The organism is Paenibacillus sp. W2I17, assembly GCF_030815985.1.
Lineage (GTDB): Bacteria > Bacillota > Bacilli > Paenibacillales > Paenibacillaceae > Paenibacillus.
In genome coordinates, this window is record NZ_JAUSXM010000001.1 from 2,422,205 (window position 1) to 2,537,547 (window position 115,343).

General features: G+C 46.6%; 96 protein-coding genes, 1 tRNA gene and 2 pseudogenes (1 of these 99 cut by a window edge). 25 read left to right on the plus strand and 74 right to left on the minus strand.

Features of this window, described 5'->3' with window-relative positions; genetic code table 11:
- The 6 genes from QF041_RS10605 to QF041_RS10630 all read right to left on the minus strand — a co-directional run.
- Positions 1-4,518, minus strand: the 5' portion of a protein-coding gene (locus QF041_RS10605; RefSeq protein ID WP_307413977.1) for a beta strand repeat-containing protein. It extends 1,533 nt beyond the left edge of the window; 4,518 of the gene's 6,051 nt are visible here — the first part of the coding sequence; it begins with the start codon at positions 4,516-4,518; its stop codon lies beyond the left edge, outside the window.
- Between the two features lie 352 nt (positions 4,519-4,870).
- Positions 4,871-5,830, minus strand: coding sequence for an NAD-dependent epimerase/dehydratase family protein (locus QF041_RS10610; RefSeq protein WP_307413979.1), 960 nt, complete (start codon positions 5,828-5,830; stop codon positions 4,871-4,873).
- A gap of 119 nt (positions 5,831-5,949) precedes the next feature.
- On the minus strand, positions 5,950-6,471 hold the full coding sequence (locus QF041_RS10615) for a TetR/AcrR family transcriptional regulator (protein WP_076318384.1): 522 nt from the start codon (positions 6,469-6,471) through the stop codon (positions 5,950-5,952).
- 235 nt (positions 6,472-6,706) lie between these two features.
- Positions 6,707-7,519 carry a hypothetical protein gene (locus tag QF041_RS10620; RefSeq protein WP_307413981.1) on the minus strand — a complete coding sequence of 271 codons (813 nt, stop codon included), beginning with the start codon at positions 7,517-7,519 and terminating at the stop codon, positions 6,707-6,709.
- Positions 7,516-8,490: an ABC transporter substrate-binding protein gene (locus QF041_RS10625; protein ID WP_307413982.1), complete on the minus strand. Its 975-nt coding sequence runs from the start codon at positions 8,488-8,490 to the stop codon at positions 7,516-7,518. The genes QF041_RS10620 and QF041_RS10625 overlap by 4 nt, the downstream gene beginning before the upstream one ends.
- A gap of 108 nt (positions 8,491-8,598) precedes the next feature.
- Entirely contained in the window at positions 8,599-10,200 is a 1,602-nt protein-coding gene (locus QF041_RS10630; protein ID WP_307413984.1) for an AraC family transcriptional regulator, read from the minus strand.
- A gap of 430 nt (positions 10,201-10,630) precedes the next feature.
- On the opposite strand from QF041_RS10630, the gene QF041_RS10635 reads away from it, so the two are divergent.
- The 3 genes from QF041_RS10635 to QF041_RS10645 all read left to right on the plus strand — a co-directional run bounded on the left by QF041_RS10635 (position 10,631) and on the right by QF041_RS10645 (position 12,122).
- Positions 10,631-11,050 (plus strand): MarR family winged helix-turn-helix transcriptional regulator, encoded by a 420-nt coding sequence (locus QF041_RS10635; RefSeq protein WP_076209072.1) that lies wholly within the window; start codon positions 10,631-10,633, stop codon positions 11,048-11,050.
- A 27-nt stretch (positions 11,051-11,077) separates the two neighbouring features.
- Positions 11,078-11,728: a nitroreductase family protein gene (locus QF041_RS10640; protein ID WP_076209073.1), complete on the plus strand. Its 651-nt coding sequence runs from the start codon at positions 11,078-11,080 to the stop codon at positions 11,726-11,728.
- A 97-nt stretch (positions 11,729-11,825) separates the two neighbouring features.
- On the plus strand, positions 11,826-12,122 hold the full coding sequence (locus QF041_RS10645) for a putative quinol monooxygenase (RefSeq protein ID WP_076209074.1): 297 nt from the start codon (positions 11,826-11,828) through the stop codon (positions 12,120-12,122).
- Positions 12,123-12,231: 109 nt separating this feature from the next.
- Here QF041_RS10645 and QF041_RS10650 read toward each other — a convergent pair whose 3' ends face one another.
- The 6 genes from QF041_RS10650 to QF041_RS10675 form a co-directional block, all read right to left on the minus strand.
- On the minus strand, positions 12,232-13,152 hold the full coding sequence (locus tag QF041_RS10650; RefSeq protein WP_307413987.1) for an NAD(P)-dependent alcohol dehydrogenase: 921 nt from the start codon (positions 13,150-13,152) through the stop codon (positions 12,232-12,234).
- Positions 13,153-13,245: 93 nt separating this feature from the next.
- Positions 13,246-15,936: a winged helix-turn-helix domain-containing protein gene (locus QF041_RS10655; RefSeq protein WP_307413988.1), complete on the minus strand. Its 2,691-nt coding sequence runs from the start codon at positions 15,934-15,936 to the stop codon at positions 13,246-13,248.
- Between the two features lie 175 nt (positions 15,937-16,111).
- Entirely contained in the window at positions 16,112-17,461 is a 1,350-nt protein-coding gene (locus QF041_RS10660; RefSeq protein WP_307413990.1) for an FAD-binding oxidoreductase, read from the minus strand.
- 175 nt (positions 17,462-17,636) lie between these two features.
- Entirely contained in the window at positions 17,637-18,164 is a 528-nt protein-coding gene (locus QF041_RS10665) for a MarR family winged helix-turn-helix transcriptional regulator (protein ID WP_307413991.1), read from the minus strand.
- 44 nt (positions 18,165-18,208) lie between these two features.
- Positions 18,209-19,018, minus strand: a complete 810-nt coding sequence (locus QF041_RS10670; protein WP_307413992.1) for an alpha/beta hydrolase — start codon at positions 19,016-19,018, stop codon at positions 18,209-18,211.
- Between the two features lie 274 nt (positions 19,019-19,292).
- A complete protein-coding gene (locus QF041_RS10675; protein ID WP_307413994.1) occupies positions 19,293-27,596 on the minus strand; it encodes an immunoglobulin-like domain-containing protein in 8,304 nt (2,767 codons plus the stop codon).
- Positions 27,597-27,990: 394 nt separating this feature from the next.
- On the opposite strand from QF041_RS10675, the gene QF041_RS10680 reads away from it, so the two are divergent.
- Together QF041_RS10680 and QF041_RS10685 are read left to right on the plus strand one after the other, a co-directional pair.
- Entirely contained in the window at positions 27,991-31,620 is a 3,630-nt protein-coding gene (locus tag QF041_RS10680) for an S-layer homology domain-containing protein (RefSeq protein ID WP_307413996.1), read from the plus strand.
- A 33-nt stretch (positions 31,621-31,653) separates the two neighbouring features.
- Positions 31,654-31,977, plus strand: a complete 324-nt coding sequence (locus QF041_RS10685) for a helix-turn-helix domain-containing protein (protein WP_307413998.1) — start codon at positions 31,654-31,656, stop codon at positions 31,975-31,977.
- Between the two features lie 226 nt (positions 31,978-32,203).
- Here QF041_RS10685 and QF041_RS31260 read toward each other — a convergent pair whose 3' ends face one another.
- Positions 32,204-32,302 (minus strand): putative holin-like toxin, encoded by a 99-nt coding sequence (locus QF041_RS31260; protein WP_353883448.1) that lies wholly within the window; start codon positions 32,300-32,302, stop codon positions 32,204-32,206.
- Between the two features lie 289 nt (positions 32,303-32,591).
- Positions 32,592-33,158, minus strand: a complete 567-nt coding sequence (locus tag QF041_RS10690) for a hypothetical protein (RefSeq protein WP_307413999.1) — start codon at positions 33,156-33,158, stop codon at positions 32,592-32,594.
- A gap of 251 nt (positions 33,159-33,409) precedes the next feature.
- Here QF041_RS10690 and QF041_RS31265 point away from each other — a divergent pair, with 251 nt between their 5' ends.
- A complete protein-coding gene (locus tag QF041_RS31265) occupies positions 33,410-33,520 on the plus strand; it encodes a putative holin-like toxin (RefSeq protein ID WP_373461333.1) in 111 nt (36 codons plus the stop codon).
- Between the two features lie 160 nt (positions 33,521-33,680).
- On the opposite strand, the gene QF041_RS10695 is transcribed toward QF041_RS31265, so the two are convergent.
- The 6 genes from QF041_RS10695 to nrdR form a co-directional block, all read right to left on the minus strand.
- Positions 33,681-34,289: a hypothetical protein gene (locus QF041_RS10695; protein ID WP_307414001.1), complete on the minus strand. Its 609-nt coding sequence runs from the start codon at positions 34,287-34,289 to the stop codon at positions 33,681-33,683.
- Positions 34,290-34,443: 154 nt separating this feature from the next.
- On the minus strand, positions 34,444-34,944 hold the full coding sequence (locus tag QF041_RS10700) for a tyrosine-type recombinase/integrase (RefSeq protein WP_307414003.1): 501 nt from the start codon (positions 34,942-34,944) through the stop codon (positions 34,444-34,446).
- A gap of 20 nt (positions 34,945-34,964) precedes the next feature.
- Entirely contained in the window at positions 34,965-35,132 is a 168-nt protein-coding gene (locus QF041_RS10705; RefSeq protein ID WP_307414005.1) for a hypothetical protein, read from the minus strand.
- Positions 35,133-35,137: 5 nt separating this feature from the next.
- On the minus strand, positions 35,138-35,482 hold the full coding sequence (locus QF041_RS10710; protein ID WP_307414006.1) for a hypothetical protein: 345 nt from the start codon (positions 35,480-35,482) through the stop codon (positions 35,138-35,140).
- 137 nt (positions 35,483-35,619) lie between these two features.
- A tRNA-Ala gene (locus QF041_RS10715) sits at positions 35,620-35,692 on the minus strand.
- A gap of 184 nt (positions 35,693-35,876) precedes the next feature.
- Positions 35,877-36,344 (minus strand): transcriptional regulator NrdR, encoded by a 468-nt coding sequence (gene nrdR, locus QF041_RS10720; protein WP_036609807.1) that lies wholly within the window; start codon positions 36,342-36,344, stop codon positions 35,877-35,879.
- Positions 36,345-36,459: 115 nt separating this feature from the next.
- Between nrdR and QF041_RS10725 the strand changes: the two genes are divergently transcribed.
- Positions 36,460-36,681: an alpha/beta-type small acid-soluble spore protein gene (locus QF041_RS10725; RefSeq protein WP_017689472.1), complete on the plus strand. Its 222-nt coding sequence runs from the start codon at positions 36,460-36,462 to the stop codon at positions 36,679-36,681.
- 82 nt (positions 36,682-36,763) lie between these two features.
- Here the strand turns inward: QF041_RS10725 and QF041_RS10730 are convergent, their stop codons facing one another.
- The 12 genes from QF041_RS10730 to QF041_RS10785 form a co-directional block, all read right to left on the minus strand.
- Positions 36,764-37,327 carry a lytic transglycosylase domain-containing protein gene (locus tag QF041_RS10730; RefSeq protein WP_036609809.1) on the minus strand — a complete coding sequence of 188 codons (564 nt, stop codon included), beginning with the start codon at positions 37,325-37,327 and terminating at the stop codon, positions 36,764-36,766.
- Positions 37,324-37,920, minus strand: coding sequence for a dephospho-CoA kinase (gene coaE, locus QF041_RS10735; RefSeq protein WP_307414009.1), 597 nt, complete (start codon positions 37,918-37,920; stop codon positions 37,324-37,326). The genes QF041_RS10730 and coaE overlap by 4 nt, the downstream gene beginning before the upstream one ends.
- A gap of 9 nt (positions 37,921-37,929) precedes the next feature.
- Positions 37,930-38,703: a manganese efflux pump gene (locus QF041_RS10740; protein WP_373461334.1), complete on the minus strand. Its 774-nt coding sequence runs from the start codon at positions 38,701-38,703 to the stop codon at positions 37,930-37,932.
- Positions 38,704-38,845: 142 nt separating this feature from the next.
- Positions 38,846-39,673, minus strand: a complete 828-nt coding sequence (gene mutM / locus QF041_RS10745) for a DNA-formamidopyrimidine glycosylase (RefSeq protein WP_036669994.1) — start codon at positions 39,671-39,673, stop codon at positions 38,846-38,848.
- Positions 39,674-39,791: 118 nt separating this feature from the next.
- Positions 39,792-42,446, minus strand: a complete 2,655-nt coding sequence (polA, locus tag QF041_RS10750) for a DNA polymerase I (protein ID WP_307414011.1) — start codon at positions 42,444-42,446, stop codon at positions 39,792-39,794.
- Positions 42,447-42,680: 234 nt separating this feature from the next.
- Complete coding sequence (gene phoU, locus QF041_RS10755) at positions 42,681-43,340, minus strand: phosphate signaling complex protein PhoU (RefSeq protein WP_017689478.1); 660 nt, start codon at positions 43,338-43,340, stop codon at positions 42,681-42,683.
- Between the two features lie 63 nt (positions 43,341-43,403).
- Positions 43,404-44,159, minus strand: a complete 756-nt coding sequence (gene pstB, locus QF041_RS10760; RefSeq protein WP_036609821.1) for a phosphate ABC transporter ATP-binding protein PstB — start codon at positions 44,157-44,159, stop codon at positions 43,404-43,406.
- A gap of 227 nt (positions 44,160-44,386) precedes the next feature.
- Positions 44,387-45,568 carry a methyl-accepting chemotaxis protein gene (locus QF041_RS10765; RefSeq protein WP_307414014.1) on the minus strand — a complete coding sequence of 394 codons (1,182 nt, stop codon included), beginning with the start codon at positions 45,566-45,568 and terminating at the stop codon, positions 44,387-44,389.
- A 152-nt stretch (positions 45,569-45,720) separates the two neighbouring features.
- The gene (locus QF041_RS10770) at positions 45,721-46,449 is read right to left on the minus strand and encodes a response regulator transcription factor (RefSeq protein ID WP_091032528.1); all 729 of its coding nucleotides are present in this window, start codon (positions 46,447-46,449) and stop codon (positions 45,721-45,723) included.
- A gap of 116 nt (positions 46,450-46,565) precedes the next feature.
- On the minus strand, positions 46,566-48,386 hold the full coding sequence (pnpS, locus tag QF041_RS10775) for a two-component system histidine kinase PnpS (RefSeq protein ID WP_036609824.1): 1,821 nt from the start codon (positions 48,384-48,386) through the stop codon (positions 46,566-46,568).
- Positions 48,387-48,429: 43 nt separating this feature from the next.
- On the minus strand, positions 48,430-48,777 hold the full coding sequence (locus QF041_RS10780) for a cupin domain-containing protein (protein WP_307414017.1): 348 nt from the start codon (positions 48,775-48,777) through the stop codon (positions 48,430-48,432).
- A gap of 294 nt (positions 48,778-49,071) precedes the next feature.
- Entirely contained in the window at positions 49,072-49,941 is an 870-nt protein-coding gene (locus QF041_RS10785) for an SDR family oxidoreductase (protein ID WP_307414018.1), read from the minus strand.
- A gap of 389 nt (positions 49,942-50,330) precedes the next feature.
- On the opposite strand from QF041_RS10785, the gene QF041_RS10790 reads away from it, so the two are divergent.
- Positions 50,331-51,890 carry a histidine kinase N-terminal 7TM domain-containing diguanylate cyclase gene (locus tag QF041_RS10790; RefSeq protein WP_307414020.1) on the plus strand — a complete coding sequence of 520 codons (1,560 nt, stop codon included), beginning with the start codon at positions 50,331-50,333 and terminating at the stop codon, positions 51,888-51,890.
- Between the two features lie 264 nt (positions 51,891-52,154).
- On the opposite strand, the gene QF041_RS10795 is transcribed toward QF041_RS10790, so the two are convergent.
- The 4 genes from QF041_RS10795 to citZ form a co-directional block, all read right to left on the minus strand.
- A complete protein-coding gene (locus QF041_RS10795) occupies positions 52,155-52,580 on the minus strand; it encodes a hypothetical protein (protein WP_017689485.1) in 426 nt (141 codons plus the stop codon).
- A gap of 134 nt (positions 52,581-52,714) precedes the next feature.
- Entirely contained in the window at positions 52,715-53,656 is a 942-nt protein-coding gene (mdh, locus tag QF041_RS10800; RefSeq protein WP_062833553.1) for a malate dehydrogenase, read from the minus strand.
- Between the two features lie 15 nt (positions 53,657-53,671).
- Positions 53,672-54,964, minus strand: a complete 1,293-nt coding sequence (gene icd, locus QF041_RS10805; RefSeq protein WP_307414023.1) for an NADP-dependent isocitrate dehydrogenase — start codon at positions 54,962-54,964, stop codon at positions 53,672-53,674.
- A 147-nt stretch (positions 54,965-55,111) separates the two neighbouring features.
- Positions 55,112-56,224 carry a citrate synthase gene (citZ, locus tag QF041_RS10810; protein ID WP_307414025.1) on the minus strand — a complete coding sequence of 371 codons (1,113 nt, stop codon included), beginning with the start codon at positions 56,222-56,224 and terminating at the stop codon, positions 55,112-55,114.
- A 530-nt stretch (positions 56,225-56,754) separates the two neighbouring features.
- Here citZ and ytvI point away from each other — a divergent pair.
- Positions 56,755-57,873 (plus strand): sporulation integral membrane protein YtvI, encoded by a 1,119-nt coding sequence (gene ytvI, locus QF041_RS10815; protein ID WP_036609832.1) that lies wholly within the window; start codon positions 56,755-56,757, stop codon positions 57,871-57,873.
- A gap of 101 nt (positions 57,874-57,974) precedes the next feature.
- Here the strand turns inward: ytvI and QF041_RS10820 are convergent, their stop codons facing one another.
- The 8 genes and pseudogenes from QF041_RS10820 to QF041_RS31320 all read right to left on the minus strand — a co-directional run bounded on the left by QF041_RS10820 (position 57,975) and on the right by QF041_RS31320 (position 68,299).
- Positions 57,975-58,373 (minus strand): FxsA family protein, encoded by a 399-nt coding sequence (locus QF041_RS10820; protein ID WP_036609835.1) that lies wholly within the window; start codon positions 58,371-58,373, stop codon positions 57,975-57,977.
- Positions 58,374-58,381: 8 nt separating this feature from the next.
- Entirely contained in the window at positions 58,382-58,888 is a 507-nt protein-coding gene (locus QF041_RS10825) for an acyl-CoA thioesterase (protein WP_307414027.1), read from the minus strand.
- Positions 58,889-59,019: 131 nt separating this feature from the next.
- On the minus strand, positions 59,020-60,447 hold the full coding sequence (gene pyk, locus QF041_RS10830) for a pyruvate kinase (RefSeq protein ID WP_017689492.1): 1,428 nt from the start codon (positions 60,445-60,447) through the stop codon (positions 59,020-59,022).
- 105 nt (positions 60,448-60,552) lie between these two features.
- Entirely contained in the window at positions 60,553-61,584 is a 1,032-nt protein-coding gene (locus QF041_RS10835; RefSeq protein WP_307414029.1) for an acetyl-CoA carboxylase carboxyltransferase subunit alpha, read from the minus strand.
- Positions 61,585-62,478 carry an acetyl-CoA carboxylase, carboxyltransferase subunit beta gene (gene accD / locus QF041_RS10840; RefSeq protein WP_017689494.1) on the minus strand — a complete coding sequence of 298 codons (894 nt, stop codon included), beginning with the start codon at positions 62,476-62,478 and terminating at the stop codon, positions 61,585-61,587. It abuts the gene before it with no gap.
- Positions 62,479-62,883: 405 nt separating this feature from the next.
- Positions 62,884-63,072: a hypothetical protein gene (locus QF041_RS10845; RefSeq protein WP_017689496.1), complete on the minus strand. Its 189-nt coding sequence runs from the start codon at positions 63,070-63,072 to the stop codon at positions 62,884-62,886.
- Between the two features lie 284 nt (positions 63,073-63,356).
- Positions 63,357-63,848, minus strand: coding sequence for a phosphatidylglycerophosphatase A family protein (locus QF041_RS10850; protein ID WP_036609851.1), 492 nt, complete (start codon positions 63,846-63,848; stop codon positions 63,357-63,359).
- Positions 63,849-64,158: 310 nt separating this feature from the next.
- A pseudogene (locus QF041_RS31320) lies at positions 64,159-68,299 on the minus strand (DNA polymerase III subunit alpha).
- Between the two features lie 266 nt (positions 68,300-68,565).
- Here QF041_RS31320 and QF041_RS10865 point away from each other — a divergent pair.
- The 3 genes from QF041_RS10865 to QF041_RS10875 all read left to right on the plus strand — a co-directional run bounded on the left by QF041_RS10865 (position 68,566) and on the right by QF041_RS10875 (position 69,829).
- Complete coding sequence (locus QF041_RS10865; protein WP_026081169.1) at positions 68,566-68,895, plus strand: YtrH family sporulation protein; 330 nt, start codon at positions 68,566-68,568, stop codon at positions 68,893-68,895.
- 21 nt (positions 68,896-68,916) lie between these two features.
- Entirely contained in the window at positions 68,917-69,405 is a 489-nt protein-coding gene (locus QF041_RS10870) for a sporulation membrane protein YtrI (protein WP_036609856.1), read from the plus strand.
- Positions 69,406-69,487: 82 nt separating this feature from the next.
- Positions 69,488-69,829 (plus strand): YtpI family protein, encoded by a 342-nt coding sequence (locus QF041_RS10875; RefSeq protein WP_017689501.1) that lies wholly within the window; start codon positions 69,488-69,490, stop codon positions 69,827-69,829.
- A gap of 145 nt (positions 69,830-69,974) precedes the next feature.
- On the opposite strand, the gene QF041_RS10880 is transcribed toward QF041_RS10875, so the two are convergent.
- From QF041_RS10880 to QF041_RS10890, 3 genes are all read right to left on the minus strand, one after another.
- On the minus strand, positions 69,975-71,309 hold the full coding sequence (locus QF041_RS10880) for a DRTGG domain-containing protein (protein ID WP_036609860.1): 1,335 nt from the start codon (positions 71,307-71,309) through the stop codon (positions 69,975-69,977).
- A 211-nt stretch (positions 71,310-71,520) separates the two neighbouring features.
- Positions 71,521-71,805 (minus strand): hypothetical protein, encoded by a 285-nt coding sequence (locus tag QF041_RS10885; protein WP_085981456.1) that lies wholly within the window; start codon positions 71,803-71,805, stop codon positions 71,521-71,523.
- 318 nt (positions 71,806-72,123) lie between these two features.
- On the minus strand, positions 72,124-72,471 hold the full coding sequence (locus QF041_RS10890; protein WP_036609862.1) for a YlbF/YmcA family competence regulator: 348 nt from the start codon (positions 72,469-72,471) through the stop codon (positions 72,124-72,126).
- Between the two features lie 237 nt (positions 72,472-72,708).
- On the opposite strand from QF041_RS10890, the gene QF041_RS10895 reads away from it, so the two are divergent.
- Genes QF041_RS10895 through QF041_RS10915 form a run of 5 tightly spaced genes read left to right on the plus strand, consistent with a single transcriptional unit; the run spans position 72,709 to position 79,071 of the window.
- Positions 72,709-74,076 carry a YheC/YheD family endospore coat-associated protein gene (locus QF041_RS10895; RefSeq protein ID WP_074094376.1) on the plus strand — a complete coding sequence of 456 codons (1,368 nt, stop codon included), beginning with the start codon at positions 72,709-72,711 and terminating at the stop codon, positions 74,074-74,076.
- Between the two features lie 50 nt (positions 74,077-74,126).
- Positions 74,127-75,317 carry a YheC/YheD family endospore coat-associated protein gene (locus QF041_RS10900; protein ID WP_307414033.1) on the plus strand — a complete coding sequence of 397 codons (1,191 nt, stop codon included), beginning with the start codon at positions 74,127-74,129 and terminating at the stop codon, positions 75,315-75,317.
- Between the two features lie 60 nt (positions 75,318-75,377).
- The gene (locus QF041_RS10905) at positions 75,378-76,751 is read left to right on the plus strand and encodes a YheC/YheD family endospore coat-associated protein (RefSeq protein ID WP_036609869.1); all 1,374 of its coding nucleotides are present in this window, start codon (positions 75,378-75,380) and stop codon (positions 76,749-76,751) included.
- The gene (locus tag QF041_RS10910) at positions 76,751-77,857 is read left to right on the plus strand and encodes a YheC/YheD family endospore coat-associated protein (protein ID WP_307414036.1); all 1,107 of its coding nucleotides are present in this window, start codon (positions 76,751-76,753) and stop codon (positions 77,855-77,857) included. The genes QF041_RS10905 and QF041_RS10910 overlap by 1 nt, the downstream gene beginning before the upstream one ends.
- Positions 77,858-77,892: 35 nt before the next feature.
- Positions 77,893-79,071, plus strand: coding sequence for a YheC/YheD family endospore coat-associated protein (locus QF041_RS10915; protein ID WP_307414038.1), 1,179 nt, complete (start codon positions 77,893-77,895; stop codon positions 79,069-79,071).
- 66 nt (positions 79,072-79,137) lie between these two features.
- Here QF041_RS10915 and QF041_RS10920 read toward each other — a convergent pair whose 3' ends face one another.
- From QF041_RS10920 to QF041_RS10955, 8 genes are all read right to left on the minus strand, one after another.
- Complete coding sequence (locus QF041_RS10920) at positions 79,138-81,060, minus strand: alginate lyase family protein (RefSeq protein ID WP_307414039.1); 1,923 nt, start codon at positions 81,058-81,060, stop codon at positions 79,138-79,140.
- On the minus strand, positions 81,057-81,392 hold the full coding sequence (locus QF041_RS10925; RefSeq protein ID WP_036669940.1) for a cupin domain-containing protein: 336 nt from the start codon (positions 81,390-81,392) through the stop codon (positions 81,057-81,059). The genes QF041_RS10920 and QF041_RS10925 overlap by 4 nt, the downstream gene beginning before the upstream one ends.
- A 68-nt stretch (positions 81,393-81,460) precedes the next feature.
- The gene (locus QF041_RS10930) at positions 81,461-82,858 is read right to left on the minus strand and encodes an ABC transporter substrate-binding protein (protein ID WP_307414041.1); all 1,398 of its coding nucleotides are present in this window, start codon (positions 82,856-82,858) and stop codon (positions 81,461-81,463) included.
- A gap of 133 nt (positions 82,859-82,991) precedes the next feature.
- Complete coding sequence (locus tag QF041_RS10935) at positions 82,992-84,596, minus strand: helix-turn-helix domain-containing protein (RefSeq protein WP_307414042.1); 1,605 nt, start codon at positions 84,594-84,596, stop codon at positions 82,992-82,994.
- Positions 84,597-84,607: 11 nt separating this feature from the next.
- A complete protein-coding gene (locus QF041_RS10940; protein ID WP_307414044.1) occupies positions 84,608-86,359 on the minus strand; it encodes a sensor histidine kinase in 1,752 nt (583 codons plus the stop codon).
- Between the two features lie 104 nt (positions 86,360-86,463).
- Complete coding sequence (locus tag QF041_RS10945) at positions 86,464-87,333, minus strand: carbohydrate ABC transporter permease (protein ID WP_307416948.1); 870 nt, start codon at positions 87,331-87,333, stop codon at positions 86,464-86,466.
- 22 nt (positions 87,334-87,355) lie between these two features.
- Positions 87,356-88,246: a carbohydrate ABC transporter permease gene (locus QF041_RS10950; RefSeq protein WP_307414045.1), complete on the minus strand. Its 891-nt coding sequence runs from the start codon at positions 88,244-88,246 to the stop codon at positions 87,356-87,358.
- Between the two features lie 205 nt (positions 88,247-88,451).
- Entirely contained in the window at positions 88,452-89,138 is a 687-nt protein-coding gene (locus tag QF041_RS10955; RefSeq protein ID WP_307414047.1) for an HAD family hydrolase, read from the minus strand.
- 294 nt (positions 89,139-89,432) lie between these two features.
- Here QF041_RS10955 and QF041_RS10960 point away from each other — a divergent pair, with 294 nt between their 5' ends.
- Together QF041_RS10960 and QF041_RS10965 are read left to right on the plus strand one after the other, a co-directional pair.
- Complete coding sequence (locus QF041_RS10960) at positions 89,433-90,299, plus strand: CHASE3 domain-containing protein (RefSeq protein WP_307414048.1); 867 nt, start codon at positions 89,433-89,435, stop codon at positions 90,297-90,299.
- A 31-nt stretch (positions 90,300-90,330) separates the two neighbouring features.
- Positions 90,331-91,152 (plus strand): methyl-accepting chemotaxis protein, encoded by an 822-nt coding sequence (locus tag QF041_RS10965; RefSeq protein ID WP_307414050.1) that lies wholly within the window; start codon positions 90,331-90,333, stop codon positions 91,150-91,152.
- Between the two features lie 178 nt (positions 91,153-91,330).
- On the opposite strand, the gene QF041_RS10970 is transcribed toward QF041_RS10965, so the two are convergent.
- Positions 91,331-92,302 (minus strand): Gfo/Idh/MocA family protein, encoded by a 972-nt coding sequence (locus QF041_RS10970; protein WP_307414052.1) that lies wholly within the window; start codon positions 92,300-92,302, stop codon positions 91,331-91,333.
- A 411-nt stretch (positions 92,303-92,713) separates the two neighbouring features.
- On the opposite strand from QF041_RS10970, the gene QF041_RS10975 reads away from it, so the two are divergent.
- The 4 genes from QF041_RS10975 (at position 92,714) to QF041_RS10990 (ending at position 96,310) form a co-directional block, all read left to right on the plus strand.
- A complete protein-coding gene (locus QF041_RS10975) occupies positions 92,714-94,345 on the plus strand; it encodes a thiamine pyrophosphate-binding protein (RefSeq protein ID WP_307414053.1) in 1,632 nt (543 codons plus the stop codon).
- A 12-nt stretch (positions 94,346-94,357) separates the two neighbouring features.
- Entirely contained in the window at positions 94,358-94,726 is a 369-nt protein-coding gene (locus QF041_RS10980) for a carboxymuconolactone decarboxylase family protein (protein ID WP_017689521.1), read from the plus strand.
- Between the two features lie 186 nt (positions 94,727-94,912).
- Entirely contained in the window at positions 94,913-95,263 is a 351-nt protein-coding gene (locus QF041_RS10985) for a hypothetical protein (RefSeq protein WP_124113814.1), read from the plus strand.
- A gap of 54 nt (positions 95,264-95,317) precedes the next feature.
- The gene (locus QF041_RS10990) at positions 95,318-96,310 is read left to right on the plus strand and encodes a 3-oxoacyl-[acyl-carrier-protein] synthase III C-terminal domain-containing protein (protein WP_307414056.1); all 993 of its coding nucleotides are present in this window, start codon (positions 95,318-95,320) and stop codon (positions 96,308-96,310) included.
- A gap of 197 nt (positions 96,311-96,507) precedes the next feature.
- Here the strand turns inward: QF041_RS10990 and QF041_RS10995 are convergent, their stop codons facing one another.
- The 7 genes and pseudogenes from QF041_RS10995 to QF041_RS11025 form a co-directional block, all read right to left on the minus strand.
- Positions 96,508-97,077 carry a manganese catalase family protein gene (locus tag QF041_RS10995; protein ID WP_036669914.1) on the minus strand — a complete coding sequence of 190 codons (570 nt, stop codon included), beginning with the start codon at positions 97,075-97,077 and terminating at the stop codon, positions 96,508-96,510.
- 99 nt (positions 97,078-97,176) lie between these two features.
- Positions 97,177-97,452: a spore coat protein CotJB gene (locus QF041_RS11000; RefSeq protein WP_036669913.1), complete on the minus strand. Its 276-nt coding sequence runs from the start codon at positions 97,450-97,452 to the stop codon at positions 97,177-97,179.
- Positions 97,442-97,681: a spore coat associated protein CotJA gene (locus QF041_RS11005; protein WP_017689526.1), complete on the minus strand. Its 240-nt coding sequence runs from the start codon at positions 97,679-97,681 to the stop codon at positions 97,442-97,444. Before QF041_RS11005 ends, QF041_RS11000 begins: the two co-directional genes overlap by 11 nt.
- Positions 97,682-97,959: 278 nt before the next feature.
- Positions 97,960-99,312, minus strand: a complete 1,353-nt coding sequence (locus QF041_RS11010; protein ID WP_307414058.1) for a hemolysin family protein — start codon at positions 99,310-99,312, stop codon at positions 97,960-97,962.
- 46 nt (positions 99,313-99,358) lie between these two features.
- Positions 99,359-100,496, minus strand: a pseudogene (yfkAB, locus tag QF041_RS11015) (radical SAM/CxCxxxxC motif protein YfkAB).
- Positions 100,497-100,716: 220 nt separating this feature from the next.
- Positions 100,717-101,838, minus strand: a complete 1,122-nt coding sequence (locus QF041_RS11020) for an HD-GYP domain-containing protein (RefSeq protein ID WP_307414059.1) — start codon at positions 101,836-101,838, stop codon at positions 100,717-100,719.
- A gap of 73 nt (positions 101,839-101,911) precedes the next feature.
- Entirely contained in the window at positions 101,912-103,342 is a 1,431-nt protein-coding gene (locus QF041_RS11025) for a bifunctional metallophosphatase/5'-nucleotidase (protein WP_307414060.1), read from the minus strand.
- Positions 103,343-103,462: 120 nt separating this feature from the next.
- Between QF041_RS11025 and QF041_RS11030 the strand changes: the two genes are divergently transcribed.
- Positions 103,463-104,209: a molybdenum cofactor biosynthesis protein gene (locus tag QF041_RS11030; RefSeq protein WP_307414061.1), complete on the plus strand. Its 747-nt coding sequence runs from the start codon at positions 103,463-103,465 to the stop codon at positions 104,207-104,209.
- 123 nt (positions 104,210-104,332) lie between these two features.
- Positions 104,333-105,382, plus strand: coding sequence for an HD-GYP domain-containing protein (locus QF041_RS11035; RefSeq protein ID WP_307414062.1), 1,050 nt, complete (start codon positions 104,333-104,335; stop codon positions 105,380-105,382).
- A gap of 133 nt (positions 105,383-105,515) precedes the next feature.
- On the opposite strand, the gene QF041_RS11040 is transcribed toward QF041_RS11035, so the two are convergent.
- From QF041_RS11040 to QF041_RS11090, 11 genes are all read right to left on the minus strand, one after another.
- Complete coding sequence (locus QF041_RS11040; RefSeq protein WP_017689533.1) at positions 105,516-105,656, minus strand: hypothetical protein; 141 nt, start codon at positions 105,654-105,656, stop codon at positions 105,516-105,518.
- A 150-nt stretch (positions 105,657-105,806) separates the two neighbouring features.
- A complete protein-coding gene (locus QF041_RS11045) occupies positions 105,807-106,526 on the minus strand; it encodes a M23 family metallopeptidase (protein WP_307414063.1) in 720 nt (239 codons plus the stop codon).
- A gap of 209 nt (positions 106,527-106,735) precedes the next feature.
- A complete protein-coding gene (locus QF041_RS11050; RefSeq protein WP_307414064.1) occupies positions 106,736-107,752 on the minus strand; it encodes a jacalin-like lectin in 1,017 nt (338 codons plus the stop codon).
- Positions 107,749-108,084, minus strand: a complete 336-nt coding sequence (locus tag QF041_RS11055; RefSeq protein WP_307414065.1) for a hypothetical protein — start codon at positions 108,082-108,084, stop codon at positions 107,749-107,751. The genes QF041_RS11050 and QF041_RS11055 overlap by 4 nt, the downstream gene beginning before the upstream one ends.
- 299 nt (positions 108,085-108,383) lie before the next feature.
- Entirely contained in the window at positions 108,384-109,781 is a 1,398-nt protein-coding gene (sufB, locus tag QF041_RS11060; RefSeq protein ID WP_036669904.1) for a Fe-S cluster assembly protein SufB, read from the minus strand.
- Positions 109,782-109,801: 20 nt separating this feature from the next.
- Entirely contained in the window at positions 109,802-110,233 is a 432-nt protein-coding gene (sufU, locus tag QF041_RS11065) for a Fe-S cluster assembly sulfur transfer protein SufU (RefSeq protein WP_017689537.1), read from the minus strand.
- Positions 110,223-111,443, minus strand: coding sequence for a cysteine desulfurase (locus QF041_RS11070; RefSeq protein WP_076330320.1), 1,221 nt, complete (start codon positions 111,441-111,443; stop codon positions 110,223-110,225). The genes sufU and QF041_RS11070 overlap by 11 nt, the downstream gene beginning before the upstream one ends.
- A complete protein-coding gene (gene sufD / locus QF041_RS11075; protein ID WP_307414066.1) occupies positions 111,440-112,744 on the minus strand; it encodes a Fe-S cluster assembly protein SufD in 1,305 nt (434 codons plus the stop codon). The genes QF041_RS11070 and sufD overlap by 4 nt, the downstream gene beginning before the upstream one ends.
- Before the next feature lie 25 nt (positions 112,745-112,769).
- Positions 112,770-113,552 carry a Fe-S cluster assembly ATPase SufC gene (gene sufC, locus QF041_RS11080; protein WP_017689540.1) on the minus strand — a complete coding sequence of 261 codons (783 nt, stop codon included), beginning with the start codon at positions 113,550-113,552 and terminating at the stop codon, positions 112,770-112,772.
- 371 nt (positions 113,553-113,923) lie between these two features.
- Positions 113,924-114,499, minus strand: a complete 576-nt coding sequence (locus QF041_RS11085) for a DUF1802 family protein (protein WP_017689541.1) — start codon at positions 114,497-114,499, stop codon at positions 113,924-113,926.
- Positions 114,500-114,625: 126 nt separating this feature from the next.
- Positions 114,626-115,087, minus strand: coding sequence for a Dps family protein (locus tag QF041_RS11090; RefSeq protein ID WP_017689542.1), 462 nt, complete (start codon positions 115,085-115,087; stop codon positions 114,626-114,628).
- Positions 115,088-115,343: the final 256 nt, after the last annotated feature.

Below are 115,343 nucleotides of genomic sequence, written 5' to 3' on the forward strand. Positions count from 1 at the left end.
GCCGGTCGTGCCGGTTGTTCCTGTTTCACCAGTAATACCCGTTGGACCGGTTGCCCCTGTAGCACCAGTCGTACCTGTGACTCCGGTTATGCCAGTCGCACCAGTGGCTCCAGTTAATCCCGTAACACCAGTTGGACCAGTAATTCCTGTTAGACCTGTGATGCCAGTTGTTCCCGTTACACCAGTAGCTCCCGTAGTACCCGTACTTCCCGTTGCTCCAGTCGTACCTGTTGTACCCGTAACTCCAGTTAAGCCAGTCGCACCGGTTGGTCCTGTGAGCCCTGTTTCTCCAGTTGATCCCGTCACACCAGTCGTACCTGTCACCCCTGTTGGACCTGTAGCTCCAGTAGTTCCGGTTGCACCAGTAATTCCTGTGGCTCCTGTTACACCAGTAACTCCCGTGATACCCGTTGCACCAATCGTACCTGTTGGTCCTGTTTCACCGGTGACCCCGGTTATGCCACTAACTCCGGTTGCACCTGTAACACCAGTTGTTCCCGTCGCACCCGTACTTCCAGTTATACCTGTTAGTCCTGTCTCTCCTGTTGGGCCAGTCAAACCGGTAGATCCCGTTGCACCTGTAGCCCCGGTGGCACCAGTGACTCCTGTTAGCCCAGTTGCACCAGTTGTTCCGGTTGCGCTGGTTACTCCCGCGGCACCTGTACTTCCTGTTTCTCCAGTCGCACCAGTAGGACCTGTAATACCAATTGCACCAGTTGTGCCCGTCGGTCCTGTTTCACCAGTTGGGCCAGTCGAACCTGTAATTCCCGTTTCTCCAGTTGCACCGGTCGGTCCCGTCACACCAGTCGTACCTGTGACCCCTGTTGGACCTGTAGCTCCAGTAATTCCGGTTGCACCAGTAATTCCTGTGGCTCCTGTGCTCCCAGTTAGACCCGTCTCTCCAGTGACGCCTGTTGCTCCGGTAATACCAGTTGAACCAGTCGAACCGGTAGAGCCTGTTACACCTGTGACTCCAGTTAGACCCGTCTCTCCAGTTACACCAGTTGCTCCGGTTACTCCCGTAATACCAGTTGTTCCCGTTACGCCAGTTAAACCAGTCGTGCCTGTTGGTCCTGTTTCACCAGTTGGGCCAATCGAACCGGTAGGGCCCGTTACACCTGTGTTTCCTGTTAGACCGGTCTCCCCAGTAACACCTGTCGTTCCGGTTACGCCAGTCACTCCCGAGATACCTGTAATTCCGGTTGCTCCTGTCGCCCCAGTCGATCCCGTAGGTCCCGTCACGCCTGTGAATCCTGTTAGACCCGTTTCCCCAGTGACACCAGTCAGTCCGGTAGCTCCGGTCACGCCTGTGATACCCGTGGTTCCAGTAATGCCAGTTGTACCTGTAATTCCAGTTTCTCCAGTTGCACCGTTCAGTCCCGTCACACCAGTCGGACCTGTGACCCCGGTTAACCCCGTCTCTCCTGTAGGGCCAGTCGAACCGGTAGGGCCCGTTACACCTGTGGCCCCAGTTATACCCGTTTCCCCGGTGACACCAGTGACTCCTGTTAGACCCGACTCTCCAGTTACACCAGTTGTTCCGGTTACTCCCGTGGCACCTATACTTCCTGTTGCTCCAGTGGCACCTGTTGGGCCCGTTACACCAGCTGTACCCGTGGTTCCGGTAATACCAGTTAATCCAGTCGCACCCGTAGCACCTGTACCTCCTGTTAGACCCGTCTCTCCAGTGACACCTGTTGCTCCGGTTACTCCCGTAATACCAGTTGTTCCCGTTATACCACTAGTGCCAGTTGGTCCCGTTACACCAGTCGTACCTGTGACCCCTGTTGGACCTGTATCTCCAGTAGCTCCGGTTGCTCCAGTAGGGCCTGTAACTCCAGTGATTCCTGTTTCACCTGTTGGACCCGTAAATCCGGTGTCACCCGTTGGTCCTGTATTTCCCGTCAGACCTGTAGCTCCGGTCTCTCCAGTGACGCCTGTTGCTCCGGTCACACCAATTGTACCCGTAACGCCAGTTAAGCCAGTTGTGCCGGTTGGCCCTGTTTCGCCGGTGACCCCGGTTATGCCAGTAGCTCCGGTATTACCAGTTGAACCAGTAACCCCGGTGAGTCCTGTCGCGCCAGTTACACCAGCAATTCCTGTTGTGCCACTAACTCCGGTTGCACCTGTAACACCAGTTGTTCCCGTCGCACCCGTACTTCCAGTAGCCCCAGTTAGACCTGTTAGTCCTGTCTCTCCTGTTGGGCCAGTCGAACCGGTTGAGCCCGTTACACCTGTAGCCCCAATTAGACCCGTTTCCCCGGTGACACCTGTGACTCCTGTTAGCCCCGACTCTCCAGTTACACCAGTTGTTCCGGTTACTCCCGTGGCACCTGTACTTCCTGTTTCTCCAGTCGCACCTGTTGGGCCAGTTACACCAGCTGTACCCGTGATTCCTGTGATCCCAGTCGAACCCGTAGGACCTGTAATACCAGTTGCACCTGTACCTCCTGGTAGACCCGTCTCTCCAGTGACACCAGTGGCCCCGGTCGCTCCCGTAATTCCCGTCATTCCGGTTGCTCCAGTCGCCCCAGTCGGTCCCGTCGCTCCTGTCGTGCCTGTGAATCCTGTTAGACCCGTTTCCCCAGTGACACCAGTCAGTCCGGTAGCTCCGGTCACGCCTGTGATACCCGTGGTTCCAGTAATGCCAGTTAGTCCAGTTGTACCTGTAATCCCTGTGGCTCCGGTCTCACCGGTGATTCCGGTTACCCCTGTTAACCCTGTCGTTCCTGTTGGACCGGTAACTCCCGTTAGTCCTGTGAACCCTGTTTCTCCAGTTACACCTGTCGTCCCGGTGTTTCCTGTAGCACCCGTAATTCCGGTAGCTCCGGTAATTCCTGTTGTGCCACTAACTCCGGTTGCACCTGAAATCCCCGTTTCTCCAGTTGCGCCAGTTGATCCCGTCACACCTGTCGTTCCTGTGACCCCTGTTTGACCTGTATCTCCAGTAGTTCCAGTTGCTCCAGTAATTCCTGTGGCTCCTGTTACACCAGTATTGCCGGTTATGCCTGTAACTCCCGTAGTACCGGTCGTACCTGTTATGCCAGTAACGCCGGTTGTACCTGTACTTCCCGTTGCCCCTATCGCCCCAGCAGATCCTGTAGCACCTGTAACTCCGGTGGTACCCGTTTCTCCAGTAGCCCCGGTGGGTCCTGACACACCAGTCGTACCTGTGACTCCGGTTGTGCCAGTGGCACCAGTTGCTCCGATCGCACCTGTACTGCCTGTAAATCCAGTAATACCAGTTGCACCTGTTATTCCAGTCGTTCCTGTTGTGCCCGCAATTCCAGTAACGCCAGTTATACCTGTAACGCCAGTTAATCCGGTTGTACCTGTTGGTCCTGTTTCACCAGTGACACCACTTATACCAGTGGCCCCAGTGAGTCCTGTCACACCAGTCGTACCTATGACACCGGTAGTGCCAGTAGCACCAGTAATTCCCATGAGGCCTGTAATTCCAGTAGAACCGGTTACACCCGTGGTACCCGTAACGCCAGGTAATCCGGTCGTACCTGTTGATCCTGTTTCACCAGTATTACCTGTTATTCCAGTACTTCCTGTAGTTCCGGTGAATCCTGTCAAACCAGTCGTGCCGGTCGCACCTGTACTGCCCGTAAATCCAGTAATCCCTGAAGCACCAGTATTTCCAGTAACGCCAGTGATGCCTGTCGTGCCTATTTCGCCGGTTGCCCCCGTAGCGCCTGTTGTTCCAGAAGTACCAGTGCTTCCTGTAGTTCCGGTTACACCAGTAAGTCCCGTTAGACCCGTTTCCCCAGTGGCACCAGTTGCGCCGGTTATGCCAGTATTTCCAGTTGGCCCCGTACTTCCCGTTGCTCCTATTGCCCCAGTAAATCCTGTAGCACCTGTGACTCCTGTGATACCTGTGGTTCCAGTAATACCAGTTGCTCCGGACGGGCCTGTGATTCCAATTTCGCCAGTACTTCCCGTTAAACCAGTAGCACCCGTAATACCTATTAGCCCCGTCGCCCCAGTTGTGCCTGTCGCTCCAGTCACTCCAGTGAATCCTGTTTCACCAGTAGATCCTGTTAGTCCCATCACACCAATTCCAGTTGGACCAGTTGCTCCAGTGAACCCGGTAGCCCCAGCTAATCCTGCAACTCCAGTTGGACCTGTAAAGCCGGTTATACCGGTATTTCCTGTAGCACCGGTCACGCCTGTAACACCAAATCCGGTAATTCCAGTTGCGCCGGTTGTTCCTGTGACTCCAGTTGATCCTGTACCCGTTGCACCTGTAACTCCTGTGCTTCCTCTAGATCCAGTTGCTCCCGCCTCACCCATTGGACCGGGAGGACCTGTAAATCCTGTAGTTCCAGTCACACCTGTGGTGCCCATCAGTCCGGTAGCTCCTGTTGCACCTGTGACTCCAGTTATTCCGGTACTTCCCGTGGTTCCAGTTACTCCGGTCCGTCCTGTTAAAATGGTTGCTCCCCATATGCCGGGATACCCAGGGTCTCCGGTTAACCCAGTAGCACCTGTTGCTCCAGTGAATCCTCTCATTCCCCGATAACCCCGTGGGCCGCGAAGGAAAGGAATCCTGTGACTTTTCTTTTTTTTGCATTTACGTCTGCTTTTCTTACAAGACTTCCTCTTCTTCTTTGGGATAGAGTTCTTTTTTGATTTTTTTGCTTTCCGTTTACCTGTACTGATTGAGGAAATTTTGCGTCTCCTTTTGGATATACCGCTCACAAGAGAATCCCCCCCTCCTTGTACGCCACGTCAAATCCCCGCATTTTACAATAGTACACTCTATGCCCTGGACTAACTTTGTGCGCCCCCTATTCCATATACCTATAAAACCTTCATAGTTAGTGATCAATCAATTACATTTCTCTAAAAAATATATTCCCTTCTACTCCCCCTGCAACCCCAACTCCTTAATCGTCAACGCAATTCCTTCTTCAAAAGATGTTGCCACAACCGGGCCAATCCGTTCCTCATACTTCTGTCTACTCAAGATCAGGGGTTCCTCGGTCAGATATAACATTTCTACAATTTCTTTCATAACGGGTACACCTAGTCCAATCAACGACAATCCCACTCTTCCTAACGCCATCACAGGTTTGCTTCTTCCCGCAGCCTTCTGTGCCAATCGCACGATGTCATGACCCGAGATGATCCCCGATCCAGGAATGTTCCAGTTCTGTCCATACGTCGTCTCTCTGCTTGCCAGCTCCACCACCATGACCGCAGCATCCGGTAAATAGATGTACTCTCTGGGTACCTTCATATTCCCGATAAAAAAAGCCATCTTTCCTTTTGCTATCGCTTCAAGGGTTGAACCCAGATAGGAAGCCTGATTGGCCGATGGGCCATAATAGTCTGGCAAGCGAACAATCATCACCTGAGCTCTGCTCCATCTTGTGCTGAATAACATCTGTTCATAGGCAAGTCGTGTCTTGCCTTTGCGCGTATGTGGCTCTTTCGGATGTTCTTCGGTTACTTCCTTCATTTGTCTTCTGCCATAGGAGTAGATTCCATCTATTACCACCACGTTCAGACCCAAGTGTTCTGCCGCCGCCATCACAGATTCGCCGAGCGGAATCAGCCTGCTCTCCATCTCGTTATAAGGGACATTCGCACAATGAAATATGACATCGGCACCCCGGGAAGCAGCAATAATATCCTCCGACCGAAATGCATCTCCAACTGCAATTAGCAGGTGATCCGGAGGTCCCAACTTTACCGCAAGTTGATCCAGTTTTTGACGGGAGCGCCCAAATGCGATCGTACAAATCCCTCGTCTAATCAATTCCTCCGTAATCGCTGCACCTGTTCCACCTGTGGCTCCAATAACAATAGCCTTTTTCATCGTATATCTACCTCTTCCATCCATTTAGTGATTGATCAATTACTTACCTGAAAACAATATAAACCATATTTAGTGATTGATCAATAACTAAAATTCAAAAAGGGACTTTACCTCCCTCTCTATCGTTCCTTCAGCTCCGGCATATCCAGTGCATTAGATACATTACACAACATCCCGATTGCCAGAAAAATCATGGTTCTTTTTAGCGGTTCAGCAATTCCTGCAACGGTGAAAGCTTCCAGTACCATGCTTCGTACATCACTAATGCCTTTTTGCATGGCCTGACGAATGACTTCCTCCCTGATCGTTTGCGCCTGCATCTGAAGCAAGATTTCGCTCTTGTGCGATTCCAGAATCTTATCATAGGCTTCAATGAGATCATTCTCTAACTGATCTGGTGTCGCCGTCTCCACCACAATTCGAAACGAATCAATCACCCGTGTCCATGAGACCTCAATTGCAGTTAATAATAAAGCTTCTTTTGTTTTGAAAAAACGAAATATATACGGCTGTGAGATCTGTGCCCGTTCAGCCACCTGGGCTGTAGTCGCACGATAATAGCCAATTTCCGCGAAGACGTCAATTGCTGCAGAGATAATATCATTTCGCCGGTTAACTGACGCTGCTGTATCCTTTGCCATGATAATCCGCCCTCCAAAAGTTAGTGATTAATTGATCAATAGCTTGAAGTATAACGAATACTATCCCTCAATGCAAAGGTATCGTGAAGTTGCACAAAGCCAACAAACCCGCAGACGCTGGCTCAAGCCGCTGCAGGTTGTGTAACTTGTCGATCATAGATTCTAACCACTGGAAACCGAAGAGAACACGGATTGTCTGAAACAGATTCGTACCATGCGGTACAAGAGTGTCTGTTCACTGCTGGAGAAGTTTGCGCAATCGGGATTCCGAATCCAGCTTCGGACAACTATTACAATATGCATGTGCGTGACTGCCGCTCCCAACCTGATATGCCAAACAACAATATCGGCGTATCAGGAACGGCGGTCCCTGCCACCCGGAATGTTCGAAGGACTGCAGCTCATTGGCAAATGTACATGCATTATCGTTTTGCCGATCCAGCCAGAGGCTTTGATCTGCTTGAATCTTTGCAAGCCGTTCATCTGTCTTCCATATGCTCTGATCATTGATCATTCGTGCATACAATTGTTGCACATTATGGGCAACCAGAGACCACATGACCTTATCGTTCGCTCCTGTAGCGAAGGCTACCGCTCGCAGGACAGGTTCCAGATGTAGCAGCACTCTTTTCTTGAGCAAACCACTCTCTGATCTGCGCTGAACAGGATCTCCACCCTCCAGAAAGGAGCTCTTCAACCGAGTCTCGTATCGCATGCCACCTGCTCCATTCAATTCAAACCGCACATCATCATCTGCAACGCTAAGTATAGTATCGTATAGACTGAAAGCTGAGATTACGGACATAACAAATACGGAGTAACGTTTGGCAAAAAGTGTACCGACGGCCGCGCTTCCTTTGTCGCCCAATTGAAGCCCTTGCTGCACAGCCTGTTCACGCAATATCAAGTTTCGTTTCTCTTCATTCAGCAGATCCTTCACATGGAAAGGATACTTGGAATCATCACAAGTCGCTTGGATCTTCGTCACAAAAAATTGCTGTAACGCTTCCGACATCTCTGAATAATCATGTCTTGGATAACGTCTCATCTATTAATCATGTCTTCAACTTCGTTGATAATCTCGCTTCGCCCAATTGCTCCCCAGCCCTTAAACAACCAGAACGAATCTGTCGTATAGACCTGATCTGCACCAACAGCCGGTACTTCCTTCCAGAGTGAGCTTGCGTTGATGTTGTTTAAATACTCATCGGCATTCGGGTCAATCTCCAGAACTACGAAATCAGCATCCACATCTGCAATTTTCTCCATGGACAGGTCCTCACGTTGTTCGGCAGGTGTCACAGTCGTTGGCACAAATCCAAGATCATGATACAAAAGTGTGTTGGTTGGATGTCCTTTTGCCGCGTAAATTTGTAAGGTCTTCTCTCTTACACGCAGATAAGCCAGCTTTTTTGGATCCAGTTGTTCGATCTTCGCTTTTAGTTGCTTCGCCTGCTGCTCTACCTCGGCTATCTTTTCTTTTGCCAGATCCACTTTGTTGTACATCCCGGCAATGGTCAACAGATCCTGTGTCCAATAGGTTGTATCATCAGCATAATCCAGCCATTCAGTACCAAGTACAATCGTCGGAGCGATTTTCTCCAACTGATCATACGTACTCTCCGCAGTTCGACTCTCAATAACGATGACATCCGGATCAATCTGAAGGATAGCCTCCAGGTTAGGACTATCTGCCGACCCTACCGTTGGAACGCCGGCAAGTTGATCTGCAAGGTAAGGCAAATAATCTCCTCCGTAACGAACTTCTACATTAACGCCTGCTGGTTTCTCACCAATCGTCAACATGTGATCGATGTAAGCAGCAGATAATACCACCATACGCTCTATCTTTTGCGGTACAACCGCAGTTCCTTTAAGATGCTCAATCGTTTGCGTACCACTCTCTTCCACAGGTGTATCCTGTTGCGGAGGCGTTACTTCTGATGCCTTGCTACATGCCGTCAGAACGAGCACAAGCAGGGACAACAGTATCATCGTTGCTGCTCTCTGTCTTACCATTTGTAGTAAATCCCCTCTACTATTTAATAATAATAATCATTATCACTATAGTAGGGAAAAGCGTACAGGCTTACCATGGATTATTCCACTCTCTTCTCTTGCACAATATCACCGTAAGGTAACCCCAAGTTGCTCTGCCACATATCGCATGGCCCACATGCGCCCGGTTGGACCCAGCGTTTTGAAGAAAATATCTCCTGCATTATATACATGGCCTTCTTGAACAGCCTTTAATGCCAACCATGCACTGGATTGTTGTAATTGCCTCAGTTGAGCACGTGCCTCTTTTGTGGGATCGACCATTACAAACACATGATCCGCTTCGTATAACTGCAAATCGCGTACTTTACTCTCTACAGCCCACTGTTGTTCCGGAAAATCACGAGGCAAATAAAATCCCAGATCATCATACAATAGCGCCCCTGTCTGGTTATTCAATCCATACATTCGGTAGAAATGAGAAGTCACCCGGATGAACATGGCGCTCTGTTTCCCCCACCTCGATTGAATGCGCCCTCGAAGAACTCGGCTCAGTTCAGCATGTTGTTCTATCCACTGTACAGCCTGTTCAGTGCGGCCCATAATGTCCGCCATATACAGAAGCCTCTCCCCAAAATGGTTGGTGTGCTCCAGCATGGTGGTAGGCGCGATACGATGCAGGGAGTCATTTGGCTCCAAACGATCACTTGTAATGATCAGGTCCGGTTGGACTCGCCTCAAACCATCATAGTTCTGATTGAAGCTATCCAGGATAAGTCCCTGATGACTGTGTGCTTGAAGCGCAGGTATAGCAACATGACGAGCCACCCTCTGACCATAGGATAAAACGGATACTGGCCTCAAACCGAGCGTTATCACATAATCGTCCAACCCGTAATACAAGGTGGCAATGCGATTCACTTTATTTTTCATATACAACGTTGGGGCGATTCCTTCGTTTTTCTTGAAGACTCTGCTGAAATAGTGCTCGTCCTTATAACCCACTTGCTCCGCAATTTCCTTGATTTTATCTGAAGAAAATAACAGCTGCTTGGCCTTTGCCATACGTAGTTTCAGTATATATTCAATCGGGGTCATATTTAATTGCCGTTTAAATGTTCTTATAAAATGATTCACACTAAGCCCTGCCATGCGGGCCATCTGATCAATTCGAATGTCTTCCATATACTGATGCGTCATATATTCAAGTGCCAAATCCATCCCTGCTACAGGGGGAGTTGCTTCTTTCACGTGCATCATTAACTGAATCAACAACTGATGCAAAAGATGTTTCCTGCGCGTCTTTTCCAGACTCGTAAACGAGTGTTTTCCACTCACCAGGGTATCCATCATCTCCTGAATATCACGTCTATTGGAAGGAACATTAAGTTTGCCCGTCACAGGGAGATCAAATGCCTCGGTATGCCAAGCATTCCCACGCCTGGTAAGTGTAACACAGGAAAATAAAATAATCTGATATCGGACAGGTGCTTCCATATTCGTCTGAAACTCCACATGTATTCCTGGCTTCAACAAAAACCACTCGTCTTGAGACACGGTATGTACAATGTTATCCATAGACAAAGATCCCTTGCCAGCGATGACCCTGCAAATGGCGAACCTTTTCCAGATCCGACGCTGTACAGCCCCCGGATTGCTAGAGTAATGGCAGACGTGGACAGCAGAGAAATGTAGTTGCTCCAGTTGTTTGATCCAATCATTTTCCTCCATGATGACGTCACCTCCCTGTTTGGATCGAACCCTGTAATCGCCTGATTAAAGCTGATCGTAACCAGCTGCAATTCCAGTTAATATGGATCTTTTCCATACTCAATTCCCTTTATTATAGATAGATTGATAACAATTCTCAATAACATAAACAATCAATATTAACTTATCCATTTGGACAACATATACGGACTGCAACGTAACATAACGGGATAATAACGCTAGAATCAGCAACATTTTCTAACCTGTTGCAAAATCATAAAAGGCATGATATATTAATTGAGCCATCAATGATTGACGCATCAAATATTGATACATCAATGATCGAGAGCATCCAAATAATCATTAGGCAATGGCATTGTATACTGCAACATTAATCATTGGTTAACATGCGCCGTTGTTCATGATTCAGATTCACCCGGGAGGTCTAGTCATGACACGTATTGTTTCCAAAGAAGAACAAATCATCAATCTGTTGAACGTGTTGGGTAATAAAATCAGTCCCAAGTTCGAACGCTGTACAGGTATCAGTTCCTCTCGCTTTGAAATTCTGCATGAGCTGGATCAGGTAGATGAGATTAACCAATCCATGCTGCAGAAAATCATTAACATTGATAGTGCTGCGATTACACGCCACTTGAAACAGCTTGAGGCGGACCTGATGGTTACAAGACGCAAGAACCCCGAAGATAATCGGGTCACTTTTGTTCGTCTGACGGACCACGGTCGGAAGCAGATTGAAGGCTACAAAGCAGAGAAGACCAATTTTATCAACCAGATTTTACAGGATTTCAGTGAAGACGAAGTTCAGTCACTCGCCGATCTCCTGGAACGTATGCACAACAATTTCTAAACCCATATATAGAGGAGAGATCCATGCATGAGTACAATTCAAAGCAAATTCCAAAAAACCAATGATTTTAACGAAATTACCTACGGTCGCCGTTCTGTTAAACTTTACGATCCTGAAGTGAAAATTAGCCGTGAAGAGATGACAGAAATTCTGTCCGAAGCTTCCCGTGCACCATCTTCGATCAATTTGCAGCCTTGGCGTTTTCTGGTTGTTGATACGGCTGAAGGTAAAGAAAAGCTTGCTCCACTTGCGAGATTTAATCAAAATCAAGTGTTGACTTCTGCCGCTGTTATTGGCGTATTTATTGATATGAACAACGTTGAATACATGGATGAGATTTTTGGTAAAGCTGTAGAACTTGGTTACATGCCACAAGACATTAAGGATATGCAGCTCAAAACTGTAATGCCTTATTACGAAAAGATGGCTGCTTCCGATCTTCGCGACGTTAACCTGATCGATGCTGGCCTTGCTTCAATGCAATTGATGCTTGCTGCACGTGCTCATGGTTATGACACCAACCCAATTGGTGGTTATGAGAAAGATCAAATTGCAGAAGCATTTGGCATGGACAAAGAGCGTTATCAACCCGTTATGTTGATCTCGATCGGTAAATCGGCCAAAGAAGGTCACCCTTCCTACCGTCTGCCTGTAGAAACCATCACAACTTGGGCATAATATCAGGGACGGTTTCCCTGTAAGTCTCGATTATATTGGTCAATAAGCATACATTCTTAACACATTCCAAACAAACACAATATGGAGGTTATACATTATGATTATCATTCACGCTCATCTGCAAGTTAAACCGGACCAAGAGCAAGCATTCCTCGCATCTGCGAAAGAACTGATTGCTGCAACACGCCAAGAAGAAGGTAACATCAGCTACGACCTGGCAAAAAGCACAGAACACGAACAACAATACACGATGATCGAGCTGTGGAAAGATGAAGCTGCTACAGCTTCCCACAACACAAGCGCGCATTTCCAAGCTTTTGTTCAACAAGCAGCAGCATTCATGGCCGCTCCAATGAACGTTGAAGTATTTGCTGGAGAACAAGTTAAAGCATAATAGCTGAATGGCTGACATGCGAATTGGCATGTAAAGAAGCCGCTCTTGGTCATATGACCGAGGGTGGCTTTTTCATTCCCTTTGAAAAGTAAGTTCGACACACTGCCAATTAGTTCTCATGTTTGACCGTAATCACGACATTTCCCCTCTTTCGCCCTGTTTCCACATAACGATAAGCTTCCCGAATTTGCTCCAAGGCATAACGTCTGTCAATCACCGCTTGCATCTCACCAGCCTCCATCAACTCTTTAAGAAGTATCAGATCCTTCGCAGTAACCCTTGCGATGCCTTGCCCATCAACAGTGACATATGTGCCGTTAGATGCCAATAGGCGCCGACACTGACCTTTCGAGATTTTGCCAACTGCATCCAATATCAGATCATACCGCTGACTTGTTTTTGTAAAGTCTTCCTTCATATAATCGATAACATGCTCGGCACCAAGTGACTTCGCGAACTCCACATTCGTTGTACTGCATACTCCCGTCACTTCTGCTCCAAAATATTTCGCAAGCTGTACAGCAGCAGTTCCTACGGCTCCCGAAGCTCCATAGATGAGCACTTTCATTCCCCGTTTAATGTTTCCTTTGCGCAGAAAATATAAGGCCGTAGTTCCACCAAACGGAATTGCTGCTGCTTCCTCATACGTTGCGTTGAGGGGTTTCAGAGCGACTGGATCCTCTTCGGACAGACATATATACTGAGCATGGGCACCAAAAGACAATCCATTGATGGCATACACCTGATCACCTAACTTAAATTGCTTTACTTCCTTGCCAATCGCCGTAACTTCTCCTGCCAACTCTACGCCCAGGACCGAATTTCGAGGTTTTCGGAATCCCAAAAAAAGACGCATCGGTACCCAGTACAGAAACGGAACATTGGAACCACGAACTCTGCAGTCCCCGGATGTTACAGTTGTTGCGTGTATTTTAATCTGAATCTCATGATCTTTGGGTGATGGCTTCGCTATGTCTTTAAGCTGCAACACATCTGGTGATCCATACTTCGTACATATGATAGCTCTCATATCTTTCCCCCCACATGTTCCTGTTTGCCATGAGTATATCGGGAAGTGGGTTCGGCCCCTAGATACTTAAGTATTGTTTCAAGGATACACCCGTTACAGGAGTTTCCATTCACGTGCTTTTGCCACGGCTTCGGTTCGTCGCTTCACCTGCATTTTGTCAAAAATAATCCGGTTATGTCCTTTCACGGTAGGCAGCGCAATATGAAGTATCTCACTAATCTCCCGATTGGATCTTTCCTGCGCAATCAGATGTAATACTTCGAGCTCTCTCACACTTAACGGATCAATTCGCAGTTCAGAAACGTACGGATATACATCTGTCTCTTCCGAAATCATTTCAATTCTGTTGTCCTTAGCTTCATCAAATGCAGCCAGTAATTGAAGCAGATATAAATGTGAGTCACCGCGTACTGTTACCCTCTTCAAAAGTCTGTGCACAACAACACCTTCGTCTACAAATACACGAATGAAGCCTGCTGGCTCTGCCATCGTCATGGCCTCAGTCAGGAACTCGATAGCTTGTGTTCTATTTCCATGTTCCTCATGAATAACCGCCAGAAGGATTGTTGCCTTGAGCTGTTCATCCTTGAAGCCTTTGGTTATGGCCAAGCGAAGACAGGATTCCATCATACCAAGTGCCTCCAAGGTGTTCCCCTGTTTCAGCAATACTCTGGCCTGACTAAGCGCATGATTTCTGTCCCATGATAATCGCATTGCCTTTTTCAGATCGCCCTGACGAAGGAGCACAAGAACGTATGCAGCAGTAATATCAGGGATCGCCTTTGTAAAATTTAACCGTTGGGCCGTTTCGTTGATTCTATCTAACATGATAGCGGCTTTATGAAGATCCGCCTTCGCAAGCGTCACTCGGGCGAGCCATAACTCACTTGCAACAACCCTGTCCGTTTGGACAAATTGATGTGCCAACTGCACACTCTGTTGAGCGTGCAACATCGCCACATCAAGATTATTCCATTCATAATGCACTCGCGCCAGACCCAAATGGGCTTCACATGCAATGGGTAGCGGTGGCTTACCTGCCATAAGTACCACCTTCTGATAGGATTCAGCTGCCAGATGTAGTTGATTGTTGAATTCCTGTATATTCCCCAAGCCCAGTGTCGCCATCATGGTGATGGTATGATGTCCGATCCTGGTACTGTTCGCTAATGATTCCTCGTAAGACAATTCGGCTTCCACACGTTTTCCCTGAAGCTGGTATGCATATCCCAATGTCCAAGCTGTCGCTGCACGAATGGGCAGATTATTAGGATGCAAATATTTGAGTGCTCGAAGTGACTCCGTAATAATCGTATCCGCATCGTGCCGACTGACAGCCAGCGTGGCTCGGATGGAAGCGATATGTCCGATGAGATCAGAATTGATCTTTTCAGGTTCCATATTTTGTAACGCTTGTTCAGCAGACTGCAATTTAGGTTCCACGTCTATCATATGTCCTGATACTAATAACGCAGCCGCATGCATCACCCATAAGGAAGGTATTGAATCCATTTCTGCTGAGGATAGAGAACTCAACCATTGCAAGGCAGGAGCAGCACCCCCGCGAAAAAGAAGTGGCATACCTTTACCTTCCAACAGATCCGATGCCCGATGAGTATCTGCCGCAGCTACAGCATGATTGAAAGCCTCCAGCTCCATTTGATGCTTCTCATACCAGATGCTCGCTCGCTTATGTATCTCAGTAACAGACAGATTGGTGTCAGCTGTGTCGGCGTAATTTGAATTCTGGTGTACTCTTTTACGCAATAAATCTGCAAATAGATGATGGTAACGATACCATCGCCTCTCATTGTCCAAGGGAACGATGAAAAGATTGGCTTGCTCCAGCCACTCCAACATGTCCTGTCCGGTAAAATCAACGGATTCATGTTCCTTTGGTTCATCTATATCCAAGATCGCATCACACAATGAACCGCATAATCGATCCAACATGCACGTTTTCAACAAAAAGTTCTGTACCTGTTCGGTTAGCCCTTGTAATATTTCTTCCATTAGATAGTCCAGTACAAATGGGTCCCTGCCACTGAACGTTTCCATAAAGTGTTTCGGATCAGAAGAACCCTGCATGGATAAGGCCGCTAACTGCAACCCGGCAACCCAGCCTTCTGTTCGTTTTTCAAGGAGAGCAACATGTTCCTCTGAAAGTTTCAATCCCATGACCCGATCCAAAAACTCAATGCTTTCGGCAGAAGTAAAACGCAGATCACTACCACGTATTTCAATCAATTCCCCCTTTGCCCGCAGTCGAGCCAAAGGTAACTTGGGTTGCTGACGCGTAGTCATGACGATATGCATATGCGGGGGCATGTGCCTCAGTAAGTAGACAAGCGCATGATTGATCACTTCGGAAGTCATGAGATGATAATCATCCAGAACAAGTACAAAATGATTTGTTATTTGAGAAACTTCATTAAGAAGGTATGTAATAATGGTCTCGATCGGTGGCGGCTCGGAAGATTGAACAAATCCCATGATTCCTTCAGCAAGCTTGGGGACAATCGTCTGTAACGAAGCACATAGATATGTCAAAAAACGTGAAGGATCGTTATCCGCTTCTTCCAGCGAAAGCCAAGCTGTATCTATTGAAGAAAACTTAACCCATTGATTGACTAGTAGTGTTTTTCCTGATCCTGCAGGAGCAGAGACCAGTATGAGTTTAGCGTGCATCCCCTCGCCGAAACGGACATACAGGCGGGGACGATCCACTACATGGGAGCGCTGAACTGGAATGGTTAATTTCGTAGATAAGATCGGTGCATACATGAGCCAAACCTCCATTCAAGGGTCTCGAACAGCAACTGTATCGTTTCATATATCGTTTTGGCATCTATACTACCATAAATATCAATAAGACACGCCATAAAAGACGTGTCTTTATTATTAGATGTATTTCACTTCTGATTAGCACAAGTTGCTAGTAAAAATGAATGGCTCTACCTTACACTATCCGAGCCGGAGTGATACTTTGCGGATTGTTGAACACATTTTTCGGGTCATACTTGGCTTTGACTCTCCGCAGTCTGGCATAGTTGGCTCCATAGTACACTAAACCGGGATTTTTGATCCCTTGATCCGGAACATTGATGTAAGAACCCACGATGTAGGGTTGCAACTTCTTCCGCGTGTTCCGAGTGAGTGCAATGTTTTTAGCGGCATTGGATGGTTTGACCCACGTACTGTTCCATTCCACATAGAACTTCTCTTTTCGCCAGAAGAACGCGGTAGATCTAGGTGATTTACGACTTACCGCTCCGCCCCAGTTGAGGAAATAGAATCCGCCTGGTCCCTCTTCCAGGTTCTCCAAGAATGATCGCATCGATTTAATGGCTTGGTCGGGGAATGGTTTTCGTCCAAAACCGGACGAGAACTGGTTGCTATACCGTTGAGTCTCGGTCGGATCAGGTTGTAATAAGAACTTCACAACTTCTGTGTAAGGTAACAAGCGAATAATGGAGCTTGTCGGTGTGCCAACACTTGTAATCGGCTGCAATAGACGAAGAGCCTCTGTTTTTGATCCTAGGAACAGCCCCTCCATGACAACATTGCCACCCTTTTTCGGTCCGATGGATAACTCGCTGCCCAATCTTGTATCAACAGAGGGAGCCCACTTCTGCCATACTTTGAGTACTTTTTCGAATTGAGCCCATGGCCAGGTAATCTTAAATACAGTCGCCTTGGCTGGAGCACGGCGCACTTTGAATTTGTAACGGGTGTATACTCCGAAGTTACCACCGCCCCCTCCCCGCGAGGCCCAAAAGAGATCCGAATTATGATTTTTATTAGCCCGAATCACTTTTCCTTTGGCGTCCACCATCTCTACCTCAAGCAGGTTATCACTGATGAGACCGATGGTACGCTGGAGAGGCCCAATTCCCCCTCCTAATGTAATTCCACCGATCCCTACAGTAGGGCTGTCACCAAAAGGAGCTATGAATCCTTGCTTGGCAAGGGTATTCGCAATTCTTCCCACTCGGTTTCCTGTTCCAACAACAACCGTTCCATTTTTTTTATCAAGTTTGATGGAATTCAGATCACTCACATCAATCACAATTCCGCCGTTAACCTGTGAAAGGTTGACTTCAAGTGCATGCCTGCCGCTTCGCGGCCTGATCGGTACATTGTTTTCACGAGCCCATCGGATAGCGTTGGATACATCTTTCGTCTTTTGGGCAAAAACAAAAACTTTAGGATATTTGTCGGTATGCGGGTCCCAGTTCTTACGCGCCGCTTCATATCCTGGATCACCCTTATAAATAACCCGTCCGGTAAGCTTTGTTGATGATTTCACACGTCCCACTCCCTGCTGAATAATCGTCCTACAGCCTCTGCTGCATCAAGCACTTTATACTGTATGACGGACATTCGCGGAGGGAATGGGCTGGTGCCCTTAATTTTCAAGGTTCGCTTTTCAGATTGAGTTAGGCCACAGCACAGCCTTGAGGAAAATCCCTTTTATCTCGAAACTAGTCGCTGCCCGAATCGGAATCAATTCTGATTAACTTGCGCGCTTCCTGTTCTTTTTCACCATACCAGACGAGCGCATCGGCAAACAGATCCATGATGCGAACAAAGTTCTGCTTATCCGCTTCTGAAATCTGATCTGCATACTTGAAAATCTCATCATAACAAAGCTCCCTTACAAATTCGGTGTACTTCGCATATACCTCGCGACCTTTCTCCGAAGGTTTGACGTATATGTCTTTGCGGTTACCGCTTAAATGAAATTTTTCGAGCAGGCCTTTTTCCGTCAGATTCTTTACGTTCTTGGAAAATGTACTGCGGCTTACACCCAGGCGTGCGGCCATTTCCGACATCTTCTCTTCTTTGTCCTCGGCTTCCAGAATGTATTCCAGCGTCTGAATCTGTGAAGCCGAGAACATCATGTCTGTACCGTAGTTTCGTTGCAACTTGTAAGTGTTCGAGTACGCATTACCATATTTGATAATTTTCTCAATCAGTTCCCGATGGTCGCCCATCCAATCTAATTTCATGAGTAATCCCTTTCATATTCAGATTCTCTCTTACTCTACTGAAATCAGATTCGTTTTTCAATCCATGTAATTGCTTCCTCAATAACATCATCACGAGTCAGTTCATTAAATATCTCATGCATCAGATGAGCATAAATTTTGAGTGTTTTATCTGTTGAAGCGATATCGCCGTAAAAGTCACGGGAATCCTGTTCACTGACCAGCCCATCATTGGCCCCATGGAGAAGAAGTACGGGATCTGTAAATTGCTTGGCATTCTCCTTGAGCCATGTTATGCCATTTCCCAGACTATTAAATAAATCTACAGAGATCTGCTTTTCAACCAGCGGGTCATTCGCGTAAGCGGATACAACTGCGGGATCACTGCATACGCCGCTGCCCAGCTCATTTGGGAAATACGTGCCTGCAGGAAGATCCATCGGCAGTTCTCCGGCAACTTTTGTATTGTAACGAGTGAGTGCTCCGGATAGTACGATGCCTTTGACCTTGCCTGGATATTTCGTTCCAAAGGACGAGGTTGCAAAACCGCCCATACTATGTCCGATGATAAACAGCGGAAGATCGCCGCTCTCTTGCAATGCCGCCTCGACAATGACATGAACATCTTCAATAAGATGATCAAATTCTTTATAGAACGTACGCTGTCCCTCGGATCTGGCATGACCACGATGGTCAAACCGATACACGCTAAACCCGCGCTGATTCAGCTTCTCTGTCAAATAATCGTAGCGCCCTGCATGCTCAGCTAGTCCGTGTACAATGACGACAGCGGCTTTTGCATTTTCCACTGTATCCTTGCTGAAATAAAGCTGTGTACCGTCGAAGGATTGAATTCTTGTCTCGATTTTAGGCATCGTTTTCCCGTCCTTTGTGTTGTCCAAGCTTAAGCTCCGAGAGATCATTTCCTCCGCCCTACCATGGACACACTTATTATTATTTCACTTAAAAATAATATTGTTTCTTACGTAAACAATATATCATCCGACATAGCTGTTGTCCACAACAATTTTAAAGCGCTTCCAAATAAAACTCACTGATTAAACAGATAAAAAAGTGGACGGAAAAAGTTCTTTCGCCCAACTTTTTTAACAGAGTGAATCAATAGAAACTGCCTTATAATTAACGTGTCTACATCAAACCCAACAGATTATAGATCATCACTGCTGCTTCTGCACGGCTAGCATTCTTCTTCGGTGCAAACTCATCGTTACCTACACCGTTTATTATGCCTGCTCCCTGTATTGCCTCTACCGCTTGCTTCGCATAACTTGCGATGTTTGCTTCATCCTTGAAGGCTGTAACTTCACCACTTGCTAACGCTAGTTGCTTAATTTGGATCGCCTTGTGTACCATAACCGCCATATCTTCTCGCGTAATGTTCTCATGAACTCCGAATCGTCCATTTGGTTTCCCGTTCACAATCCCCAGCTTCTGCGCGGTTGCGATATTTCCATGGTACCATTCTCCTTGCTTCACATCACTAAAACTTGTCATTGCTCTCTCATCCGATAGCTCAAACATATTCATCAGCATGGTGATGAATTCTGCTCTTGTCACTTGACCATTCGGATTAAACTCGCCGTCGCCTACACCCTTCACAATGCCTCTTGCTCCCAATGCTGAGATCGCATCCTTCGCCCAATCTTGGGTCACATCCTTAAAGCTCGTTGCAACATACGCTACCGTATACTTGCTTAGATACGTTGGCTTGAACTCTACTTTTCCTGTCGCTGCATTGTATTTACCATTCGTCACCACTCTTAGCTCTCCGTTGTCCTTCACATCGTATACAACGACGTTGTTTGGATTTTCGTTAGCCTTTAGTGTGTATGGCAGTTCAATCACGAGATCATCTCTGCCATCAAACTCTGTAAGTTTATTATCATCAATCATTAGCTCAATATCGTATACGACCTCACCGTTCAGCTGAGCTTGTGTGCCAGCTGGCAGTTGATTAGCTGCGATTTTCTTAATCGACAATCCTAACGTTTTCCCTGCACTTGTTCCTGTTCCAAGCAGTTCGGTTGCCACTGTTACGACTGCAGAGCCTATGTTGATCTCGATGCGATCTACCATAGAAGCTCCACTTGTTAAGCGTGCATCTACTGTGAGCTCAATCGTTAGCCCGTTCAAGCTTGCATCAGCTTCAACTTGCATGTGTAACTTACCGCCTGTCGTTTGATCAAGCGCACGCTTCACCGTATCCGCACTTAACTTCACTTTAGAAGCACCGCTCTCATTTACGATCGGCTTAATGTTTATTTGACCGTTGTCCATTACCACTGGATCACTTCCACCTGAAGCTGGTGGTGCTGTAGGTGCAGGGATATTACCGCCACCACTTCCATCACCACTGCTTGGTGCTTGTGGTGTTCCTGACACCACAACCCCTGCTGACTCATACCCTGCTGCGTTTACCGTAGTAATACGGAATTCATAACGCATACCATTCGCAAGTCCTGTGACTTCATAACTGCTAGCCGCATGATTCACCGTTACCGTCTTAAACTCTGTATTTCCAAGACCTGTAATCTTAATAGCGACCAGATCGCTGTCTGTAGGATTACTCCATTTCAAAGTCAGCTTCTGATTACCTGCTGTTACACTTGTTCTGGTCACTTCTCCTGGTGCAGTCGGTTCCACCAATGGTGTTACCGTTACCGTAGCGCTTGATGATAAACCACCAACCACTGTAGTTACTGTAATCCTTGCTGTTCCTGGTGACACCGCTGTTACTTGACCTGTCGCACTTACAGTGGCTACAGCTGTATTGCTTGAGCTCCATGTTACTGCTTTTTTCGTTGCATTAGCTGGTGTTACCGTAGCTGTCAATTGCCCTGATTGACCTTCTACGATTGACATCGTCGTTTTGTCCAAGCTAATTCCGCTAACGGGTACGTTCTTTCCATTGAGTGCATCATACTCACTTTGTGTAATTGGAATTACCGTTCCGTGACGCGGACTAGCTGGTAAGTTGTAGTTAGAAGATAATGTCCAGGCACCTGATGCAAGATTAGTTGTCTCGAATGGAACATAACCTCTTCCACCAAACTCATCTACGAATAAATACCATTTTTCATCGGTATTCGATTTGAAGATCGTTGGACCCTCAACCCATTTGATGTTACCAACACCTTGATTAATCATCTTGAAGGTTGGATCTAAGATCGAGTCACCCACCTCTTGGAAGATCATCTTGCCAAATGGAGCAGAAGCTCCGTTGTTTTGCTCATCCTTCGTAAAGCGATACACTTTTCCTTCATGCTCAATCATCGTTGTGTCAATGATTGAATATCCATAATCCAAATATACTTGCGGTTCAGTAAACGTATAGAAATCTCTTGTCTTGCTATACATCATTTTTTGATAAGCATTGCCTGTATGGGATGCGTCATCAAACATTCTTGATGCCCAAAATACGATATATTCACCTGTTTTGTTATCGTACATAATTTCTGGTGCCCATGTATTACCCGCTTCTTCCGGTGCAACCTCTACCATGCGTTGATCTGTCCAGTTGACTAGATCATTCGATTCCCAAACCATAATGGAACGACTGCCCCATGTCTGTGCTCTGCCCCAGTTACCATTGCCGTTAATTTTCAGATCGGTGGCGATCATGTAGAACTTATCACCTTCAGGCGAGCGAATGATGAACGGATCACGTACCCCCTTCTCCCCTAAGGTAGAGGTTAATACAGGTTTACCATTATTCAATTCTCGCCAGTTCAGCGGATCATTACCGTTACTTAGTGCAAAGTAAACTTGCTCCCCTGTTGCAGTACCTTCTCCAGTGAAATATGTGAAAAAGTATCCCGCATATTTTTCATCAGCAGGCAGTTCCTTCACATTCGCAATGAATTCCTTCGTAGTCGATGCTGAATTTAATGTAATCGTAGCTGTAAGCTTCACGCCCACATTTCCACTACCGTGTGCCGGACGTTTTACTTCTCCAGTAACCGAAACGACGTTTGGTTGAGCAGAAGCCCAAGTAATTGTTGTTCCATATAGACCAGATGTTGGTAATGCCAGATGACCTCTTACATCATTAATGTTATGAACGACTAGCGCTGTTTTTGCTTCATCTACAGAAGTGACATCGTTTGGCAATGCCTTAACCGTCAACTGAAAAGTTTTGTTAACTGTCTCTGTACCATCTGTAAATACTGCTGTTAACGTTACAACTTGATCACCTGTTGCGTTAGCTGGTCTGGTTACGGCACCTGTAGTTGAGATGACATTCCCCTTATCTGAAGTCCAGCTTATTGTTGTGCCATAAGCACCTGATGTTGGCAATGTTACATTGCTTATAATCGCATCTTTTGATGCATTAGAAGCAAGAAGATCATGAATCGTTAATTTCTCTGTCGCAGCCGATACAAGCATGCCCTCCATTAAAGCAATCTTCTGATCTGCATGAGCCTTAAGTGATGTAATATCTGCCGCAGTCATAGCACCATCATAGATTTGGAAGTCTGCAATCATACCGCCGAAGTATGGATCAGCTGTATAGAATGACTTACCGATGGTTCCACTACTGCCTGAAGTATTTTTTATTTGTGCTAGTGTCATTCCATTCGTTGAGCCTGATGCAACAGCAACACCATCAATATAAAGCGTTAGTGTACCATCCGTGCCTGAAACAACAGTCGTAACTACTTTCCATTCATTATTCTTTAAGCCCGTGGTAGAAGTTGAAGACTCATTATTCCAAGCATTCGTCGCGATACCAAGGCGAGCTAGACCGTTAGCGTTATAACGTGGTGTGAAATACGTATAGTGCGTATTATTGTTTGGTCTTCCTAATGCATATAACCACTCCGCAGCGTTTTTACCGCTCCAGTTCACAATGGATGAAACGGTCATATCCGTTAATCCATCAAGTACTCCTTGGGGTAGTTCTACATAAGAGTTAGTTGTGCCACCAGTAAAGCTTAGTACACCAGCATCTTGTGTACGAATCCATTCTGCTTTAGACGGATTCATCCATTTTCCGTTGAAGTTTCCTGTTTGGTCAATAACCGTCGCACCATCGATATCATTCATATCATAGTGAAGAATGAGCTCTGCCCCAGATGGCTGCTCTACTGGAGGAGTAACGTCTTCATCAGCTAATGTTGCAATCTCTTCAACGGATAATGGACGATTATAAATACGGAAATCATCAAATTTACCATCAAATAAACTATGAGAGCTGTTTCTCGATTTACCAATATAATTCATCGTTGTTTCCAGTAACATTCTCGGCTCAACGTTAAATGTCGAGCTACGTTTAACCTCTTGACCATTCACATACAATACTGCATCAAATTCATCCATTGTAATTGCAACATGCTGCCAAGTCTTTGTTGGTAATAACCCGGAATTTCTCACCGCATATTTATATTCTGATCCCAGTCGCGTGCTGTCATTGCTAAATTTCTCTGTAAAAGGGGTTACGACAGCAAACTCTAGACTACCTGTATCACCTTGTGTGCTCAAGTACATGGTGTTGCGGTTAACCTGTCTGCCTGTTTCGGAAGCAAAATCAAATATTCTTTGATTTGCTTGATTTCTGTCCATTTGAACCCATGTAGAGAACGTAGCCTTCTCAAGATTCAAGGATTGAATCAAGTTATCTGGCAGCTTCACATATCCTGTTGATCCATTAAGCTCTAGTGCACCACCCGTTTTACCGATACGATCCTCTTCATTAATCGTTGCTCCACCTACTAGTGTTGCGTGATGACCATTGCCAGAAATGTCATTCAACGTTGTACCATTTACTGTATCTTCATCAAATGAGTAATGTACAACCGGGTCTGTTGATGGTGCTGGACCTTTCCATGCATACTTCTCTTGCAAAGCATCATACTCTGCACGTGAGATTGGAATTACCGTCCCGTGTCGTGGTCCTGGCGGCAGTGCATATTTATCACTACTTAATACATTGTTCATATATTGCGTGCTACTATCCAGATCTGTTGTATATCGGACATGATATGGCCATGAATCAAGGAACAGATACCATTTGTCTTTATTATTATCCTTAAAAATCGTCTGCCCTTCGTTGTTTCCATTATTTCCGATCAAGCCAAGTTTATTATCACGTGTACCCGGAACAGCGTCGTATTGAAGGCCGTTTGCTGCAATACCGTCCTTGTCATAATAAAAAGTTGGTGCTTTCTCCACATACACTTTAGTATTCACTTCTGATTTGGTGAATCGGTACAACATATCATTATGCTCAATAAACGTCGTATCAATCGTCGGAAGTGACTCATCAATCATGACCTTTGGCTCAGAGAAGTTGTAGAAGTCTCTTGTTGTTGCGTAGTACATCACATTGTACTGACCTGCAGGTCTGCCGTTATAATCACCATATGTCTCTGTGTTTTTCATCGATGATGCCCAAAATACGATATACTCTCCAGTTACTGGATCATAGATAGCTTCTGGTGCCCACGTATTTCCTCCAGTCTTAGGAGCAACCTCGATCATACGTTGCTCGCTCCAATGAACGAGATCCTCCGACTCCCAAATCATCATGTAATGACTACCCGTAATTTGAGCTTGGTCGAAATTTGTACTTTCGCCCATTTTCAAATCGGTTGCCAGCATATAGAATTTATCCCCTTCTGGTGACCGTATAACGAATGGATCACGAAGTCCTTTTTCACCCATATCCGATTGAAGGATCGACTTACCATTATTCAACCCTTTCCAGAACAATGGATCTTCAGCTGTAGCGAAGGATATCTCTTCACCACCCTCATATTCACCTGTAAAGTATGCAAAGAAGTAAGCATCATGCTGTACTGGCGCAATTGCTTGTTTAATCGTAACGTTAAACGTAAGCTCTTTAGAAGCTGCACCATTCGTAATTGTAGCTATTAGCGTAACGGGCGTATCCGTAGCTTGACGGTTTACCCAGCCTAGCTGTGTAGCGTCACCAGCCGCTTCAGACGTTCCTTTCACAACTGCCGGTCTGCTAGATAACCATGTAATGGTGGAGCCTTGTTCACCTGTAGCAACAAGACGTAAGTTACCTTTAACGTTGTCAGCATTGTAGATCTCTATTTGTTCAGCGTCCAGATCAACCTTCTGCTGATCATCGAATTGCTTCAAGATCGTAACAGGGAATACAGCTGTAGTTGATACGCCTTGATACGTTAAAGTAGCCGTAAGCTCTGCCTGAACATTACCTGCTTGAACAGCGGGACGCTGTACAGTGCCATGGTTAGAAATGACCGTAGGATGACTAGAACTCCAAGTAATGCTCACGCCGTTTTTACCGCTTGTTGGTAATGTAACGTTTCTCGTTATCTTATCGGTGCTTTTATCGCCTTCACCTAAGTAATGACTGATGTCAAGTTGATTCGCGGCATCATCAACAGTGAGCTGACGTATTTTTGAGATGTGAGTTGCTCCTTCTTGTTGATATAACTCGCCTACTTCTTGCTCTGTCAACGCGCGATCATATACTTGAAAATCAGCTACGCTACCTTGAAGATATGGATCGTTTGAGAAGATTGATTTACCGATAAAGCCAGAGAAAGTAGCATCCGGATTAATAATTTCTGACAGCTTTAGTCCCTTTGCATTACCCGAAGCAACCTTAACTCCATCCACGAATAACGTTATCCTATTGCTAGCTTCGGACAATGACACCGTTACATGCTTCCACTGTCCACCGATAAGGTTTGAGTTTGCGCTACCTATAACTAATGCTTCGTTCGGCCAGCCATTTTTAGAGATACCTGTAGCAATCATATTACCTGATCCACTACCGTGACGTGGTGTTACGAAGAAATATTTGTTCGTTTCTGGTGTTAATACAGTACCCAAACCGAAGATCCAGCGATTCGTACCATCATTCGTCCAGTTCACGATTGAAGATACTGTAATCTCATTCAGACCGTATAGTAGATCTAGTCCATTTGAGCCCTTAGGAATCTCAACATGCCCACTATTAGATGTAGAGCTTCCACCATTGAAGGAAACAAAGCCAACCTCACTGTTTGAAATGAATTGTCCATTGTTTGGATTTCTAAATATTCCGTCAAATGTAACTGCCTTATTAGCAACATCCTTCAGTACGAGTTGACCGTCTACTTCTTCAGTCGTTTTCATGTTGTAATGAAGAATAAGATCATCTTTTAGCGATTCTCCCTTAACGGTAACGGCTGATGTGGCTGTATACTCTCCATCTTCAGTCTGTACCGTAATTGTGGCTGTACCTTCACTAACAGCTGTAACTTTACCCGTTGAATTGATAATCGCTACACTGGAGTCACTCGATGTCCAGATAACTCTTTTATTCGTTGCATTTGAAGGTGAAATAGTAGCCACTAATATCTCGCTGTCCCCCGCTGATAAAATAAATGTAGGTTCATTAAGCGAAACATTCTTAACGGCAATCTGCTCAATAGAGTCATCCTTAGGTAGTAAGGTAACCATGAACTCCTTCGTTGCCTGGCTTCCACCTAAAGAAATGGTTGCAGTTAGCGTCACTTGTTGTTCAATTTCTCGTAAGATCACTTCACCCGTTGGACTGATCGCACTCTCATCACTAGACGTCAATGAGATCATTGCGCCATTCTTATCTTCAGTAGGTAGTTCAAGAGATTCTGTAACTGCCGATAAGTCACCTAACGTTAGCTCTATTTTGCCTTGTTGTACTTGTTTTTCATTAAACGATTGTTCATATACTTCAGCGATATCTTCATTATTTAGTGCCTCTCCGTAAATTCTTAAATCTTGAAAGCTGCCCGCAAAAGTAGCATCCCCTAAATAATTGGAGCGACCGATGTAAGCATGCAAATCCGTACCAAAGCTTGCTGTTGTTTTCTCTTTGGCGGTCGTGCCTATATGAACACCGTTAATATAACCTGTAATAGAGCGTTCTGTAATAACCGTTGTATAGTGAACCCATTGACCTTCGTACGGTGTCGTTGAAGTGCCTGATACCCCTACCTCAGTTGTCCAAGGCTGGTCAACATTATTGTTATTCGTAAATACTGACTTAAAATCACCACTTGGATTCGATGGATTAAACATCCAGTAATTCGTTGGCAAGTTATTGCCAGCTGCTGGAGTACCGTAGAATAATGCTGAGTAGTTCCCACTTCCAGTGTTGCTCTTGATCCATACAGATATCGTTGTATTTTCTTGATTATCAAACATACCAGTAGGAAGCTGAACGTAGTTCGTATTACTATCTGTTCCCCCAGGCAGAGTGAGACCATCGGTGTACGTAATGTTTCCTACGGCCGTTCCATGCTTTTCATTACCTGATATATCCTCTACATCCTCAAGCAATGGATAATGCGCCAACATCGTTGGTGTTATTGTGTCTGCTGAAGCTTGATTGCTAAATGGCAGAACAAGATTAAACCAGTTACTGAAGGTCATAAGTAAAACTAACATTAGGATTGTAATTTTCTTCCGCATAGCATTCTTCCCTTCGATTAATTTTCAGAAGCATACAACCCATATCTCTCACCTATAAAACCAGACCACCTCGCTCAAGGAAATAGAGATACGTTTTTTAAAAAAAGAATGCGCTTACATTTCTTCTCATATTACGTCTACAACACTTCCAATTCAATGTAGTATCTTGTTAATAAGGTGGATTTTTTTATTGATTCACTCAAACTTCAACACTATCCCTATACTCCGAAGTAATCGTTTTCATTCCAAATATACTCTATGTTTAAATTAAAGGATTGAACGCCTGATAAACATAATATATATAGTTGGGCGCTTGTCATATGCACAACGTGTCCGAATACGATGCGGTAAGCCATGGGCGCACCGGATCGAAAAATAAGGAGGATTTTCATTTATGCCAAAACGATTTAGCAGAATGCTCGCGTTCCTCTGTTGCTTGGTAATGGTTGCGTCGCTAATGCCTACCAGCTATGCCGCCGCCACTGACAACATCGAGAACGCAGAAGCGAATGAAACACCCACCGCCATTTTTGGAACTCCCGAACTCGGGTCAAACGACCCACTCTGGGGACAGACCATGGAGCATCACATCAACAAAAGCACTGTGCCCGCCGATCCCAGACCCCATGCCACGGGCACAGCCAGAATCCTTTGGGACCATGACTACCTGTATTCCAGAGTAGTTGTGAATGACAGTAATCTATATCAGGGAGCTGGCGGAGATCACCAGTACGACAGCCTGGAGTTTTATGTCGGCACCGGAACCGGAGGCTCAAACCAATGGCGCGTCAGCGCGACGGGCGTGTTCTCAGGGCAGGCCGCTCCGGGCAGAGCTGCATGGACCCAGATCACGGAAACAGGATATATCGTGGAGATGAGAATACCCAAAAGAACCTTGACCTTGGAGGAGGGCAAGCTTACCTTTGAGGTTTATATTAATAACTCGACGGAAAAGGGCGGTGACCGCTATGAAGTCGTTTCCAGTTTCGGAGATCCGGACGCGGCTTACACCAGCGCTGCTTCTTTTACAGACAGCCTGCAGCTCTCTTTAGCCAATGAAGTGGACACCAGATTCTCAATCACCGCCACTGCGGGACCGGGCGGCCGAATAACGCCGAACCCACCCGGCGATGTTCTGAGAGTAGATCGGGACTCTAACAAAGAATTTACGTTTACCCCCGATTCCGGCAAAATTGTGGATACTGTAACGGTAGACGGCGAGACCGTGACTCTATCTGCTGGCACTTATACCTTTTCGAATATTGAGACTAACCATACAATTCACGTAACATTTAAAAATGATCCGGACGCGGGGATACTTCCCTTTATCGTATGGAATGACAACTTCGCCAGTGGCGAGTACACAACGGCTGTCATCATTGACTTAGGCGAGGGGAAAGCAGCGTTAGGCTCCGAGCTTAATCCGGGCTTGTTTACCTTGTCAGCCAGGAACACAACCCTGAACGGCGAAGCGGTGACCTTTGAAGGGACGCGCAAGATCACAAGGGTATACGCTAATGACGAACCGAAGGTACGCGGCTATCTGGGGTCGGTAAGCAATTCACCGGATTATCAGGACGGACTGGCAAGCGGCCGTTACATCGTAGTTGAGTCTGAGTTTTATTCAGCGAGCGGCGGCAAAACAACGCTGGATGGCAGCAGTAACTCGACAAAGCAGGTTTACAACATCGTCCCAAACGGAGAGATCGTACTGACAGAGGGGAGTCCACTTCGCAACGTGGTTTTTGAACAGGAAAAAGTTGTGAATCCGATCCTTGACAAGTTTACAACATTCACGGACAATTCGGTCAATCGCTCGCTCTATCTTCACAAGGATGAAGACGGTAAAGTGATCAAAGGATTGCCGCTGTATGTTTATACCCACGGCATGTCACGCGGCGGCACAAACGCTGCGACAGACCAAAAAGCGGCCATGAAATCCGCCAACGGCTCAGTCGCTCTAATGAAAAAAATGGAGAAAAATCCTGACAAGTACGCCAGCCATGTACTGAATATTTCCTATAATGGCGTATCTGTTCCCTCAACAGAGAATGTTAAGAAGGTCATAGACGCCCTGATTGCCAGCGGCGAAGTAGACCCTAATCGTGTTTACGCGGCGGGCTTCTCATGGGGCGGCCAGTATACAAACAACTTAGTTAACAGCCATCCTGGCTTCTTCGCCGCCGCCGCACCTATGGCCCCGGTAAGCGGTTCACCGAATGCTAAGGACAACGACGCTCACAACAATCTGGCCTATTGGATGTTTGTAAATGCTCATAACGTTGCAGGCTACCAGACTAACCTCAATAACTTCATCAATAACAATATGCCGAAAATGATCAACGCGAGGGCTTCGCGCTTTGAGAGCAATGAGGTCCTTACGTGGCCCTACAATCAATTTGATCAGCCAAATCTGAGGCCGAATCCGGCCAACACACCTGTTCTGGCTGATTACATAGCGCATGAAGTTGAAGCGGCGGTTCTTTACAACCAGATAACTATGGAGAATTGGAGCATAGCTCCCACGGCGCAGTCCGCTAACTTGCCGGCTTGGAACAATGACTACACAGACGTCTTTGATTGGATGTTCGCGCAGAGAAAACCGGTCGTGCCCGGTGCTCCGAGCGGCTTTAAGGCGACAGCGGGTGACGGACAGGTCACATTGAGCTGGACCGCCCCTGCTGACGACGGTGGCAGTGCGATATTGGGCTACAAGGTATGGTATGGCAACGTGACGCCGGTCACATTGGATGCGGCGGAGACCAAATATACCTTCAAGAACCTGACAAACGGCCAAGGCTACAACTTCACCATCATCGCGGTGAATGCAAAGGGCGACGGCGCGGAGATCAGTGCGACGACGACGCCACTGAAGACGACGACTCCCACTGTGCCTGATTCTGGCGGCAATACGGGCAACACCGGAAACACCGGAAATACCGGAAACATGGGTAATACGGGCAACACCGACAATACGGGCACCGGGACAAACGCTGGAACGCCGAAGTCGACCTACACAGTGAATACACCGAAGGATAAGCCCGCGGTCACAGACAAAAACGGCAACACCACCCTCCCTGGCGGCGGCGAGATTGCGACCAAAGGCGGGACGAAGATTAAGGTACCCGAAGGCACAACGATAGACTCAAACGGTAAGGTAACCATTCCGGCAGACAAGAGCGCCGAAGTGACACTACCCGGCGGCAGCAGCACAGTGACCATTTCGGACGGCTCGACGATCGCGAGCGACGGTACGGTCACAGTAGGTGGCAAAGACGCGCATGTGAACCTGCCAAACGGCAACCGTGTGGATATCCACGGCGGATCGAAGATACGGAGCGGCGGAGCGGTTGTGGTAGGACCGAGCGGCGCAAGAGTTGACTTAGACAACGGCATGTCGCTGAACATCCGTGAGGGTACGGAGCTGACGTTTGATGACGCCACCCCACTGGGCTTCCTCGTGATATCGGGCAATCCTTTCAGGGATGCCAACATGGACGACTGGTTCTACAACGATATAAATTTCGCCTACACATACGATCTTTTCAACGGCACGACGTCCACAACGTTCTCACCGGGAACCGCAATGACGCGTGCAATGTTCGTGCAGGTACTGTCCAATCTTGAGAACGTAAACCTCTCCAGCTACACAAGTTCCCGCTTTAGCGACGTGACGGACGGACAGTGGTACACCGCGGCAGCCGAGTGGGCGGCCGAAAAAAGCATAGTTAAAGGTACAAACGCAGACCTGTTTGACCCCAATTCACCGATGACGCGCGAGCAGATGCTGGTTATACTGTACAACTACATGAAGTACAAGGGCTATGAGATACCTGAAAGCCACGCTAAGTCCTTCGCGGACGAGAGTGAGATCAGCTCCTGGGCGTTGGAGGCCGTTCAGGCGCTGCAAGGCAACGGCATTGTATTAGGCAAACCGGGCAACTTTTTTGCTCCCAAAGCCACCGCCTCCCGCGCCGAAGTAGCCACGATCTTTGTAAGGTTCGTCGAATATCCGGCTAAGTGAAAGCGCATACAGAATTAAGGTGACCCCTCCCGGTTGGACAATATCCAGCCGGAAGGGTCTCCTTGTTTTCAAACTGCACTTTTTTTGACAACTCCACGGTCAGGAATTTTAGTATTTGCTACCCTTAAAGTAATATCCTATCTAAAATCGCTTGATAAGATAATGAAGAAACGCGGACTTGAACAGAAAGACGTCGTTCAAATTACCGGCATAAATCGCAATACTGTAAAGGCGCTCGCGTTGAACGCCAACGCGCGGATAGATTTCCCAACGCTCAATACCTTGTGCGAAAAGTTGGACGTGCTGCCTGGCGATTTAATCGAATACATACCTAATACCGAGGAAAGTGCCGAGTAAACGTAAAAAACACCGCTAACCCATACTTAGGGATTACGGTGTATTTATTATATGTAGTGGGTTACATTTTCCCATTATAAGCTAATAAAATAACTATATTCGTTATTTAATATTGTAATGCGTTACATTTGGGGGTAAAATTGAATTACCACTGTAAATCATAATTTACAGAGGACAAGAGCGGTACATCATCTAAGAAATAACCGCAGTCTTTGGAGAGAGGCGGTTATTTCTGCTTGGTACGTATAATTAACACTATTAATGTCGCGAACGAAATCATAAGGATAAGTGTCTCATAGGTGGACATGCTACCACCTCCCCTCATATGAAGGTAGGCAAAGCCCGCTCTTGTCCACTTTCCAGTATACACGCGGATTCAAAATTATGAAATAATAAATATTGAGACACACCGGGCCGTTAACCATACGGCTCTTTTTTGCATGGTTTACCATGGAATCAGCGCGTTTTGGCTTCGCTAAGGGGAACGTACACGAAAGGGCATACGCGGCTAAATGTACGGTGATCTTACGGGAATTTAGCCGCGAATGAAAAAGAACCGCTAAGCCTGCGTGCGGGCTGCGGTTCTACTTTTCATCAATTTGAGTTACGCCAGTTTAATGTGATTCAACAGGTGAGCCACTTATAGAAACATAATCTTGCCATTTAAATTTGTTAAAATGACCACTAGTATTTAAAAGATCATTTATCACTTGTTCTTTCTCCTCTGGATTTTCTCGGATATGAAAGTATAAAGCCAGTAAGTCTACTCCAGTGATTAAACAATGATCTCGATTATTACTATATGTCATCATCTGGTCAGGGAAAGGTTTTTCAATTCTTTCTTCTAAAGGAACATCTTTAAAAGCGTTTACTACTAAAATGCCTTTAGGCTTTATGTCCTTTGTCGCGAGATATTCGCTCACCCATTTTTCTAGTTGCGCAGCATGTTTTTCTGCAGCACTTTTAGTAACCCCTTTTACTTCTACTACTGCTACTTGACCTTTATATACTAATATAAGATCGTCTCTTCCTGGTATACCCTCACTAACTTCAAAGCCGAGGTAACCAAAAACCCTACCCACTATATTTTCCAAGGGTTGACCTGTCCCAGCAAAGAGAATTTTCAACTCCTCCAAGGATTTTAAATCTGAACCCAACTTCTCTATCTCAAATTCTAACATTTTCAATTCATCATTTTTCTTTGTTATTTCCTGTTTAACTTTTTTTCCTCGGGCACCTCCGTTAAAAAACTCCACTCAGGAAGTGTTTTAATATAATCGTGATCAGGTTTGCGGATTTGACTATGTATACTCGCCAAGCATGTAGATAGAGCGTATATTTGATTTTTGTCAAGTATAATTAGTAGGGGGGTAATTTCTCTTTTATTTGAACAAAGATGAAGTTACACTTAATTTATGAGAAAGGTGATGAGATGAGTACATACGAGGCACTTGACGTCATGCTTAACTTTGGTACTTTTATTTTCGCAATGTTGGCCTTCATTACGTCAGTAATTTTCTTTTTACACGTAAAAAAGCGATAGCCTCCCCGCCAAGAGCTGCTACCGCGATCTAATTTATGTAATAATCATAAACCTTACCGCCAACACACGCAATACCCAGGAAGACGCAGTCTACTCCAAAGCTGCGTCTTTTTCTGTCTACTTGCGGAATCATGCCCTGCGCGGGACCTCCTTACGCCTATTACTTCGTCTCACCTACGAGCTTAAACGTTCCGCCCGTCGACTCACCAATGTTATAATTTTGAACCGTGAGCTGTACGAAAGTAGAATCGTTCCAAGCTGGCGCGTTAGGAGATTTAGTATAGTATTCGCTCACTGCTTTGATGATTGCGTCAGATTTAGCGCGTAGCTCACGATCAGACAGTTCGTAGGCCCCCTTATTTTTGTACAATAATGAGAGAGCAGGTTGATTTTCGACGTCTATAACAACATCGCTTAAATTACCGTCATCGCCCCAACTGAACCTAATTTTATTTACAACGAAATCATCCGTAACAATTCCGTCTTCGATATCGTGGGCCAACGCTGTTAAATAAGTTAGCTTGCGATATGTATCTTGCTCCTCATTAATAACTGCTTGCGCGTCTGCAGTTTTTTGTAATTCATCATTCTTTTTCGAGATTGACACAATCTGTTCGGAAAGTTTATCAGTCTTGCTTGATAGTTCTGAATTCTGAACAAATAAATAAATTGATGCGGCGACTGCTAAAGCCGAAATCCCCAACGCAACTGCAGATAATACATTTATGCGCTGCTTTGGCTTGCTTTCTGATAAAGTTAATTCGTCCATTATGTACCTTCTCCCCTGCGTTTTTATAGTTCTATTCTACTATATACAGGAAAATTATACTATATATAAACGACAAAAGACGCAGCCCTCAACGGAAATTTATCCGCGAGAACTGCGCCTCATTTTATACTTCGCTTGCGCGCTTGATGGGTCACTAAGACTGTCGGTTCGTCTTGCGCGGCTTTTCAAGTTTCCCAATAACAGCGTTCAGAGGGGAAAACTCGTCATGGTTCTTCTTCACGTTCTTATCGGACAAATGCGTATAGTGAGCGGTCATACGCCCGTCAGCGTGTCCGAGGATGTCCTGTAGATGGCGCTGTGATCCGCCTTCCTCTAAAAATAGCGTCGCCCCTGAGTGACGCAGTAAGTGCGGATACACGCGCTTCTCAATTCCGGCTCGATCCGCGTACTTCTTCAATTGATGGCGGAAGTGATTCGGAAGCAGGCGCTCACCGTAATTATTAAGGAATATATATTCACTTCCAAACTCCGTTGATTCGCGGATTAACTCTTGCATCAGCTTAGCAGTTCGTTTTGTGATCGGTACAATTCGTGGCTTACACGTCTTGGTCACTTCCCGTCGTAAAGTTGCACAACATGCGGTAAAGTCTACGTCAGTCTTACGTAATGTTAACGCCTCGTCTACGCGTAACATCCCATCAATCAAGAGATTTATTACAACGAAATCTCGAAAGTCGCTGTACGTTGGTTTGGCGCTTTTAGAAGGTCGCTCATCTCCTCCGCGGTAAGTACCTCAATATCCTTCCCAATGTCCTGTACGTTCTTTAAATACGTAAACGAGTCTGCTTCAATTACTTCCTCTTCTTTTAAAAACTTAAACATCGTCTTCATATTCTTAATGCGCGTGTTAATTGATTCGGAAGAAGTCCCACAGTGCGAACAGATTCCGGAACTTTACAGTTATCGCTAAACCTCCGTTTTTCATCACGTAACCAAATTATGTAATCACGCCCTACCTCAACGTTGATATTCCGGATGTCACGAATGATCTTACGCTCATCCAGAAATTCACAAAAGTAATTGTAATTCTGTACGTATGTCTTTAGCGCATTCTCCGCACGACCCTCGGATTTCTTCGCCTGGTAGTAATAATCAAACAGGTAGTCTAACGAATGTTGTAAGCGCGTTGATGTGCGCTCACTCTTAATTGTTCTTCCTTTACGTTTATCCATTCCATACCGCCTCCTTCGATAATAAGTACGGTAAGAAAACGAGGGATTAGGCGCGCATATCTGCGAGTTGTCCACGTTAACAGTCAACGTCTAGACAAACGAAAAAACCCGCTATATTAGCGGATTCTCTAAGAGTATGGAGCCTAGGGGGATCGAACCCCTGACCTCATCGCTGCCAGCGATGCGCTCTCCCAGCTGAGCTAAGGCCCCAGGATATGAAATAGATAACTTGTCCAACACTGCTACGTTCCACAGGCGACTCCTATATCATATAAAATCCAGCTTTCGCTGTCAATCACTTTTTAAGATCCAAAGTGATTGGAGAAGAACAACCGATTTCTCTGGTACACACGGACTGGAACTCCAGACTGCTCTTCTCCCTTTACCAACTTCACTAATCCTCCAGATCGTCTTTGGACAACAGGGATTTCAGTTCTTTCATGAACATATTGATATCTTTGAACTGGCGATATACCGACGCAAAACGGACATACGCCACTTCATCGACTGGAAACAACTGTTCCATCAATAGCTCACCAATCTGGCGACTCTCAACTTCAGCATCCGCTGTATTACGCAGAGATTTCTCTACTTCAGATACCATCATCTCCAGGGTCTCTACGGAGACTGGACGTTTCTCACAGGCACGAATAAGCCCGCGGAGAATCTTGTCCCGGCTGAACTCTTCACGACTGCCATCTTTCTTAATAACAATCAGTGGAGTCTCCTCAATCATCTCAAACGTTGTAAATCTTCGGGCACACTGCTCACACTCACGGCGACGACGAATGGATTTTGCCTCGTTGGCCGGACGCGAATCAAGCACTTTGGTACCCATATAACCGCAATAAGGACACTTCAAATCAGATCACTTCCCACTTTTACTTTTTACCACATATTCCCTGTACTGATTTTGTAATGAAAAATGCATTGCCGACACATAATACTTTTACCAACCCGCGAGGAGGTGAACAGCAATGGCACAAAGCAATGGTAACTCCAACAACCTGGTGGTAACTAAAGCTTCCGCAGCACTCGAGCAAATGAAATATGAAGTTGCTCAAGAACTCGGAATCAGCATCCCACAAGACGGATACCAAGGTAACATGACTTCTTACGAGAACGGTTCGATCGGTGGATACATCACGAAGCGTCTGGTAACAATTGCAGAACAGCAATTGGCAGGTCAATACCAATAATATCTGCATCGTAATACGCTACACAGAGGAGCATGGAGCGGCCGGTGAATAACCGGCCTGCTCTGTGCTTCTACTTATATACTTAGAACGTATTATAGATCTTTACATACTGATTATAATAGTAAATGACTCTTTGTACATAGTGACGCGTCTCACCAAACGGAATATCTTTCACTGTATCGAACGAGCCATCCCATACACCATCTCTAAGCCAACTGTTCACTTTGCCTGGACCCGCATTATAGGCAGCGATCATAACTGCTTCATTGCCATCGAATTGATCGGACAGATTCCGCAGATACCATGTCCCTAATTGAATATTTCGTTCTGGCTCGTGCTTTAATTCCTCCAGCGAAGTGTCGGGAATTTTGGCTTGTTCCAGTATCCAGTTCGCCGTGTCCGGCATCAGTTGCATGAGCCCAATGGCACCTCGTTTGGATTCCTTGCTTGTCTTGAAATTGGTCTCCACCTTGATAATGGAAGCAATCAGAAACGGATCAACCTCATAACTCTGAGATTGGGCACGGATCTCTTCCTTATAATGTATGGGATAGAACCATGCCATCCAGTTTGTATTCAGAAATAACACCAGTACAAAGGACACAAACATCAACAGCAGTACACGTTTCTTACGCAATATTCTCATAACAAACCCTTACGCTGTAGATATGAGTCAATTTGCTGTTCCGTCGCAGGCCATAAGCCGCTGTTATCGATGACAATGTCTGCCAGCTGTTTTTTGCGCTCAATATCCATCTGTACATCCATTCGAGCCTCAGCCTGTGCTGCAGTCATTCCATCCCGACTCATCAAGCGATCTCGTTGCACCGATCTCGGGACATATACAACCATGACTTCCTCGAAACCGTCCTCCAGACCTGATTCGTAGAGCAAAGGAATATCAGATACCACAAGTTTATCCGGATGTTGCAACGCGTATGCAGCAGCCCGTTCGCGCATCTCTCTTCGGATTGCCGGATGTGTGATGGCCTCCAATGCCTTTCGTTCCTCAGGTTGTTGAAAAACAATACTCCCGAGCTTTTTCCGATCCAGTGTTCCATCTTCGTTCAGTATGGCTTGTCCAAACCGCTTAACAGCGGCGGCCAACACGGGATGCCCGGGCATCATAACTTCCCGGGCAATAACGTCTGCATCGATGAGCAACGCTCCCTTACTGGCGAGATAGGCGGAAACACTGCTTTTGCCTGTCGCGATCCCGCCGGTTAAGCCTATATTCATCGTTTCACCTCATAACAACTTCATTATTCCCATAATCATTAACAATAGTGCTGGCAGTATAGACAGTCTTCGCATCCAGCGCAGAGCTGAGAATCGCAGTCCAACTTTCATCCCAAGTAACAGAAACGCTCCACTAAACAGCGCAATAATGAGTGCCGTCCACAGTGTAGGGAATCCTAGAAGTGCCGCTCCCAATCCTGCTCCAAACGCATCCAGAGACAAGGCAATACCAAGCCACATCGCTTCTTGGGCAGATATACTTCCCGAGTTATCCATATCCGCCTTGGAGGGACTGCGAAGGATCTGAATGACGACCCCCAGCTTACGCAGCTCCAATGTAAAAACCATGCGTTCCAGTGATCCACCTGAAGCCGACTGCTCCAGATCCAGCGCAAGCACCTGATTCCTGCCCTTTGAATCCGACAGTCTCTCTTGTGCTTCTCCCACCCCAGTTACCGTTGCTTCTGTTCTCTCACCCGTTCCAGCGTCTGTTTCCAGTTGTTCTTTGCCTTGCTTTCGAATAAGTTGCAACAGTGACCATGCACCAATACCTATCAATATAACGGCTCCCACGATCGAAGCGATATCCGGTGACACCACATGGGACAACAACACACCTACTTGCATCGACAAGGCAATAACCAATCCCGAACAGATCGAAATAACAGCGATAGATAACAGGGGAATCTTAGTCCTCCGTAACCCATATGTAATCCCGACTCCAAAACCATCTAAACTAAGCGCCAAAGCAAGCGCCAGCAATGAAATAAAATGATGCAGCACCCCGGACTCCTCCTCTGTGCGGTACTCGTGCCAACTGAAGATGCCAGTATGGGTATACGCCCGCTTATTTCTGCCATATCAGTATATGGAGGGAGGAATCCAAGGGTGCTATGATTTCATCATTTCGTTCATTCAGTTCATGTTACAGCAGCTGACAGTTCGGACAAAAATGCGTGCCACGGCCACCAACCACCGTTTTTTCAATTAACGTACCACAAGTTGTACAAGGTTCTGATTTGCGTCCATAGATTTTCAGTTGATGCTGGAACATCCCCATCTCACCCTGTCCATTCACATAGGACTTGATGGAAGATCCACCTGCATTCACTGCATCTTGCAACGTAGCCACAATCGCTTCATGAAGCACCGTTAACTGAGCTTCAGTCAGTGTCTTGGCGATGGTCTCGGGATGGATACCTGCGCGAAATAGAGCCTCGTCCACATAAATATTCCCGATACCGACCACATATGCCTGATTTAAAAGTACAGCCTTGATTTTGGTTGTACGCTTGCCAACCGCCTCGCGGAATGCAGTTACCGTAAAGGCTGGATCAAGCGGCTCCAGTCCCAGCTTCAGCAAAGGTTTGGACACCAGTTCCTCACCTGCATTAAACAGATGCATCGTACCGAACTGACGCACGTCCTTATAACGCAATTCCGTACCATCATTAAAATGGAAGATCACATGTGTATGTTTCTCCACATCTTCATGCTGCTCGTACACACCGTACCTTCCTTCCATCCGCAGATGGGAGACAAGCACCAGCCCGTCCAGCAAAATACGCAAAAACTTGCCGCGGCGCTCCACCCCAATGACGGTATGTCCCGCGAGTTCCATTGCAAATGCATCTATATCGTCCGGCCGCTGAATAATCCGCGGCAAGCTAACGGTAACATGATCAATCGTTTTGCCCACAATAAGTTGATTCAGTGTTCTTCTGACTGTTTCGACTTCCGGTAATTCCGGCATGATGTTCTCACCTCCCCTATATTATAACGGAAGATGGCGCTCAGCGGGACCCTTTTCTTATATCTCAAACATGGAAAGGCCTTTTGTAAAATACCGGAAAAACCGCGCAGCACTTGATTTATTTCGCTTCGTACCAGTTATCACCAAAGCTGACTTCTGCTTTCAGCGGAACCGACAGTTCCAATGCTTTTTCCATAACAGAAGGGACTAACTCTTTCATCAGTTCCAATTCATCCGCAGGCACTTCGAATACAAGTTCATCGTGCACCTGAAGCAACATACGGCTCTTCAACTTGCGTTCCCGCAGCGCTTCATCCATCTGTACCATGGCCAGCTTGATGATATCTGCCGCTGTTCCCTGAATCGGTGTATTCATCGCCGTACGCTCTGCGAAGGAACGCAGATTGAAGTTACTGGCGTTAATCTCTGGCAGGTAGCGACGTCGTTCCAACAACGTTTTGACGTAACCATCCTGGCGAGCTTCCTTCACAATGTCATCCATATATCGGCGGACACCCTGGAATACTTCAAAATACTGATCAATAAACTGTGCGGCCTCTTTACGTGTAATATGCAGGTTCTGTGATAAGCCATAATCACTTATGCCATACACGATACCAAAGTTAACTGCCTTGGCGGAACGACGCATATCCCCATCCACATCCTCAGGCTTCACGCCGAATACATCCGAAGCGGTCTTTGTATGAATATCCATATCATTAACAAATGCTTCCTTCAAGCGCTCATCGTCCGAAATGTGTGCCAATACACGCAGTTCAATCTGGGAATAGTCTGCTGCCAAAATGGACCATCCGGGCTCGGAAGGAACAAATACCTTCCGGATTTTGCGACCTTCCTCCATCCGAATCGGAATGTTCTGCAAGTTCGGGAATTGACTGCTAAGTCGTCCCGTTGCAGCAATGGTCTGACGATAATACGTATGCACCTTGCCATCCCGATTGGATATCTCTTTGAGTAATCCTTCCACATAAGTGGATTGCAGCTTGGCAAGCTGACGATATTGCAGAATATGCTTGACCACATCATTATAAGGAGCCAATTTCTCCAATACTTCCGCATCTGTGGAATAACCCGTTTTTGTTTTCTTCACCACTGGCAAGCCCAGTCTATCAAACAAAATCTCACCCAGTTGCTTTGGTGAATTCAGATTAAATTCCGTTCCTGACAGCTTGTAGATCTCAGCCATCAACCTGCTAATCTGTTCTTCAAACTCACTGCCCAAAGCCTGCAGATCGGCTGTATTGGCCTTGATGCCCTGTTTCTCCATGTCCGCCAATATGCGTGACAACGGCATCTCCAGTTCATGGAACAGTGAATTCATCTCATCCGTTTCCAACACCTGCTCCTGAAGTGGAATAATGGCTGCGACTGCAGCAGCTTTGCGGCACAGGAAATCACCCAAGATCTCCACTTCGGGTACCTTGTACTTGGCCCCTTTGCCCATAACCGTGTCATCCTCCACAAGTGACGGCAGACCATACTTGGTCGTGAGTCCACTAATCGTCTGGTTGGATTCCGTTGGATCAAGCAAATACGCAGCCAGTTGTACATCAAATGACGCACCAGCGAATTCAATGCCATGTGCATGCAGGGCCAGGTCTACACGATGAAGATCATAACCGCGCTTCGGCTGGTCTGAATTACCAAGCCATGCCCGCACTGGAGCCGCAGCCTCGGAATGAAGCAATTCGGGAGATATGAACGTATATGTTCCAGCGGAACCTACAGCAAGTCCAATCAATTTTGCTTGGTGCGGGTTATCCCCATGTGTCTCCACGTGGAGGACATCAATGGAATCGAGGGAACTGAACAGCTCACTGATGTTGTCCTCTGTTGCAATGGAGGATTCAACTTCTGCAGCAGGGACCGCTTCCTGTTCAGAACCGATGCTGCCACTGAACGACAGGCGTTCGAGCAAGGATTTGAATTCCAGCTTGGCCAATGCAGGGCCCGCATGTTCTTCTTTTAATCCAGCGAATTGCATATCCTCCCACGTCTGCTCCAGCGGAACTTCCCGGTGAATCGTCGCGAGTTGTTTGCTCATCCTAGCATCTTCGGCATGGGCCTCGATCTTTTCTTTCATCTTGCCTTTCAACTCACTTGTACCGTTCAGCACATCTTCTACCGATCCGAACTGATGCAGCAGCTTCAAAGCTGTCTTCTCTCCAACCCCGGGAATGCCTGGAATGTTATCGGACGCATCGCCCATCAGACCCTTGAGATCAATGATTTGCAATGGAGTCAGACCATAACGCTCCTTAATCTGAGCAGGATCATACAGCTCAATATCGGTTACCCCTTTACGTGTCAGCCCGATATGTACATTTTCGGAGGCAAGCTGCAGCATATCTTTGTCACCCGATACAACAAGCACCTGTCTGCCCGCTTCATCTGCGCGTTTGGTTAACGTTCCGATGATGTCATCCGCTTCGAATCCAGCCAGCTCAAACTGAGCAATGCCAAGTCCTTTCAGCAGTTCTTTGAGCAAAGGGAATTGCTCTGACAACTCTGGTGGTGTTTTCTCCCGTCCACCCTTGTATTCCTGATACCCTTCGTGGCGGAACGTGATTTTGCCTGCATCAAATGCAACCATAACATGTGTAGGTTTATGCTCTTCAAGCAGTCTTAGCAGCATTGTGGTGAAGCCATATACCGCATTGGTATGCAGACCTTTTGAGTTGGTCAGAGGCGGCATTGCAAAAAACGCCCTGTAAATAATGCTATTTCCATCTATGAGAATAAACTTGTCCATTCCAGCACCTCGCGTATTATATGGTCAACCTCTTCAAATTACATCTACTCTCATGATACCATACCCACCTGTCACATCAAAAAGAATAGCCTCTTTTCACTTCATTTTTAATTGCAAAAAAGAACCTTCTCCGCAGACAGCTGTACACAGCCTACCTGAGAGAAAGTCCTTTTCCATTCATATGATTGCATTACTTAATCAGTACTGATTCCCCAATTCCAAAGCAATACTCTTCTATTGATTCAGATCCGGACGTTTACCTGTCACCAGGTACACCGTGCTCTCACCAATGTTGGTTGCATGATCGCCAATCCGTTCAATGTAACGTCCAACCATCATCAGCAGCATAGCCTGTGAAGCCTGATTAGGATGCTCTGTCATTAACGTGTAGAGATCACTGATCATATGGCTGTACAGTTGATCGACCTGATCGTCCGTCTGAGCCATTTTATAGGCCAGGTCTGTGTTTTCTTTCAGGAAAGATTCGATGGATTCATCAATCATGGATTTCACGATTTCTGCCATTTGCGGGATATCCACCAGAGGTTTAATCAGCTTCTGTCCATCCATCCGGAGTGTCACCTTCGCCACGTCGAGCGCAAGATCTCCCATACGCTCCAGATCACTGGAGATTTTGAATGCCACGATAATACGTCTGAGATCCTTCGCCACCGGCTGTTGTGTGATGATCAGTTTGGAGCCAAGTTCCATAATTTTGTCTTCAAGGGCATTCAGATTCGCATCATTCTTGATGATGACCTGAGCTTTCTCCGCGTTCATCGTTTGTAAACTCTCAATAGCACCATCCAATGCTGCTCCTACATGTTCACCCATTTGTTTGAGCAAGGTACGCAGCTCTTCAAGCTCCTGATCAAATTCTTTTCTGCGAATCATAGATTTCATGTCCTCCTTATCCATCATCTCCGGGTATGCCGGGATCATTCCAATTCAGCTCGCTTAACCGAACCTTCCAGATATATAATCCTCAGTCCGGGAATCTTGCGGTGTGGAGAATAACGTCTCCGTATCAGCTGCCTCCACCACTTCACCATTCAGGAAAAATACCGTGCGTCCAGATACCCGTGCCGCCTGGTGCATATTGTGGGTAACCATAACGATTGTGTACTTGTGATGCAACTCCTTCACCAGTTCCTCAATCTTCAATGTGGAGATCGGGTCGAGTGCAGACGTTGCTTCATCCATCAGCAGAACGTCTGGCTGTACAGCCAGCGCCCGTGCAATACAGAGACGCTGTTGTTGTCCGCCGGACAAACTAAGTGCCGACTTTTTCAATACATCCTTTACTTCATCCCATAGGGCAGCATGGACAAGACTTTGTTCCACCAACTGATCCAGTTCAGCCTTTTGGGTTACCCCGTGCAAGCGCGGTCCATAAGCCACGTTATCGTATATGGATTTTGGAAAAGGATTCGGTTGTTGAAACACCATGCCAACTCGTTTGCGCAGTGTCTCCACTTCAATCTCATTACTGTAAATGTCAGAGCCATTCAGCATAACCTGTCCTTCCACACGAACACCCGGAATCATGTCATTCATCCGGTTTAACGTGCGAAGCAATGTCGATTTACCACAACCTGACGGCCCGATGAACGCAGTAACGGTTTTTTCCGGCAGATCCATCGATATATTTTTAAGCGCGTGATGCGTATCATAATATAAATTAAGATTTTCAATGTGAATGAGGTCCTTCATGGATGTTCACTTCTCCTTCGCTGCAGGGACACAGAAACTCCCTTTACGTCGAGACCGATACTGATAATCTTTCATCGCTGCTCGGCCATCTTTAATATCCTACCCTTTCATTGTAAAAACAGTATCACTTTCATGTTAACGGAATGTAAAAAAGACATCCTTAACCTTCATGATCTGCTTGATGGATCAATCTGATTCCTGATGTCTGCCTTATTGACTACTTTATATTACTCTCCATTCGAAACCATCTCATCCAGCTTCGTACGAATGTGCTCTGCAACTTCTCCAGCTTTCCCGCCTTCCATGGCGATCTCCTCTGCTATACGAGACAAATCTCTCACCGCACTGTTCAGTTGTCGGAACGTTGCTCCCCCTGCGGTGACATGCACCGAACTGTCGTCAATCTCCGCTCCGCTTGCCTTAACCAGTTCAACAGTCTGAAGGGTCAATCCACCAATATTCTCTAGCAATGAAGACATGTTCCCCGCAACCTCACGGGTCTGTTTCGCGAGCGCTCGAATCTCGCCTGCAACAATCTGAAAACCACGTCCATATTCACCGGCATGAGCTGCTTCGATGGAAGCATTCAGGGCGAGGAGACCACTTTGATCTGCCAGGGAGCGAATGGATTGTGCCATGCCTGAACCTGTTTTGATCGAATTCAGCATGTGATCTGCATGTTGTCCTTGACTCTCCATATGCTGATGTACCCGGTTATAGGAAGCATCAACGTGTTTCAAACTCTCTTCACCCTTCTTGGACAATGCCATGATCTCACGGGCCTCATGTACAGTCTGATTGGCTGCATTCACCAACTTGGTGACCGCATTGTTGATTCTGGATATCTCCTGTCTGCTCTCGGTTACTGTACGTATGCGCTCTTCCGTAACAGCCTGCTGCAATCTGCGGGAGAGCGACATTACGTCACGCATCGTCAGCACACCAAGCAGTCTGCCTTGTTCCGTAACCAGCAGACAATCATAGAAATGCTGTTCATTCCGTCCAAGTGCGATATCAATAATCGTTGAGGCTTCCATATGAATATCTGCAATAACCGGAGATGTATTCACTACTTGTATGACCGGCTTACGGTAGAATAGATCTGCGGCAAAACGGCCATTTAACATCCGATATAACGTCTCTCGCATTAACAATCCAGTGGGTTTCATCTGCTCATCACACAGTACAATACATGGGTGTTCCTGATCCTGATTCATCATCGTGGCAGCTTCTCCACATGTGGTATGGACTCCGGCGACAGGTACCTGACGATAATAGTCATGCAAATGGATTACAGGTTCTTCAGCAACAACCGTTACTTCATGATGCTGCTGTTCGGGTGTCGCTATTTCTTCATTATGTAAAACAACATGAGGCTGGTCAGGTTTCACTTCGAGCAACATGGGCATAAATGCGCAATCTCCTTTACGTAATACCTCCGTCTTGAGGTGGGTTATGTAGGTACAAAGTATCACTCAGATAAGTCCATGCTACTCCCTCTACGTAAAGAAAAATCTTCCTTTATGTTAAATGAACGTAAAATAAAACTCCCCGATCATTGCTAACTTGAATGATGGGGAGTTTTTCTTTTTACAACCAATTTATAACCTACACCACGAATCGAATCAATGTGAACTGATTCCGGGTCCAGCTCCAGCTTTTTACGTAATGAACTGACGTGAACATCCACGGTTCGTTGACCTCCGATATAATCGAAGCCCCACACAGCGTTCATCAGATCATCCCTTGTCAGTACCACACCCGGCTTTTTGGCCAAATATAAAAGTACTTCGAACTCTTTCGGACGCAGACTGATGGATTGTCCACCCAGTGTCACTTCATATTTCAGAGGATAAATCTCCAGCTCTCCCAGAATAATTCGTGAGCCATCTTTGTCCTCAAGCTGTGGTAAATCTTCGCCATTGGAATAACGTCGTAATACCGCATCCACTCGGGCTAATAACTCAGATACACCAAATGGTTTGGTAATATAATCATCGGCACCCGATTTCAGTCCCTGTACAACCTCGGCTTCACCGTTCTTGGCCGTCAGAATGATAACAGGTGTACTGACACCCTGTATTCTTAACTTGTTCAGAATGTCCAGACCATTCATGCCTGGAAGCATCAGATCCAGCAAAATGAGATCAAATTCCTGGGACAAGGCCCGATCATATCCTGCAGATCCGTGATCCTCTGCCGTAACGTCGTAACCTTCCTGTGTCAGGTTATACGTGAGTAATCTTGATAATGTAGGTTCATCTTCAATAACTAGCAAACGCTGTGCCATGATACCCCTTCTCTCTTCATAGGTTGTCTGTTGCCACAACACTTTTTCTATCATAGCACTAATTTGTTAACGCGGTGTAAAACAATACACACTTTTTACATTTTGATACCAGACGCCTACATCTCTTCTTCCTGAATGAAAGGAAGGATCACACGGAACGTTGTCCCCATGCCCAGTTCACTCTCTACAGACAATTTGCCATGATGCAATTCCACCAGATGTTTAACGATGGAAAGTCCAAGGCCTGTGCCCCCTGAATTACGGGATCTGCCTTTATCAACACGATAGAACCGTTCGAAGATTCGCGGCAAATCTTTTTTCGGTATGCCAATGCCTGTATCTGACACCGCAAAGACAACTTCATCATCGTTATCCATCGTCACCTGTAACTTCACTCGTCCACCATCGGGGGTATAGTTGATTCCGTTGGATAACAGATTGATGAATATCTGCTTCATCTTGTCCTCATCCGCTTCAATGTACAGTTCCTCCGGAACATGCATTTCCAGACGAATCTGCTTTTTCTCCGCCACCTTGGACAAGGTGCCCAGCACCATTTCGAAGAAAGAGTGTACATGAACAGGTGAGCATTGCAGCGGTGCGCGTTTCGATTCAATTTTGGATAACTCCAGAATATCCCCAATTAATCGGTTAAGTCGATCTCCTTCATCATAGATGATTTTCAGGAATGATCGCTCTGTCTCCTTATCCTGTACCCCGCCGCTAAGCAACGTTTCAGCAAACCCTTTGACCGCAGCGACTGGTGTCTTGAGCTCATGAGAGACATTTGCAACAAACTCACTGCGCATGGACTCCAATCGGCGAATCGCTGTCACGTCCTGCAACAGGAACAACATGCCTCGATACCCGCCATCATCTTCGGACATCGGTACTCCATCAATACGGATCAATTTTTCCTCCGGGTTGAACACACTCACTTCTTCATGCATCCGTTCTTTCAATGCAACACTCTCTTCAATGGTACGAGTTAATTCGTAGTGTCTTTTCAATTCAGTATAAGGTTTACCCGTAACCTTTCCTGCCTGAATACCAAGCATACGCTCCGCTTCCCGATTGACCAGTGCAATGGATTGCCCTGCGTCGATCATGACAATACCTCCGGTCATGTTCGCGAGGACACTCTGTAACAACGCTTCATTGTCACGGATCGTCTTCAGCTGGGACTGCAAGCTGTCTGCCATTCCGTTTATGGCAAGCCCCAGCTGTCCGATCTCATCTCTACGCGTTACATCAACTCTGGCATCGTATTCCAGCTTGGTGATCCGATGGGCCACTTTTGTAATATGCTCAATCGGGGAGGTTAACCCACGTGCAACCCGATAACTGACAAACGCGACAATTAAGAACAATAGCCCAAGTGCAGCAAACATAATCATCCAACCACGCTGAAGCCCTTGATCCACAGCCTGTAGACTCATGGATAGACGAATGTAGCCATCAAATTTGCCGCTAGGGATTTCAATCATGTCACTTTGATCCGAATTCACAGGTAGTGCTACATACAGCATGTCTTGTCCCAATGTCTCACTGTAACGTATGGATTGCCCGTACCCATCTCCGACGGCACCCTTAATCTCCTCACGGTTCAAGTGATTATCCATGGATGCCGGATCACTCTCGGAATCTCCAATGACCATGCCGTCTTTATTGATGAAGGTTACACGGGAATCCGTCAGACGATCCAGTTCCAGCGCCCGATCTGAATAATACTTTCGTGTGGCTTCCGAGGTTGGATCACTTGCATCATGGAATGGAAAAGTTGCTTTGAGCAAATTAATCTCGCGCACCATGGTTTGCTCCAATGCGGCTATATGCGTAGTCTTAAACACTCTGCCCATCGTATATCCAGCCACAATGACGGATACGCCGATCAGCACCATCATAATGATGGCAAGGCGAATTCGGAACGGTCTCATCTATCTCTTCCTTTATGATCAGATTAATATCTAATGAATTGCTCTACATTGAATCCAGTTCAATTCGGTCCCCACGGGTACCCGGATTGGAAATTACAAGAAACTCCACTTCTTCGTCGCTCCGATTCATCATCTGATGCGGCATTCCGGGTGCAATCTCTATTCCTTCATGGGTTTCCAGCACAAACGTTTCTCCATTAAGTTCCATGCATGCTTCACCGCTGAGGATGAAAAAAAACTGACGGCTTACCGAATGATAATGTCGTATTTCAGCCGTTCCTGCGGGCATTCGTTCATGAATGATGCTCAATTTTTCGTTTTGAACGAGATGCCAACCGTCGCACTGGGCACCCCATATATAATGTGCTGCATTCTGTTTGCTAATTTTCATATGACTTGTCCCCCCGAGTATAATTGCTCGATCTATCATATCACAGATTAGGGGCCTCCCAATCTTTTAGTCAATACTGTGCAATACGCTATTCAACTGCAGTCAGACAAGGCTAATAATAAAATATCATAGTTGTATCAACAGAGATGCCGACTTTTGTAAACAGGTGCTAAATCGCATCTTTGACATACATATTCACCTGATATAAAAAAGACGCACCGCTCAGCCATGCTGAAAGCGATACGCCTCTCTATAATAATCAATCCTATCCTGAGTTTAAACGTTCATTACGTATTATCCGTTCACCACTTCGCCACCATTCACATGTATCACCTGTCCGCTCACATACGAAGAATCATCTGAAGCTAGATATACATAGGCGGGAGCCAGTTCATCCGGTTGTCCTGGCCGCTTCATTGGCTGCGTTGCGCCGAACTCACTTACTTTTTTCTCATCAAATGTGGATGGAATGAGTGGTGTCCAGATCGGCCCTGGTGCAACGGCATTGACACGAATTCCCTTCTCAATCACATTCATCGACAGCGAACGAGTGAACGAAGTGATTGCTCCTTTGGTAGATGAATAGTCAAGCAGGGTCGGGCTACCGCGATAGGCTGTGATGGAGGTTGTATTAATTATCGTACTGCCCTGCTTCAGATGTGGCAGGGCTGCTTGTGTCACATAGAACATGCCGAAGATATTGGTACGGAATGTACGCTCCAGCTGTTCTGGCGTAATATCCTCCAGATTCTGCTGTGGATGCTGTTCTGCTGCGTTATTCACGACAATGTCCAGTTTGCCCAGTTCATCTACTGTCTGCTGAACCGATCTCTTCGCAAAGGCATCATCACCAATGTCACCTGCAATCAAGATGCACTTGCGTCCTTCCTGTTCGACCTGACGCTTCGTTTCTTTGGCATCTTCGTGCTCGTTCAGGTATACAATGGCGACATCCGCGCCTTCCTTGGCATACGTAACAGCAACAGCACGTCCAATTCCGCTGTCCCCCCCTGTAATAAGCGCCACCTTACCCGTCAGTTTACCTGCTGCCTTGTATTCAGGCTTCTCAAATTCCGGTCTGGGATGCATCTCTGATTCGATTCCGGGGCGTTGATCCTGGTGCTGTGCCGGCATTGTTTTTTGATTTTGTGGTGTAGTTGACATCTAACATTCTCCTCTCAAAATGTGAACATATTTGGATTACAGAAGACATGGACATAACTGCACACTTCCTTGTCTTTCGTTCTCTGAAAAAAGTCTCATTCTGTAGGATGGCAGTAACAGTCCAGATTATTCTTCTGCGATCAACAGCAACTCAAGCCTCAGCGCGCTGTCTCTAATCGTTATTTACCACGATCTTCGGACATCAGACAACCGATTTGCTTTAATGCCTGTTTTGCTAAAATTCGAAATTTATTCGAAATTAGACTGTTTCATGATACAAAGTGTATTCCTATGCTGCTTGGGCTGATGTACAATGTACAGTATACTGATGTGCTTTAACTTTCATTTTTATTGGTTTAATCATTCTAACCTAACATGGAGACCTGACAATGGAATCGCATATTAATACATATATAACACTCGTAGCTACTTCAGCTGTGCTGAATGTCTTTTTGTGTTTATATACCTATTTCAGAAGATCCGAGATCCCCAGTTCCAAAATATTCATTCTCTACACAGCAGCGCTCTCCATATACACTTTTGGTTATGCAATTGAGCTGGCCAGCAACACGCTGGAACAGATGAAGTTTTGGACCACCGTAGAGTATATAGGCATGCCCTTCTCCGCATCTCTTGGCCTCATGTTGATGATAAAGTACACAGGAAAAACGTTATCCAAAAAGGTAACTGCCGGGCTGTTTGTAATCCCTTCCATTACACTAGGTATGGTTGCAACCAATGACTTTCATCATCTATTTTATAAAAAAGTATGGCTGAGAGAAGATAGTCCCGTTCCTCTGATGGATATCGCAGTGGGTCAATGGTATGTTGTACACGGTGCATTCACCTTCTCCTGTCTGTTATGTGCCTGCCTCATCCTGATTGGACAATGGAGACATACCAAGAAGATGTATCGTCGTCAATTACTTACTCTCATTACTTCACAGATTATTCCTATGGTCGCAGCTTTTCTGTATTTACTTGGTGTGACCCCCAGCGGGATGGACCCCGTACCCGTACTCATGTGTATCACGTCTGCCATGTATATCTGGGCGATTCTATCCTCACGTCTACTGACCATCGTACCCATCGCCAAAGACAGTATTTTCGAGAGCATGCGTGAAGGTGTTATTGTACTGGATAGTTTCAATCGACTGGTCGATTACAACCGATCTCTGCGTGACATGTTGCCAGAGCTTGATACAACCATGATTGGCCAACCCTTGGATGATATCTGGCTTAATCTTGCTGGAAAGACGTTTCCCGTTGAATACGGAAGAGAAGGATTACAAACCGATCTGTACTGGCAGTTAAATGGAGAGACCGTCTGTTATCAGGTCAGGACATCTTACGTGTATAACAAGGATGTACAGACTGTGGGCAGTCTAATTATGTTAATCGATATAACGGAACAACGCTTCTTGCAAGAACAGCTGAAACAACTGGCTTATTTCGATGGTCTGACCAAAATCTATAACCGCACTCAATTTTTGTATAGAGGCCGGGAGATTTTGAGTGAAGCTCAGCTTAATCCGCAACCTGTCTCATTTATTTTATTTGATATTGATTACTTTAAACGCATCAACGATACCTACGGGCATGATGTTGGCGATCAGGCCATCATTCATGTGGTCTCTGTTTGTAATCGTTATTTAAGCCCTGAGATGTTGTTCGCCCGTTATGGAGGCGAAGAGTTTGTCATCGCTCTTCCGAATACCTCGCTTCAAGAAGCCGAGAAACTTGCCGAACAACTGAGAGTTGCCTTGTTGAATGACCCCCTGGACGTTAAGGGAGTGCCTATTACGCTGACCTCAAGCTTTGGTATTGCCCAGTACAAAGGAGGGTCAGATTCGCTGGAGTCCTTGTTACGCGACGCTGATACTGCCTTGTACGAATCCAAGCGTAATGGTCGAAATGCAGTGCGTGCGTATACTGTGAGTACAACCTAACCAATTTAGACCATGTCTGATGGAACATGCATGATGTTATGTATGGTAGTGATCCCTCTAGTTCCAGTTCAAATAAACCAAGGACTGCTGATTTCATCTTGGTAATAACAAAAAATAGACAGCCAATGAGGCTGTCTATTTTTCATTTGTTTCAACGAAACACCATCTTACATATCATCCGGCTTGTCCTAATTACGTCTGCAAACGCTTAACCAACAACTAACAATACTTCTTCGTAGGGTGGATTAACTGTCCACAACGCACTTAGATCACCTGATTATTCACCATCAGGTACACCATGATTAGCAAGAATACAGCCAGAAGTGTACTAAACATACGGATCTTGCTTTGCTCAGGACCCACATCACGTTTGTTTTTCACACCTTCAGCAGCGAGTCGCAGCGGTTTACCCATAATTCCTCCAATAGCCGCAATAGCCAAGAGCAGAACAACAACGACAGCCATCCAGACATGAGAATATTCACCTTTTGTCATCAGGTAACCACCAGTAAGAAGTTGGATTACAAGTCCATACTGCGCAACTTTGTTCAAAGAACGCAGCGATGCAAAGGCTCCCTCTTGTGCTGCAGCATTCAAGGTACGGATTTTACCGACCACAAATGGCAGAATCAAATAGAATCCCATCGCCAGTGCTCCAACAATATGGAGCAGATACATAATCATTGTCAAAATTTTCATCCTCCTCAACATTTTCGGTGTGCTATACATCACATCCCATTATACTGGGGAACTTATCCAAAGAAAAGAAAACCTCCGGATCTCCGGAGGTTTTCTTTTTATTTCTGTTCAAAAAGTGATCAAACTTATAAGTTTACTACCGAAATGACGTTGCGTACCGAATCAGCCGATTTGTCCAATCCTGCTTTTTCTTCCGCTGTCAGTTCAAGTTCGAATATTTTCTCAATGCCGTTACCACCCAGAATGGTTGGTACACCGAGGAACAGATCATTGTAGCCATATTCACCTTCAAGATAAGCGATCACTGGAATGATGCGTTTCTTGTCCTTCAAAATCGCTTCGGTCATCTGAACGAGTGAAGCCGCTGGTGCATAATAGGCACTGCCGTTACCCAGCAAATTCACAATCTCGCCTCCGCCAACACGTGTGCGTTGAACAATGGATTCGATCCGTTCAGCCGGAATCAGCGTATCGATCGGAATGCCTCCCACGCTCGAATAACGAACGAGGGGTACCATATCATCTCCGTGGCCGCCAAGAACGAATCCACGAACATCTTCAACAGATACGTTCAACTCTTGCGCAATGAAGGTACAATAACGTGCTGTATCCAGAACACCTGACTGACCGATAACACGGTTTTTAGGAAAACCAAGGGTCTGATAAGCTGCATAAGTCATCGCATCCACCGGGTTGCTTAGAATAATGACGATGGAATCAGGGCAATATTTTTTCACATTTTCACAAACGGACTTCACAATACCCGCATTCGTATTGACCAGATCGTCGCGGCTCATACCCGGTTTACGGGCGATACCTGCCGTGATGATTACAATCTCAGAACCTGCAGTATCTTCGTAGTTGGAAGTACCGACGATATGACTGTCGAATCCTTGAACAGGACTTGCTTCCATCATATCGAGTGCTTTCCCCTTCGTCGGGTTCTCCAGTTGAGGAATATCAACCAGCACAACATCCCCGAGTTCTTTTTGGGCAAGCATTAATGCGGTCGTAGCACCGGTAAAACCGGCGCCGACTACTGTGATTTTTTTGCGCTGAATAGTCAAGATTCACATCTCCCCTTACAGGTTTTTAATGATTTGATCCGCGAATTCAGAACATTTCACTTCAGTAGCGCCGTCCATCAGACGTGCAAAGTCATACGTTACTGTTTTATTGTTAATGGATGTTTCCATACCTTTGTAGATCAGGTTAGCTGCTTCTTGCCATCCCAAGTGCTCAAGCAACATTACTCCGGACAGAATAACGGAACCAGGGTTCACGACATCTTTGTCCGCGTATTTAGGTGCAGTACCGTGAGTTGCTTCGAAGATAGCATGTCCTGTTACGTAGTTGATGTTCGCTCCAGGAGCGATACCAATTCCGCCAACTTGCGCTGCAAGTGCATCGGACAGATAGTCACCGTTCAGGTTCAATGTTGCGATAACATCAAATTCGCCTGGACGAGTCAATACTTGTTGCAGAGCGATATCGGCAATCGCATCTTTTACGATGATTTTACCAGCATCTTCAGCGGCTTTTTGAGCTGCATTCGCTGCATCTGTACCTTCGTTATCTTTGATGATGTCGTATTGTGCCCAAGTGAATACTTTGTCAGCGAACTCATCTTCAGCCACTTCGTATCCCCAGTTTTTGAAGGCACCTTCGGTAAATTTCATGATATTACCTTTGTGTACCAATGTAACACTCTTACGGTTATGATCAATCGCGTATTGAATTGCTGCACGTACCAAACGTTTCGAACCTTCGGAAGAAACTGGTTTGATACCAATACCGGAAGTCTCAGGGAAACGGATTTTGTTAGCACCCATCTCTTGTTGCAGGAACTGGATCACTTTTTTCACTTCTTCAGAACCTTCCGCATACTCGATTCCTGCATAGATATCTTCCGTATTCTCACGGAAAATGACCATGTCTACCAGCTCAGGACGTTTAACCGGAGAAGGTACACCGTCGAAATAACGAACAGGACGCAAGCATGTGTACAGGTCAAGCTCTTGACGCAGGGCTACGTTCAGGGAACGAATACCGCCACCGATTGGCGTAGTCAATGGTCCTTTGATCGCTACGATATACTCACGAATGGCTTCCAGTGTATCATTCGGCAACCACTCACCGTATGTATCGAATGCTTTTTGTCCAGCAAACACTTCATACCATGCGATTTTTTTGTTGCCATCATAAGCTTTTTCAACAGCTGCATCCAATACACGTTTGGAAGCTTTCCAGATATCACGGCCTGTACCGTCACCTTCGATAAATGGAATGATTGGATTACTAGGTACTTGAAGTGTACCGTTATCAATTTGGATTTTTTCGCCTTCAGTTGGGTGAGCAAATTTTTCTAATTTCATAGTTAAAATTCCTCCTAGGTTTCGTATATGCAGTATTCATCATACCACTAGTCTTGTTGAGAGAAGGGTCCTGAGAGCTTAAGCCAGTAAAGCCTCTGCTTTCCAACCCTTCACCTCGTCTATATTATTATACTGTTTTTGGGGCTATTAGCGAAGTTCAATAGAAACGTATTTCTGTTCTGTAGGGCCAGTGTACTCCGCACGTGGACGAATGATGCGATTGTCCGCAAGCTGTTCCAAAATATGTGCAGTCCATCCAGACACCCTGCTGATCGCAAAGATCGGAGTGAACAATTCCTGTTCGATCTCCAGTTGGGTATATACAGAAGCAGAATAGAAGTCTACGTTAGGCTTCAATCCTTTTTGTCCTGTTACCAGTTCCTCGATCTTCACAGACATATCATACAAACGCGTATCATTGTTCATCTCGCCAAGTTCCTTGGACATCTTCTGTAGATGTTTGGCGCGTGGATCACCGTTTTTGTACACCCGATGTCCAAAGCCCATGATTTTTTCACGATTATTCAGTTTTTCCTGAATTGCCGCTTCAAGACGATCAGGCGTACCGATCTCATTCAACATTTTCATAACAGCTTCGTTAGCACCACCATGCAGTGGTCCCTTCAGTGCGCCAATGGCGGAAGTTACACCGGAATAGATGTCCGACAGCGTAGCAACCGTTACACGGGCTGCAAATGTCGAAGCGTTCAACTCGTGATCCGCATGCAGGACAAGGGCTTGATCCAATGCTTTCACTGCGGTCTCGGATGGTTCTTCACCAGTCATCATATATAAAAAGTTCTCTGCGATGGAAGCGCCTTCTTTTGGAGCCACAGGTTCTTTGCCCTGACGGATACGGGCGATGGCTGCCACAATCGTTGGCAACTGTGCTTGCAACTTAACCGCTTTGTTCTCATTCGCTTCCGTAGTCATCTCATCCGCTTGCTCGTCGTACAGTGCAAGTGCAGAGATAGCGGAACGAAGTGCTGCCATGGTACTGACGTTTTTCGGATACAATTGGATTTGTGCAATCAACTCGCTCGGAATCGGCGCGTAATCGCTCAGGCTTTTACGAAGGGATTTCAGTTCATCCGTTGTTGGCAATTTACCAAACCACAACAAATAGGCAACTTCTTCAAAGCTGGCATGTTCAGCCAAATCGTCGATATCGTAACCACGGTATGTGAGCACACCGTCTACAATAGAACTGATCGAAGAGGTTGTTGCAACGATGCCTTCCAGACCTTTGGTAGCTGTCATATACATCTCTCCTTTAATAAGCGAAATCAGGAACCATTCCAGAGTGTCATATAAGTGCCAAAATGCACCTATTCTCTTTTTGTAAACATTTTCATTTTAAAATTAACAAATATTTCAAACTACGGTTTTCCTATCTGTCAATCGGTATTTACTTATAACATCATACTGGATTTTGTCGTTTATGTGAACATGATGAGAGTTCATTCGCACATCAAACTTCTTTATCGGACCGATAAAGCATTTTTGAAAGCCTTTACAAAAACAAGGTTGACATTTAATGTTTTTTAACCAATCCTGTCGTATGAAGAACTTTCTATTGCTATATTCTGTAATACTAAGGCATACTCTAGGCAAAAGAAAGAATCCCCATACATCTTGTTCAAAAATCCGCTTTTGAACAAGATCTGGTAACATCCCGGCGTTTCAAAACCTTGTAAATGCTCTATATTAATTAAGATAGCCATCTATTTCTAATACTGCTTCATGGATCATACATAGGTCGGCTTAATTGAAATAAGGAGAGTTGATGCTTGGATAGAATAATAATGAAACGCCTGCTCCGTGGCTTATGGGTTATCATTGCGGCCGTTCTGATCGCCGTTGCCATATACTTGCTGTTCCCGCTTTTGTACCCTTTTGCGATTGCCTGGATTATCGCCTATGCCATGAATCCTTTAGTGAAACTGCTTCAGCATCGAGCACGATTCCCGCGCTGGCTGGCTGTGACTCTTTCATTGATCCTTTATTTTGGAGCCATTGCGGTGGTGCTGTCTGCGGCGATTACCCGCATGGTTAAAGAAGTCATTTCACTTACGACAAGCTTTGATCTTCATGTTGATGAGATCAAGGACACGTTTGTGCGCTGGACCCAGAATGACACCATTCAAAGTTTGACTGCGCAGATCAATGAATTTTACAAGGAAAATCCCAACTATCAGGAAACCATCAACAGCAATATTAGTAAAACAACTGAAACGGTGGGTACAGCCGTCACAGATCTGGTCACCGGATTTTTCAACATGATTCTGAGTCTGCTGACTTCCCTGCCGAACATGGGCGCGGTATTAATCGTTGTTCTGTTGTCTACATTCTTCATTAGCAAAAGTTGGACCAGGCACAACATCACCGTATCGGGATGGGTACCCTCTTCCATTCGCAAGCCGATATCCGACATATGGACTGACCTTAAGAAGGCACTGTTCGGATACGCAAGAGCACAATTGATCATGATCTCGATTACAGCACTATTCGTCATGATTGGACTGCTTATATTGCAAGTCAATTCAGCCTTCACCATCGCTCTGATGATTGGTTTGGTCGATCTGCTTCCTTATCTGGGTGTTGGCCTTATCATGGTGCCTTGGGCAGCGTACCTCTTTATGAATGGGGATCTGTATCTGGGTATTGGCATTAGTATTATCTATCTGATCTTACTGATCGCCCGTCAGATTATTGAACCGAAGGTACTTGCAAGCAGTGTAGGGCTCGACCCACTCGCCACGCTAGTTGGCATGTTTGTGGGTTTGAAGTTGTTCGGTGTTCTGGGCTTGATTATTGGCCCTGTCAGTCTCGTGATTCTCGATGCGTTCAATCGGGCTAACGTATTACGCGACCTCAGAACGTATATCATCAACGGACGTGTCCGATGAGGCATCATCTTATGAGCACGCAGGAAAATAGAAAAAGGCTTCGTTCAACAGAAATGATCTGCTGAGCGGAGCCTTTTCCATTATGCATAACAACTGGTGTTTCATTTCGGACGACGATAAAACGTAATTTTTCCACTTTTCATTTTTTTCTCCAGCCACCCCAGGAAGAACAGACGGTAAACTGGACGTGTTAATGGAAATACCAGTGTAAACCCGATCAGATCCGTCACAAAACCTGGAATCAAAAGCAAGAAACCACCGACAAAAATAAAAAGACCATCGACCATTTTTCTTCCAGGTACCTTGCCACGCTCCATCTCGGATTTGGCGTCCACAAGTACTTTTCGCCCTTCAAACTGCAACATTGCTATACCAATCAAGGACGTGAGAATCATGAGAAGCAATGTCTTTCCGGCTCCGATCCAGTCACTCATCAGAATAAAACCAAATAATTCAATCACCGGAATGATTAAGAGTAAAGCCCACATCCATTTTCGCATTGACTATATTACCCCTTTCCCGAAAGCCACACCTTTTCAAGCGCGCTGTATAACTCAGAGGCTGTTTTATCCAGCCGAACTGGCTTCCAGTCCCCATTCACCCATACATGCTGGGTAGAACCTGTAACTAGCCTTTCACCGGGGAGTGATTCATCAGCTGACCATACCCGTTCTCCAATCGCCATATGCTCATCCGGTTCTTCAGACATGCGTCTTACGTCATACTCATAATTCAGTCGCAGACCACTAAATGCAGCAATACGGGTGAAAATGATAATCTCATCATCATATCGGGCAGGCTTGTGATACTTCACATCCAGTCCGGTTACGGGAAGCAGTAACCCCTGTTCCTCCATTTTACGATATGTATACCCCATTTGGCGAATCATCTCAGTTCGACCGATTTCAAACCAATTCAAATAGTTCGCGTGGTAGACCACGCCCATCTGGTCACTTTCTTGATAGCGTACACGAAGACGTGCCGCATACCAGCTACCATTGCTCTGTTCTCGCACGTTATCGGCCTCCTTCGTTCTATCATTCATACGTGTTACATGGTTGTAAAGTGTCAATAAGATGGAAAAAAAGCAACGGGACAATAATGCCCCATTGCTTCTTTCCTGTTGCTTCTCCATCCAAGACGCTATTAAGCGTTGTTTGGAATTTGGCTTACTTTAATCAGGTTGGTAGAACCGGAACGACCCAAAGGTACACCTGCTGTAATCACAACCAGGTCTCCTTCTTTAACAAGTCCGGATTTTACGCCACCTTCAATTGCATTTTCGAACAAAGCATCCGTGGAATCAACCAGTCTTCCTTTGACAGGCGTTACACCCCAAGCCAGAGCCAAACGACGGGAAGTTCTGTCTTCCGTTGTCACAGCGATGATTGGAGATTCTGGACGATACTTGGAAATCATGCGTGCAGTATGTCCTGATTCAGTCGAAGTAATGATCGCTTTTGCGTTCAAATCTTGAGCTTGGAGAGCAACCGATTGGCTGATTGCTTCTGTAACTGTTGTTTGTTGAGCAACACGTTGTTTCAGGTACAACTCTTGGTAAGGCAGAGCAGATTCTGCTTTTTCAGCAATACGGGACATGGTCAGAACAGATTCAACCGGGTATTTACCCGCAGCTGTCTCACCGGACAACATGATTGCGTCCGTACCGTCAAAGATCGCATTCGCCACGTCACTAGCTTCCGCACGTGTTGGACGCGGGTTACGCTGCATGGAATCCAGCATTTGTGTAGCTGTGATAACCGGTTTACCTGCAACATTACATTTTTGGATCATGCGTTTTTGTACCAATGGTACTTCTTCCGCAGGAATCTCAACACCCAGGTCTCCACGAGCAACCATCAGGCCGTCAGACACTTCAAGGATTTCGTCGAGGTTATCGACACCTTGTTGGTTTTCGATTTTGGAGATGATTTGGATATGTCCAGCATTGTGTTTTTCAAGCAATTCACGAATCTCAAGTACGTCACTTGCTTTACGTACAAAAGAAGCCGCGATGAAATCGACACCTTGTTCGATACCAAATACGATATCGTTAGCGTCTTTTTCGGTGATACCCGGCAGAGAAATGGCAACGCCCGGAACGTTAACACCTTTTTTGCTTTTGATCGATCCGCCGTTAACGATACGGCATTTGATCTCGGTGCCTTGCACTTCCACCACAGTCAGTCCGATCAGACCGTCGTCGATCAGAATTGTAGATCCCGGTTCAACATCATTCGGAAGATCTGTATACGTAATGGAAAGACGTTCTTTGGTGCCCAGAATTTCTTCTGTTGTCAAAGTGATGTACTCGTCTTGAACCAATTCGATTGGTTCAACTTCGAGTTTACCTGTCCGAATTTCCGGTCCTTTGGTGTCCAGCAGGATCGCTACTGTTTTGTTCAACTCTTCGCATGCTTGGCGAATCGCAATGATCCGTCCGCCGTGCTCATCGAAATCACCGTGGGAGAAGTTCAGACGGGCCACATTCATGCCGGCCATAATCAATTTTTTGGTGTTCTCCAGAGATTCACTGGATGGACCAATGGTACATACAATTTTCGTTTTACGCATTTTGGGTTTCCTCCGATTTTAAAGGTATTACTCTTTATCTATTTTTCTTTTTCCAACTATTAAATTTACTATACTTTTGCTCATTTGTATAGGAAATTCGTCACATTATTCAGCATTTCCCGACAAATTACTCGCAACATCGACTTCTACAAGCTCTTGGGGGGCTTCAATGGATGCTTGAGGTTCAAACGTGACCGATCCAATTTTACGGAATTTCTCATAACGATCCTGTTTCAGCTGATCCCCGCTCCAACCCTTCATATCGTCGAGATGACGGACCAAAGCTTCACTGATGAAAGCAGCAGACGCTTCATAATCCCGATGAGCACCGCCGCGTGGCTCAGGGACAATCTCTTCAATGACTTCCATCTCCAACAGGTCTTTGGCTGTTATTTTCATTGCTTCAGCCGCCTGATCTGCCTTGGATGCATCCTTCCAGAGAATCGAAGCAGCGCCGTTCGGAGAGATTGCAGAATAGATCGCATGTTCCAGCATCAACACACGATTACCCAAAGCCATAGCGAGGGCACCGCCGCTTCCACCTTCGCCGATGACCACAACAATAACAGGAACCGATAGCTTCGCCATTTCCATCAGGTTGCGAGCAATCGCTTCCGATTGACCTCTCTCTTCTGCAGTATTACCCGGATACGCCCCTTTAGTATCAATAAACGTAATAATAGGACGGCCAAATTTGTTCGCTTGTTTCATCAGACGAAGTCCTTTTCGGAATCCTTCTGGATGAGCGCTGCCGAAAAAGCGGGCGATATTATCCTTCGTGTCTTTCCCCCGCTGTTGTCCGATTACCGTTACTGTCTTTCCATTCAACTTGGCAAGTCCGCCAACAACCGCAAGATCGTCTCCGAACATGCGGTCACCGTGCAGCTCAATGAAGTCCGTAAATATCAGCTGGATCAGATCCAGCGCCGTTGGGCGCTGCTGATGACGGGCCAGATGCATCTTCTGAGCTGCTGTTATGCCAGTGTAGATCTCTTCTTCAAGTCTATGGTAACGTTCTTCCAGGCGGGCAATCTCGTCCGTGAAGTCGATCCCTTTTTCCTGTCCAAACTGTACGAGTTCATCAATCTTTTTGCGCATCTCAACCAGAGGCGCTTCATATGGCAACTCACCCGCCATTTAGACCCCTCCTTTTTCACTATGCATATCCAGAAGCTTGCCAAGAGTGGCCCGAAGCTCTTTCCGGTGCACAACCATGTCCAACTGACCATGTTGCATATTAAATTCAGCCGTCTGGAAATCATCAGGTAACTTCTGACGAATCGTCTGTTCGATAACGATTCTGCCGGCAAAACCAAATACAGCGCCAGGTTCGGCAATATTAATATCGCCCAAGCTCGCAAAACTTGCCGAGACTCCACCTGTCGTTGGGTCCGTAATGACCGAAATGTACAGCCCGCCCTGTTCATCCAAACGGGATAAAGCTGCGCTTGTTTTGGCCATTTGCATGAGGCTGAGAATACTCTCTTGCATCCGGGCACCACCTGATGTAGAGAAAATAATCAATGGTAACCGTTTCTCTGTGGCATGCTCAATGGCACGGGTAATTTTCTCCCCTACAACAGAACCCATGCTGCCTGTGAAGAAATCAAAGCTCATGACAGCCACAACTACAGGCAGGCCCTCAATGGTTCCTTCCCCTGTAATTACCGCTTCCTTCAGGCCCGATTTCAGACGCTGTTGTTCCAATTTGTTGCTATATCCAGGAAAGCCAAGCGGATCAACCGATATCATATCAGCGTCAAACTCAACAAATCCTTGATCATCAAGTACCATAGCAATGCGCTCCATAGCGTTAAGACGCATATGGTAACCGCAGGCAGGACATACTTTCAGATTTTTCTCCAATTCCTTGCTATATTGAATGGTGCCGCATTTGCTGCACTTGTTCATAAGCCCTTCAGGTATTTCACGTTTTGGGCGTTCTAGGACTTCCTGGCCTTCGCCGGGAAGTGCACGCTCGGAAGGTATGGTAGCGTACTTCCGTTTCTTCTGGAATATATCTTTGAACACAACTACACCTCTCCAGCCGTTGATTTGATGGCCGCAACCTGCAGAGCGCTGCTTGTGGCAGCTTCATCCGCGTGCTACGGTAAACCGCTTACGACCCACACGCTGCCATGGGCCTTGTCCAGCATTCACAACAAAAAAATCCGCCGGTACAGGGCAAGGATCACCGGCTTCTGTCAGCACGATTGATGTTACCTGCAAAAACCGAAAGATTGTTGCGCCGATGTTTGAATCTATCTTGGTAGGGTCTCCGGGAGCAACCAGGTCGGTCCTTGTCCTAACAAAAAAAGAAGGAAGGACAGCAGCATACAATACATGCAAGTCGATTCCTCTCTCCGCTTACGCGATTAGTCCCTTATGTACCGATGGTACTTCTTCATCTGCCAAGGCACGTCGATGTCGAACAAATCAGGAATGCAGAATGGAATTCAGCACTTCCTGGACCTCTTCCAATTCCCCAGAAGGGACGCGAATCTCAAATTGCTGCTTGGATAAACTGATGGGACGGGTCTGTACCAGAAAACCTTCTTCCGAAAGCTTGGTCTTGATCTTGTCCGCAACCTTTGCTGTCGGTGCAATGTAAATCACCGTCCACATGCCTTGTCCGCCCCCTAAGCTAATGTTCAGAGCCCGTATATTGGACTAATGATAACATACCTCACTTTTTTTCTGCAAGAAAGGGTTCGGGACCTTTGGGGAGAATTTGGGATCATGAGGGACATTAGTCCCCCACGAATAACTCATATGGTTGACGAAATCTTCTTGTTCATACCTCTTCCATAAGCAGCCGCAAGCTTATCAGGGCAGCGTCAGCCGCCCTTGAAGACCTTCATATGAGCCATTAGATTGACCATAGCAGACAAGCATGGAAATACAGGGTGTTAAAGGTCTGAGGGGTATTTTTTGGCTTTAATATTTTTGTGTGCAATCCGGGCAGAAGCCGCAGCGGCCACCCCTGCGACCAGATCATCCAAAAAGACATGAATGGCTGTTGTGTGTTCGTTCAAATCATGAATTACACCTATTTTTTCTTTATCCAGGTAACCAAAGCTGGTTAAACCAATCATACCATACACATGAGTAATGCCGAGGGCCAGAGTCTCGTCCACTCCATACAGGGATTCATCCGCTTCCATAATAGCCTGTAACGGTTGGGGCAAGAGTTTTTTCTCCGCAAGTTCGTCGAGAGCAATACCCGTATAGAGCGTATATTGCACCTCTCGTTTCTGCAGAACGGATTTCACGCTGGTTACACAGTCGTCCAAGGTCAGTTCGGGGTGGTACCCTTTTTGCAGACGGTATACAATTGCTGCGATTGCATCAATCCGTACACCCCGCCGGGCCAGCATGGCTTCTACGATTTCATATGACATATCTCGACCTCCCGCATCAATCCCCCGAGGACCGCGAGGTCCTTCGGTGTTCTCAAGTGTATGCAGCAACCTGTTAAAATGTTCATAAAATGTGCGGATGGTTAAGACCAGTCGCACTCTGGACATGTTGCAGGATTGTACCTTCCGCTCTGGTCTGTAGCTGGCCTATAACAAGTCTGCAATTTGTTTGTTTAAACCCTGTCGTCAGGGAACCGCGCTCGCACTAAAATAATCAAAAAAAAACCTGTTCAGCATTGAGCCAAACAGGTTTCATACTATAGATAAGTGCTATCACTTACGGGACAGCCTCTTATTTAATTTTGACCGTGCCTTCACCCAGCATTTTCTCCATCTCGGAGAACAAGGTTGGTGATGGCTTAATCCGGTAGGCATCACTCAGCGCAAGCAGCTTCTGCTGCTGCTCATAGAAGAGCACTGTCGCCACAGGTCCGGGATGCTCCTGAAGCAGCTGCTTCAGACGTGCCAGAAGCTCAGGCTTCTCCGCATGCGGGGCAATCTTCACGAACACCCGCTGCTCCGCGGCCCGCGGTTCGCGGCTCTGCGCCGGGCTGCCTGCCGCCTCAGCGGCACCGCCAGGCCGGGAAGCCGCCGCCGTGGCTGCGCCCTTACCCCCCGCATCGCTGCGCGTCGCTGCCGAGCCTTGGCTCCCGCTGCTACGCACAGCGGAAGCATCCCCGCCTGCGCTGCTGCGCTGCGCTTCGGCTCCTGCGCCCGCTGGTCGCCGCGGCGAAGCCGCCTGTGCCGGGCGCGAAGAGCTGCCGCTGCCGGGCTTGACGCGCCGGTCACGGCTGCGCAGCTGCTGTTCCAGTGCCGCCGGTGACAACGGCACCACTTCCTCAGCCAGCAGCTTAAACCCTTCGTCCTGCTGCTGCACTTTGGCACGCACGACGAGCAGTTCACCTTTCCCGACATGTTGCTGGCTACGCCGCCATACCTCGGGAAAGAGAACCACTTCACAGCGTTCAATCTGGTCTTCCAGCTCCATGAACGCCATAGCCTTGCCCTGTTTCGTCGTGATCGACTTCACGGACACAACCATACCCGCGGCGACGGTCATCGTGTCGTCTGCCGCCTCGGTCAGCTCCATGATCCGGTCAGCCCCACTCGATTCCAGCACATCTTCATAGTCATCCAGCGGATGCCCGGAGAGATACAAACCTAGCAACTCACGCTCCAGCTCCAGTTGCTGCCCTGAGGAATAAGGAGGAATTTCCGGATATTCAATCTCCCAGTTTGGCGTCTCAACAAAGTCGAACAATTGAATCTGCAGATCCTCGCGTTCCTTGCGCCATTTCAGAGCCGCTTCAACAGTCTCATCCAGCATCGCCAGCAATTGCGCCCGGTGCCCAGGTAATGTGTCAAAAGCTCCGGCCTGGATCAGCGATTCAATCACACGTTTGTTGCATACACGCAGATCCACACGACGACAAAAATCGAGCAAACTGTCGAACGGTCTCTCCTGCCTTACGATCATAATGCTTTCCATTGCCTGGGTACCGACATTTTTCACAGCGGCCAGACCAAATCGTATTGCACCCGTTAATTTTTCCTCATCCGGATTATCATTAGACACTGCAACGCTCTTCTCCGTAGAGGACAGTTCCCCTTGCTCCGCGCGCGAAGAAGACGCCTCTTGTCCTTCGTTATTACCATTTTCCATTGAAGCCGCCGTCACCAATCCCGGTTCCTTCCGGTTGTCGGATGCCTCAGGCATGGATGTCGCTGCCTGCCACTCATATCCGCCACTGTCCTCTTCCGGTCCAGGGCCGGGATCATCCGGCAGAGGTGCTTCACCATATTCTGCTTGTCCCGAATCCCCATCATGCTCATGAACGCGATCTTCCCTGAAGGAACTCCCGTTACCGTTCGTGGCATGTTCTTCGGCAGGGCTTCCGGCGTCACTCTCTGCATCTGCTCCACGCAGTCTGCTGCGATACATTGCTCTGATCCCCGGCTCCTGCTCTGCCGGACGGCACAAATACAGGTGTAAACAGAATACCGCTCTCATTCACATCCGGCGGAAGCACCTCCATGTCCATACGCCGACATTCCACCACGTACTCTGCCACTTTCCGATGACTGCCCATTACGGCTGTTAACATGGATGCCATAAAATGAACCGGATAATGCGCCTTCAGATACGCCGTCTGGAACGCAAGCACACCATATGCCGCGGCATGAGCACGCGGGAAGCCATAGTTGGCAAACTTGACAATCATATCATAGACCAGGTCTGCCTCTGCTTCGCTATATCCTTGCTTGAGACTGCCCTGCACGAAATGTCCGCGTTCCTTATCCAATACTTCCCGTTTTTTCTTCGAGACCGCTCTGCGAAGCAAGTCTGCTTCACCGAGTGAGAAACCTGCCATGCGGGAAGCAATCTGCATAATTTGTTCCTGATACACAATAATGCCGTACGTATCCTTGAGGATGGACTCCAGATCCACATGAGGATAATCCACTTCGATCTTCCCATGCTTACCCTGAATATATTTGGATATAAAATCCATCGGACCTGGACGATACAAGGCCACCACAGAGATAATATCTTCAAATACACTTGGCTTCATCTCTTTCAGCACCCGACGAACACCAGCAGATTCCAGTTGGAATATGCCCATCGTGTCCCCTCGCCCAAGCATCTCGTACGTTAACGGATCATCATCGGGAATAAGACGGAAGTCCGGAATTTCTCCATTTTCCCCAATCCAGCGCACACAACGCTCAATGATCGAGAGGGTACGCAGACCAAGAAAGTCCATTTTAAGCAGACCAATAGACTCCAGGTTTTCCATGGAATACTGGGTTAATGCTGTCCCTTCACTGCCCTCCTGAAGTGGCACCACATCGGTTAGCGGGTCACGGGATATAACCACTCCCGCTGCATGCGTCGAAGCATGGCGTGGCATACCTTCGACCTTCATCGCCATATCCAGCAGCTCACGTGTCTTCGGCTTGGTTTCATACAGCGCCTTCAGTTCAGGTGTAGCTTCCATGGCTCGCTCAATGTTAATGCCAAGTTGCGCCGGAATCAGCTTCGCAGCTTTATCCACTTCACCGTAAGGCACATTCAATGCCCGTCCTACATCCCGAACCGCAGCCCGGGCAGCCAAGGTACCAAAGGTAATGATCTGCGCGACGTGGGCTTTGCCATATTTTTGCGCCACATAGTCGATGACTTCGTCCCGCCGCTCATCACTGAAGTCGATATCGATATCCGGCATGGAGATCCGTTCCGGATTCAGAAACCGCTCGAAGAGCAGATTGTACTTCATGGGATCAACGTCCGTTATACGCAAGGTATAAGCAACCAGACTGCCTGCGGAGGAACCCCGGCCCGGTCCGGTAACAATCCCCTGTTGGTGAGCATAGGCGATAAAGTCCCATACGATCAGGAAATAATCCGAGAATCCCATACTGTCTATTACTCGCAGCTCATAATCCAGTCGTTGTTCTAACTCTGCACGAAGCTCCTCGTCTGCCCAACGTGTGGACTGCACGTAACGCTCTTCCATTCCTTCTTCGCACAGCTGACGCAGATACGCCGAAGGGCTGAGTCCATCAGGAAGCGGTCTGTATTCCGGCAAAATCGATTTGCCGAATTCCAGCTTCAACTCACAGGACTCCGCAATACGGACGGTGTTCGCCAGAGCTTCCGGTACATGAGGAAACAAACGAGCCATCTCTTCTTCACTTTTCAGATAGAGCTGATTGGTTCCAATTCGGAGCCGATTCTCATCATCCACGGTCTTGCCCGTTCCGATACAGATCAATACATCCTGAAGCTCCGCGTCCTTTTCGGACAGATAATGCGCATCATTGGTGGCTACAAGCGGAATCTCCAGCTCGGCAGCCAGTTTGATCAACTGCGGATTTACCCTTTTTTGCTCGGAAAGCCCGTGATCCTGAAGTTCCAGATAGAAGTCGGCACCAAAGATATTTTTGTAGCGTAACGCCGCACGCCTCGCCTCTTCTTCTCGTCCATGCAGCAGATGCTGTGGTACTTCACCGCCCAGACACGCACTTAGACAGATAATGCCCTCGTGATGGGCAGCCAGACTTTCCATATCTACACGTGGTTTGTAATGAAAACCCTCGAGATGTCCAATCGAGCACAATTTCATCAGATTTCGGTAACCCGTCATATTTTTGGCTAACAAAATCAAATGATGGATCGGTTGATCCTTGCGGCTTCCCCGCTCTTTGCGGGACCCTGCTGTCATGTATGCCTCGCACCCTATAATCGGCTTGATGCCTCGTTCCATACATGCTTTATAAAAAGGAATTGCACCATACATCACGCCATGGTCGGTCAGCGCAAGTGTCGTCATTCCGAGATCTGCAGCCTTATTCACGAGATCCGGAATACGCGCAGCGCCGTCCAGCAAACTGTATTCGCTGTGAACGTGCAAATGCACAAAAGAACTCATGTTTTTTTCTTCCTTTCGCCGCAGATAGTCGCAGCATCGATCTTCTGATCCGTCCGCTACCCTATCTATCTCATATATATGAATTAAATAAATAAAAAAATGGAATCACCTATTAAAATTCGTAACAACCTCTTAAAAGGAGACTTTATTATTCTATTTTATCATAACGTTCGGGGGCACGCCCATACAATAGAAGTACAAGCCGCTCCCCCTGTGACAGACCCAAGACAGGAGGTGTGCTGCTAGGTCTGAAAGGGGTGTTGCCAGTGAGCACATTTTTGTCCAAAGCCATTCTTGATTTCTTTATTGCGTTTGGAATCGTGCTGGGCGGTGCGATGATCGGAGGTATTGGAGCAGTGATCTCTCTTCAGCCTCCGACACAGACGATGCTCGATATTTCCGGGAAAATAAAGATATGGGCACTCGCAGCCGCTGTCGGCGGCACAATAGATCCCATGCGTGTCATCGAAAGCAATTTCCTGGATGGTAACCTGTCTCCGGCGGTCAAACAAATCCTGTATTTGATCTCTGCTTTTATGGGCGCGCATATGGGAACCGAGCTGGTGAAATGGGTGTGCGGCGGAGGCCGGAGCTAATATGAGACAGGAACAGCGTTCATGAGAGTTCCGCCATTTTCTCGTTACCGCCCGCTGATGCGAATGACCGCTGTGTTTGTTCTGGGAATGATCGCTGGATGTGTCGTTTACAACGGCGTATTTCACCTGAGTTACAATGCGTTGTGGCTGAACAATCAGGAGCTGCAGCTTCAGCTGCATCAGAATGAGGAGGATATCAAAACGCTGAAAAAATACAGTAAACGCCAAACCGTTATCAAGGAAATCAAGGTCCGTGCAGAAGAATCGGATAAGGGGCCAGACGAAGCTTCTCTGAAAGTGATGTTGCAGAAGCTCGGAGACGAACTTGAGGTACTTCGGGGCAGAGATGTATTCAACATCGACGAGTATAGCAAAATGACACGAATTATGCTGAATCAGAAAGTGTACTCGGTCAGGGAAAAGGAGTACACCGTTCAGGTCAAAACGATGCTGGTTATGGAAGGCGTACTGCAAGTTTGGGTACAGATTCGCATGCACGTTCCTGCGTAACAGCAAAAAACTGCCCTTGTCTGCATCTCTGCATGGTACAATAAGGGCAGTAAATGCTTTCCAGAAAAGGAGCTGCGTCTTTGTGTTCATTGATGTACTCAAATATGCTCTAATCGCCATCTTTGCTGTTGCCATGGTTTTTGCAGCGTTGAACAGTATTCGTTCACACAGAAGCTCGGATGCTGCCAGCGCCGGTCTGTACCGTTCGTGGACAAATATCTGGATGGGTGGCATGCTTGTCGTGCTTGCGCTGATCCTTATGTTTGTCTTCACAGGTTCTACCTTATCTGTGATTGTGGAAGCGCTATTTCTGATTATGGGTGCGTATAATGTATTTGCCGGAATACGTAACCGCAGTTATTATGCGCGGCTTCAACAACGGTCCAGTAATGGATCAGGTAAAACCTCCGGACAATCAGCATGATTCGTTGAAGCGCTATCATTGTGTCTGCAAAAAGAGAGTACTTCCCCTTCGTTAAGCGAAGCCAGAACCGCGCGACAGCGCAACCCGGCAGAGCTTCTTGATCAGGGAGTACTCTCTTTGTCTATGCCCGAGGCAACGCACCCTGCTAGGCATGGTCAATCGACTGTAATGTCATTACCGCTTTGCATACCACACTGCCTTCACGGGTAACCACAATGTCCATTTTGCACGTTCGACGACTGGTTTCCAGAATTAACGGTCGAACCAAGATCTGATCCTCAATCTGTACCGGTCGAACAAAATACGTCGTTACATTATCCACCACATGGTCGTTCCCTGTAACATCCCACGCTGCCCGCCGGCCAGCCTGGGTCATCACATTCAACAGAACACCTTCGGAGATCGTACCCAGATCCGTTGCCATCTGAGGAATGATGAATCCGTGAAATAACAGTTCGTTCTGTTCACCGCGCTCCTCGGCAAACCCGTTCCAGATCAGATGATCAAACGTCTCTCCCAGTTGTGGCTGCTTCTGTGCATCCCGCATGGCCTGAAGCACTTCCTTGCGTGTGACGGACGCAATCAGTTTGCGGTTCCGATCCACGATTGGCAGAAAATCGATGCCTTCCCAGGTCATAATCTGGGCAGCAGAAGCAAGAGATGTCTGTAATGAGGCCGTAATCGGGCGGCGTATCACACATTTCTCAATACTTTGATCTTCTTTCAGTTCACTGACATCCTTCAGACTCACAATCCCGATGACCCGGTTCCATTCATCCACCACCGGGAAGCGATGTTCACCCGTCTCTGAAACCAACATATGAAAATCTGCGGCTGAACTGGTCACCTTCAATACCTGCAAGCGAGGTTTCTGACCAATGATATCCTCAACAAGCATAATTTTTTTCTTAATCAGCCGGTCGAAGATCGCACGGTTAATCATTGAAGCTACCGTGAATGTATCATGTCTGGATGAAATAATCGGTAGCCCAAGCTCGTCAGCCATAATTCTTACTTCACGACTTGTCCCAAAACCACCCGTAATTAACACGCCCGCTCCCTGTTCGAGGGCAAGCGAGTGAGCATCTTCACGGTTACCCACAATCAGCAGACTCCCAGCGTCAATATAACGGGCCATTGCCTGTTCTTTCATCGCACCAATCACATACTTGTGCAGCGGTTTGGCGAGACCTTCGTTACCCCCCAGCACATGGCCCTCCACAATGGTCACAACATCAGCAAAGGTCAACTGTTCCGACATGCCCCGAGGTCTTTTCTCGATCCGCACCGTTCCAATTCGTTCCTTGGTCACGACCAGCCCGAAGTTCTCCGCCTCTTTCACCGCACGATATGCTGTCCCTTCACTTACACCCAGCTCCCGCGCAAGTCCACGTACTGATATTTTGCTGCCAACCTTCAGTTGTTCAATATGTTGAAGTAACTGTTCATGCTTCGTTACGTTCTCTTCCTGTCCGTCCAACTGTACCACCCCCGAAGATGCATCTGTACTATACTGTATCTATTATAACACGGCTTTAGGAAAATAACCCCACCCCTCCCCCATTCTCATAGGCAAGTTCGCCATCTGAATTTAATCATCCGATTAACCTCTAATTCTGTATGTACCAAAAAAGACCGGACCCTTTGTATCAAGGGATTCCGGTCTTCCATGTTGGATCTCATTCTGTACCTTATACAGACTCGCTCCGCTCCTGCTTGTCCAGCAGTTTCATCTCCCACTGCCGCAGCTTCGCCCGACGAACGGCTTCCAGCGCACGCTTCTTCTCTTCATCCACACCGAGAATAAAATGCAGATGTGCACCAACGATTAATAAGGAGAACAGCACCCATACGATGCCAAAAATATTAACCCAGTCCATTCCTCCAGCAAAGGAAATCCGCGGCAGTGCAATGACCAGCATCGACAACGCAATAAGCAGATAGATCACATGTTTTGCTTTTTTCAACCTCTTCACCATTCACAGCTCCTTCGTTCTTGATCGACTCTATATGTCTAGTCTATGAACGATAAGGAGCTAATATGAAAGGTTCAGGTAAAAAAACAAGACAACCTTTTAGTACGTGTTCAAAAAGATCAGTTTTCAGAACCGAGAAGATGGAATGAAGCTAGAAATGGAGTAGCGGAGCGTAGGACAACTACGTGAGCAACTAAAATGTTTCCGAAGGAAACATACTTCGTAAGCATATGCTTATTCGGCTGAATTTCATATTCGATGCTGATGATGCCGCTAGGCATCCTTCGTAATCAAAATTGGACTTTTTGAACTACCTTTTTACGCTTCAGCGCCACCGTACAGATGACCCAGACTGTCAGCAATAATTTTATTCACGTCTTCAATGATGACACTGAGGCGACGCTCCGCGTCAAACAAGCGACGGATGTTCAGATTCAAGCTCAGTACTTCAAACAGTTTCTCCATTTTCTCCATCTCATCCGGAGCTGGCATATCCCCGCTCATCATACGTTGTTGCAGTTCCATTTGTTGATCACGGAAGTTATCCAGCATTGCTTTTGCATCCGGATCAGCTTCAATCAGCTTCATCGCGGAAGTAATCTCTTCCACCTCGCTGCTTTCTCTCAGTGCTTTGGCCAAATCATTGGCTTTGTCATAAATGTTCACTATTATTCCTCCTCAGATTGGTTTGTTCATCCGTGTTAATACACGCTTTTCTTCGCTGTCAAACAAGGACGATCTGAAACAGGCCATCGATAACCTGCCTCGAAATCAAATGCATTTAATCCATATGGGTCAATCACCAAGGGTTATATGTCCTCATATGATGAAGCACATGCCATGTTCAGATGCCGTTCAACTTCGAGATCAGACATCAAGTTGCCGCCCGGAAGGAGATCCGTGATGTCCACTAAAAAAGTAACGATTCAGGTTACCGGCTCGGGCATCCTGCAGGACGACGTCATCATGCTGGGCGAAGGGGTGCTTAAGGCGCTTAAAATCCCTTCAGGAAGGCCGCTTCAGCTGCAATTTGGCTCTTTCCGCCGCGAAGTCACTGTTATTCCAGTACCAAGGTATGACGGGCTGCGCATCAATCAGACAGTTGCCAGCAAGACCGGTCTCGTTCCACGTTCGGTTCTGAGGGTATCCTATCGTTCAGCCAGCCGTACGCTTCGCCTTGGACCCTACATCAGTGTACTGGTTAGCCAGGATTATCCCGATCAGCCCGATCGGCCCTTTGGCTCCATCACGATGTTCTGTCAAGAACTGGTGAACGCCTGCCGTAAGCAAGGCGCCTATGTATCCTTTTTCACACCGGAGGATATTGGAGCGGTAACGGGTTATATGAAAGGCTGGGTGTATGATGACGGCTGGAAAAAGACTGTTCTGCCTGTAGCAGACGTCGTCAATAACCGGCTAACGTCCCGCAAGCTTGAGAACAAACCTAGCGTACAGCATTTTATGAAAGAAGTAAAATCGCTCTACGGCACGCAAACCTTCAATGAAAAGTTTCTGGACAAAAACGAAGTGTTTGACGCACTCAAGTCCATTTCAACGCTTAAACGAGTTCTTCCCGAGTCTCATTTGCTCAAGACGTCCGCCATGCTCAAGACGATGTGCAACCGACATCCGGTTGTATTTCTGAAGCCCGTACGCGGTTCTTTGGGCAAAGGGATCATCCGGGTCTCACGTCAGACTGACGGAAGCTTCCTGACTCTGGCGACTGGCGTCGGGGGTACCCGCAAACAAACGTATACTTCTCTGGATAAACTGTATGCCAGTATGTCTGGGAAAATGAAAACAACGCGTTATCAGATCCAACAAGGGCTGACTCTCATTGACAACAGTGGCAGACCCGTGGATTTCCGTGCGCTCGTGCAAAAAAACCGTACAGGTAAATGGAGTGTAACCTCCATCGTCGCCCGGATTGCAGGCGGGAGTCACTACGTATCCAATCTGGCACGGGGTGGAAGTCTCAGCACCGTCAAGGATGCTGTTGCCAAAACACAGTTGTCTGGATCAGCCAAAGCTTCCGCGTATGCAGGATTGCACACCGCAGCACTGGATATCGCCAAAGGGATTGAGAGTGCCATCCCTGCTCATTTTGGTGAACTTGGTATTGATCTGGCTCTGGACACCACTGGGCGCGTATGGCTGCTCGAAGTCAACTCCAAACCATCCAAGAATGATAATACACCACTGAGTGAGAGCAAGATCCGCCCTTCCGTCAAAGCCATGCTTGAATACTCTACGTACCTGGCGGGTTTTTGAAAAGTTATTCCCTATGGGAAACAAATCTGATAGAGGAGAGGTGCAGCGTAATGTTTCCATCATCTCAGACCAAGACACTGGCCATTCTGGTACGTGCAACCGAAGGCTCACCTCCCTTTACAGATGAACTTTTCTGCCGTCGTCTCAGTTCGGGGAGCATGAAATACGCCCTTCAGATTATTGTGATCCCGATATCGAATGATGCAGTCCATCTCCCTCTTCAATGGGGATATGTCTATCATCAAGGGAAGTGGAATTCGGTACCTGTTCCTGCAGTCGATCTCATTATGGATCGTTGTCTTCGCCCTATCTCCAGGTACGTCAGACAACAGCTTAAGGAATGGATACCAACCAACGGCACAGATCAACACCGTTATTGGTCTGCTTCCCTTCCAGGAAAATGGGAGGTACATCGTGTGTTATCCCGAAATCCTGAATTGAGGTCACAACTTGCTCCCACAACCCGGATCGGATCGCATATTCCTTGGGAAACATGGCTGGACCGTTGGCCCAAAGGACTGTTCTTCAAACCGGTATCCGGGACTCATGGCAAAAATACCTTTCGCCTGTCTCGGGGAACGACTCCATCAACATGGATCGTGGAGGGGCGTAACGAGGACAATGAAACCTTTTTTCTTACATTCAACCATACCCAGGCTGTATCTTCCTGGCTAGCATTACATCAGGCTGAGCGTAAGATGATCGTACAGCCATATCTGGAGCTTAGCCATCATGGAAGAGCATTCGACATACGGGCTCTAATGCAAAAGAATGGGCAAGGTCGCTGGACGCTTACCGGATGTATGGTACGGGAAGGACCCGAAGGTTCACTCACGTCCAATCTTCACGGTGGGGGTAAAGCATATCCTGCCCACGCATATCTGCTCCAGCGATATGGAACGATTCGCACAGAAACTCTGCTGAAGAGCATCCGGCAGACTGCTACTCTTATCCCCACCCTGCTGGAAAGCCGTTTCGGCAGGTTAGCCGAATTGGGGCTTGATTTCGGAGCAGATGCAGAGGGCCAACTCTGGCTAATTGAAGTCAACTCCAAACCAGGCCGCACCTCATTCGCAGAAGCGGGCGACCGACGCATGCATACTCTGACTTATACCCGGCCGCTTGCCTATGCCCGTTATCTGTTGCAACAACATGTTCTCACGGACGTTATTCGTCCAATGAAATTGCCGAATACATCCAGCAAAGCTGGCCTGAAACCCATCCCGATTCACGGCGGCTGAGGCCCGCAGCGCCCGCTTGCCATGGAGCCCAAGGATCTTTTCAGGATAGGAGGATAAATCATGAGTTTGACCTTTTGCAATCTGCATTTCACCAAGCAACCGGATAAAGTGGTTTATGTATCCAACGCTTTAATGAAGAGCCTCAACCTGTCCGGCAAAAAAACGGTGCACCTTCGCTTCGGGCGTGACCGGGTACCTGCAACGATCAAACCAATCAAAAAAGCAGGTAAACATCTGTATCTCGCTTCAGGTATCCGTAATATGATGAACGTTCCCAAACGGGGCAGTATTTATCTCCGGAATTTGCAAAATGATGAGGTCCAGTTAGGTCCACTGATCGGCGTACTCTCTGATGGGCCTGCGACGAGCACGAATCCATTCGGTTCCCGTACTGGTTTCATCAAACAGTTACTCCGTGAAGGCAGCCGTAAATCCTACATTTACGCATTTACTCCTCGGGATATTAATTGGCAGAACGAGACTGTATCGGGTTTTTTCCTGAATGATAACGGAAGCTTCACCCGCAGAACGGTACCTCTGCCCGATGTCGTCTACAACCGATTGCCGAGCAGACGCTCAGACTTCTCACCAGCAATCAACCAGCTGCGGGAACGATTTGTTCGCCGAAAAATTCCGTTCTTCAACTGGAGCTTCTTCAACAAATCGGATATCTATACGTTGCTGGAGAACGAGCCGGCAGCAGGACGGTATATCCCTGAATCGATTACCAACCCTTCCGTTGAACAGATGAAGGAAATGTTGGAACGCCATCAGTTCGTCTACTATAAGCCTACTGCAGGAAGTCTGGGGAACGGGATCTATCGCCTGACTTATTCGCCCAAACGTGGATATTTCGCACGTTATCGCAAAAAAGGCGGTAATGCACTCCTGCGTTTTGGGTCCTTCAACAGTCTGATGCGCATGCTTCAGGGAAGACATGGCAAACAGCTACGCGGATATGTAGTTCAGCAGGGAATACGTCTAATTGAGATTGATGAATGTCCAATTGATTTCCGTTTTCACATGCACAAAAATGGTAACAATCAATGGGTTGTTGTCGGGATTGGAGCCAAAAAGGCAGGACGTGGCAGCGTCACAACACACATCAAAAATGGCGGCTCCCTAATGACTCCTGAGCAGGCGCTCAGTCGCAACTTCGGCGATCGTGCGGGAGAAGTTCTTCAGCATGCCAAATCCGTCGCTATTACACTGGCCCAGGCGATTGAAACCCAGCACCAGCATCTGATTGGTGAGATTGGCTTTGATCTGGGCATTGATCAGGAGGAACATGTATGGATGTTCGAAGCGAACGCCAAACCCGGGCGCTCCATTTTCCGTCACCCTTCACTCCGGGTGGAGGGCAAATCGTCGGTGGAGCACATCTTGGAACACTGCCTGTATTTGAGCAAGTTCCGGAAGAAGGAAGAAATTTGATGAGCCTTCATGATGATTTCAAACCTGTCATCGCTGTTTTGACCATGCATGATAAACAGCGCATGTTCAGGGGAAATCATCAAAATTTTCAGGATATCTTACAAACAGGCGAGAGCATGGGATACGTGGTGTACATTGTGACTGTACGGGATCTGAACGTGAGTGGTCCCACCGTGAAAGGATATACGTACAACAAGGGGAGTGGAAAGTGGGTTTCACAACCTTTCCCCCTTCCCCATGTTCTGTACAATCGTATTCCCAACCGGGAAGACGAAGGAAAACCTTCCGTTCAGCGCAAAATTGACGAATGCATGCAATCAGGAATCGAACTGTATAACCCATTCTTTTTCAACAAATGGGATCTGTTCGAATGGCTTAAGAAGTCCAAATCGACTCAGCAACTGATCCCTTATACTCGGCGGATGCGAAGTGCTTCTTCTCTGGGTGCCGTTCTACGGGCGTATCCCTATCTGTACCTTAAGCCCGAGAGCGGCAAAGCTGGCAAAGGAATCATGATGCTTAAATTCCAGGAAAAAGAACGACTTCCCTACCGACTCAAAATACAAACCACACGTAAAAGCACGACCTATAAAGCAGCTACACTTGCCAAGTTATGGGCACGAATTCGCAAAGAAACCGGACTTACGCCCTATATCATGCAACAAGGCATTGAATTGGCATCCTCTCGTAAACGCCCCTTCGATTTGCGTGTTCTTGTACAAAAGAACACCAAGGGCCAATGGAGCGTAACCGGTGTAGGAGCGAGACTTGCAGGCTCCCGCAGCATTACAACGCATGTGCCGCGCGGCGGGAGCGTAGAAGACCCTGAGAAGCTGCTGACCGAACTTTTTGGCGAAGAAATGTCAACAACCCTGATGAAACGTGTGAAATCCACTTCATTAACGATCGCAAGACAGGTAGAACGGGGATCAGGTTATACGCTCGGAGAAATGTCCATGGATCTGGGCATTGATGACCTGGGGGAACTCTGGTTCTTCGAAGCCAATGCAAAGCCCATGAAGTTTGATGAACCACAGATCAGAAGGCGGTCATTGGAACGTATATTTCACTACAGCGCTTATCTTGCCCGTCAGTCCAAACGATGATAGACAGGAATACTGCAAAAAGAAGGTGATTGTTTGTGTCCTCACCTGTTCTGGGCATTATGACGTTGTACTTAAATGAACATCGCGCTCTTGAAGAACGAAGCGTTTATCGGAGAATGATTCTTGAAGGGCGCAAGCGGGGACTCGATATCTATGTATTCACACCAGCCGACGTACACCCCGGCGGCAAACAAATTGAAGCCATGGTTTTTCATGAGGGAAAAGGCTGGTCCAGGGAGTGGCGATCATTCCCGGACCTGATCTTTGATCGTTGCCGGATTCAGCGTAACCGAAGGTTCCAGCAATTGCTTGCTTTTCGTGAGAAATATGGGCATCTGCTCTTTCTGAACAGGCCACTGCGCAATAAATGGACTATCCACCAGACCCTTTTACAAAAAGCAAACTTTCGTGAACACCTGCCGGAAACCGCTCTATTTCAGGATATGTCCGATGTAAACCGGATGCTCAAAGTTTCTTCTCTGGTCTATCTCAAACCCATTAATGGAACAGGCGGACGTGGTATTCTGCGCATTGAACGCAGCAGTAGCGAGGCTAATACAGTGCTTGTTCAGGGGCGGGATCAGAAGCGTCGTATCATCACTCCACGTAAAGTTCATTTATCACGACTTGGCGCGTTGCTCCAGCACTGGAACATGAAAGACAAGTATCTTGTACAAAAGGGCATTCAACTTCAGCTTCCGAATGGACGTGTGCATGATTATCGCATGCTCGTTCAGAAGAACGCTGAAGGACAATGGGAGCTTACTGGATGTGCTGGACGCATGGGTGCAGAAAAAAGCGTGACCTCCAATCTGCATGGCGGCGGTCAGGCAATAGCGATGAACCGACTCATGAAGCAATGGATCGAAGATGACGACCTCCGGGCAGAAATTAACACAACTGCAGAAACGTTTGGCATTGATGTTGCTTCGTTTCTGGAAGATACGTATGGGGACCTGTGTGAGCTGGCACTGGATTTGGCGATTGACAGAAGCGGACGTATCTACCTGCTTGAAGTTAATCCCAAACCTGCGCGTGAAGTATTCGCTCGCATCGGGGAGCGGGATATCTATTATAAAGCCATCACTCAACCGCTGGAGTACGCCTTATGGGTATATCGCAACAGACCTCCCGGAACGTCCAGAAAGCCAGCCATTCCTAGGCCCGCTTCGCAAAAATCCGCCAGAGTAAAAAGAAAAAGGAAAGTCAAATGAATGGATAAGACAAAGCAGGAGTGTATGTTCGCCAAGTGCGAGCATCTGCCCCTGCTTCACTGTTTTTTATTTCTGTTCTTTCGTCCATTGCAGCGTGTCGTTGTCAATCACAATATACCCTTTTTCCTCACCTTGCACATAAGATAATGCCAATCTCATCAGGTCAGGTTCCAGTTGGCATGTGGTAACACGTGTAACCTGGTCTGTATGATCCGCGGGCAGGCACAACGTCAGAATACCCACTTTACCCGAGAAATCAGTCTTGCCCTGGATGACCGATGTTTCCGACTTGGAACCATACACCTCAGATACCCAGCCGGGCTGCTCCGTCAACGCGAAGGCTCCCTTCCCTATGCCTGCCGTAACCCAATGCATCGTCAGCGTTATAGAAGATGCCTCATAGCTCATATCCGCCGTCATTTCTCCAGCTTCATTGATCCTCAACGCAATATCCGCTTGCGGATGCAGGTGAAAACGTTGCTCCAGAGTATGCTCTGCTTCTGCCTCCAGCCAATCCACAATTAGTAGTATAGGAATCTCCACCCCTGCCAGCATCCACCGACGATGTGTAACTGGATCTGACAAATGCGTATATCCATCCTGCGAAGCATCAATGAAGTGATAGCTGTCATTGCTCTCCCAACGTAACGTTGTGGCCTGAGCCTCCGGTTCACCCCATTGCTGTGTGGAGAGATAAGGTGTCTGATCCAGACCATCCACCGTGACGGTATTGTGCGCCCGCGTACTTTTGAAATACCGACGCCATTTCCCTTCTTCATACGTATAACGTCCGGTGTCCGTGAAGAAAAGCTGGTTCTTCCACATCCACTCCACATTCAGCGCATCCGCATGTCCGTGTGCTCCGCCCATGGCAGCCACATCAAAAAAAAGATATTGATACTTGTCCCTCATGACATAATATCCTGTCTGCGGAAAAGCACGGCTCGACAAAGCCGGAGAAGAAGAAGCCTGTAGTCTGAGGCATCGCTCATATTTCTCCACACCCAGCAACCAGAGACACTCCGAGCTATCCGTTCCGCGAGCCATCAAATCATCATCGTCCAGGATCGCTCCAAGCAGGGTCAGTCGTTGTCGTCCATCGCCAACCCAATCCGAATCACCAATACCGGTAGACTGATGATCTGGTCGGATCAGCGCCTCGGTGAACGCAGCCATTTGGCGCAGACAGCGGGCATACCATGCCGAGAAAGGATGTCCTGATATCTCGCCCAACCGATAAGGGGTGCCAAACATCTCGATGCTGGCATTGTGGTAATGTGTTGTCAGTTCAACCTGTATTCCCTCTTCACCCAACTGATGCAGCAAACACAGCTCAAGACGTTCCATCGCCACTTGTCGCCAGTATGGACTTCGCGGGTGCTGGTGGTAGAACGTAGCGATCATGAACAACCCTTGCATATGCATAATGGCATGATTGATCTCCGTGCTGCCGAGGTAACGGGTCAAAAACTCGGCGTGCTCGTCCAGACCTTGTCGAAACTCCGCCTGAAAGCCTTCGTCTATCAGTGAACTCGCTTCCATATATTTATATGCCGATATCCAGGACTGCACACGTAGTCCCGTCTCCAGCAGACGCCACGGACCGGGTTTTTGAAAGAACACGGCCTCTTCATAAACCAGATTTACAGGTACCGGGTTTTGCTGTCTCCAGCTACGGAAGTGGTCAATAAATGCTGTCACATATAGCGGATTGCCCTTCATCAGATACGCCTTGCCCAGATCGAGCATATGCCAGTGTCGATTGATGCCCCATGTGAACTCCAGATCATTGGTCGGGTTGTGAAGCCAGTCCACGGGTGTCCCCATCGGAATCCAGCGATTCAGATCGTTGGTATAAGGAACGATAAATTCATTCAGGATGGCACGATTGGCAATCGTGAGCGAATTTCGGGCTTCTTCCGGAAAATGTTTTTCATAATATTGGGCAGCCCGTTGCAGATCCGTTGCCGAAAGGTAAAAATCGCTCATTGGGATGCCTCAAGGAAATCCTGACGGAACGGGGTAAACACATCCAAAATGACGGAGTCCTCCAGTGCCTTGACCCCATGCGGGACGTTAAAACCGGCATAAAAGCTGTCCCCTGCTTTTAAGATGCGAGTTTCTTCACCGACCTGTACCTCAAAGCTGCCTTTGACGATATAGCTGACCTGCTCGTGCGCATCATGGGAGTGAACTTCTCCAATACCACCTTTAGCAAAGGTAACCTCCACCATCATTAATGTACCGCCCATACCCAAGATCTTCCGGGAACTCGTTTCGTTCACGATATGTGCATCGATAGACGCATGATTAATAATCATTTTGCTTTTCCCCTTTCCTTGTGAATAAGCGACCGAAGTAGTTAAACCACGGCCGCTATGAACGTTTATTAGTCTTCTGTGGACAATTTACCCTGAAGTTTGGAAGAATCAAACGACGGATCAGCAGTTATGTTGGTCAGCCCTGCCGCTTTGGTTTTCTCCAGAGCTGCATTGTATCTTGTATCCAGATCCTTGATCACAGCATCGAGATCGCCACCCGTGAATACAAAGATTGAAAAAGCCTCACTCCATTTGGTGCCTTCCAGTGAACTCTCGGTTACCACACTTGGATTTGCCGGGAAAATGGCATCATATCGTTTGGGCAGGAAACCTTCAATACCCGGAATGCTTGGTTTTTTGTCAGAGCTTAGTACAGCAGGAATCAGTGAGATTCCGTATCCTTTTTCGTAATACTCACTCTGAAGATCTGTGCTGTACACATACGCCATAAACTTCCATGCCGCTTCCTTGTTGGCAGAATCTGCGTTGATGCCGATGTAGGAGCCCCCGATGACTTGCGAAGCGCCCTTGATCGTTCCATCATTAGTTGGTACAGGAGCGGCTGCCCAATTTTCTTTTGTAGGAAACTGATCTTTATATACACCTGGTTCACCAGAGTGGTTAATGTACATTCCGATTTTGCCTTGAGCAAACTGGGCTCTGAGCGGATCGATGTCCAGACTTTCTACCCCTGGCAACATGCTGCCATCCTGATTCATCTGACGAAGCGCCATTGCGATATCCTTGTACATCCCAAAATCAAATTGGCCTGTCTTGTAGTTGTAACCATCAATACCAACATTATTGCTTGCACCTGCAATCGTGTTGGCTGCTCTCCAGAAGCCGCTGCTGCTCTTGAACGGGCTGGCAAAACCATAGATTCCTTCACTTTTACCAACTTCGGTAATTTTTTTGGCATCCGCAACCATCTCAGCCAACGTTTTTGGCGGACTCTCGATCCCTGCCTTTTTGAAAATATCCTTATTATACACAAGCCGCCAGACCTGCCCTGTATTGGGGAGGGAATATATTTTTCCATCAATCGTGTTTTTATTTTCAATCAAGCTGTCTTTAAATACGGCCTTCATCTCATCACTCATGTATCCATCGATCGGGGCGAGATACCCCTTCTGATAATACGTCTGAAAATCATTAACTTGCAGCACATCGGGTGCCTGCTTACTGGCAAAAGCAATATCAACCGCCTGTGGATAGTTGTCCCCCATCACGGTCATCTCCACTTCAATGTTGTCCTTGTTCGTCTGGTTGAACTCATCGATCTTGGATTTCATAAAATCAGCATCATGGCGGTCCGGTGTCCAATATATGATTTTGGTTTTCCCTCCGGCATTCTCCCCGCTGGTCCCCGATTCGCTATTTGCCGAAGTACCACTGTCAGCAGAACAACCTGCCAAACTTAGCGCCAGCAATGCACTTAGCGTAGTCACCATCCACTTTTTAACCATTGATATGCCCCCTTATGCTTGTCTGGACAACCCGTTTGGTTATCCGTTAACGTAATGATAATCGCTACGCTTTCATGGAGGTGAGGGACATTCTGACTTTGCATGGTGGGAAAAATGACGATCCGTATCGGTTTCAATTCTCATACATTTGCCGGAAGCAGGTTGGCGTCATGCCGCAATATTTCTTGAACAAACCGCTGAAATAAGGCCTGTCCTCATAACCCAGCCTCTGGCAGATCTCTTGCACCTGTACACCTGCAACCAGCAACTCTTTGGCCTTTTCCATCCTCATCTTAGTAATATATTGAATCGGCGTTATGCCCGTTTCCTTTTTGAAGGCATTGGCAAAGTAACTCGGACTTAAATGCACGGATTGTGCACAGGCATGCAGCGTCAGATTTTCTGCAAGATTCAGACTGATATATTCCTGTGCTTTGCTAATCGCCTGTTTGACATCGGTGAGTCGTTTTTTGTCCATAATCTCGCAACCCATACTGCTAAAATGTTTGATATATCCCCTCCAGCCCTCAAACGTCAAGGAGCGCATCGCCTCAAGCACTGTCAGGTCGGCCTCCAGACGCAAGCGTTCCTCTGCTGTAATCTCATCACAAAAGGCACGGTAGATGGCAAAAGCCAGTCCAGACAGCAAACGAATCATCGTGAGCGGCTCGGGAAAACCTTCGGAAACCTGCCATTCTTCGAGAATTTCATCAATGATGCGGTGACAGGTGCTCTCATTACCACATTTCAGTGCATAAAAGAGCTCTTTCTCCTTCTCCAAAGGATATACCGGGGCCACACATGCCTGATTCTCCAGTTCAGCATACTGGAGGATGCAATTTCCTTCACTGTAAAAACGATAGGATATCGCCTGATCTGCATGTGCGTAGGACGTCCAGATTTCCTGTGGTCTGTGGGCAATCGTACCAACACCAATCGAGACTGTTTTTTTGCTGAATCGCTCCACATTTTGGCGACATTGCTCCATTAGCTCGGAGACGTCGATCTGGCTTGGTGTGTTAAATATGGCTGCAAGCCGGTATCGGTTTTCCCGTAAAACAACGCCCTTGGTATAGCGGCTTATGGTTTCTCCCACAATATTTTGGACCGCAAAAGGAACGATTTCGGCATCCAGATGCATCGTGTAACCATATCGCGTATAACCATCCACCTCGATGACCATGACGAGAAGATTGGATGAATCGAGATCAATATGCAGCTCGTTCCATCGACTTTCATTCAGGAAGCCCCCGATTTCATGACGCAACAAGCCCAGTAGATAGCTGTGACGCTCGTACTGACTGCTGCTCTCCACCTTCTGCTCCAACTGTTCCAACTGTTTGCACTGTGCCTGCTCTTCCTTAATCACCTGTCTTACCTTCAACACCGCACCGAGTATTTCTTCAGGGGTAAACGGTTTGAGCAAATAATCGGATGCACCAAGCTTGATGGCCTCCTGTGCATATTGGAAATCCGAATAACCACTGATGAAAATGAATTTGGCTCGCAGTCCGGCATCCATTGCCCGCTTCATTAGCTCCAGCCCGCTCAACTTGGGCATCCTGATATCACTAATCACGATGTCGGGTTGCTGCTCCAGCAACAAGGACCAACCGCGCTCTCCATTGCCCGCCGTGCCTACAATCCGAACCTGATGATCTTCCCACGGAATAGTTGAAGATATGCCCTTTACAACTGCCTGGATATCATCCATAATACACATCGTCAATTGGTCCATACTGCCCCTCCTCAGGTGATCGGAATCGTGATAACAACCGTTGTTCCTACATCTGTACTGCTATGAAACACAATCGAGGCCATATCCCCGTAGTGCAGGCTTAATCTGCCATGGAGATTGGATAAGGCATAACCTCTGCGTCCCCCGTCAGGAGCATCCTCAGCATAGATGCTGGCTACATCCATCCCACATCCATTGTCAGCCACCTCCAGCCGTAGTGTGTCACCCTGACGATCAATGCGGATGATGATAACGCCCAAATCTTCTTTGTCATTGAATCCATGCAGGATGGAATTCTCGACCAAGGGCTGAAGCAATATTTTTAAAATATCAACAGCGTAACAAGAGGGATCCCCCACCTCAATCCGATAAACGAACAGATCCTCATAACATTTTTGCTGAAGCTGCATGTATTGTTCGACATGTTTGATCTCCTGCTCCACACTGGTGATGTCTTTCCCATCATTCAGTCCCAGACGGAATAATAAGGATAAGGAGACGATCATCTCACTTACATCCTTCTTCTCTCCGCTCTCACTTTTCCAGAACATCGTATTCAGCGTATTGTAGAGGAAATGAGGATCAACCTGCGCCTGAAGCGCCTTGACTTCAAACCGCCGTTTGTCTTGTTCCGTTGTACGTACTTCTTCAAACAGAATCTGAATCTGGTCCAACATCCGATTGAAACGATGCCCTACAGCGCTGACTTCATCGTCATACTTGCTGCGAAACCGTACATCCAGATCATTGGACTCCACCTCAACCATCAGGCGTCGCAGTTTGTTCAGTGGCTTCAGCAGAGCGGAGGCCAGCAGCCTGGACAACCCGAGTGCGAGCAAAATGCAAAACAACATAATCAGGATGATCAGCCAGCGTATCTTTTGTAGGGGGGACAACAAGTCAGCCTTGGACTGGACACTTACCATGACCCAATCCTCGTTCATCGACAATGCCGAATAGTTAACAAGCATGTCCTCCCCCTGATCGTTCCTGTAGGTGAAATCCCCAGCATCGTCACGGCTAAACTGTTGGGTAAAGTCAGGCTCCATAATGAAATCGTAATTTCGGGACCTGGGCCGAATGACTTCATTTCCGTTTTTGTGCAGCAAAAACAGTTGAATCTGGTTATTCATGAGATCCTGCGTCAGAATGTCTCGCATCGCCTCTTCCTTCATATTGACGACCATATATACATTCGAATAGGTATGATTATCGATCACAATGGGTTTGAGCAATAGAGATAATACATTTCCTTGAGATTGGAACAACTCACTCTGATGTGAACCAAACCACATCGTATTCCAGCCTTGCAGCTTCACGTAGCGTCCGTATTCCCTGTCGAACGAGTTACTGCGATTCGGAAAATCTTTGGTCGAGAAAAAATCACCGATGGGTGTTGTCAGATATGCGGTATCAATCAGCGGCTCTACGAGCTTCAATTGAGCAAACGATGTTTGCAGCAGCGAGAGATTCTGATAATAATGAGATGTTTTATTTTTTCCCACGTCCTTCATGACCTGGGTGAATGCTTCATTGAGCATAAAAGAAAAAGAGGATACAACAATGTGCCTTAGATGTTCATCCATAACCTGCACTGATTTGTTCAGAATGCTTTGTTTCAGTTCAAGTGCATTCTGCTCAATGCTTCGTGCAGCAAAGAGATAAGAGCATATCCCAGTCACACTGATGCACAAGACAACGAGAAAAATGTACAGCAGCTGTATTCTTTTTTTCAGGGACATTTTATAAAAGTCGAACATCATCGGCGCTCGCTCCTTGAACACGGCTTGGTCCGTCCGCTGTGAATTAAAATGAGTATAGCACAGTGGAATTACCCGTAAAACCGTTTCCATGATTGTGCTCACGCCTATCCTTTCACAGCTCCCAAGGTCACCTGCATGAATGATTTGTTGGCAAAAATATAAACGATGAGCAGCGGCAAAATGGACAGACAGGCTCCGCCCATCATCAGTTGGACCTCAGCCGCAGCTCCGATGCCATATCGCAGATTAGCCAGCCCAACCGGCAAAGTCTGCAAGTCCGGATTGCTCATGGTGAACACAAAAGGAAGAATATATTCATTCCATGAACTCTGGAATACACCCAGACCTGCAACGGCGAGTCCGGGCCGCAGGAGCGGAAGAATAATTCGCCAGTATGTGGTGAAGAAATTACAGCCATCAATCATCGCCGCTTCATCCAGTTCGCGCGGAATGCTCTTGAAGAAACCAATCAGAATAAAGTATGTGGCAGCGTGTGCGCTGATCAATATAATAATAACGCCCCACAACGTGGTATTCAGCCCAAGCTTCACCATGAGGTCAAATTGCGGACGCAGCACAACTGCGCCTATGGAAATAAACAGAGTAGATGCCATGAGCAGGGTGTACCCCTTTTTCCCTTTGAAATTCACTCGATCCACAGCGTAGGCTGACATCGAAGCTACCAGCAACGTGCCAACTGTTGTACTGATGCTAACAAACACGCTGTTCATCGTAAAACCCGAAAAATTGGCGGTTTTCCAAGCCTGAGCATAGTTGGAGAACTGCCAAATCTTCGGCCAGATGGTAGCTCCTCCGGTCAATTCCTGGTTTGTTTTGAAGGAACCGAGCAATACAAGTATGATGGGGAACAGCGACAGCAGAGCGATTGCGATCAAAAACAACCAAAGTACCGTTCGTTTGGTCCAGCGAATGAGTTGGGGAGACCCTGAGGGTGCAAGTACGTTTTGAGTCATCATCGTTTCCTCCTGAATGGGATTAATAGACATCATTGAGCTTTTTGGATATCCGGAAATAAATGAGCGTCACAGCCCCTACGATGAGAGCCGTTGTGAAACCGACTGCACTGCCATAACCGAGCTGCTGGAGTGATTGTGTGTCAGCCGACACGGGAAACAACAGTTTGAACAAATACAGATACATCACCTCTGTTTTGCCATATGGCCCCCCTTCGGTCAGCACCATAATACTCTCGTAACCTTTCAGCGCCGTGGTAATTGCCAGCATGATGATCATCTGCAAGACAGGACCCAGCAACGGAATCGTTACATTCCGCAGTTTCTGAAACTCACTCGCTCCATCCAGCGATGCCGCCTCATAAAGCTCTTCAGGAATGCTCTGAAGACCCGCAATGAACAACAACATATAGTTGCCCACAGCCCCCCAGATGGCGATGATGATGGTTGTTAACATGGCATGTTCAGCCCCCAGCCAGCTAATGGATTCGGAGATCACATGATACTTAAGCAGCAATTGGTTCAATATTCCGTTATAGGAGTTGAAAATAATAAAAAATACAATCGCCATGACCGAAGCGCTAAAAATAGTAGGAAGATAATAGATCGCCCTAAAGAGGGATCGCCCTCTCCATTTGCGATTCAGAATAATCGCCAGAGTTAACGACAGTGGAATTGTAACGACGAGTTTGCCCAGGGCATACACACCCGTGTTGCCTACAGAATCCCAGAATTGCCCGTCACGCAAAATGCGCCCAAAATTATCAAGCCCGATGAAGACAGGCGTCCCGATGCCTTGATAATCATAGAACATGTAACGCAGCGCCCATAACAGCGGATAGATCCCGAATACAAGAGTTAAAAAAAGACTTGGAAAGATGAATATATAGGCATGTATTTTGGATGGTTTCACCAGAATCGGACCCCCTATAGCTTTTGAATGAAGTATAGAGGGAATATGAAGGAAAGCGGGATAGGGAAATCAACTTTCTACAGGGGAGAATGTGACTGCATGACCAAACAAAAAAACCTGTATTCAACGAATTTCCGTTGAGTCTACAGGTTCATATCATGTGGTTCGTAATCTTAAATCTCAGTATACGTATACAGCGTAGAGGCTACTCTGCTTCATCATACAGGCGCAGCAGTTCTGTGAAATCAGAGATGAGCACATCTGAGCCTGCAAGCTCCTCATCACGTCCGAACCCGGCATAGGCACAGCCGATGACCGCCTGACCGTTCATTTTACCCGCTTCCACATCAGAAGAGCGATCCCCTACCATCCATGCGTCCTGAATACGATGTTTCTCAAGCAGGATCTGCACCAGATTAATCTTGGAAGGAGTCTTGTACTGGCCTGCACTGTATACCCCTTCAAAGAAAGGCATAATCTCGTGTGCAAACGCCACACCCTTCACATAGTCCTCCAGCCCATTACTTGCGACAAAAAGACGTACTCCTTGTTGTTTTAATGTTTGCAGCGTTTCTTTCACCCCAGGATACAATTGAGAACTTCCTTGATCAAGCCCCTCAATCTCCAGTTGAAGCAACAGTTCGTCTGCACGGCGATGTGCCGCTTCCGACGCCTCAGGCATAACCACTTTCCATATATCTTCGAGCAACATGCCCAAACTTCCCAGCATCCGTTCCTCGGGTGGAGTTTCTCCTTCAAAGTGCCCTTCGGCACGCAATGTATCAAATAGTTGCTGGTAAGCTGGCAACAACAGGGTCTCTGTCTGGAACAGCGTACCATCCATGTCAAAAATCATCGCTTCCGGTTTGAGCAATACCTTCTCTTTATTCATGTCCAATGTTCCTTTCGGATTGGGATATTGTATATGTAATTGGAGTCGTTCCCTTCCCATGATAAACATAACGTTTGAACGTGTAAACCAACGATTGTAAAACATCATCAACCCCAACCTTATACTTCATCAACCAAACGTTATATTGTAGTTAAACAAACTATATACAAAAGAAGTTTCTTTACGTATAATACTAAAAAATAGTGCTTTAGACACCTAATCTAAAGACCTACAATTATCACATTTTCGGTTTTTTCGACAACTACATATACCCCATAGAGAGGAATAACAAACATGAAAAAGCGTAAGACCTTTAAGATTTTTTATAAGATCGGATTAGGATACTTACTCGTACTGGCTGTACTGGCTGGTTGCATCCTGCTGATTCAGAACAGCACAAGTCAGCTCCAACGGGAACTGGATTTTCTGGTCGATCACGATATGAGAGTACACGCCCTAACCTATGAACTCGAAAGAAACATGGTAGATATGGAAACAGGTCAACGCGGTTACATCATCACTGGTCAGGACAATTATCTCGATCCCTACACCCAAGGAAAAGCGCAACTTATTACACTCAGAGATGAACTTGCTGCTTTAATTTCGGATAATCCGGCTCAACTTGCACTTTTGGAAGACATACATACTAATATGGAGAACTGGGTCCAGGTCGCTGGTGAACCTATGGTCGCCCTTCGCCAAGCAAATAATACACAGGCCATTCGAGATTTTTTCGCAGATGATCCAGGTAAAAGAGACATGGACCAGATTCGGACTGCTCTCGATACGTTTCGAACCAACGAGCATACGTTAACCGATAACCGTACAGAAGCACTGAAGCAAAAAAACACACTACTGAACCTGGAACTGTATGGGGCACTTATCGTTGTGGCCATTATCTCCTTCATCACTGCTTTGGTCCTGTCACGTGCCATTGTTAGAAACATTCGTACCGTAAAGCAGGCATTAAATGACATCGGTTCTTCCAATGGTGACCTGACACTGAGAATCGCTACGCCAATGAAAGACGAAACTCGTGAACTCGCGGAGGCAGCCAATACAATGCTCACTGGTTTGCAGCAAATGATGCTGGACATTCAGAGCAATGCCATGATTCTGAGCACAGCTTCGGATCGATTAGATAAAGGGGTTTGCCGATAGCCATCTTGCAGGAAAAGAAGTTGCCACTGCCATGGAACGTGTCGCTGAAGGCGCTGATGAACAGGTTGCTCTTACGCAAACCATGGTAGCTGCGATGCAGCAATCCCTCAACGGGCTTAATCGTGTCGCCTCCTCGGCAAGTGATGTGGCAGGCCGTGCAGTTCGTACCGAATCCATTGCTGTGGATGGGCAACAGCGCATTGATAATGCTGTAGGTAAAATGAGTTCCATTGAGCAATCCTTCCTCTCTGTACAGGAAGCCATTAATGAAATTTCGAAGATGTCTGATCAAGTGATCAACATTGCAGATTCAATGTCGGGTATTGCGAGACAAACCAATCTGCTTGCACTTAACGCCGGAATTGAAGCTGCCCGCGCTGGGGAAAATGGACGCGGCTTCGCTGTCGTTGCCGCGGAAATCCGTAATCTCGCAGACCAAAGTGCAACATCAGCCAAAGAGATTACAAGTATATTGGAAACCGTGGTAGCAGGTGTTCAAAGTACGGTCCAGGTGGTTGATGAGAGCACGCTACATGTGAATGAAGGGTTGCGGACCATTGAGGATGCAGGTAATGCTTTTTCAACCATTACTCAGCATATTCATAACCTCAGTGGTGAAGTTCTGGAGGTCTCTGCTGTTGTCGAGGAGTTAACTTCCGGTAGTGAGGCTGTGATGAAGTCCATTAATGAAGTATCGGCTGTTGTGGAAGATACTGCATCAGCCACGGAAGAAGTATCTGCGATGACGGAGGAACAACTTGCTTCTCTGCAGGAAATGTCTGACACGTCCAAGCAGTTGAATGAAATGTCCGATGCACTTGATCAGCTGGTTAAGCGATTCAAGCTGGCGTGACCTGAATCAACATACTGATAAAATGTCTATATAACTCTATCCTGCGTCAACACAAAGGAAAGAAGCATCGCAGACAGGCACACCTATGCCACTGCGATGCTTCTTGGTATTAAGGAGAGCTGATACATTTAGAGGTACGGCAGGTACTTCGAAATGAAAAAACCTGACCCTCCTTTTCTTATCCTGATTGTTCCGTGTTCCGTAGCGCTTCCAGTATCAATTGTGCCTGATACCCATCGTTAAAATCATATATCTTAGCTGGTTTGCCCTGTATACGGGCAATGACATGTTTAAGAACCGGCAATTCACTGGCGGATTCAAGCACTTCCACTGGAGACAGTGACTGCCCCACCAGACCCGTCTTCAAATCTTCCCAATTTTCCAGAGCAATCGTGCCTTTTGTACCGTACACCACCATGGATACACGTTCTTCCCCCGCAAATTGAGAGATGCCGTTTAGCTGAATTCGGGTTCCGTCTTCCAGTTCCATTGCAGCCTGTACTTCTAGTTCACAGTCTCCATTCTCAGGATATTGAACCTGAGTGTTCACTACCCGGATGGCACCAAACACCTTTTGAATCATATGAACCCAGTGAATCCCCACTTCAAGAATAAATCCACCCTGTTCCCGGCTCGTAATCCATGCATTCTGTTGCCAAGATCGTGGCCACTGCGGGAATTGCAAAATGAGATCTATTTTGCGAATTGCCCCCACAGTACCCTGCTCAATCATCTCTTGCAACTTCAGTACGGAAGGTTCATGCGGCATAGAGAAGTGGATGGCATGAACAACGCCCGCCTGCTCTGCTGCATCCAGCATCTTTTTGGCTTCTTCTACACTATTGGCAAGCGGTTTCTCGCAGAATACGTGAATTTTGCGCTCCAGCGCTTCCATGACAACCTGATAATGAAATTTCGGCGGAACTGCAATATACAGCAGATCAATCTGATGTTCATTCATCATTTGCTTGTAATCCGTATACGTCCTAACTCCCTGATGAGAAGCTGCAAAAGACGCCAAACCTTCCTCATTCGCATCACACACCGCTACAATCTCAATCTCCGTTTCCATCTTGGTATTCTCGATTAGATGAACCATATGTAATCCCATTTTACCCAGCCCAATCAGAGCCATCTTGATGACTGTCATTCCATCCCCTCCCAATTCCTTTCCAGTATAGCAGAAAGCAAAGAATTGCGAATGCGATGCGTTGATACGAAAAAAGATAAATCTCTAGCTTTGAAGTCGCTATTAGAGACTGAAATTCATCATTGTTAGTCATATTTTTACATTATTTGTAACTTCGTAAAGATTGGGTAATTCGTTGCAGGGATATATAACCAATTATTTTTACTTTATCCAGCAACACTTAAAGCGTTACCAACTTAAGAATCAGGAATTTAGACTCACAAAAACAGGTTGACAAAAAACCACAAAAAAAGATACTCTTCCTAATAACAATGAATATTTCCTCTTACAACCTTAGACTGTAACTTGCATTCAATAAATGGAATATGCGTATGGTTCTAATAACTTATTTCATGAAGCGAGGTGTCCCGCATGAGAACAGTTGCGGACTATTTGGCAGAAACTCTGCGTAATCTAGGCGTTACTCATGTCTTTGGTATTATTGGTAAATCCATCTGTCCTGCTGTACTGAAAATGGTGGATTACGGATTAGAGTTCATTCCAGGCCGTCATGAATCCAGCTCAGGTTTTGCCGCATCCGGTTATGCATTACAGACAGGTAAACTCGGCGTTGCCTTTGCCACATCCGGCCCAGGCGGAACCAATCTGCTTACTGCAGCAGCTCATGCAAAGGCCAACAATCTGCCTGTACTGTTTATTACGGGTCATCAATCCATTCAGGAACTGGGGCTCCCCCAGTGTCAGGATTCTTCTTCCTATCTGGCTGATCTGGCCGAGATGTTCAGACCTGCTACGCTATTCAGCAAACTGGTTGAGCGTGGAGATCACTTCGGCACACTGCTGAACCATGCCCTTTCCATTGCACTCGGCCCTAATAAAGGCCCTGTTCACCTCTGTATTCCTTTTGACGTACAGACCGAGTTGTTATCCCAATGCCGGATTGTCATTCCCGAACCGGAACCTCTGCTTAGCGTATCTAACCTGAATCGCATTCTTCCTCTCATTCAACAATCCAACCGCCCTTTAATTATTGCTGGTAAAGGTGTAAGTCGGGCCAGAGCCCATGATGAATTGCTTCAATTGGCCGAATCGTTCAACATTCCCGTCATTACTACTCCTGGTGGAAAAGGAGCGATTGCGTGGGACCATCCCCTGTACCATGGACCTTGTGGTGTTGGAGGTTTCCCGCATGCAGACGACATGTTGAACCAAAGTGACCTTTATATCGTACTCGGTTCACGTCTGAGTGACATGACCCTCTGCAATCTGAAGCCTGATCATCACCCGGCATACCTCATTCAATTTGACGCTGATCCTACATTTGTAGGAAAGATTCTGAGCGCTCAAACCTTACATATCACCGGTGATTTGAAGGACAACCTGCAATATTTGCTGGGCACATTAGAAGACCTCCCTACTCCTGTGAGAACAAAGGCACCCATGGATTACACTGTCCCTTTACCAGATCTCCCCCAACTGTCTCTGGCTTCTGTGCTAAATGGAATGAGCGATCTGCTTCCGTACGATCATAAGCTGTTTGTTGATGATGGCAGCCATGGATTTCATGCGGTTCAGCGATATAAAGTCAAGAAACCAGGCAGCTTTGTGTTTGACGCTTACTTTGCCTGCATGGGGAACGCCATTGGTATGGCGATAGGTGCAAAGGCCGCTTCACCTGAAGAGACCGTTGTATGTATCACCGGGGATGGATGTTTCATGATGCTGGGGACGGAGATCAATACCGCGGTATGCAACAATCTGAACGTCATTTTCATTGTCGTTAACAACAAACAACTGGACATGGCTCTCAAAGGAATGGAAAAAACAACAGGCAGGATCGATGGCACCTTATTTGAGGTTCCCATGGATGCAGCCAAATTCGCCGAATCTCTGGGAGCTGTCGCTTTCCGGGCAGAGACACATGAAGAATTCTCATCTGCGCTGAGCACAGCCCAAACGTTGAATCAGGTGACTGTCATTGAGCTTCTGACCGATCGAGATGAAATTCCACCCACGGCTCACCGCACCGTAACTTTGAATTAGGAGGAGTAGATCATGAGTGAACATGTAGCTCAGGGACTGGACCGTTTTGCTAAACTTTCTGGTGAGTACGGCGCAAGAGCTCTCGCACCCATCAAAGAACATTTTCCCGAATTGTCGGAATTTATTATGGGGACGGCGTACGGGGATATTTTTCAGCGCACCACGATTACGGATCAATGGAAGGAAGTTGCTATCATCTCTTCGTTGATCACCCAAGGACAGTATGAACAATTGGGCGTACATTACACGATGGCTCTAAGCGTGGGAGTGACGGTGGATCAGCTCAAGGGAATATTGCTACATCTGGCGCCATGTGTGGGTGCTCCACGCATTATAAGTGCATTTAATATTTTGCTTGCCACCTTGGACGAAATACAGTAATTCACTTTTCTACATTTTTATACATGATTCGACTTTTTTATTGATCTTTTTACATTCCTACCTTTATAATATGGTTAAATTATCCTTCGAACCAGCTCGCATCTTAGAAGCTTTCGGCAGAGGCCCAATGGGCTGCGTATCCATTAGCAGGATAGCCTTAACTCATTTAAAGGAGAGAGATCAAACATGGGAAATTTCATTCTGAAGACTGACGTTCCAAACAAGGTGTTAAACATTGAACTGGAGGGTTCTTTCTCTCAAGAAGACGGTTTGCGTTCCATCTCGGCCTACCAGGATACGATCGCTCCTATTAACACCAAGGAGTATGACCTGAACATCGATTGCAAAAAGTTGAATGTTACTGCTCCGGAGATTGTTCCTCTTCTGGAAGGCTGCCTCCAATTGTTCAAAAAAGATGAATATAAAAAAGTCGTGTTGACCCTCGAGAACAACGCGATTCTAAAAATGCAATTGTCCCGGCTCGGCCGGTCAGTCGGTCTGGACAATCTCGAAATCATATCTACCGTTACCACTTAATAAACCAGGCGGACAAGCTGTGAATTCACCCTTCCGCTCAAGAGGAGAATGAAGATGGCCGGAATTCGTATTGTAGATATCGATATCTATCATCCAGCAACCAAGGTGCACAATGATTTTTATATTGAACATTTTGATGCAAGAGGTGTAGATATTCGTGGATTGTTACAGGCACTTGGTCGTGATACACGTTATAAAATTGACAACGATGACGAAAATTCACTAAGCATGGCCTATGAGGCAGCCAGTAACCTACTGGAAAAAACCGGACTCACCGGTGCAGATATTGATCTGATTGCTTATGCAAGCCAAACGCCAGAATACATCTTTCCTACGAATTCCTTGATGATTCATCGCCTGATTAACGGAGCTTCTCACACGATCTGTATTGACAGTAACGCGAACTGTGCAGGCATGACTGCTGCTTTCGAACAGGTTAGCCGGCAGATGCTGGGCAATCCTCGAATTCGCCGGGCATTAATCATCGGCTCCGATTACGTGGCTCCTCACGCCAGTCCCGATGATCCCGTATACTTCGCCAATTTCGGTGATGCAGGAGCGGCGGTTATTGTAGAGCGGGATGAACAGGCTGTCGGTTTCATTGATTCCATCTATCAGACGGATACCTGTGTGTATGGTAATTCTCTTTTTCCTGCACAAGGCTTGGCAAAACTGGGCAAAACGGGTGTAGATGCGGGTGCCTTTCATGTGAAATTCATCCCATTTGATGATTCCATCTGTGTGGATGCCGCTTCAGAGTCCATTCGTACGTTGCTGAATCGCAACGAGATTAGACCAGACGAGATCAAAGCCGCCTGCTTCTCCCAGCTATCCATTAGTAACATTCGGGCTGTATCCGAGAACGTCGGCATTGCTGGTGATATTGCCGTCTACATTGGCGATGAATTCGGATATACCTCAACCAGCAGTCCATTCATTGCATTGCATCGGGCGGTTACAAGCGGTCAGATTCAGCGCGGTGACAAAGTGTTGTTCTGGACCGTTGGAGCCGGGTGGCAAAATGTTGCCATGGTGGTAGAATACTAGGCCTTACTTCGCCAAAATTATCTTTATTCACCAAAATAATAACCAGGACGATCCCTTTTATTTTAAATTCAAAAAGGATCGTCTTTTTATTTGAAAGCAATCCTCAATACACCACGTACACTGCTTCGGGCTTTAATAACTCAAAGCAAAAAGCAGCCCTACCGGACTGCCAGACTTCTGCTTTATACCAAAAACGTTCAGAAAATCTTCTTTGTCTCCCGATCGTCTTTCAGGATCTCTACAGCCTCCCGGAAACGTAAGGAATGCACAATCTCCCGCTCCCTTAGAAACTTCAGACTATCCTGCAGATCCACGTCATCGGTCAGGTCGATCAACCATTGATATGTAGCCCGGGCTTTCTCTTCTGCTGCAATGTCCTCGTACAGATCCGCAATCGGATCACCCTTTGCAGCAATGTAGGCAGCTGTAAAGGGAACACCGGAGGAATTGGTATAAAACAAGGCAGAATCGCGTTGAGCATAGTTCGGCCCAAGTCCCGCTTCTTCCAATTGATCCACCGACGCGTCCTTGGTTAACTTGTAGATCATGGTGGCAATCATCTCCAGATGAGAAAATTCCTCTGTAGCAATATCCGTCAACAGACCGATAATCTTGTCTGGAATCGTATACCGCTGATTCAGATATCGAAGGGCAGCGGCCAACTCCCCATCGGCACCGCCATATTGTTCCATCAGCAGTTTCGCCATACGAGGATCACATTTACTAACCCTAACGGGATATTGCAGTTTTTTCTCATACACCCACATGTAAGACGCCTCCCTCTACGTTATTAAAATACAGCCCTTCTTCTAACCCTCGGGCTTCCTGTCCCTAAAGTCCGTGCAAGGAAGCCTGAGGCTGATGTATCACACTTGCCATGGCCAGGGCGTCTGAGACCATTCCCACGGATACTTGGAGAAGGCATGACCAAAGTTCATCAGTGGTCCATACAATTGTTGAAACTCCTGCGCCACCCGCGTACGTTCTTGCGTGAATTTGTTATATTGCTCTATGCTTTGATAATCCCCAGGATGGGTGTCCAGGTACAGATTCAGCTCCACTAATACAAAATCCAGAGCCTGAAGCTCCTCCAGCAGCTCATAGTATTGGGTATCGCACGCTTTTGCTCCTTCAGGTTCCATCCACATCCACCTTCCTTCCCTTCGATCTTGCTGGTGTATAAGGGCTGTATAATGCAGGCCATAACGTCCCCACCCTTAATGCTTCAGCCGGACTGTACTGTGGCCAGCCCATAGGCTGAAATGGAATAAATAATTGCGGAGGTACCAGATACGTCCGAATCTCTACTGGCGGACAAGGATCAAACGGCCCCACAAAAGGGGCGTAAGCACGAAGTTGCGGATCTTTCACAGAACAACGCCTCCTATAATACATCGTTGGTGCAACTGAATATCACTGAGGTCCTTCCAGTTTCCCGTCTCTATAACCATATGACGCTGTCCCCCAAGTTAATCCCAAATTCGTTTCAACTATGTGCAGAAGTTCTCCAAATTCTTCTTTAAAATAAAAAAAGACCTTCGGTTCGTTCCCCTTTCAGGTAACTTCCAAAGGTCTTATATCCTGGCAGATTCTCGTAATCTGCGTCATTTCATACTTTTGCTCGTCTTATCTTGCTCCTGCAACGAGTTCTATTCTACTGGTTTTTCTTCCGAATTCATGTCTTGAGGAACAGATTGCTTGTATACTCGAACCCGGGTAATTCGCAAACGAGTGGACTCCTCCACTTCAAAGACGTATCCATTCAGCTCCCGAGTTTTGCCCTTGGCTGGACTACCTCCAAGCTCTTTAAACAGCCATCCGCCAATGGTATCCACTTCTTCATCCTCAATGATGGCTCCGGTCCACTTATGAACTTCTTCAATAAGCGAACGACCATCAATGGAAAACGAATCACCACTGCGTTCCATATGCGGACGCTCATCCTCAAATTCGTCATACAAATCTCCAACGATCTCTTCCAGAATTTCTTCCGCAGTCAACAATCCAGCTGTGCCGCCATATTCATCCACAACCAGCGTCATCTGAGAATGTTTCTTCTGCATCAGACGCAGCACATGGCTGATTTCCATGGATTCAGGAACGTTTAAGATTGGACGGACAAGTGAAGCCAGATCATGTTGTTGCTCCGGTTTAGCCAGCAACAGATCGGTGATGTGTATGAATCCAATGATCTCATCCTTGTCTTCTACTGCTACGGGATACCGGGAATGTTTGGTTGCATTAATGATCTCCAGGTTCTCTTCCAAAGACATATGCGTGTATAGACAATCCATGTCTGTACGTGGCAGCATCACTTCACGTGCCAACATATCGGAGAAATCAAAGATGTTGTCCATCAGTTTGATCTCATCTTTATCGATGACACCACTTTTGGCACTCTGCTTCATCAGAATTCGAAGTTCATCTTCCGAGTGAGCTTCTCCTTCACTGGCAGGTTCGATACCTGCCAGACGCAGCAATGCATTGGCCGATACATTCAGTACCCAGATGAACGGGAAGAAGATTTTGTAGAACAACAGCAAGGGCGCAGATAAGAACAATGCCACACCGTCTGTTTTTTGAATAGCTAACGATTTAGGTGCAAGCTCACCCAGCACAATATGCAGAAACGTAATGATACAAAAACCGATAATGACCGACACGGTCGAAATAAGCCCTGTATCTCCTACACCAAGTTTAAACATGAGTGGCTCAACGAGCAATTCGGAGATGGCTGGTTCTCCCAGCCACCCGAGTCCAAGTGATGTCAGCGTAATCCCGAACTGAGTTGCCGATAGATAGGAATCCAGTTTACTATTCACCTTCAGTGCATAACCAGCAAAACGGTTTCCTTCACTCTGCAATTGAGTTAAGCGCGTTTGCCTTACTTTCACAAGGGAAAATTCCGCTGCGACAAATACGCCATTCAAAAATACGAGCAAAAAGACACAGACCAGATTAAATACCAGTTGTCCAAGATGAAATTCGGTATGAATATCCAAGTTGAAACTCCCCTTTTCTATCTATTTCAGGAATACACCTGGAATATCAACGTGTGATTGCCTTTCTAGATTTGAAATCTACGCCCTTGTAATACATATCTGCCACTAGCAGGTTTGGTCCGCAACAGGATGCAATATCGCAATGGCAATTGACCGTTTGATTCAACGGATGTTCAGCTGACCATTCATGGAACACATCATCCAGTTTACGATCACGAATGTTGCCAAATGCCGGGATATCAGCAAAATCCGTCACATACACATTACCCGTAAACATGTTGACGTTAACGCGATTGCGTCCGTCCGGATCATTACGTACCGTCACATTTGGTTCGCTGTATAAACGGTTGATCAGTTCCCGATCCTGCTCTGCTGCACTGCATGCGAAGAACGGCAATGTTCCGAAAAGCATCCACATATCCTTGTCACGCACATCAAGTAAACGATGAATCGCTGCTCTCATATGATCCAGTGATAAGACCGGCAGTGACGAAGCAAAGTTCGAATTATACATCGGATGCACTTCATGACGGACACAGCCCATCTCACGAATCAATTGGTGAATACCATCCAGCTTGTCGTGCGTACGGAAGTTAATCATCGATTCCGCAGAGATAAACATGCCTGCTTCACTCAGTTTGCGGGAATTTTCAATCATTTTCTCATACATCTTCACCGCGACTTCACGTTTCACAGGTCTGCCACTATTCGCAAATCCAACTTGATGGAAATCGTCAGCATTCAGATAGTTGAATGAGATATGCATAACGTCCAGATAAGGTAAAAGTTGCTCATACCGGCTGATATCCAGCGTTAAATTCGAATTGATCTGGGAACGAATTCCACGTTCCTTGGCATATTTGAGCAGCGGAATAATCATCTCATCCACTGTTTTCTGGCTAAAGCTTGGCTCGCCACCCGTCAGACTAATCGTCTGCAGATGCTCCACTTCATCCAATCGTTTTAGCATCAGAGGGGAGCGGAAGAGCCGGCGCCTCACGCATCGTAAGCATATCTCCCACGGCACAATGCTCACACCTCATATTGCACAGATGTGTCACGGTCATTTCTACACTGGTCAGCACATGGCGTCCATATGTACGCAGAGAGCCGATCGGATCCCACGGATCATTCGTTGGCGATAAAGGCATCGGTTGTACCGATCCTGAGTTTAGCATGGTCATTGTTCTTCACCTTATTCCTTTTATTAACCTAAAAAGTTTTATTTACATCATACCTTGTGTTTCTCTTTTTGGAGTTATCTTTTATCATAGCACAATTTTGAATGCTCCGGCATACGTAGACCCTGTCCATTACATGACAAAAAACACTCAGGTAACTCCGGGCCGAATCACGAAACGGCCCCGATATTACGACATGAGCGCTAATCATTTCTAAGCTTGTTCAGCTTTCCAACCGTTCACTTTGGGCAGATGAAGGTGTATCCTCCAGACCCTCTACACCTGTGATCATCACAGACAGTGCTGTAGACAGGTTAATTTCGTAGGGCGAAGATAAGGTCTGGCCGTCGGCATCCTTGAGCACCCGGATAAGTGGACGTTGAGGAACACGTGGATGAATCGCTGCGACCACCCCAACCTCTCCCGTACTGAGCGTGACCGATAGACCCACGGGGTAGATCGCTACACAATCCCTGAATCTCTCCAGCATTCGTTGTTCATAAAGCGTTCCTGAGCCCGTATACAGCACCTCTACGGCCTGATGTGGCAGCAAGGCTTGCTTGTAGACTCGATTCGTTGTCATGGCATCATACGAATCAGCAAGAGCAATCCACTTGGCATACTCATGAATCTCTTTATCCTTCAGCCCAAAGGGATATCCGCTGCCATCAATTCGCTCATGGTGCTGCAATGCACAATGCGCAGATAGAAGTGGTATACCTGGTTCGTCTTTGAGAATACGGTGTCCATATGTAGTGTGCTGCTGAATGATTTTGAATTCCTCGTCACTTAATCTGGAGGGTTTATGCAGAATTTCTGGTGCAATCTGTGTTTTGCCGATATCATGCAACAAAGCGCCCAGACCAATCTCCATTAATTGCTGGCGTGTGTAACCCGAAGCGACACCAAGAACCAGCGTGTACACACATACATTCAGAGAATGGTTATACAGGTCAAAATCGCTGGAGTTCATGTCCATCAGCATAATCATGGCTTCCTTCTGACTGCCGATGTCTTCCAGAATCGCATTCATCACACCACTAAGCGCTTTACCGAAATGAGGAATCCGATTTTTGGTTTTCAGTCCTGACATACTCTGAAATTGCTGTTTGATCTCGACCAGTGCCTTCCTTCGGGTCTCTTCCTGCAACATTTCAGGAACGATGATGTCCTCTGTCGCAGCATCTTTAATATACACATAACTGACCCCAAGATCCTTAAGGCGTCCAATCAATCGACTGGTTAGCTCTACATCCTCACTAAGTAATACAAGGCCTTCTTCACTATAAATACGTTTCCCCAGCTTCATGCCAGGCTGCAATAAGTTTATATGTACTAAACGCACAGCCTATCCTCTCCCGCTCCGTAGATGTAATTACCACTAGCCGCCGCTTCAGCAGAAGGCAAGTACTTTAAATTTAGCTTTGATGCCAGCGGGCTCGCAGGCTGTCGTCCAGAGCCCCTGGTCGTTTTATTTCCGTTTCCAGCAAATCGCGTATGAATTCCGGAAGATGATAGAGCGTACGGGTTCCATGAGCAAGAGGAGGATACCCCACATTGAACGTAAACATGTCCAGTGTCCCAACGATATACTCACATTGTTCGTCCATTGGCTCCCCATTAATGGATATGGCCTGGATCTTCTCATAGGCTGGCGCATCCGGATTGTATTGAACTTCCATTCCGTCCATACATAACGTGCCTAGAATATGACCACGAAAACCAAATCCCACAATGGGCTTACCTGAAAACTCGTCCAACAAGGACTGCTCAAGTGCTTCACGAATATGACTTCCACTCAAGCATATTGTACAAGCATTTATAGGAGATGGACATAGGGAATGCAACATTCCTTTTGTAATATTACCTTGTGGAAGCTCTCCGAGAAGCTGACCTGCATTCACCAGAGACAGCTGTGCCCCCGTGAAATGACGTACAGCTTGTGCAAGCAAGGTAGCAAACGGGGATTCCCGGTCATACGCGATGGGCAGCACCCGATCCGTTATCACTGCCGTCTGATTGAGTGTCCTTTCGGCTTCCGTACGATTCGTAGCGATTGCCAGCGCAACCTGATCATCCAGTAATATACTCTTGGCAGCCATACAACCGCTACTTACCAGTTGGAGAGGTTCTTCCACACTTGTTCGTTCCAGAACCACTTTCCCAAGCCATTGGCCAAATTTCCCAGCTGCACCCAGCACGGTCTGACCAATGACTAATGGTTCTTCGAGAACATGATGGGTATGTCCACCGAGAATAACATCAATTCCAGTAATCTGCTCTGCCAATCTCCGATCTGTCGAAAGCCCCAGATGTGAAAGAATAACTATCACATCCACTTCATCACGTAATGCTTCCACTTGAGCTCTTAGTGAATCCACAGGGTCCAGAACATCCCACCCGAGCAATTCGTAAAACGTGGTAAAAGGGGCCGTTGCCCCCAGCAGACCAACGCGAAATGGACCTTTCTCCACAATCAGAGAAGGTTTCATCCACACTGGCGCAAGTCCAGTATCTTGGTCCACAACATTGCTGCATACCACAGGACACAGAAGTCCAGCGTAAGACTGCGAGAGCTGATCTGGCGTAAAGGTTAGTCCTTCGTTGTTACCGATTGTAATGGCATCGTAGCCCGTCAGATTAATAACATCAACATTAGCCGTACCCAGTGTTCCCTCTGTTTCAACGGCCATCCGGTCCATATGATCGCCGATATCCAATACAAGGAAGTTGCCACCTTGGTCACGTTCCTCATTGATCATAGCGGCGATGGTGCTCATGGAGCCGAAGTGGCTATGAATGTCGTTGGTGTGCAGAATCGTTAACGTTTGCTTCTCCCTGGTGCTCATCACACCGCCTCCCCTGCTCTTCAATAAACGTTCATTCTTCTAATGGATAAGCATAACATTTTCCGCGTCGTTATGATATATTTATAGGGTTTAGAGATCAAAAAGAGGTGAGTAATATCTATGAAATTGACAATTCAACTATTTGCAGGCATTGCAGAACGTTTAAATACATCCCTTCTGGAGTTTGAGTACATTGGAGACATTCCAACCGCTGCCGATTTAAAAGAAAAACTGAGTCTGGCCTACCCAGAGGCAGCTTCTCAGATAAAGACATCCTTTTTGGCAGTTAACCAGCAGTACGCTCCTGCCGATACTATACTTAGCTCAGAAGATGAACTTGCGTTGATCCCTCCCGTCTCTGGCGGCGATGGTACGGATATATCCGATGAAAAGCTTCGCTCTACCGTTCCAGAGCATCGGACTGAAGATGGCTTATTTCTGATTACAGAGTCCACCTTGTCCGTGGAAGCAACAACGGCACTAGTGATTACCCCGAATCACGGGGCAGCTCTTACTTTTGTAGGTACGACTCGTGAAATGACCGGTGAACAGCGCACGGTTCATCTTGAATACGAGGCCTATGTGCCGATGGCTCTTTCTCAGATGGCAGCCATTGGTGTGGAAATCTCCGATCGCTGGCCTGGTGTGTTATGTGCAATCAGTCACCGAATCGGCAAAGTCGATGTGGCAGAGATTAGTGTAGTCATTGCCGTTTCCTCGCCTCATCGCAACGACTGTTATGATGCAAGCCGTTACGCCATAGAGAGACTCAAACAGACCGTTCCGATCTGGAAAAAGGAAATTTGGGAAGATGGATCTGAATGGAAGGGACATCAATTAGGACCATGGAACCCCATAGAGAACTAAATAATGAGCCTTTACACCTTTTAGATAGAGTGGGTTAATAGTAAATAAGTCGTTGTCAACCCATTTTTTTCTTGTTATTATAATTATATGTGTCGATATTAGTCGAGAAAAGGTGGTTTATACGTGAGAGTGCATGTTACTGATCTTAAACCGGGTGACCTGTTAAAAAATGATGTATACAACAGTTCGGGTCTCCACATGCTGATGAAAGGTTCCACCCTCAGTGAAGATGACCTATCCAAACTGTTGCAACATGGAATCGAGTACGCAGATGTAGAACACACAACATCCGACCTACACTCTGATGCACAAACCTTACCTTCCGATCAAACCCGTCTGTTAACTAACTTGTTTAACGATACGATCAAAGGTACTGAATCTCTATTTCAACAAGCGATGGAGAAGGGTTTTATTGATGAGACACAGGTCGATGAGATTTTGTTTACCCTAACAGAACAGTTGGAAAAACAAAAAGATGTTGTCTCCTTGTTGCTTATGCTGGACGGGGATAGCGATTATACGTACAACCATTCATTGCAAGTCGGAATGCTCGCTTTTTATATCGCCGGCTGGATGGGTTACAACCCCGAGGAATGTCTAACGGTAGCCAAAGCAGGATATCTTCATGATATCGGTAAGTCCAAGATTCCTTCTGAGATTTTACATAAACCTGGTAAATTGACCACGGAAGAATTTGACGAAATGAAGAAACACACATTCTTTGGGTACGATATCATTAAAGAATCCACGCAGGATGAAATTCTGGCAATGGTTGCACTTCAGCATCATGAGCGCGAGGATGGAAGTGGTTATCCTCATGGGCTGCGAGGAGACGAGATCCACCCATTTGCCCGTATAACTGCTGTAGCAGACGTTTACAGCGCCATGACGACCAATCGGGTGTACCAGACCAAACAGGAACTGATCTCTGTTCTATGTGAACTGTACAGCCTCAGCTTTGGTCAGTTAAATGCTGAAGCAACACAGGAACTGATAAAGCACATGCTGCCTAATTTTATCGGTAAAAGGGTTCTGCTCACCACGGGTCAGACGGGACTCATTGTCATGAACAATCCTGCGGATTATTTCCGACCACTCGTTCAGACCTCTACGGCCTTTATCGATTTAGCGAAAGAAAGAGATATTGCTATCGTTGAGATTTATGTACAGTAACTGTTCATTGTACACAGCATGTATACGAAGAACTCCATAGTAACTGAAATAACCAACTCATAGGTTGGCATATGACAAAAGGGAAGCCGTAATCGGCTTCCCTTTTGTCTATTCCGATTCGATCATGTTGGAATTACACGCAGAATGCTTTGGTGATGATAACCAACAGAATGAACAGTACCAAGATTGCACCAGTGTTTGTGAACATATTGTATCCGCCAACGCCGCCTACTCCGCCTACGTTGCCACCACAGCCATATCCTACTTCGCTCATGTGATTGCCTCCTCTTCATCAGGTATACCCTAACATATGACGTTTCCGTTGGAATGAACCGGGCGAACAGGCAACATTCGATAAATGGTTGTCTGTCTGCATCTACTTGAGTGGTTTAGCCTTTTGCTATTCCCTGTTCTTTGCAGAGATCTATATGTCGGACTCCGAATGAACCTGGATGCCTTTTTCCTTGCGGTACATGATAACAAGTAATCTCCAAAATTCATAACTGCCTTTGTCATTCATAATAAACGGTCGATAATAATCAAATGCTTGCTGCGCCCATGCGGGACAATCCATATTGGAAAGTTGCTCCTGTTGCTGAATCCATCCCCCTTGAATCTCCAGCGTTTTCTGCATGGCTTCAAACATTTTCTTCTGCTCAGTGGTCATCGGCGGAGCCTCCTGTTCCTGAGATGCAGTTCCGTATTCGGCCTGTAGATACGCACCCGGTTCCATCACACCATCTTCGCTGGCTGTGTACCCGTACGATGGCGCACTTGTTTTACGAATCTCATAATGTACATGCGGGCCAGTACTCTGACCCGTGCTTCCCTGATTCCCGATAAGCTGGCCTCGCTTCACACGCTGCCCAACGGTTACGGCAATCCGCGAAAGGTGAGCATAACAATGCAAGTAGCCACGATGATCTTGAAGGGCAACTGTAAGCCCGTAACCGCCGAATCCGGAGCCTGTAACTCCTTCGGAAGCAAAACGTACCCTGCCTTCCATAAAGGCATAGACCGGGCCATTCCAAGGCTCTGTCACGAGATCAATTCCGCGGTGAAATGTCTGTCCACCATGAATAGGATGAATTCGATAGCCGAATGAACTTGTAATCCGATATCCCTCGAAAGGGTTCACGCTCATACACTCACATCCTTTTCTATCATTAAATGCTTAAATCTATGAAATGGCTTGTGCTATTGGTCTTATTTTATTCCACAAAAATACCGCTCAGAATATCATTAGGGAAACCTTATGGTCTCTCTCCAACGTATATTCCAAGCGGCGATGTGCTAATATGAACACTCTATGAAATGTATATATTATTATTTCATTTTAACCACTACTCACTTCTAATTCAGAGGTCTGAATATGACGCCTAGCTGATCCAATTCCTGTCCTGCTCTTCCATAAAATCCGGCAATGTACCACCCCGCTGGTGCCTCAAGTTTGATTTGATCCGAGGTCTTTTGTCCGCCTTCAACTTTATTTCCAAGATTGGTGGACAACTCCACGTAAAAGATCCGTTTATCACCATTTCGTGTCCCCTGACCAATTGTGACCTCGGTTAAGTACTCTCCCTCTGCCAAGGTAAGTGTGGAAATGTTGGATTGACCACCATGTGCCAGATTCGTTCCATCCCTGTACAGCGTTGAAATGCCGTCTACACGATTGCCCGAGTTAAGCACCACTGAGCTAGGTCTGGCATCGGGAATCTGATTCAGATCATTAAACCCAGTTCCTCCGGATCCTCCGATTGTTGAACTTAATTGGTACTGAGAAGATGTGCTGTACACAAATTCCGCTGTAATCGGATAATGATCGGAGAGTTGCTTCCCACTCGGGTCAACAAATGTTTGATTTTCTAACCGATAGCTCTGTGCATTAAGGGACAATGCTTTACTTCCGCGATACAAAATTTTGTCCACTATCTCGTAGTTGGGTCCATTTAAATTGGTTGTATCCATAAGGGCTTCACCATCAGCGGGAATACTCCCACCTCGAATCAAATCGATCCACGGATCTCTTAAACCATTCTCAGACATGAGTAGCTCTATATTGTCAGCCGCACGGGTGTACCGTGTATTGGTATCCCCAAATACGATAACTGCGTTCCCGTCCGAGTGCTCCTTTATGTAATTGGAGAGTTGTCTGATATTATCTCGTCTGGCCTCAAGAGATTTATCATCGCTACCTGCGTCCGCATGCAAGTTGTACACGTCCACTTTCACCTGAGGTGTGATCTCATACGTAGCTGCTGTAAATCCTTTTGGAGTCAATTCATCACTTCCATTGTCAAAAAGACCGGATCGCTTATCCCAGGTTACGCGCTTCAAGTCACGGAATGGATATTTGGACAGACTGTTCAACCCACTACAAAACCCGCAATTCCGCTGGTTGTCGTCAAATACGGCAGAGTGATTTGAGATATCAGCTCATTATGATAATTAAAATCCTCTTGCACATTAATGATGTCATAGTCATTTAATTTGGGGGAAATCTGAACGGTGTACTCCTTGGGGTTGGAACTGGAAACCAGGTCCGGAAGACCACCTACATTGTAACTAAGCACCTTGAACGAACCCAATACTGATCCACCTTCTGCAGCACTCGCCGTTGATAAAAATAACGGTGAGCTCGTAAAGGCAACAACAGCAGACAATACCAAGGCTGCTCCTTTTTTAACTATACTTCTTCGCATTATATACCTCCTCATATTTGAATCTATTCAAATATATGTAATATTCGTTAATGGAAGAATAACGCTGGTCTATTCATTTGTAAATATACAAATTGAACTAAAGAATATTTCACTTGCCACTCCGATAACAGAACAACCTTCTGAACGCTGTTATCCCCAGATTTTTGAATAAAAATACCCCCTAGAGAGACTTTTTAAAAAGTCTGCTCTAGAGGGTATTCGATCACATAAAACGATATCTACCGCTTAACATCAGCAACTAGCTTCAGCTTTACGGCTTCGAAAGGCGCTGCATTGGATTAACCAATGGAGCCCTCCATTTCGAATTTGATCAATCTATTCATCTCAACGGCGTATTCCATTGGCAATTCCTTCGTGAATGGCTCAATGAAGCCCATGATAATCATCTGTGTTGCTTCTGCATCAGTCAGACCACGGCTCATCAGGTAGAAGAGTTGATCCTCAGACACTTTGGATACTGTAGCTTCATGCTCCAGCATGATGTTATCATTCATGATTTCATTGTAAGGAATTGTATCCGATGTGGACTCATTATCGAGAATGAGTGTATCACACTTGATGTTGGATTTCGCGCCCTCAGCTTGACGTCCAAAGGAAGCCAAACCACGGTACGTTACTTTACCACCATGTTTACTGATGGACTTGGATACAATCGTAGATGTTGTATCCGGAGCCAAGTGGATCATTTTCGCACCTGCATCCTGATGCTGGTTTTTACCAGCTACAGCGATGGAAAGTACGGAACCTTTAGCTCCACGACCTTTCAGTACAACCGCTGGATATTTCATTGTCAGTTTGGAACCGATGTTACCATCGACCCATTCCATTGTTGCATTTTCTTCAGCAACTGCACGTTTCGTAACGAGGTTGTAGATGTTTGGTGCCCAGTTTTGAATCGTTGTGTAACGAACACGGGCATTTTTCTTACAGATGATCTCAACAACCGCACTATGCAGTGAGTTCGTGCTGTAGATTGGAGCTGTACAGCCCTCTACATAGTGAACGAAGCTGTCTTCGTCCGCAATGATGAGTGTACGCTCGAATTGTCCCATATTCTCGGAGTTAATCCGGAAGTAGGCTTGCAGAGGCACTTCACATTTAACGCCCTTAGGCACGTAGATGAAGCTTCCTCCGGACCATACCGCACTATTCAAAGCAGCAAATTTGTTATCTGCTGGTGGAATAACCGTTGCAAAATATTCACGCAGGATTTCCGGATGCTCTCTGAGAGCCGTATCCGTATCCATGAAGATTACACCTTGGTCTTCCAATTCCTTTTGCATGTTGTGGTATACAACCTCGGACTCATACTGAGCCGATACACCTGCAAGGAACTTTTGCTCTGCTTCAGGGATACCCAATTTATCAAAGGTTTCCTTGATTTCAGAAGGAACTTCCTCCCATGTTTTACCTTGTTTTTCCGAAGCACGTACATAATACTGAATTTCATTGAAATCCAATCCGTCGAGATCTCCGCCCCATTTCGGCATTGGCATCTTTTCGAATTGTTTCAAGGATTTCAAACGGAATTCCAACATCCATTCCGGTTCATTCTTAATCTTGGAAATCTCGGTAACCACTTCTGCAGTCAGACCTTTACCGGTTTGAAAGATGGATTTGTGCTCGTCGCGAAAACCATATTTGTACTCTTCCATTTCTGGTGCTTTTTTAGCCATCTTGCTCTACCTCCCTATCGTTATTGTACTTTGTTCTCTTCGTCAATCCCTTTGCGTAATGCATTCCAGGCCAGAGTGGCACATTTGATGCGTGCAGGGAACTTGTTCACACCGGATAGGGCTTCGAGATCTTCATAATCGTCGAAATCGACTTCTTCACCTTTCATCAGTGAGGAAAAACGGTTAGCGATATCGAGTGCCTGTTCCATCGTTTTGCCTTTGACGGCCTCCGTCATCATCGATGCAGAGGACATACTGATGGAGCAGCCTTCACCCGTATATTTGGCTTCCTGAACGATTCCGTCTTTCAGCAAAATTTGCAGTGAAATCCGGTCGCCGCACGTTGGATTGTTCAAATTCACCGTGACAGCGTCATTATCAAATGTTCCGCGGTTACGCGGGTTTTTGTAGTGGTCCATTATAACACGTCTGTACAGATCATCAAGTTGCATCGCCAAAATACTCCTTTGTCTGGATTAAGGCGCTGACAAGCCGATCTACATCTTGTTCGTTATTGTATAGATAGAAGCTGGCACGAGCTGTTGAGCTAACTTCAAGCCAGCGCATTAGCGGTTGACAGCAATGGTGTCCGGCACGAATGGCTACGCCACTCGCATCCAGCACGGTTGCCACATCATGCGGATGAACATCACCCAGGTTAAAGGTAACGACACCCACATGCCGCTTGGCTGGGCCATAGATCGTTAACCCATCAATTTCGGACAGACGTTCCGTCGCATAAGCTGCCAGCACACTTTCATGATGTGCAATTTCATCCATACCAATCTGCTCCAGAAAATCAATGGCAGCTCCCAAACCTACCGCACCTGCGATAATCGGGGTTCCGCCTTCGAACTTCCAGGGAAGTTCTTTCCAGTTGGATTCGTACAGACCCACATCATCAATCATTTCACCACCGAACTCAATGGGTTCCATGGACTCCAGCAGCGCCTTTTTGCCGTAGAGTGCACCGATTCCCGTTGGTCCGCACATTTTATGACCGGATAATGCATAGAAATCACAGTCCAGATCCTGAACGTCCACCTTCATGTGAGGTGTGCTTTGTGCGCCATCAACAACGATGACAGCACCATTGCGGTGTGCAATTTCAGCAATTTGTTTCACAGGATGGATCAGACCCATAACATTGGATACATAAGCGATTGCTACAATTTTAGTATTGTTCGTAATCGTCTTCTCGACATCAGCCAATTCAATATGACCGTCTGGCTGAAGCGGAATGTATTTCAATGTTGCACCTGTCTCCTTGGCAACTTGCTGCCAAGGAATCAGATTACTATGGTGCTCCATTTGCGTGATAACAATTTCATCGCCTTCTTTGCAATTAGCGCGGGCATATGATGAAGCCACCAGATTCAGGGCTGTCGTTGTCCCGCGAGTAAAGATAATCTCCTGTGTACGGCGGGCATTGATAAACTTGGCTACCTTCTCACGTGCGCCTTCGTAAGCGTCAGTTGCACGGCTTCCAAGGGTATGAACACCGCGGTGTACGTTGGAGTTCTCATACTCATAATAATGTTTGACTGCTTCGATCACAGCATGAGGCTTCTGTGAAGTTGCAGCACTATCTAAATATACGAGCGGGTGTCCGTTAATTTCCTGGTGGAGGATCGGGAACTGCTCGCGAATGGACGGGTTCATTGTCCCAGCTTCTTCTCAATCAGGGACTGCAGTTGGGTGCGCAGTGCTTCCAAAGGAATATCCGCCACCACCGGAGCCAGGAAGCCATAGATGATCAGGCGTTCGGCATCCGTACGGTTAATTCCGCGCGACATCAAGTAATGAATCTGCTCGGCATTGACTTGACCAACAGAAGCCGCGTGACCTGCTGTTACATCATCCTCATCAATAAGGAGGATTGGGTTGGCGTCTCCACGTGCTTTAGGGCTCAGCATCAACACTTTCTCTGTCTGCTGTCCATCGGCTTTGGTAGCGCCTTTCTCAATCTTAGTGATCCCGTTGATGATTGCAGAAGCTTCTTCACGCATAACTGCACGTGTAATCATCTGACTTGGTGTATTCTTGCCGAAGTGACGCGCTTCTGTGGTGTAGTTGATTTTCTGCGAACCAGAACCTACAGCGATGACTTTGGAATCAGAACTTGATCCATTGCCTTTCAGCACGGTCATCGTGTTGCTCGCTGTGTCGCCATTGTTCATTTCGCCTACAATCCACTCGATGGAAGCATCATTCTCCAGCACTGCACGACGGAATGAAACATCAGTTACATTCAGACTCAGTTGATGAACCGATGCGAAACGTACTTTAGCACCGGATTTTGCGAATACTTCCACAACACCATTATGGAAAACAGGTGCGGACAATTCGCCAGATACATAGTTATCAACATAAGTTACTGAACTGTTTGCTTCTGCAACCACAAGCACGTGAGGTGCAAACGTTGCAGATGCGTCATCCGTAAGCAACACTGCTTGAAGTGGTACTTCGATTTCGACATTTTTCGGAACATACAGGAAGACCCCGCCATTCCAAAGTGCCGCATGCAATGCAGCGAGGGAATGCTCATCCGCTTTAACTGCTGTGTTCAGATATTGTTTTACCAGATCGCCATGTTCGCGAACCGCTGTAGCCAGATCCGTGAAGATAACTCCTTTTGCTGCCAGATCAGCAGACACCTTGGAGTATACCGTACCGGAATTGCGCTGGATAACCAGACTGCCTTCAGCTTGATCCTGAACCAGATCTTTGATAGAAGCAGGTACTTCTGTCAAAGAAGAAATGGCTTCACTTGTTTTATATGTTCCGTACTCGCTGACATTCCAGCGTTCGATTTTTTGTTTTTCCAGTTTAGGAAGCGCAAGCCCGCTCGCAAGCTTTAAAGCTTCAAGCCGCTGTTCGGTCAACCAGCCGGGTTCATTGTTGCTTTCCGACAAGGCGCGAAGCGCTTCAGATTCAACCGGAAGAATTGTTTGTGTAGTCATTAATTAATCCTCCTCCGTTTTGTCTTTACGCTTCTTGGCCTACAGTTTCGTCTGTAATTCCCAGCTCTGCCTTTACCCAGTCATACCCTTCTGCTTCCAGACGGTGAGCCAATTCAGGTCCGCCGGATTTCACGATACGACCTTGCATCATTACGTGAACATAGTCAGGCGTAATGTAGTTCAACAGACGTTGGTAGTGAGTGATGATCAGGAAGCCACGGTCTTCGCTCTTCATAGCGTTCACACCGTCAGCCACGATTTTCAAAGCATCGATGTCCAGACCGGAGTCAATTTCATCAAGTACTACGATTTTCGGATCAAGCAGCATCATTTGCAGAATCTCGTTACGTTTTTTCTCACCACCGGAGAAACCTTCATTCAGGTAACGGTGAGCGAACTCAGGGTTCATGTCGAGTTCTTTCATTTTACCTTCCATTTGACGAATGAACTTGATCAGGGAGATCTCGTTACCTTCGCCACGACGTGCGTTAATTGCACTACGCAAGAAGTCGGAGTTCGTAACACCTGCAATTTCACTTGGGTATTGCATAGCCAGGAAGAGACCTGCACGTGCGCGCTCATCTACAGCCATATCCAATACATCTTCACCATCAAGTGTAATTGTACCGTCTGTTACTTCATATTTAGGATGACCCATCAATGCAGAAGCCAGAGTGGATTTACCTGTTCCGTTCGGACCCATGATTGCGTGGATTTCTCCACCTTTCATTTCCAGGTTGATGCCTTTCAGGATTTCCTTACCTTCGATCGTCGCTTTCAGACCTTCAATGACGAAATTCGTAGCCATGTGTATTGTTTCCCTCCATTGATTAAATTGATGTTTACTGTCGAAAACGAAAAAGCGCCTATTATATCTGAACAGGGCTTCCCCTGAATTTCTCTTGTACTCGATTCCTTAAAGCAAGAGCACTTTAGAATAATTCTAAACTGATTCTCAATGATAATCAAGCTATTTCCTTAGAGTGTATATTCCTTGCAGGAAACATTATTCTTTCTGATTCTATAATAAATACCAGATTGAATCAAATGAGAAAACATCTCCCGCAAAGATAGACAGTGAGAAAAATCACAGAAAATGAAGCTTTTATCGTATCTGCTATACACTAATCTAAAAAAAGGACTTATCCATATTATGGACAAGCCCCTTCATTAATAATATTACAATTTGAGCATCTCGTTAATCTTCTGTACCTGTTCGTCAAAATCCGCAACGTCCACCACCGGCGTCATTTCGCGCGGCACCGGACCATTCGGAATAGAAATCCATGAACGGCAACCGTTATATTCAGGCAGTACGGGGATTTCCATCGGTTCTTTCAAAAGGTACACACGTAAAATCAATACATGGAGCGGATCTTTCCGTTTCCATTTCAAACGGTCTTCGGCAAAATCCGCTGTCCACATATGAAAGTCAAGAAGTCGATCCAGCATCTCCTGATCTCGTATCTCCAGATCCTGCGTTACTTCGGCATATGCAGTAATACGGATTGTCGAAGCTTCGGGCACCCATTCGGCCAGTGATTCTTCAACATAGGATTGATCCGAGGACTTTATCAGTTCTTTACGCTGATGTTCATAAGTCGGATACAGGTAAAACGCCGGACTTTTCAGCTCAAAATGTCGGGTTTCCTCTACGATTCCACCTTTGCGCATCACCATAATTTGGCGACCCGTTTCCAGTGCTTTGATTGCAGAAGCCCATTCTTTTAAAGCCGGTATCGTTGGTTCTAACATAAGCGGTTCCCTCCCCTATCGTTCTTGTCAGCAGTATAGACGCTCAGGGCGTTTCTGACAACAAAGATCCGAGCTCAGAAAACTTACGTAAGAGAACCACTTGTATTAGGCAAAATCTTGGCTATATTAACCTAGGAAAGAGCGAAGCATCCACATGTGTTTCTCAAGGTCAGCCTTGAAGCCTGTCAGCATATCGGATGTAGGTTGATCTTCAGCTGCATCTGCAACTTCGATACCTTCCTGATATTCATTCGAAAGTGTAGCGAAGTCCTCGATGAGGTTTTGCACCATTGTTTTTGCGTCTTCTCCGCCTGCTGCTTCTTGGATAGAAGAAAGCTCCAGATACTCTTTCATTGTAGCCGCTGGGCTACCTTTCAGCGTAAGGATACGCTCTGCGATTTCATCCATTTGTACTGTAACTTCGTTGTAGAACTCTTCGAATTTCACATGCAACGTGAAGAAGTTAGGTCCTTTAACGTACCAGTGATAGTTATGGATTTTAACATACAATACGTTCAGGTTAGCTACCTGACGATTAAGTACTTGTTCCACCGATTTTGCTTGATCTGTTTTGTTTTTTGTAGCCATATTAATCCCATCCTTTTATTTAAAATTAGTCTGTCATGCCGTGGTAAGCAGGTTGTCCTGCCATGCATAACAGAGAGTTAATAATGCGTCACCGCTTGCTAGCAGAGAGGCTTGTTAACGGCGTTTCTCTCAACCGTCCGGCCTATTTGTTTTTACCCTCGAACCGGAAGTTCGAATCAGGATCAACTTGGCTTGTCTCAAAAAAAAGTTCAAAAACCGCGCTATTTCCGATATACTGACATATACCAAGCAAAGA

Coding starts and splice junctions, on each gene's coding strand:
- QF041_RS10610 (WP_307413979.1), bottom strand. CDS start 5,830: ATGAAAAAGGCTATTGTTATTGGAGCCACAGGTGGAACAGGTGCAGCG.
- QF041_RS10615 (WP_076318384.1), bottom strand. CDS start 6,471: ATGGCAAAGGATACAGCAGCGTCAGTTAACCGGCGAAATGATATTATC.
- QF041_RS10620 (WP_307413981.1), bottom strand. CDS start 7,519: ATGAGACGTTATCCAAGACATGATTATTCAGAGATGTCGGAAGCGTTA.
- QF041_RS10625 (WP_307413982.1), bottom strand. CDS start 8,490: ATGGTAAGACAGAGAGCAGCAACGATGATACTGTTGTCCCTGCTTGTG.
- QF041_RS10630 (WP_307413984.1), bottom strand. CDS start 10,200: ATGGAGGAAAATGATTGGATCAAACAACTGGAGCAACTACATTTCTCT.
- QF041_RS10635 (WP_076209072.1), top strand. CDS start 10,631: ATGACACGTATTGTTTCCAAAGAAGAACAAATCATCAATCTGTTGAAC.
- QF041_RS10640 (WP_076209073.1), top strand. CDS start 11,078: ATGAGTACAATTCAAAGCAAATTCCAAAAAACCAATGATTTTAACGAA.
- QF041_RS10645 (WP_076209074.1), top strand. CDS start 11,826: ATGATTATCATTCACGCTCATCTGCAAGTTAAACCGGACCAAGAGCAA.
- QF041_RS10650 (WP_307413987.1), bottom strand. CDS start 13,152: ATGAGAGCTATCATATGTACGAAGTATGGATCACCAGATGTGTTGCAG.
- QF041_RS10655 (WP_307413988.1), bottom strand. CDS start 15,936: ATGTATGCACCGATCTTATCTACGAAATTAACCATTCCAGTTCAGCGC.
- QF041_RS10665 (WP_307413991.1), bottom strand. CDS start 18,164: ATGAAATTAGATTGGATGGGCGACCATCGGGAACTGATTGAGAAAATT.
- QF041_RS10670 (WP_307413992.1), bottom strand. CDS start 19,018: ATGCCTAAAATCGAGACAAGAATTCAATCCTTCGACGGTACACAGCTT.
- QF041_RS10675 (WP_307413994.1), bottom strand. CDS start 27,596: ATGCGGAAGAAAATTACAATCCTAATGTTAGTTTTACTTATGACCTTC.
- QF041_RS10680 (WP_307413996.1), top strand. CDS start 27,991: ATGCCAAAACGATTTAGCAGAATGCTCGCGTTCCTCTGTTGCTTGGTA.
- QF041_RS31260 (WP_353883448.1), bottom strand. CDS start 32,302: ATGAGGGGAGGTGGTAGCATGTCCACCTATGAGACACTTATCCTTATG.
- QF041_RS10690 (WP_307413999.1), bottom strand. CDS start 33,158: ATGTTAGAATTTGAGATAGAGAAGTTGGGTTCAGATTTAAAATCCTTG.
- QF041_RS31265 (WP_373461333.1), top strand. CDS start 33,410: ATGAGTACATACGAGGCACTTGACGTCATGCTTAACTTTGGTACTTTT.
- QF041_RS10695 (WP_307414001.1), bottom strand. CDS start 34,289: ATGGACGAATTAACTTTATCAGAAAGCAAGCCAAAGCAGCGCATAAAT.
- QF041_RS10700 (WP_307414003.1), bottom strand. CDS start 34,944: ATGTTACGCGTAGACGAGGCGTTAACATTACGTAAGACTGACGTAGAC.
- QF041_RS10705 (WP_307414005.1), bottom strand. CDS start 35,132: ATGTTTAAGTTTTTAAAAGAAGAGGAAGTAATTGAAGCAGACTCGTTT.
- QF041_RS10710 (WP_307414006.1), bottom strand. CDS start 35,482: ATGGATAAACGTAAAGGAAGAACAATTAAGAGTGAGCGCACATCAACG.
- QF041_RS10725 (WP_017689472.1), top strand. CDS start 36,460: ATGGCACAAAGCAATGGTAACTCCAACAACCTGGTGGTAACTAAAGCT.
- QF041_RS10730 (WP_036609809.1), bottom strand. CDS start 37,327: ATGAGAATATTGCGTAAGAAACGTGTACTGCTGTTGATGTTTGTGTCC.
- coaE (WP_307414009.1), bottom strand. CDS start 37,920: ATGAATATAGGCTTAACCGGCGGGATCGCGACAGGCAAAAGCAGTGTT.
- mutM (WP_036669994.1), bottom strand. CDS start 39,673: ATGCCGGAATTACCGGAAGTCGAAACAGTCAGAAGAACACTGAATCAA.
- polA (WP_307414011.1), bottom strand. CDS start 42,446: ATGGACAAGTTTATTCTCATAGATGGAAATAGCATTATTTACAGGGCG.
- phoU (WP_017689478.1), bottom strand. CDS start 43,340: ATGATTCGCAGAAAAGAATTTGATCAGGAGCTTGAAGAGCTGCGTACC.
- pstB (WP_036609821.1), bottom strand. CDS start 44,159: ATGAAGGACCTCATTCACATTGAAAATCTTAATTTATATTATGATACG.
- QF041_RS10765 (WP_307414014.1), bottom strand. CDS start 45,568: ATGCCCATGTTGCTCGAAGTGAAACCTGACCAGCCTCATGTTGTTTTA.
- QF041_RS10770 (WP_091032528.1), bottom strand. CDS start 46,449: ATGGCACAGCGTTTGCTAGTTATTGAAGATGAACCTACATTATCAAGA.
- pnpS (WP_036609824.1), bottom strand. CDS start 48,386: ATGAGACCGTTCCGAATTCGCCTTGCCATCATTATGATGGTGCTGATC.
- QF041_RS10780 (WP_307414017.1), bottom strand. CDS start 48,777: ATGAAAATTAGCAAACAGAATGCAGCACATTATATATGGGGTGCCCAG.
- QF041_RS10785 (WP_307414018.1), bottom strand. CDS start 49,941: ATGTCAACTACACCACAAAATCAAAAAACAATGCCGGCACAGCACCAG.
- QF041_RS10790 (WP_307414020.1), top strand. CDS start 50,331: ATGGAATCGCATATTAATACATATATAACACTCGTAGCTACTTCAGCT.
- icd (WP_307414023.1), bottom strand. CDS start 54,964: ATGAAATTAGAAAAATTTGCTCACCCAACTGAAGGCGAAAAAATCCAA.
- citZ (WP_307414025.1), bottom strand. CDS start 56,224: ATGACAGCTACCAAAGGTCTGGAAGGCATCGTTGCAACAACCTCTTCG.
- QF041_RS10820 (WP_036609835.1), bottom strand. CDS start 58,373: ATGCGAAAATGGATGTGGGCTTTACTCTTAATCATTCCGGTGATTGAA.
- pyk (WP_017689492.1), bottom strand. CDS start 60,447: ATGCGTAAAACGAAAATTGTATGTACCATTGGTCCATCCAGTGAATCT.
- QF041_RS10835 (WP_307414029.1), bottom strand. CDS start 61,584: ATGGCGGGTGAGTTGCCATATGAAGCGCCTCTGGTTGAGATGCGCAAA.
- QF041_RS10845 (WP_017689496.1), bottom strand. CDS start 63,072: ATGTGGACGGTGATTTACATTGCACCGACAGCAAAGGTTGCGGACAAG.
- QF041_RS10850 (WP_036609851.1), bottom strand. CDS start 63,848: ATGTCATATGAAATCGTAGAAGCCATGCTGGCCCGGCGGGGTGTACGG.
- QF041_RS10870 (WP_036609856.1), top strand. CDS start 68,917: ATGAGAGTTCCGCCATTTTCTCGTTACCGCCCGCTGATGCGAATGACC.
- QF041_RS10895 (WP_074094376.1), top strand. CDS start 72,709: ATGTCCACTAAAAAAGTAACGATTCAGGTTACCGGCTCGGGCATCCTG.
- QF041_RS10900 (WP_307414033.1), top strand. CDS start 74,127: ATGTTTCCATCATCTCAGACCAAGACACTGGCCATTCTGGTACGTGCA.
- QF041_RS10905 (WP_036609869.1), top strand. CDS start 75,378: ATGAGTTTGACCTTTTGCAATCTGCATTTCACCAAGCAACCGGATAAA.
- QF041_RS10910 (WP_307414036.1), top strand. CDS start 76,751: ATGAGCCTTCATGATGATTTCAAACCTGTCATCGCTGTTTTGACCATG.
- QF041_RS10920 (WP_307414039.1), bottom strand. CDS start 81,060: ATGAGCGATTTTTACCTTTCGGCAACGGATCTGCAACGGGCTGCCCAA.
- QF041_RS10925 (WP_036669940.1), bottom strand. CDS start 81,392: ATGATTATTAATCATGCGTCTATCGATGCACATATCGTGAACGAAACG.
- QF041_RS10930 (WP_307414041.1), bottom strand. CDS start 82,858: ATGGTTAAAAAGTGGATGGTGACTACGCTAAGTGCATTGCTGGCGCTA.
- QF041_RS10935 (WP_307414042.1), bottom strand. CDS start 84,596: ATGGACCAATTGACGATGTGTATTATGGATGATATCCAGGCAGTTGTA.
- QF041_RS10940 (WP_307414044.1), bottom strand. CDS start 86,359: ATGATGTTCGACTTTTATAAAATGTCCCTGAAAAAAAGAATACAGCTG.
- QF041_RS10945 (WP_307416948.1), bottom strand. CDS start 87,333: ATGACTCAAAACGTACTTGCACCCTCAGGGTCTCCCCAACTCATTCGC.
- QF041_RS10955 (WP_307414047.1), bottom strand. CDS start 89,138: ATGAATAAAGAGAAGGTATTGCTCAAACCGGAAGCGATGATTTTTGAC.
- QF041_RS10960 (WP_307414048.1), top strand. CDS start 89,433: ATGAAAAAGCGTAAGACCTTTAAGATTTTTTATAAGATCGGATTAGGA.
- QF041_RS10965 (WP_307414050.1), top strand. CDS start 90,331: ATGGAACGTGTCGCTGAAGGCGCTGATGAACAGGTTGCTCTTACGCAA.
- QF041_RS10970 (WP_307414052.1), bottom strand. CDS start 92,302: ATGACAGTCATCAAGATGGCTCTGATTGGGCTGGGTAAAATGGGATTA.
- QF041_RS10975 (WP_307414053.1), top strand. CDS start 92,714: ATGAGAACAGTTGCGGACTATTTGGCAGAAACTCTGCGTAATCTAGGC.
- QF041_RS10980 (WP_017689521.1), top strand. CDS start 94,358: ATGAGTGAACATGTAGCTCAGGGACTGGACCGTTTTGCTAAACTTTCT.
- QF041_RS10985 (WP_124113814.1), top strand. CDS start 94,913: ATGGGAAATTTCATTCTGAAGACTGACGTTCCAAACAAGGTGTTAAAC.
- QF041_RS10990 (WP_307414056.1), top strand. CDS start 95,318: ATGGCCGGAATTCGTATTGTAGATATCGATATCTATCATCCAGCAACC.
- QF041_RS10995 (WP_036669914.1), bottom strand. CDS start 97,077: ATGTGGGTGTATGAGAAAAAACTGCAATATCCCGTTAGGGTTAGTAAA.
- QF041_RS11000 (WP_036669913.1), bottom strand. CDS start 97,452: ATGGAACCTGAAGGAGCAAAAGCGTGCGATACCCAATACTATGAGCTG.
- QF041_RS11025 (WP_307414060.1), bottom strand. CDS start 103,342: ATGAGCACCAGGGAGAAGCAAACGTTAACGATTCTGCACACCAACGAC.
- QF041_RS11030 (WP_307414061.1), top strand. CDS start 103,463: ATGAAATTGACAATTCAACTATTTGCAGGCATTGCAGAACGTTTAAAT.
- QF041_RS11040 (WP_017689533.1), bottom strand. CDS start 105,656: ATGAGCGAAGTAGGATATGGCTGTGGTGGCAACGTAGGCGGAGTAGGC.
- QF041_RS11045 (WP_307414063.1), bottom strand. CDS start 106,526: ATGAGCGTGAACCCTTTCGAGGGATATCGGATTACAAGTTCATTCGGC.
- QF041_RS11055 (WP_307414065.1), bottom strand. CDS start 108,084: ATGCGAAGAAGTATAGTTAAAAAAGGAGCAGCCTTGGTATTGTCTGCT.
- sufB (WP_036669904.1), bottom strand. CDS start 109,781: ATGGCTAAAAAAGCACCAGAAATGGAAGAGTACAAATATGGTTTTCGC.
- sufU (WP_017689537.1), bottom strand. CDS start 110,233: ATGCAACTTGATGATCTGTACAGACGTGTTATAATGGACCACTACAAA.
- QF041_RS11070 (WP_076330320.1), bottom strand. CDS start 111,443: ATGAACCCGTCCATTCGCGAGCAGTTCCCGATCCTCCACCAGGAAATT.
- sufD (WP_307414066.1), bottom strand. CDS start 112,744: ATGACTACACAAACAATTCTTCCGGTTGAATCTGAAGCGCTTCGCGCC.
- sufC (WP_017689540.1), bottom strand. CDS start 113,552: ATGGCTACGAATTTCGTCATTGAAGGTCTGAAAGCGACGATCGAAGGT.
- QF041_RS11085 (WP_017689541.1), bottom strand. CDS start 114,499: ATGTTAGAACCAACGATACCGGCTTTAAAAGAATGGGCTTCTGCAATC.
- QF041_RS11090 (WP_017689542.1), bottom strand. CDS start 115,087: ATGGCTACAAAAAACAAAACAGATCAAGCAAAATCGGTGGAACAAGTA.